A 112313-nucleotide genomic window follows, 5' to 3' on the forward strand; every position below is an offset into this window, starting at 1 on the left:
GCGAATCCGTCCAGTCAACACGCCGCCGGCCCCGGCATGGCTGGGGAATCCTGCTTGTCTTGCCGTTGCCTGCGCTGCTAGCGTCACCGCGTATTGAGTTTTTCCACAAGCATGGACGAAACCCTCGAGTTCCGATTCACATCTTGTGGACAACCATGTGGACATGTCGGGAGGCATTGGATGAACGACGGCCAGCAAGCCAACTCCGACGAACACCTTTCGGAGGTCTGGCAACGCGCGGTCGAGACGTTGTCACCCGGGGCCAAGGTGTGGGTGTACTCCGCCAAGCCCCTGTCGCTGCACAACGGCATCATGATCGTGGCGGTGCAGGACGACCTGACCCGCGCGCAGCTGGAGTCGCGCGTGCGCCCGGCCCTGGAGCACGCCATCAGCACCACGCTCCAGCAGGAGACCCGGCTCGTCGTGACGATCGAGCCCTCGCTGATCGAGACGCTCCACAGGGAACAAGACGATTTGTCGATAAATCGACCTATGGCTGCATCGGTGGCCGCCCCGGAGCCGGACCTCGACGACGAGGATGACGACACGGGGGACGAGTTCGTCCCCAGCTGGGCCGAGCGGGCCACCGCCCCGCCGCGCATCGGAACCGTCGCCGAGGCGCGGCTCAACCCGCGCTACCTGTTCGAGAACTTCGTGATCGGCTCGTCCAACCGCTTCGCCCACGCCGCGGCGGTCGCCGTGGCCGAGGCGCCCGGCAAGGCGTACAACCCCCTGGTCATCCACGGTGAGTCCGGTCTGGGCAAGACGCACCTGCTGCACGCCATCGGCCACTACGTGCTGAACCTGTATCCCTCCTCACGCGTGCGCTACGTCAGCAGCGAGGAGTTCACCAACGACGTGATCAACGCGATCCGCGAGAACCGCACCGCCGCGCTGAAGCGCAAGTACCGCGAGATCGACGTGCTGCTGGTCGACGACATCCAGTTCCTGGAGGGCAAGGAGTCGACGCAGACCGAGTTCTTCCACACGTTCAACGCGCTGCACAACGAGAACAAGCAGATCGTGATGACGTCCGATCGCCCGCCCAAGAACCTCACGACCCTGGAGGACCGGCTGCGCAACCGGTTCGAGTGGGGCCTGACGACCGATGTCCAGCCGCCCGACCTGGAGACGCGCATCGCCATCTTGCGCAAGAAGGCCGCCAACGAGAAGCTCACTGCCCCCGCCGATGTCCTCGAGTTCATCGCCAGCAAGGTGCAGACCAACATCCGTGAGCTCGAGGGTGCCCTCATCCGCGCGACGGCGTTCGCCAACCTCAACGGCACGACGGTCGACCTCCAGCTCGCCCAGATCGTCCTGAAGGACCTGATCGCCGAGGGGGAGGAGCCCGACATCACCGCCGGCATGATCATGGCGCAGACCGCGGCGTACTCGGAGTTCTCGATCGACGACCTGTGCAGCACCAACCGCAGCCGCAACCTGGTCCTCGCCCGCCAGATCGCCATGTACCTGTGCCGCGAGCTCACCGACATGTCGCTGCCCAAGATCGGCCAGGAGTTCGGCAACCGCGATCACACCACCGTGATGCACGCCGACCGCAAGATCCGCAAGCTCATGGCCGAGAAGCACGCGGTCTACAACCAGGTGACCGAGCTGACCGCCCGCATCAAGCAGCAGGCCCGTCAGTCATGACCCGCGGATGGCCCGTCTCGGCCATTCACACCTGGGGACGAGTCTGTGGGAAACCCCACCCGCTCCGTGGACATCACCAGTCACAGTGTGAACACGATGTGAACGAAACACAGACATCCACAAGAACCTGTAGTTTCATCGTCTCCAGCCGCACATCTTGTCCACCGGCCGGAATGCTGCGATTGCACGGGCGAACCGGGTTCTCCACCGAATCCACAGACGCTACTACGACTACTACAGTTCTATTCATCGACAATTCCCGCCGAAGTCACATCGCGCCCTGTGTGTGGACAACGGTCCTGCGCACCCCAATGCGCAGCCACCCGGTCCGGCGCATCACCGGCTCCTCCGCTCCGTCTCCAGCACTTCCCCTGAGTACCTCCGCAGCGCCTCGCCGTGGCAGGATTCATCTCGACGGACCCCGTCATCCGAAAGGCCCCATCACGTGAAGTTCCGTATCGAGCGCGACACCCTCGCTGACGCCGTCGCGTGGACGGCGCGAAGCCTGCCCAATCGCCCCAGCGTCCCGGTCCTGGCCGGACTGCTGGTCGAGACGGCCGCTGACGGGCTCACCCTGTCCGGGTTCGACTACGAGACCTCGACCCGTGCGACGCTCCCGGCCGAGGTCCACGCCGACGGACGGGCACTGGTGTCGGGACGACTGCTCGCCGAGATCGTGAAGTCCTTGCCGGCCAAGCCGGTCGACGTGTCCCTGGAGGGCACCAAGGTCCAGGTCGTGTGCGGCAGTGCGCGCTTCAGCCTCCAGACGATGCCGGTCGAGGAGTACCCGCAGCTTCCCGAGATGCCCACCGCATCGGGAACCGTCAAGGCCGAGGACTTCTCGACCGCCGTCGCACAGGCCAGCGCCGCCGCGGGTCGCGACGAGATGCTGCCGCTGCTGACCGGCGTCCGCCTCGAGCTCGAGGGCTCGACGATCTCGCTGATGGCGACCGACCGCTTCCGCGCGAGCCTGCGCGACCTGCAGTGGTATCCCGAGTCCAGCGACCTGTCGGCCAACGCCCTGGTGCCGGCCCGGGTCCTGCACGAGACCGCCCGGTCTCTGACCAGTGGCGGCGACGTCACGATCGCGGTGTCCTCCGGCGAGTCCGGCGACGGCCTGATCGGCTTCGAGGGCGTCGTCGGCAACGGCACCCGGCGCACCACGACGCGGTTGCTCGAGGGTGACTTCCCGCGGGTCCGCCAGCTCTTCCAGGCCCAGGCCGAGACCGTGGCCTACGTCGAGACCCAGGCGTTCGTGTCGTCGGTGAAGCGTGTGGCACTCGTCGCGGAGCGCAACACCCCCGTGCGGCTGACCTTCTCCGACGGGCAGTTGCTGCTCGAGGCGGGCAGCGGCGACGAGGCCCAGGCGTCGGAGTCGATCGAGGCCACCATCAACGGTGCCGACATCTCGATCGGGTTCAACCCGACCTACCTCCTCGAAGGACTCGCGGTCATGTCCGATCCGGTCGTGCACCTGTCCTTCACGCAGCACACCAAGCCTGCAGCGATCTCGGGAGTTCAGGAGATCGGGGCCGACCCAGACGTCGCGTTCCGCTACCTGATCATGCCCGTCCGCCTGCAGAACTGAACCACTTCGAGCACAGGGAGAACGACATGCACATCGGACTCGTGGGACTCGGCAAGATGGGTGGCAACATGCGCACCCGGATGCGCAACGGTGGCGTGACCGTCATCGGCTACGACCACAATCCCGATGTGAGCGATGTCGGCTCCCTGACCGAGCTGGTCGAGCAGCTCCCGTCGCCCAAGGTCGTGTGGGTCATGGTCCCGGCCGGTGACATCACCCGGTCGACGGTCAGCGAGCTCATCGAGCTGCTCGGAGAGGGCGATGTCATCGTCGACGGCGGCAACTCCCGCTGGACCGACGACGAGAAGCACGCGGCACTGGCCGCCGAGAAGGGCATCGGCTACGTCGACTGCGGCGTGAGTGGCGGCGTCTGGGGCCTGGACAATGGCTACGCCCTGATGGCCGGCGGCACCGCCGACGACATCGCGAAGGTGCAGCCGGCCTTCGACGCCCTGAAGCCCGAGGGAGAATCGGGCTTCGTCCACGCCGGTCGCGTGGGCGCGGGCCACTTCTCCAAGATGGTCCACAACGGCATCGAGTACGCCATGATGCAGGCGTACGCCGAGGGCTATGAGCTGCTCGAGAAGGTCGACATGGTCGACAACGTCACCGAGGTCTTCGACTCGTGGCGCACCGGGACCGTCGTCCGATCGTGGCTGCTGGACCTGCTGGTCAAGGCCCTCGAGGATGACCCGGGCCTGTCGAAGGTGCGCGGCTACGCCGAGGACTCCGGCGAGGGACGCTGGACCGTCGAGGCCGCGATCGACAACGCGGTGCCGATGCACACGATCGCCGCCTCGCTGTTCGCACGGTTCACCTCGCGCCAGGACGAGTCGCCGGCGATGCAGGCCGTCGCCGCGATGCGCCAGCAGTTCGGTGGTCACGCCGTGCGCGCCGCAGAGGAGAGGGGCATCGACGCGGCCGCGGCCGATCCCTCCGACCCGGTCTAGTGCACGTATCCCGGCTGGTCCTGCACGACTTCCGCTCGTACCCGCAGGTCGAGCTGGCGCTCGAGCCCGGCGCCACGGCGTTCATCGGCTCGAACGGTCAGGGCAAGACCAATCTGGTCGAGGCGATCGACTACCTGTCCCGGCTCGACTCGCACCGGGTGTCGAGCGATGCGCCGCTCGTGCGGGCGGGGGCCGACCAGGCGATCGTCCGCGCGGACGTCGTCAAGGGTGACCGCACGGCCCTGCTCGAGCTGGAGATCACGCCGGGTCGCGCGAACCGGGCGCGCATCAACCGCGGCGCCCTGCCCCGCACGCGCGACCTGGTCGGGGTGCTGCGCACCGTGATCTTCTCGCCCGAGGACCTCGCACTGGTCAAGGGCGACCCGTCCGACCGGCGCAAGTTCCTGGATTCGCTGCTGGTGCTGCGCACTCCCCGGCTGGCCGGGGTCAAGGCCGACTACGACCGCGTCCTCAAGCAGCGCAACACCCTGCTGAAGACGGCGCGCGGACGCCGCAACGTCGAGATCGCGACCCTGGACATCTGGGACGAGAACCTAGCGCGCACCGGCGCCGAGCTCGTGGCCGCCCGGCTCGCGCTGCTGGACGCGCTGGCCCCGCACCTGATCGACGCCTACCAGCGCGTCGCGGCCGCCTCGGCGCAGGACCGCCGCATCGTGACGGCGACCTACCGGACGTCGATCGGCCTGTCGCCGGAGGTCCGCGACCAGGACGCGATCGAGAAGCTGATCCTGGAGGAGCTGGCCCGCCGCCGCGGGGACGAGCTGGATCGCGGCATCAGCCTGGTGGGTCCGCACCGCGACGACGTCGTGCTGATGATCGGCGAGCTCCCCGCCAAGGGCTACGCCAGCCACGGCGAGTCGTGGTCGTACGCACTTGCGCTGAAGCTGGCCTCGTTCGAGCTGCTGCGCGAGGACGATGACGACCCGGTGCTGATACTGGACGATGTGTTCGCCGAGCTGGACCAGGGCCGGCGTGAACAGCTCGCCGAGCTGGTGGCCGATGCCGAGCAGGTGCTGGTGACGGCCGCCGTGGCCGATGATGTTCCCGAGGGCCTGAAGGGTCACCGGTTCCGCGTCGCAGGAGGTGAGGTCACCCGTGAGTGAGGACGATCCGCTCGACCTGGCACGGCAGATCGCCAACTCCTACCGCGGCAAGGGCACGCCGGGTTCGCCCGGTCCGCGCCGGCGCAGCCGACCGGTCAAGCCCGCGCGTCCCCGCAACGAGGACCCCAGCACGATCGCGGACCTGCTCGGCGAGGTCGTGCGCAACCAGGGTTGGGCCGACAAGCTCGACGACCAGCGCATCTTCACCGACTGGGCCCGCATCGTCGGTCCCGAGGTGGCCCAGCACGCCCAGATCGAGGGCTTCCAGGACGCGATCGTGCAGGTCCGCGCCAGCTCCACGGCGTGGGCCACCCAGCTCAAGCTGCTCGCACCGCGCATCGTGGCCAAGCTCAACGAGGCGCTCGGTGACGGGACCGTGACCCGCATCGAGGTGCGAGGTCCGCAGGCGCCGTCATGGAAGAGCGGCCCGCGCTCGATCCGCGGGGCCAGGGGCCCGCGCGACACCTACGGCTGACGACTCCTTCGTCGTCGTCGCCGCGGTTCGTTCCGCACCGCAGCCGGCCCGTGGTCACCCAGCGCGGGTTTCACGTGGAACCGCTACTCGGCCGGGCTGACCGCTGCTGCCGTCACGACGAAGGCCGCGGTGGCGGCGCTGACCACGCCCAGCACCAGGCCGGCCTCCCAGAATCCATCCCAGCCCAGGACCGGACGCACGCCGATCGCGATCAGGAACAACAGGGCGGCGGCGCAGCCGACCACTGCCCCGGCAAGGGTGCCGACGACCGGGACGGCCGTCCCCCGCAGGACGAGGGCGACCGCCGCGGTCCAGGCCAGGCTCACGGCCAGGGCCGCCACGACATCGGACGGACGGTGCCAGCCGGCCACGACGGTGGAGGCTCCGGTCAGCGTGGTGGCGAATCCACCGAGCAGGGCGATGACCGGTTTCAACAGCCGCGGAGCGACGAGCAAGGCTGCGCCGACGGCGCTGGCGACCACGGTGGTGTGGCCGCTGGGCAGGCTGTTCAGCGTTCCGAGGCCGAGGTCGGGACGTTCCAGCAACGTGTGCTTCAGCAGCTGGGTCGTGACGTTCGCCCCCGCGATCACGACGCCGGCGCCGATCGCCAGCCGGACGCGCCCACGCACGACGGCGACCACGGCACACCCCACGACGACCGCCACGATCGACCCGATGCCGACGTACCCCAGCATGCTCAGCACCGCCAGACGGGTGTCGCGACCGGCCGTGACGGTGTCCATCGCCGACTGGTCCCAGGACTGTCCGCGCCGGGATTGCAGGGCAACACGCACCAGGACGACCATGACCAGGACGCCGGTCAGGACGGCCGTGATCGCCGGGGCGGTCGTCTCTCGGCGGGTGCTCGTGACGCTCATTCCTCCACAGTGCCTCACGGCTCATCGTGACACCCGGTCACGTGGAACGTGTTCGGCCCGCAGGGCCGCTGCGGGCCCCGGGGGCGCTACCGGGCCTTGGTCCGGGGTCTTTTGGGTCGTCACAGGTGCCGTTGTGTGGCTCTCAAGGGCACCGCTGCAGCGCGAGACTCATCCCGACATCCAGGCCTGATGCGTCAGCCGCACAGAATGGCCCTCTATACTGGAATGGTGACCCAGACTCCAGATCCTGCTGTTTCCTATGACGCAAGCAACATCCAGGTGCTGGAAGGACTCGAGGCGGTCCGCAAGCGCCCCGGCATGTACATCGGCTCCACCGGCGAGCGCGGCCTGCACCACCTCGTCTACGAGGTCGTCGACAACTCCGTCGACGAGGCCCTCGCCGGCTACGCCAGCCACATCAAGGTCGTGCTCCAGGATGACGGCGGCGTGCGGGTCGAGGACGACGGACGCGGAATTCCCGTCGACGAGCACCCGACCGAGAAGATCCCGGCGGTGACGCTGGTCCTGACCTCCCTGCACGCGGGCGGCAAGTTCGGCGGTGGCGGCTACAAGGTGTCCGGCGGCCTGCACGGCGTCGGCGTCTCGGTGGTGAACGCTTTGTCGACAAAGCTATTTGTCGAGGTCAAGCGCGACGGTTACCGCTGGACCCAGTCCTTCACCTACGGCGTCCCCGATGGCCCGCTGGAGCGCCACGAGGCCACGGACGAGACCGGCACCACCACCACGTTCTACGCCAGCGAAGAGATCTTCGAGACCACCGTCTACAGCTACGAGACGCTGGAGAAGCGCTTCCGCGAGATGGCCTTCCTCAACAAGGGCCTCGAGCTGGTGCTGCGCGACGACCGCGCCGACGACGAGCAGACCGAGGGACCCACGGGCGAGGACCGCCCCCGTGATGCGCGCTTCCGCTTCGACAAGGGCCTGGTCGACTACGTCAACCACATCAACGTCGGCAGCAAGGCGCCGATCCACCGCGACGTCATCTCGATCGAGTCCGAGGACGAGTCCAAGGGACTGTCCCTGGAGATCGCGATGCAGTGGAACGACAGCTTCATCGAGTCGGTGCACACCTTCGCCAACACGATCAACACCCACGAGGGCGGAACCCACGAAGAGGGCTTCCGGTCGGCGCTGACCGCCACGGTCAACAAGTTCGCCGCCGCCCAGGGCCTGATCAAGAAGGCCAGCGACAACCTCTCGGGCGAGGACATCCGTGAGGGCCTGACCGCGATCATCTCGATCAAGCTCGAGGAACCGCAGTTCGAGGGCCAGACCAAGACCAAGCTCGGCAACAGCGAGGCCCGCTCGTACGTCCAGTCGGTCCTCAACGACGAGCTGGGTGCGTGGTTCGAGCAGAACCCCGCCGAGGGCAAGACGATCGTGCGCAAGTCGATCGACGCCGCGACGGCCCGCATGGCCGCCCGCAAGGCGCGTGACCTGGCCCGCAACCGCAAGGGCCTGATGGGCGGCGGCGGGCTTCCCGGCAAGCTCGCGGACTGCCAGTCACGCAATCCCGAGGAGTGCGAGATCTTCATCGTGGAGGGCAACTCCGCCGGTGGTTCGGCCAAGGGCGGCCGCGATCCGTACGCCCAGGCGATCCTCCCCCTGCGCGGCAAGATCCTCAACGTCGAGAAGGCCCGCATCGACAAGATCCTGCAGAACGCGGAGGTCCAGGCGATCATCTCGGCGCTGGGCACCGGTGTCCACGAGGACTTCGACATCGCCAAGCTGCGCTATCACAAGATCGTCCTGATGGCCGATGCCGACGTCGACGGCCAGCACATCTCGACGCTGCTGCTGACCCTGCTGTTCCGGTTCATGAAGCCGCTGATCGATGCGGGTCACGTCTACCTCGCGCAGCCGCCGCTGTACAAGATCAAGTGGACCAACGCCCCGCACGAGCTGGCCTACTCCGACAGCGAGCGCGACGGACTGCTGGCGGCGGGCAAGGAGGCCGGCCGCCGGCTGCCCAAGGAGGCGCCGGTGCAGCGGTACAAGGGCCTGGGCGAGATGAACGACTCCGAGCTCTGGGACACCACGATGGATCCGGCGCAGCGCATCCTGCGCCAGGTGACGCTCGAGGATGGGCAGGTCGCGGACGAGATGTTCACGATCCTGATGGGTGAGGACGTCGAGCAACGGCGCTCGTTCATCCAGCGCAATGCCAAAGACGTTCGCTTCCTCGACATCTAAGGGACACACACCACCATGACTGAGACCACTCCCCCCGCCGGCCACGACCGGATCGAGCACGTCGAGCTGCAGGTCGAGATGCAGCGCTCGTACATCGACTACGCGATGAGCGTGATCGTGTCGCGAGCCCTCCCCGACGTGCGCGACGGGCTCAAGCCGGTCCACCGCCGGGTGCTGTACGCGATGTACGACGGCGGGTACCGGCCCGACCGCGGCTTCTCCAAGTGCAGCCGCATCGTCGGTGACGTCATGGGTCAGTACCACCCGCACGGCGACACGGCGATCTACGACACCCTGGTCCGCCTCGCGCAGCCGTGGGTCATGCGGGCGCCGATGATCTCCGGCCAGGGCAACTTCGGCTCGCCGGGCAACGACGGCGCCGCCGCGATGCGGTACACCGAGTGCAAGCTCGCCCCCATCGCGATGGAGATGGTGCGCGACATCGAGAAGAACACCGTCGACTTCCGCCCCAACTACGACGGTCGCTCGCAGGAGCCCACGGTCCTGCCGGCGCGCTTCCCCAACCTGCTGGTGAACGGCTCGGCCGGCATCGCGGTCGGCATGGCCACCAACATCCCGCCGCACAACCTGCGTGAGGTCGCCGAGGGCGCCCAGTGGGCGCTGGCCAACCCCGATGCCTCCCAGGAAGAGCTGCTCGAGGCGCTGATGGAGCGCATCAAGGGCCCTGACTTCCCGACCAACGGCCTGATCGTCGGCACCCAGGGCATCGACGCGATGTACCGCACCGGACGCGGCTCGGTCACGATGCGCGGCATCGTCGACATCGAGGAGGACGCGCGCGGCGGCCTCAGCCTGGTCATCAAGGAGCTGCCGTACCAGGTCAACCCTGACAACCTGGCCGAGAAGATCGCCGACCTGGCGATCAGCGGCCGGGTGCAGGGCATCGCCGACGTCAACGACGAGTCGTCGTCACGCGTCGGCCGCCGCCTGGTGGTCAAGCTCAAGCGCGACGCGGTCGCCCGGGTCGTGCTCAACAACCTGTACAAGCACACCGAGCTGCAGTCGAACTTCAGCGCCAACATGCTCGCGATCGTCGACGACATCCCGCGCACCCTGACCCTCGACGGGTTCATCAGCAACTGGATCACCCACCAGATCGAGGTCATCCAGCGACGCACCCAGTACCTGCTGGACGAGGCCGAGGCCAAGGCGCACATCTACCGCGGACTCGCCAAGGCGCTGGACGCACTCGACGACGTGATTGCCCTGATCCGCCGCAGCCCCACGGTCGCCGAGGCGCGTACCGGGCTGATCACGCTGCTGGACATCGACGAGCTGCAGGCCGACGCGATCCTGGAGATGCAGCTGCGCCGCCTGGCGGCCCTCGAACGCCAGAAGATCATGGACGAGCTGACCAAGCTCGAGCTCGAGATCGCCGACTACCAGGACATCCTGGCCCGACCCGAGCGTCAGCGGCAGATCGTCTCGGACGAGCTCGCCGAGATCGCCGAGAAGTACGGCGACGACCGGCGCTCGCCGATCGTGCCCGCCGACGGCGATCTGTCGATGGAGGACCTCATCCCCGATGAGGAGGTCGTCGTCACGATCACCAAGGGCGGTTACGCCAAGCGCACCAAGACCGAGCTGTACCGGGTGCAGAACCGTGGCGGCAAGGGCGTCCGTGGCGCGGCACTGCGCGGCGACGACATGGTCGAGCACATGTTCTCGACCACGAGCCACCACTGGATCCTGTTCTTCACGACGGCCGGCCGGGTCTACCGCGCCAAGGCCTACCAGCTGCCCGAGGCGGGGCGCGACGCCAAGGGCGGTCACGTGGCCGGCCTGCTGTCGTTCCAGCCGGACGAGGACATCGCGCAGGTCCTGGCGATCCGCGACTACGAGCAGGCGCCCCACCTGGTGCTCGCCACGAAGAAGGGCCTGGTCAAGAAGACCCGTCTGGCCGACTACAACAGCCCTCGCCAGTCCGGTGTCATCGCGATCAACTTCCGCGATGACGACGACGAGCTGATCGGCGCCGAGCTGGTGACGCCCGAGGACGACCTGCTGCTGATCTCCCGCAAGGCGCAGGCCATCCGGTTCCGCGCCGACGACGAGCAGCTGCGCCCGATGGGACGCGCGACGTCCGGCGTCACGGGCATGAAGTTCCGCGATGACGACTCGCTGCTGTCGCTGTCGGTCATCCGCCGCTCGGCCGACGCGCTCGAGCAGGTCGAGGTGCCCGAGTCGCAGGAGCTGTTCGTCTTCACGGTGACCGATGGCGGATACGCCAAGAAGACTCCCATCGATCAGTACCGTTTGCAGGGCCGTGGTGGACTTGGCATCAAAGCCATGCAGATCACGGAGAATCGGGGTGAGCTTGTGGGCGGTCTGGTCCTGGTGGACACCGACGACGTCATCTCGGTGACGGCCAGCGGACAGGTGACCCGCAGCCTCGTCTCCGGCGTGAACCCGACCGGGCGTGGCACCATGGGTGTGAGCTTCGTGAAGTTCAAGGGGGATGATCGCGTGGTCACGATCGCACGGAATGAAGAGCTCCCCCAGGACGAAGCAGCAACCGAGCCGACGTCGACACCTGAGGACCAGGATCAGTGACCCAAGAATCTGAAGACTCGGGCTCCGTGCCCGGATCCAGCGCAGGTGACGCGGCGCCCACCCAGGCGATCCCCCGTATCGCCAAGCCGGTGACGAACAAGAAGCCGCCGGTCAAGAAGGCTCCTGCCAGCACGCCCCCGTCACCGGCCAAGAACCAGTCGCCGGCCAGGAACGGGGTGCCGGCGGCGGGTCAGACCGACAAGGGCCGTCCGCGTGCCACCTCCGCCCCGGCGGCGAGTGGTTCGGACACCCAGCGTCAGGTCCGCCCGACCAGCGGGCCGACGGGACGTCCCCTGACGACGGCGGACTACGCGCACACCACGAAGGGATCGCCGGCGACGACCTCGGTGATCCCCGCGGTGAAGGACGTCCCCCGCGACCCACGACCGGCCACCGCGCCCCCACAGGCGTCCGCGGCCGGCTCGGGCCGGCGTGCGAGCCTGCGACTGACCCACATCGAGCCGTGGTCGGTCACCCGCCTGGCGTTCGCCATCTCGGTGGCGATGATGATCGTGGCCGTCGTGGCGGTGACGATCTTCTGGATCGTCCTGGAGGTCGCCGGCGTCTGGGACCAGATCAATGACAGCTTCACGACGGTGCTCAGCGACGACAGCGCGAGCTTCAACGTGACGGACTACTTCGGGCTCGGCCGTGTCGTCGGACTGACCTTGGTGCTGTCGGCGGTCAACGTCGTGCTGATGACGGCGCTGGCCACGATCGGGGCTCATCTGTACAACTTGGCGGCCCAGCTCATGGGCGGCGTCGAGCTCACCTTCGCCGAGGACAAGTAGTCAGACCCCCCGGTGTGGGTCCGTACAGCGGTGCGATAGAGTTCATCGCTGTTGCGGGCGTATAGCTCAGCTTGGTTAGAGCGCTTCCCTGATAAGGAAGAGGTCCGAGGTTCAAGTCCTCGTACGCCCACTGAAATTGGAGGTCGAATGAAGAAGATCATCGCCCTCGGTCTCGCTGCCGCAGGTGTCTACTGGGCCCTCGGCAAGAGGTCGAACAGCAAGCCGGTCGACACGTGGTCGGCAGCGACCGACCGGGTCTGACCACCAGCACCAGCACGGGGCCATGGCGCAATTGGTAGCGCACCTGCTTTGCAAGCAGGGGGTTCGGGGTTCGAGTCCCCGTGGCTCCACCAAAGACAAAACCCCCGCCGCCCCCGATCTTGGGGCGGCGGGGGTTTTGTCTTTGGTGATCAAGAGTGGTGACTCGAGTCGGGCCCCATCACCACGCCTGCGTCCACCGCGGCGAAGCCGCCCCGCCGCAGGCGTCCCGCAAGGGATCCCCGTGGCTCCCCCCAGCGTGGGCGGTCGGGTGGGTCGAGCAAGGCCCGAGATTTACCCACACCTGTGCACACCCCTGTGGAAGATCACACGTATGTAATTCACCCCCCGAGAACCCCCCGGACAACCCCCACGAACTCGTCCACATCGGCCTCGGTGGTGTCGAAGGCGGTCATCCAGCGCACCTCGCCGGTGGCGCTGTTCCAGTCGTAGAACGCGAAGCGCTCGCGGATGGCGTCGGCGGCCTCGGGCGCCAGGACGGCGAAGACCGCATTGGCCTCGGTGGGCTGGCTGAATCGCAGGCCGGTGATCTCCCCACGGGAGACCAGCTCCTCCAGCGAGGTCCGTAGCCGCACCGCCATCGCATTGGCGTGGGTCGCCGAGCGGAGGTAGAGGTCGTCCTCGTAGAGCGCGAGCAGCTGGGCGCTGACGAATCGCATCTTGGAGGCCAGCTGCATCGTGAGCTTGCGCAGATACGTCAGCCCTTCGGCGACGGACGGATCGAGCACCACGACGGCCTCGGCGTTCAGCGCGCCGTTCTTGGTGCCGCCCAGGCTCAGGATGTCCACACCGGCTGCCGTCGTGAGCTCGCGCAGCGGCAGTCCCAGGCCGGCGGCGGCGTTGGCGATCCGCGCGCCGTCCATGTGCAGCGTCATCCCGTGGGCGTGCACGTGGTCGGCGATCGCCCGGATCTCACGGGCGGTGTACCTCGTGCCCAGCTCGGTGGTCTGCGTGATGCTCACCGCCAGCGGCTGCGCGCGGTGCTCGTTGCCCCATCCCCAGGCCTGCCGGTCGATGAGCTCGGGGGTGAGCTTGCCGTCGGGCGTGTCGACGGTGAGCAGCTTGAGCCCGCCGATCCGCTCGGGCGCCCCGTTCTCGTCGGTGTGGACGTGGGCGGTGCTGGTCGTCACGACGGCACCCCAGCGCGGCAGCATGCCCGTCAGAGCCACGACGTTGGCCCCTGTGCCGTTGAAGACGGGAAAGACCTCCGCCTGCTCCCCGAAGTGCCCGCGCAGGACCTGAACGAGCCGCTGGGTGTACGCATCGTGCCCGTACGACGCCTGGTGACCGCCGTTGGCAGCGGCCATCGCGGCGAGCACCTCCGGGTGTGCGCCGGCGTAGTTGTCGCTGGCAAATGACCGGTGTCGGGCGTCGTGGAGACTCATCGACAGATCATGTCATCCCCAGCGGGGGACGAACTTTCTCCACACCTGTGTACACCGTTGTGGACAAATGACACGCATGTGTTTCAGCAGGTCACAGCACAAATCCGCGATTTCTGCAGGCTGTTGACGGACTTGGGGACAACAGGGGTTTGTCCACAGCATTGTCCACCGGTGTGGATGAATGCCACCGGTGGAATTCGGTCGCCTCTCCCGCCCGCGGCCGCGTTCGGTACCGTCGACGTTGGGGCCCGCCCGCCACGAAGGAGATCGCATGCCACAGACAGTCCGAGGAGTCATCGCCCGATCGAAGGGTGCACCCGTCACGGTCGAGGAGATCGTGATCCCCGACCCCGGTCCGGGCGAGGCCGTCGTCGACATCAGCGCGTGCGGGGTCTGCCACACCGATCTGCACTACCGCGAGGGTGGCATCAGCGACGAGTTCCCGTTCCTGCTCGGACATGAGGCGGCCGGCGTCGTCGAGTCCGTCGGTGAGGGCGTCACCGAGGTGGCTCCCGGCGACTTCGTGGTGCTCAACTGGCGGGCCGTGTGCGGCAGCTGCCGGGCCTGCCTGCGTGGCCGCCCCTGGTACTGCTTCAACACCCACAACGCCAAGCAGAAGATGACGCTGACCGATGGCACCGAGCTGTCCCCGGCTCTTGGCATCGGCGCCTTCGCCGACAAGACCCTGGTGGCCGCGGGCCAGTGCACCAAGGTCGACCCGACGGCCTCGCCTGCCGCCGTGGGCCTGCTGGGCTGTGGCGTCATGGCCGGTCTCGGCGCGGCGATCAACACCGGCAACGTGCAGCGCGGCGACTCCGTCGCCGTCATCGGCTGCGGAGGAGTCGGCGCGGCGGCTGTGGCCGGTGCCCGTCTGGCGGGTGCCGCCAAGATCATCGCGATCGACCTCGACGACCGCAAGCTCGAGTGGGCCACGGGCCTGGGCGCGACGCACACGATCAACGCCGGGGCCGGAGACGTGGTCGAGGCGATCCAGGCCCTCACGGACGGACACGGCGCCGATGTGGTGATCGACGCGGTCGGACGTCCCGAGACCTGGAAGCAGGCCTTCTACGGCCGCGACCTGGCCGGCACCGTGGTGCTGGTCGGCGTGCCGACACCCGAGATGCAGCTGGAGCTGCCGCTGCTCGACGTGTTCGGCCGGGGCGGCTCGCTCAAGTCGTCCTGGTACGGCGACTGCCTGCCGTCCCGCGACTTCCCGATGCTGGTCGACCTGTACCAGCAGGGACGGCTCGACCTGGATGCCTTCGTCACCGAGACGATCGGGATCGACGACGTCGAGGCGGCCTTCGACAAGATGCACGCCGGTGACGTGCTGCGCTCGGTGGTGACCCTGCGATGACCGGCGCGCGCATCGAGAAGGTCGTGACCTCGGGCCAGTTCTGCCTCGACGGCGGCAGCTGGGACGTGGACAACAATGTCTGGCTGGTCGGCGACGACGCCGAGGTCCTGGTGATCGACGCACCGCATGACGCCGCGCCGATCCTCGACGCGATCGACGGACGAACCGTCGTCGCGATCGTGCTGACCCATGGCCACAACGACCACATCAATGCGGCCGTGGAGCTCGGCCGGGCCACCGGTGCGCCGGTGTGGTTCCCGCCCGAGGACCGGATGCTGTGGGACGCGGAGCACGACACGCCCCCGGACCAGGAGCTGCACAGCGGCGCGACGTTCGAGGTCGGCGGCACGACACTGCGCGCGATCCCGACGCCGGGCCACTCCCCGGGCAGCACCTGTCTGTACGCGCCCGATCTCGGCGCGGTCTTCTCCGGCGACACCCTGTTCAAGGGTGGGCCCGGCGCGACCGGACGCTCCTACTCGGACTTTCCGACCATCATCGAGTCCATCAAGGAGCGGCTGCTGACGCTGCCGCCCGAGACGGTCGTCCACACCGGGCACGGCGACGACACCACGATCGGTGAGGAGAAGCCGCACCTGCAGGAGTGGATCACCCGCGGGTCGTGAGCCGCGGCGTCAGTGCCGGGGCCACAGCAGGGCGGCGATCACCAGACCTGCGGCGAGGACGCCGCCCGCTGCGAACGGACGCTTGTCCGCCGCGGCGACGGTCTCCTTGGCGCGGCCCTTGACGTCCATCTTGGCCGCCAGGGCGTCCACGGTCTCGCCGAGGTGCTCGCGGGTCTGCTCGATCTCACGCTCGAGGTCGGAAGATGTCATGCGTGGTCCCCTTCGCTGCCGTGACGTGCAGTGTTGATGTCGGCCTTCAGGCTGGCGACCCGCTCCTGCGGTGCCTCACCCACGTTGCTGACGCGTCCCTTCCCGACGAGGGCGGCGATTCCCGCAGCGATGAACAGGACCACGGTCACGATGGCCGCCGCGATCCACGGCTCGAGACCCTCGGAGATCGCCAGGATGATCGTGGCGATCAGGGCCCCCAGGCCGTACAGGGCCAGGATCCCAGCGGCGCCGAACAGCCCTGCGCCGACACCGACGCGTTTGCCGGTGTCGGCCAGGTCCTGCTTCGCCAGCTGCATCTCGTCGCGGATCAGCGTCGAGATGTCCTGCATGGCGGTGGTGATCAGCTGCCCGGTCGAGGCCTCGGACGTCGGCGGGCTCTGCTCGGTCACGCCGTTCCCTGCCCGGTGGTGAACGTCGAGCTCTGACTGCTGTCGTCGGAGGAGGACGAGACCTTGTCGCTCACGGTGTTCTTGACGTCACCGGCGGCGTGCTTGGCCTGCGTCTGCACATCGTCGACGACGTCCTGCACCTTGGGGTTGTGCCACATCTGGGTCGCCTGCGACTTGATCTGCTCGTACCGCTCTCGTCCCGCCCGCGTCCCCAGGACGTACCCGGCGCCGGCTGCGATGAGCAAGGAAAGTTTCTTCACCGTGAACCACTCCTCTTTGGTTGCTGAGCACAAGTCGTACCCCGTCCACGGCAGATGACACAGCAGGTGCCCGGGACGCTCAGGCGGCGTTGCGCAGCTTCAGGGTCACCGAGCGTCCGCTGGTGCGGGCCACCTCGTGGGACTCTGCGAGCTGGGCCCGGGCGAGGTCGCGAAGCTCGGCCATCTGCGGGGTGACCTCGGCCAGGGTCAGCTCGGTCTCGATGACGTCCAGGTCCAGGCCCCACACGTCCTCCAGGATGCGGCGCAGCCAGCCGGTCGCGTGGTCCCAGCCGGCCCGGGGTGTGCCCTCGCCGTAGCCACCCCCGCGGGCGATGACCAGGAAGGCCGGCTTGTCCTTGACGGTCTGCGCGCCGCCGGCGAAGCGCGGATCGGTGATCAGCAGGTCGAACCAGGTCTTGAGGTGCTGCGAGACGCCGAAGTTGTACAGCGGAGCACCGATGATCAGGACGTCCGCCGCACCGACCTCGTCGGCCAGCTGGGTCGCCAAGGCGGCGGCGGCCTGCTGCTCGGGTGTGCGCTCGTCCTCCGGCGTGTGGCCGGCGAAGGCGGCGGTGGCCCAGGCGTCGGTGGGCACGGGATCGGCCGCCAGGTCGCGACGGGTCACCCGGGTGTCGTTGCCCTCGGCCTCGATGATCGCGTTCTCGAGCGTGTCGGCGACGGCACGGCTGACCGAGCCCTCGGTACGGATGCTGGAGTCCAGTCGAAAGATGGTTGTCATGGCGTTCTCCTGAGGTAGTGGCCGACTCCGCAGTCGGAGTGGTCTTGTTTGTAGATCGTATTCTAGGCAGATAATATTCCATCATGATGATCGGCCTGGTGCATCGAGGGATAGGCTGGGGCCATGACCGAGACCACCCAGGCACCAGCACCCCCAGCCGTCGGGGACCTGGGACAGGCGCTGGGAGCCCTGCTGCGCCGCTACCACGAGGGCGCGACCGAGGCGGTCAGCGAGCTTCCCGGCGGCCCCCGCGGATTCGACGTGCTGCGGACCTCGTCGCTGGGATCGTGCAGCAACCAGGCGACGATGGCCCAGCTGCTGGGCATCGACCGCACCGTCATGACCTATCTCGTGGACGACCTGGAGCAGGCCGGGCTGGTGATGCGGCGTCCCGATCCGGCGGACCGCCGGGCTCGCCAGGTACTCCTGACCGACAAGGGCCGCGACGTGCTCGCCGCGGCGACCGAGGACATCCGCGCCGTCGAGGCGTCCGTGCTCGCCGGACTGTCAGATGACGATGCGCAGCTGTTGCGCCGCCTCGTGATCAGCGCATCAGCCGGTGCGCCGCCACTGGACCACTCGCAGTGCGAGGCCGCAGCCCAGTGCTGAGCCGTTCGTCCGGCTAGGGCGTGGCTCCCGGGCGCATGGCCCACCGGATCGCGCCGGTCACGGCGACACCGCTGGCCCGTACGGCCGTCGCCTCGGTCAGCGGCAGCCACGGCAGGCGCAGCGGGATGCGCGTCCACCGGGGCATCATCGCGACGGCCGCGGCCGACAGCAGGCCGTAGGGGCCGCGCAGCAGCAGCGGCACCGGCGGGTGCAGCAGGATGAACCGCGCCGTCCGGCGTGCGGCCGGGGTCCCTTGCAGCTCCGGACGGTACGAGGCCAGTGCCTCGTCGAGCTCGTGCACGGACTCGGGCACGTCCTCGGCGCCGAGGGCGCGGGCCACGTGGGCGGTCTCGGCGACATAGGCGTCACGGCCGGCGGGGTCCAGGGGCCTGGCGCCGTAGCGGTCGTGCGCGCGCAGGAAGCTGTCCACCTCGGCGACGTGCACCCAGCGCAGCAGGTGCGGGTCCGAGGCGGCGTACGGGCGCCCGTCGGGCGCGGTGCCGGTGATGCGCTGGTGCACGGCGCGGACGATCGCGACCGCCCGGTCGGCGTCCTCGATCGTGCCGAACGTGGTCTCGGCCAGGAAGGTGCTGGTGCGCTGCAGTCGTCCCCAGGGATCGCCGCGGTAGCCCGAGTGCTGGTCGACCGCGGCCATCGCGAGCGGGTGCAGCGACTGCAGCAGGAGGGCACGCATGCCGCCGACGAACATCGACGCATCGGAGTGCACGCGCTGGATCGCCGAGTCGGGGCCGAAGCGGCGCGGCCCCTGCGATCCGTGGATGCGGTCACGACGGTCAGGGCCCTCGTCGCCGGCCACCCGCGCGAAGATGGCCGCGCCGACGCGGGTGCGGGCAGACTCGACAGGTTTCACCCTGTCGAGTCTGCCCCACCTCGCCGAATGCGCTGGTTCAGCTGATGTCGGTCAGCATCCGTCCGCGACCGGCCCGGCGGCGCGCCTGCTCCTCCGGATCGGGCACCGGGACGGCGGCGATGAGCCGGCGCGTGTACTCCTCGGTCGGATTCGCGAGCACCTGGGCGCGGGGCCCGATCTCGACGAGCCGGCCGTGCTGCATCACGGCGACCCGGTTGGCCAGCGTGTCGACGACGGCCAGGTCGTGGCTGATGAACAGGCAGGCGAACTGCAGGCGCTGCTGCAGCTCGGTGAACAGCTCCAGCACCCGGGCCTGCACCGAGACGTCGAGCGCTGACGTCGGCTCGTCGGCGATCAGCAGATCGGGGTCCAGCGACAGTGCGCGCGCCAGACTGACCCGCTGACGCTGGCCTCCCGAGAGCTCGTGCGGGAACCGCTCGGCATAGGAGCCGCCCAGCTCGACGCTGTCGAGCAGCGAGGCGACCTTGGCGTCGATCTGCGCCTGCGTCATGTCGGTCTGCACGTGCAACGGCTCGGCGATGCACTGGCCGATCGACATCCGCGGGTTCAGCGAGGACGCCGGGTCCTGGAACACGAAGCCGAACCGCGAGCGGAGCGGCCGCAGCTGGCGGTCGCTGAGCCCGGACACCTGGTTGCCGGACACGTGGATCGTGCCGCTGGTCGGCTGCTGCAGACCCACCGTCGCGCGTCCGATCGTGGACTTGCCCGAGCCGGACTCACCCACCAGCCCGAGCACCTCGCCCTTGCGGACCTCCAGCGAGACGTGGTCGACGGCCCGGAACGCGGGCTGCCCCAGACCGCCGGGGAACTCCACGACCAGGTCGTCGACCTTCAGCACCAGCTCGTTGTCGTCGACCAGCCCGGGGCCGTTCTCGCGGCCCAGGTGCGGGACGGCGTCCAGCAGGGCCCGCGTGTACGGGTGCCGCGGTGCGGCGAACAGCTGACCGGCAGGCGCCTGCTCGACGATGTTGCCGCGGTACATCACCACGACCCGGTCGGCCATGTCCGCCACGACGCCCATGTTGTGGGTGATCAGGACGATCGCGGTGCCCAGACGATCCCGCAGTGACAGGAGCAGCTCCAGGATCGCCGCCTGGACGGTGACGTCCAGCGCGGTCGTCGGCTCGTCGGCGATGATGACATCGGGGTCGCAGGCGATCGCCATCGCGATCACCACACGTTGCTTCTGCCCGCCCGACAGCTGGTGCGGGTAGTAGTCGACGCGCCGCTCGGGATCGGGCATGCCGACCAGGTCCAGCAGCTCGACGGCCCGGGCCCGGGCGTCCTTCTTGGAGATCTTCTGGTGGGCCTGCAGGCCCTCGATGATCTGCCAGCCGACCGTGTAGACCGGGTTGAGCGCGGTCGACGGCTCCTGGAACACCATCGACACCTGGTCGCCGCGGATGGGCTGCAGCTCAGAGCTGGTCATGCCCAGCAGCTCGCGGTCGCCCAGCCGGGCCGAGCCGGTGACCTCGGCGGACGCCGGCAGGAGTCCCAGCACCGCCCGCGAGCTGACCGACTTGCCCGATCCGGACTCGCCCACGACGGCGACGACCTCGCCGGGTGCCACGTCGAAGCTGATGCCGTTGACGGCGTGGACCCCGCCGGCGTCCGTACGGAACGTGACGGCCAGATCGGTCAGTGACAAGGCTGCGACCCGCACCTCCCCGTTGCTGGAGCCGGGAGTCACGAGGCCGGTCGACGTCGTCGTGACGTCATCGCCCTCGAGCTCCTCGTACTCGTGCGCCAGCTCGGCCTCGTCGGCCGCAGTGGTGTCGGCGCCGCGCGTGCGCAGCAGCGGGTTGAGGATGTCGTTGAGGCTCTCGCCCACGAGGGTCACGCCGAGCACGATCAGCACGATCGCGGTGCCCGGGAAGACGCTGGTCCACCAGATGCCGTTGGAGGCGTCCGGGAGGGCCTTGTTCAGGTCGAATCCCCACTCGGCGGCCGCCGACGGCTCGATGCCGAAACCGAGGAAGCCCAGGCCGGCCAGCGTCAGGATCGCCTCGGACGCGTTGAGCGTGCCGATGACCGGCAGGGTCTGGGCGACGTTGGAGAAGATGTGCTTGCCCAGGATGCGGGGCGTGCGCACGCCCACGACCTTGGCGGCGTCGACGTACGGCTCGGACTTGACCGACAGCGTCGCGCTGCGGATGACCCGGAAGTACTGCGGCACGAAGACCACGGTGATGGAGATCGCCGCGGCCAGGATGCCGCCGAAGGCACCGCTGGACCCGCCCGTCAGGACGATCGAGACGACGATCGCCAGCAGCAGCGACGGAAAGGCGTACAGGGCGTCCATGACCAGCACCAGGATGCGGTCGAGCCAGCCGCCGAGATATCCCGAGATCAGGCCCAGCGGCACGCCCACCAGGGCCGACAGGACGACCGCGAGGACGATGACCTCCAGCGCCGTGCGGGTGCCGTAGATGACGCGGGACAGGACGTCGGTGCCGCCGACGGTGGTGCCGAACCAGTGATCGGCCGACGGGCCGACCTGGGTGCCGAACAGGACGCCGCCGGAGCGGTCGTCGTTGAATCCGTAGGGGGCGATCCACGGCGCGAAGACCGCGACGAACACGAAGACCGCGACGATGCCGAAGCCGAGCAGCAGCATGAAGCGCTGCAGGCCGTGCGACTGGCGGACGACGGCGGGCACGAACCGGCCGGCGTTGAGGCGGGGGGTGGTCATCAGAACCTCACTCGGGGGTCGACGAGAGCGATGATGGCGTCGATCACGACGCTGGCGACGCAGACCACGACCGCGATGGCGGTCACGATGCCCTGCACGGCCAGGAAGTCGCGGGCCTTCAGGTACTGCGTGAGCATGTAGCCGATGCCCTTCCACTCGAAGGTCGTCTCGGTCAGCACGGCTCCGGCCAGCAGCAGGGCGATCTGCATGCCCATCACGGTCACGACCGGGACCAGCGCATTGCGCATCGCGTGCTTGCGGACCACCCGGCGCTCGGAGACGCCACGTGCCCGCGCCGCGGTCACGTAGTCCATCCGCAGCGTCTGCAGCAGGTTGATGCGCACCAGGCGCAGGAAGACGCCGCCGGTCAGCAGGCCGAGCGCGAAGGCCGGCAGCACGGCGTACTGCAGGACCTCGAGGATGATCTTGGGATCGCCCCACAGCAGGGCGTCCACGATCATGATGTTGGTGTGCGGGTGGACGTTGTCCAAGATGAGATCGGTCTGCGTCGACGCGCGACCCGATGACGGCCAGCCGAAGGGCGTGAAGGCCAGCTTCAGCAGCAGGCCCACGAAGAACACCGGGGCGGCGTAGATGAAGATCGCGAACAGGCGCAGCAGGACATCGGGCAGCCGGTCGCGGTAGCGGGCCGCGAGACGTCCCAGCGGGATGCCGACGGCGAAGGCGACGATCAGCGCCCAGAACGACAGCTCGAGCGTCGCGGCACCGTACTCGACGATGATCCCCGAGATGGAGCGGTGATCGGTCAGGGTCGTGCCGAAGTCACCGCGCAGCAGGCCCGAGATGTACTCCCAGTACTGCGTCAGCAGCGGACGGTCGAGACCGGCCTCGGCCTTGCGCTCGGCGATCTGCTCGGCGTTGAGCCGGCCGCCCTGGGCGGCGGTCACCGGATCGCCGATGACCCGCATCAGCAGGAAGACCATCGTGACCAGGACCCACAACATGGGGATCACCAGCCCGATGCGCACCAGCATGTAGCGGGCGAAGGGGCTCAGCCCGCCGCGCCGTCGTGGTGACTCGGCGGAGGGGGGGTCGATCGGGGCCAGGACCTCGGCGCTCGCCATGGGTACTCCTTTGTCGTCTCGGACAACTTGCTCGTCCACGAGACCGGGGGGCAGGCCCGGAAATGGACCTGCCCCCCGGAGTGGGTGGTGGTGCAGCTCAGCTCGTGATGTCAGCTCTTGGACAGCGAGGTGAACCGGAACTTGAACGCCGGGTCGAGGGTCTCTTCGAGGCCCTCCACGTCGGTGCCGCCCACGGCGACCTGTGCGCCGGTCAGCAGCGGCAGGATCGGGATCTGGTCGGCGACCAGGTCCTGGATCTTCTTGAGCGTCGCGATGCGCGAGTCCTTGTCAGGATCCGTGGCCTCCGACTTCAGCAGCGCGGTCATCTCGGGCACCGGGTTGTCGTCTCCTGCGAAGTTGTAGTGCGACTGCAGGAAGTTGTTCGGCGCGAAGAACGGCGTCACGTAGTTGTCGGCGTCCGGGAAGTCCGGGAACCAGCCGAGCTGGAACATCGGGTACGCGTCCTTGACCCGCTCCTCGGAGTACGTCACGTACTCGGTCGACTGCAGGTCGACGGTGAACAGGCCGGAGTCCTCGAGCTGGCGCTTGACCATGTTGTACTCCTCGGTCGAGCTGGAGCCGTAGTGGTCGGTGTTGTACTGCAGCTTGATGTCGACCGGGGTCTTGACGCCGGCATCGTCGAGGAGCTTCTTGGCCGCGGCCTTGTCGGGCTTGTCGCCGTACTTGTCCTTGAACGACTCGACCGCACCGGTCTGTCCCTGGGGAACCGCCGAGTAGGCCGGCGTGTAGGTGCCCTTGTAGACCTGGGTCGACAGCTCCTCGCGGTCCAGCGAGGACGCCATGGCCTGGCGGATGGCCAGCTTCTGGGCGTCGTTGTCGCCGGGCATCGTCTTCATGTTGAACACGATGTAGCGCAGCTCGCCGCCGGCGCCCTTGTGGACCTTGACCTTGTCGCTCTTGCCCAGGCTGGCGATGTCGGTCGGGGTGAGCGAACGCCATGCGACGTCGATCTTGCCGTTCTGGACGTCGAGCTTGAGGTTGTTGGCGTCGGAGTACGTCGTGAGCGTGATCTCCTTGGTCTTGGCCTTGTTGTACGCGCCGTCGTAGTCGGCATTGGCCTTGAACTGGGCGATCTGGCCCTTGGTGTACTTGCCGATCGTGTACGGACCGGAGAAGCCCTGGGCCTTGACGGCCGCGGCGTCGTCCATGACCTTGTCAGCCGGGTAGGTCTCCTCGTCGACGATCGGACCGGCCGACGTCACCAGGATCTGGCCGAAGGTCTGGTCGTTCTCGGCGTTGAGGGTGAACGTCACGGTGGAGTCGTCCGTGGCCTCGACCGACTTCATGTTGCCCAGCAGCGAGGCCGGACCGTTGGGGTCGTTGATGTCCACGATGCGCTTGAAGCTGAACGCGACGTCCGAGGCGGTCAAGTCGTTGCCGTTGGCGAACTTCAGGCCCGGCTTGATCGTGCACACATAGGTCGTGGGCGTGTCGAAGTCGCACTTGGAGGCGGCGTCCGGCGTCAGCTCGGTGCTGCCGGCCGGGAAGTTCAGGAGGTACTGGTAGACCTGCGTCTGAACGGTCATCGAGCCGTTGTCGTACGCGCCGGCAGGATCGATCGAGACGACCTTGTCCGTGGTGCCGACGACGAGCCCGGCGCCGCTGTCGGCCGTGTCGCTGTCCTTGCTCTGGCCGCAGGCGGCCAGGGTGACGCCCGCCAGGGCTGACACCGCGATGAGCGCGATGCCTCGACGGAAGATTCTCATTGCTCTCCTTGGAAGGTCCAAAGCCGCCGTCACGGCGGCGCACGCGTCCACATGATGGGACGAGCCCTCCGCACGCTACACGCGCCGACGGGGCGGCAGGCGTTCAGGAATATTTCAGTTTGGTGACGGGACGGATGTCACACTCGCCGGGCGATGGGACCAAAACAGGACCAAAGGACCGCACAGCGCCCGCAAAAGTCCCAAAAGCGCAGACCTCGCCCCGGTGAGTCCGTACGCTGATAGGCAGGGAGTGTGTTCATGGCAACGAATGCCCACATGGCGTCGGAACGACTTCGCGGTGTGCTCGAGGCCGTGGCGGCGATGTCCGCAGATCCCTCCCTGGAGGGCCTGCTCGACCGGATCCTGCGACAGGCCGGAGAGCTCGTCGACGCGGAGAGCGGCTTCCTGGACGTCCTCGACCGCCGCTCGGACCGCCGGGCCGGCACCTTCGCGGCCTACGGGATCCCCGGCATCGACGACCGGACGCACCCGGGGCGTCAGGCCCTGGTCGACCTGCTGGAGCGGCCCGACCCGCGCGGACGCGACAGCATCGGCGCGGAGGGCACCAGTGCCTTCATCGGGGTGCCGATCAAGATGCACGACTTCGTGTTCGGGAACCTGTACCTGATCGGCAAGCGGTCCGGCGGCGGATTCACCCGCCAGGACGAGGAGGCCGCGATGGCGGTCGCGATGGCGGCCGGCATCGTCATCGAGAACGTCCGCCTGAACGAGAACGCCGCACGCCAGCGACTCTGGCTGGAGGCGGCTGCGGAGATCACCACCTCCCTGCTGTCTCCCATCTCGCGCATCGGCGCCCTGCAGCTGGTCGCCGACCGGGCCCGCACCGTCGCGGCGGCGGACTTCGTGGGCCTGCTGATGCCCCGCGACTCCGAGAGCCAGGTCGTGGAGGCCGTCTCCGGCATCCCACCCGAGGGCGTGCTCGGAGAGGTCATCGAGTCCCGCCGCAGCCTGGTGGCCGAGGCCGCACGGCGCCGGCAGACGCTGGTGGTGCCGAACACCGACCTGGATCCTCGCTACGAGCGGCGCAAGACACCGAAGTGGCCGGATCTCGGATCGCTCATGGTGCTGCCGCTGCGCGGCAGCGAGGAGACCGGCGCGCTCGTGGTCGGCTGGCTCAAGGGGCACCAGACCGACCGCTGGGAGCTTGACCCGGTCGTGCCGCAGGGCTTCGCCGACCAGGCTGCCCTCGTGCTCCAGGTCGCCCGCGCCCAGGAGGACCAGGCGCGGCTGGCGGTGTTCGAGGACCGCGACCGGATCGGCCGCGACCTGCACGACCTGGTCATCCAGCGACTGTTCGGCATCGGCCTGCTGCTGGACAACACCAGCAAGCTCGTCGAGGCGCCGCTGGCGGTCGAGCGGCTGTCGTCGGCGATCGACGACATCGACCAGACGATCAGGGACATCCGCCGCACGATCTTCGCGCTCAGCCCGTCCGCCGACGCCGGGGATCTTCGGACCGAGCTGGGCCAGGTCCTGCACGATGCGGCCAAGGTCCTGGGGTTCACGCCCGAGCTGCACCTGACCGGGCCGGTCGACAGCGTGGTCACCGAGGACGTCCGCGAGCAGCTGATCCCGGTGCTGCGCGAGACGCTGTCCAATGCGGTGCGTCATGCCGGGGCCAGCTCGGTCTCTGTACACCTGGACGTTGCGCACGACATCTGCCTCACGGTCGAGGACGACGGCCGCGGCCTCGGCCCCGAGACGGGTCCGCAGACCTCCGGCAACGGTCTTCGCAACATCCGCGAACGTGCCGATCTCCTCGGCGGTTCGTGCAAGGTCAGCAGCGGGCCGGGCCGGGGCACCACCGTCACGTGGAACGTACCGAGAAGGAACTCATGAGCGACTCACCGATCAGGCTGTTCCTGCTGGATGATCACGAGGTGGTGCGTCGCGGCCTGAGGGGCCTGCTCGAGCAGGAGGACGACATCGAGGTCGTCGGTGAGTCGGGGTCGGCCAAGGACGCCGTCGCCCGCATCCCGGGGGCCAAGCCCGATGTCGCGGTGCTGGACGCCCGCCTGCCCGATGGTTCGGGCATCGAGGTCTGCCGCGAGGTCCGCTCGCTCGACCCGTCGATCGCAGTCATCATCCTGACGTCGTACGACGATGACGACGCCCTGTTCGCCGCGATCATGGCCGGGGCGGCCGGCTATGTGCTCAAGCAGGTCCGCGGGACCGACCTGGTCGATGCGGTGCGCCACGTGGCCGCGGGACAGTCGCTGCTGGACCCGGCCGTGACCCAGCGCGTCCTGCACCGCATCCGCGAGGGGCAGCCGTCCGTCGACCCGCTGGCGGCCCTGACCAAGCAGGAACGCCGCATCCTGGACCTGATCGGACAGGGACTCACCAACCGGCAGATCGCGGCCGAGATGTTCCTGGCCGAGAAGACGGTCAAGAACTACGTCACCCAGCTGTTGTCGAAGCTGGGGCTCGAGCGGCGGACGCAGGCCGCGGTGCTGGTGACCCGTCACGACGGGATGACCACGCACTCCCAGTGAACCGGGCCGAGATCGTGCGTCCGCGCCGAGGCGGGGCCCGTTACTCTTGACACCATGAGCCACAACGATCACCTGTCCGAGTTCGACCCTGACATCGCAGCACTTCTGGATGCCGAGCTGCATCGTCAGCAGTCGACGCTCGAGATGATCGCCTCGGAGAACTTCGCTCCCGTCGCGGCGCTGGAGGCCCAGGGCAGCGTGCTGACCAACAAGTACGCCGAGGGATACCCCGGAAAGCGCTACTACGGCGGGTGCGAGTTCGTCGACCAGGTCGAGACGATCGCGATCGACCGGCTCAAGCAGCTCTTCGACGCCGGCTACGCCAATGTCCAGCCGCACTCGGGCGCGACGGCCAATGCCGCGGCGCTGCACGCGATCGCGACCGTGGGCGACACGATCCTGGGTCTGGACCTGGCCAACGGTGGTCACCTGACCCACGGCATGAAGCTGAACTTCTCGGGCAAGCTGTACAACCCGATCGCCTATCACGTCGTCCCCGAGACGGGCCTGGTCGACATGGACGAGGTGCGCTCGCTGGCTCACGAGCACCGCCCGACCGTGATCATCGCCGGTTGGTCGGCCTATCCGCGCCAGCTGGACTTCGCGCTGTTCCGCGAGATCGCCGACGAGGTCGGCGCCAAGCTGTGGGTCGACATGGCGCACTTCGCCGGACTGGTGGCGGCCGGCCTGCACCCCAGCCCGCTCCCGCACGCGCACATCGTCACGACCACGACGCACAAGACGCTCGGCGGACCGCGCGGCGGCGCGATCCTGACCAACGACGAGGACATCGCCAAGAAGATGCGCTCGGCGGTCTTCCCCGGTCAGCAGGGCGGACCGCTGGAGCACGTCATCGCCGCCAAGGCCGTGGCATTCAAGATGGCCCTCGAGCCGGAGTTCGCCGAGCGTCAGCAGCGCACCATCGAGGGTGCGCAGATCCTGGCGTCCCGGCTGCTCGCCGATGACATGACCGCCGCCGGCGTCAAGGTGCTGACCGGTGGCACCGACGTGCACCTGGTGCTCGTCGACCTGCGGGACTCCGAGCTGAACGGCCAGCAGGCCGAGGACCGCCTGCACGAGGCCGGCATCACGGTCAACCGCAATGCCGTCCCCAACGACCCGCGCCCGCCGATGGTCACCTCGGGGCTGCGCATCGGCACGCCCGCCCTGGCGACGCGCGGCTTCGGCGCCGAGGAGTTCACCGAGGTCGCCGACATCATCGCGGCCGCCCTGCAGCCCGGCGAGGTCGACCTCGAGGGCCTGCGCAAGCGCGTGACCGTCCTGGCCGAACGCTTCCCGCTCTACCCGGACCTCGTCCCCTTCACGTCGTGACCGCTCGACCCCCGCTCCGCGCCTGGCTGTCGCCGGGCCTGCTGGCCCTGCACGCGCTGGGCCTCGTCGCGGTGGTGTTCTGCGTGGTCATGGGCCTGTGGCAGGCGGGAGCCTACGACGACCGGCAGCACGACGAGCAGGCTGACAAGCGATCGGTACCCCAGGTGCAGCTCACCGAGCTGTGGGATCCCGACGGTCCGTTCATGAAGACGTACAACCACCGACCGGTGACGTTCGAGGGCCAGTTCGCACCGGCGTCCGACCAGATCTGGGTCACCGGCAAGGAGCAGGACGGCAAGGACGGCGCGTGGCTGCTGGCACCCGTGCAGGTCGAGGGCGGCGAGACGATGCTCGTGCTGCGTGGCTGGGCACCCGAGACGGGCGCCTTCCCGGAGGTGCCGACCGGACGGGTGCAGATCGATGCGGTGCTCGAGCCGGGCGAGAAGATCTCCGGATCGTTCGATCCGGCGGACCGCACGATCGGCGCGGTACGCATCCCCTCGTTGATCAACGAGCTGCCGTACGACCTGTACTCGGGCTACGCCATCAGCACCGTCGAGGACCTCAGCGGCGGGCTGGATCTCGTCCCGCCGCCGCAGCCCAGCGACGTCTCCTGGACGGTCGGACTGCGCAATCTCGCGTACGCCATGCAGTGGTGGGTGTTCGGCCTGTTCGCGGCCTTCATGTGGTGGCGCATGTGCACCGAGACGCTGGCCGACAGAAACGAAAAGGTAATCTGAGAACGTGAGCAAAGTAGCTGTTGCGTACCGAGTTGTCGCCTATGTCGTAGGCATCAACCTGATCTTCGTGATCGGCGCCTGGATCGCCCAGATGGCCACCGACGACTTCTCGTGGTGGAACCGCAACTCCGATCTCATCGGCGTCATCGACATGATCCACGGCTACCTGTTCATGGCCCTGCTGGTCCTGATCGCCGTGCTGTCGCGCCGGTACCACTGGAAGCCGGCCTTCACGATCACCACGATGCTGTTCGCGACGATCCCCCTCGTCAGCTTCTGGGCCGAGCACCGCGCGACGCTCGCCATCCGCCGGGACGAGTCGGTCCCCGCCTCCTGATTCCCAGGCGATCGGTCAGCGGCCCTCGAAGCTCGCCTTGCCGGGGCCGTCGCGCAGGAACGACTCCATGCCGCCCTGCAGGTCGGCGGTGTCGAACAGCTCGGAGGCGATCGCCGTGGTGTGGGCGTTCGCCTCGGGGACCCCGCCGGCCTCGAAGTGGCGCAGGATGTCCTTCGCGGCCCCGAAGGCCTTCGTCGGGCCGGCTGCGATCGACCGCACGAACGACAGCACCGCCTCGTCGAATCCCTCGACCGGCAGGACGCGGTTGACCACGTTCCACCGCTCCATCGTCTCGGCCGGGTAGAGATCGCCGGTGAAGACGAACTCCTTGGCCCGGCCGACGCCGGCCCGGGCGGCGAGGCGCTGGGTGCCGCCCATCGTCGGGGTCAGTCCGATGACCCGTTCGACCAGGCCGAACTTGGCCTTCTCCGAGGCCAGGATGATGTCGCACGCGACGGCGACCTCGAAGGCCCACGTCAGCGTCAGGGCGTGGGCGGCGAAGATCGTCGGCACCGGCAGCTCGTCGATGCGGGTCGGCAGCTCGAGCATCCGGTCGTACAGGGCCTTGGTCTCGGCCTTGGACTTGCGGGCGTGGAACTGCGCGACGTCGACCCCGCCCGACACGACCCGGCCCTCCGCGCGGATCAGCAGCGCGCGCGGCAGATCGGCCACGATCTCGTCCAGGGCCCGGTCGAAGTCGGCGTGCAGCTGCAGCGAGTACAGATTGACCGGCGGGGCGTCGATCGTGAGGACCGCGATGCCGTCGTCCAGCCGCTGGACCGTGACGCTCATGAGCGCGATGCGGCCGGGTCGTAGGAGCCGCCCTTGTCGGCGATGGCGGCGCGAACCGCCAGCACGACGGCGGCGGCCAGGACTGCGAGCAGGACGGTGCGGAGGGGGCGACGCCCCGTGGACTTCGACATGGCGAACACCCTAGCCACAGATCGGTCGTCCACGCCCAGACAGTCGACGGGTCCGAGTTGTCCGGTCATGGGAAGATGGGCTCAACGCACCGAAAGGAATACCCCTGTGGCCTCGCAGCTCACCGCTACCTTCTCGACCAACTACGGCGACATCGTCGTGAACCTCTTCCCCGACCACGCTCCCAAGACCGTCGAGAACTTCGTCGGTCTGGCCGAGGGCACGAAGGAATTCGTCGACCCCTCCACCGGCCAGGTCGCCACCAAGCCCTTCTACGACGGGCTGGTGTTCCACCGCGTCATCGCCAACTTCATGCTGCAGGGTGGTGACCCGCTCGGCACCGGCACGGGTGGCCCCGGCTACACGTTCGAGGACGAGTTCCACCCCGACCTGCGCTTCGACAAGCCCTACCTGCTGGCGATGGCCAACGCCGGACCGGGCACCAACGGATCGCAGTTCTTCATCACCCTGGTGCCGACCGACTGGCTCAACCGCAAGCACACCATCTTCGGTGAGGTCGCCGACGACGCCAGCAAGGCCGTCGTCGACACGATCGGCAAGGTCGCGACCGATGGCTTCGACCGTCCCACCAAGCCCGTCGTGATCGAGAAGCTCACCATCGAGCGCACCGAGAGCTAGTCGGTGAACCTCCCGGCGGAGGCCTATCGCTGCTACCGCCACCCGGACCGTGAGGCCTACATCAGCTGTCAGCGGTGTGGGCGGCTGATCTGTCCGGAGTGCATGCGTGAGGCCTCCGTCGGCTTCCAGTGCCCGAGCTGCATCGCCGAAGGTGCCAAGACCGTCCGTCAGCCCAGGACGATCGCCGGCGGTGCGGTCTCGGGCACTGCCGGACGGGTGTCGATGATCCTCATCGCCATCAACGTCGCGGCCTATGTCGCGCAGGTGGCCACCGGCAACCGCAGCGGCGAGATCTACCAGCAGGGTGCCCTGGTGGGATATTTCGTCGCCGACGGTGACTACTGGCGGCTGATCACGTCGGCGTTCCTGCACGGCAGCCTGCTGCACCTGCTGTTCAACATGTACGCGCTGTACCTGTTCGGACCCTTCGTCGAGGAGGCGCTCGGCAGGGTGCGGTTCATCGCGGCCTATCTGACCGCGGCGGTCGCCGGATCGGTCACGGCCTACGTGCTGGCCGGGCCCTTGGTGGTGACGATCGGCGCGTCCGGCGCGGTGTTCGGGCTGTTCGCCATGGCCCTGTTGTTCCTGCTGCGGGCCAAGCAGGACGTGCGGACGCTGCTCGTGCTGCTGGGCATCAACGCCTTCATCAGCGTCGCAGGGGCCAACATCAGCTGGCAGGGCCACCTGGGCGGATTCGTCGCCGGAGCCGTGCTGGGCGCCGCGTTCGCCTACGCGCCGCGCGATCGCAGGACGCTCGTCCAGGTCGCGGTGTTCGCGGCGCTGTGGATCGTCATGATCGTGGCGATCGTGGCGCGCTCGTCCGAGCTGCTGCCCTGACCCCAACCGTGTCCACAGGGGTGTGTACACAATTGTGGAAACCGGTGTGGACAACTACACCGCTGTCATTCGGGTGTGGCGTGGGTCACTCCCACTTCATCGCGAAGCCGAACGCGGCCACGATGAAGCCCATGCCGATGACCAGGTTCCAGTTGCCCAGGTCGGAGTACCACTGCAGGAACGACGGGTAGTCGATGTCCTGGCCGTTGAGCACGTAGAACACCACGATCCAGATCAGGCCGATGATCGCCGACGTGACCATCGCGGGTCCGGCCCAGCGATTGCCGATCTTCTGGGCCTGGGGGCCCTTGGGGGTCTTGTCTCGCGCCACGACGTCTCCGGTGGGTTGCTGCGGCAGGGCCGCATCGGTAGGTGCTCTCGGCTAGCCTAGTCGGCGTCCGGGGGCGGAGGGAGTGCGGCATGGCGAAGCGTGGCGCTCACGCGCGCCAGCACTGGCCCTTGGCCGTGCTGGCCGTCTTCGCGACGACTGGATTCTTGTTCGTCACCTCGTCCATCAGCTCCGGCGGCAACGACCTACGACCGGCCGGCGGCGACCTCGCCTCCCTGGTGCGTGCACGGTCAGAACGCATCGAGGTCAGGCGCGATGAGGCGCAGACGTTGCGTGAGGAGATCGACCGGCTCTCGTCCAGCGTCTCGGGCACCGATCTCGACGCCCTGCGCAAACGGGTCAAGGCCCTCGAGCCGGCGACCGGGCTGACCCCGGTGCGTGGTCCGGGGGTGCGGGTGACGCTGACCGACGCCCCCCGCGACGGCGACGACCCGGACATCGACCCCAACCTGCTGGTCGTGCACCAGCAGGACATCCAGGCCTACGTCAACGCGCTGTGGGCCGGCGGGGCCGAGGCGATCTCGCTGCAGGGCCAGCGGCTCATCGCCACGACCGGCATCACGTGTGTGGGCAACACCGTCGTCCTGGACGGCGTCCCGTACTCCCCGCCGTACGTCATCGAGGCGATCGGTGACACCTCCGGCATGTTCAGCGCGATGAACCGCTCCCCCGAGACGGCCAGCTACGCCGACTACGCGCGCACGTACGACCTGGGTCTGCAGATCCAGGAGCTCGACCTGGTGACCGTGAAGGCGTACGCGAACCCGATCGACCTGCGGCACGCTCGCCTCACGCGCTGAGCGGGCCGCAGGACGGCCTACTGGCCGTCGCCGTCAGGCGTTGACGGGTCCGTCGGTGTCGTCGGCGGCGTCGGTGTCGTCGGGGTGTTCTGCGTGTCCGACCGGGTCGAGACGATCAGCTGGATCGCCGAGCCCATCGGCACCTGCTGGCCGCTCGACGGCGACTGACGGGTCACCCGGCCGGCCTCCTCGCCGGCATTCGGGTCCTCGGTGATCCGGTACTTCAGGCCGAGATCGTCCAGGGTCCGGCGTGCGTCGTCGATGTTCTGGCCCACGAGGTCGGGAACCGTCACCTGGCCGCGCGACACGAACAGCTTGACCGTCGAGCCGACCGGGACGGCCGTGCCGCCGGGAGGATCGGTGTTGACGACCTGGTCGCGGGGCAGGCTGCTGTCCTGCATCTCCTTCTGCGGCTGCAGGCCGAGCCCTCGCAAGAGCTCCTTGGCGCGGTCGTAGGAGAATCCGGTCAGGCTGGGGACCTCGACCTGCTCCGGCCCCTTGCTGGTGACCAGGTTGACCGTGGAGCCCTTGTCAACGGTGTCGCCGGCGACGGGGTCGGTCTCGATGACATCGCCCTCATCCACCTCCGAGCTGGCCTGCTCGGTGATGTCGCCGACGACGAGGCCCTCCCGCTCGAGGGCGCGCGTGGCGACGTCGACGCTGCGGCCCGCGACATCGGGAACCGTCACCTGGGCGACCGGATCCGGATCGGAGTCGAAGGCTCCGGTGAACCACAGGACGCCGGCGATCGCGGCGATCAGGACCAGTGCCACCGCGCCGATGGCCCACCACTTGCCGGAGCCGTCGGGCTCGTCCTCGGGATCGGGCAGCGCACTGCCTCGGCTGCCGACCGTCGTGGCTGCCGCGGCCGGTGCGACCGCCGTGGCGCCCGGCACGACCGCGGTCGCCGAGGTCGGGGCGTCGACGGGCATGCCGGCCAGGACGCGCTCGATGTCCTTGCGCATGTCAGCAGCGCTCTCGTACCGGTCCTCGACCCGCTTGGCCAGGGCCTTGGCCACGATGTGGTCGATGTCCTGGCTGACGTCGGGGTTGAGCTGCGACGGAGGTCGGGCCTCCTCGCGGACGTGCTGGTAGGCGACCGACACCGGGCTGTCACCGACGAACGGCGGCCGGCCGGTCAGCAGCTCGTACAGCAGGCAGCCGGTGGAGTAGATGTCGCTGCGGGCGTCCACGGTCTCCCCGCGAGCCTGCTCGGGCGACAGGTACTGCGCCGTGCCGATCACGGCGGCGGTCTGCGTCATCGCCGAGGAGGTGTCGGCGATCGCGCGGGCGATGCCGAAGTCCATGACCTTGACCTGGCCCGAGGGCGTCAGCATGACGTTGGCGGGCTTGATGTCGCGGTGGATGATGCCTGAGCGGTGGCTGTAGTCCAGGGCGGACAGGATGTCGGCCGTGATGGACAGGGCCCGCTCGGGCAGGATCTTGCGGCCGTTCTCGGCGCCGCGCAAGATGTCGCGCAGCGTCTGGCCCTCGACGTACTCCATCACGATGTACGGGACGTGGCTGCCGTGCTTGTCGATCGACTCGCCGGTGTCGTAGACCGCCACGATCGAGGGGTGGTTGAGCGCTGCGGACGACTGGGCCTCGCGGCGGAATCGCGCCTGGAAGGTGTCGTCTGCCGCCAGGTCGCCGCGCAGCTGCTTGATCGCCACGGTGCGACCCAGGCGCAGATCACGACCCACCCGCACATCGGCCATCCCGCCACGACCCAGCAGTCCGCCGAGCTCGTAGCGGTCGCCGAGGCGGATCGTCTCGTCGCCGGATTCGGTCATGGTGTCAGTCTCCCAAGTGATGGCGTGCAAGTTGTCATGCGTCGAATGGATGTCGTCATTTGCCGATCACGGCCTCCATCACGGACTTGGCGATGGGGCCGGCCAGGCGTCCGCCGGCGATCTCCGAGCGGGCCGTGTCGCTGGACTCGACCAGCACGGCGACCGCGACCTCGTTGTCGCCGTCCTTGGCGTACGAGACGAACCAGGCGTAGGGCGGGCGGTCCTTCGTGGACTGGGCGGTGCCGGTCTTGGCACCGACCTCGACGCCGGGGATCTGTGCGGAGGTCGCGGTTCCGGACGTGACGGTGCTGACCATCATGTCCCGCAGCTTGCGTGCGGTGGTCGAGCTGACCGCCTCGCTGAGCAGCTTCGGCTCGGGCTTGTCCAGCACCCGCAGATTGGGCGCGCGGACGGTGTCGACGACGTACGGCTTCATGACGTCGCCGTCGTTGGCGATGCCGGCCGCGACCATGGCCATCTGCAGCGGGGTCGCGGCGACGTCGTACTGGCCGATGCCGCTCTGGCCGAGCTGCGGCGGCTCGAGCTTGGTGTCGGGCGCCGTGAAGCGGCTGGCACTCGCGGGCAGCTTGTCGATCGGATCGGTGCCGAAGCCGAACTTGGCGGCCTGCTCGGCCAGCTTGTCCTGCCCGATCTTCAGCGCGAGGCCGCCGAAGGCGACGTTGCACGACACGTTCATCGCCCGCTCCAGCGTGATCGTGTTGCCGCCGCAGTTGCCGCCGTTCTCGTTGGGCAGGGTGTACCCGTAGCCCGGGAACTTCAGCGTCGTGCCGGCCTTGACCTTGTCGTCGATGTCGGTCACGACGCCGTTCTCGAGGGCTGCCGCGGCGGTGATGAGCTTGAACGTCGAGCCGGGCGGCAGGATCTGCTGCGCCGCGCGGTTGTCCATCGGCTTGTCGGGATCGGTGGTCAGCTCCTTCCAGGCCTTCTGGACCTCGTCGAAGTCGTGGCTGGCCAACCGGTTGGGGTTGTACGAGGGCTGGCTCACCATCGCCAGGACGGCGCCCGTCCGCGGGTCGATCGCCGCGACGGCGCCCTTGGTGTCGTCGCCGAGCCGCTCGAGGCCCTCGGCGGCCGCCTTCTGGGCGAGCGGGTCGATCGTGAGCTCGACGCTGCCGCCCTTGGGCTGCTTGTTCGAGATCAGGTCGACGACCCGGTTGACGAACAACCGGTCATCACTGCCGGACAGGACGTCGTTCTCCGAGCTCTCGATGCCGGACCGTCCGTAGATGTAGGAGAAGTAGCCCGTCAGCGGGGCGTACAGGTCCTTCTCGGGATACAGCCGCTGGTACTTGTACTCGTCCTTGACCTTGACGCTCTCGGCGACGGCCTTGCCGTCGACCAGGATCGAGCCGCGGTCGCGGGAGAACTGCTCGTTGATGACGCGCTTGTTGCCGTTCTTGCTGTTGAGCTCGTCGGCCTGGACGAACTGGACGTAGTTGGCGTTGAGCAGCAGGAGCATGAACAGGGCCAGGCAGGCCACGGCGATGTTGCGGATGGGGCGGTTCACGAGATCTTCACCACCTGGGTCTCCTCGTCGCTGGCAAAGGTCGACACCTCGGGCGCAGGACGCCGCGTCTGGTCGCTGATGCGCAGCAGCAGGCCGATGATGGCCCAGTTCATGACGACCGACGACCCGCCCTGCGCCATGAACGGCGTCGTGAGACCGGTCAGCGGGATCAGCCGGGTCACGCCGCCCACGACGACGAACACCTGCAGGGCGAACGAGAACGCGAGGCCCGCGGCCAGCAGCTTGCCGAAGGCGTCACGGCAGGTCAGCGCGATGCGCAGGCCGCGCTCGACGATGAGGGCGTAGATCACCAGGATCGCCATGAGGCCGGTCAGCCCCAGCTCCTCGCCCATCGACGCGGCGATGAAGTCCGAGAACGAGTACGGCGTCAGCTGTGGGCTGCCCTGGCCGAGTCCCTGGCCGAGGATGCCGCCGTGGGCCAGCCCGAACAGGCCGTTGATGACCTGGCCGTTGCGGTCCGGGTCTGCGAACGGGTCCAGCCAGGCCTCGAAGCGCACGCGGACGTGGCCGAAGGCGGCGTAGCCGAAGTAGGCGCCCGCCGCGAACAGCACGCCGCCCACGACGATCCAGCCGGCACGCTCGGTCGCGACGTACAGCATCACGACGAACAGGCCGAAGAACAACAGGGACGAGCCGAGATCGCGCTGCAGCACCAGGATGCCGACGCTGACCAGCCAGCACGCCAGGATCGGGCCCAGATCGCGGCCGCGGGGCAGGTCGATGCCCATGACCCGACGGCCGGCGAGCGCCAGGGCGTCCCGCTTGACCACCAGGTAGCCGGCGAAGAAGATCGCCAGGCACACCTTGGCGGCCTCGCCGGGCTGGAAGCTGAAGCCCAGGACGACGACCCAGATGCGGGCGCCGTTGATCGTCTGGCCGATGCCGGGCAGCAGCGGCAGGATCAGCAGCGCGATCGCCGCGGCGCCGAAGGTGTAGGTCAGCGTCTGCAGACGCCGGTGGTCGCGCACGATGATGAGGATCGCGGCGAAGGCCACGATGCCCACGGCCGTCCAGACCAGCTGGGAGTTGGCGAACGCCGCGCGGTCGGGGTCGATCTGCTGACGTCCGAGGTCGAGACGGTAGATCATGGCCAGGCCGAGACCGTTGAGGCAGATGACCAGCGGCAGCAGCACCGGATCGGCGTAGGGGGCGACCCGTCGCACGATCAGGTGGGTCGCGACCGCCAGGACGATCAGCGCGCCGCCCAGCTTGTAGGTGTCGGCCGGGATCCGGCCCTCGACACCCAGGCCGACCGAGGCGTACGCAGCGATGCCGATCAGGACCGCCAGCACGGTCAGGAAGAACTCAGCCCCACGCCGCTTGCGGGGGACCCACACCGGCGACGTCATCGCCGCCACGTCGCGGGCGTCGCCGTCGAGGGGCTTTCCGCGGGGTCGGGGGTGGGGCCGCTGGGTGCGGGGACGGGGTCAGGGGTCGGAGCCGGCGGCGTGATGACGTCGAGATCCTTGATGGTCTGGAGGGCATCGGCCTTGCTGGAGGCGGCGATGCCGTCCTCGATCTCGCGCCGCTGGAAGTCGCTCAGCGACGTCAGCTCGATGTCGGTGGTCTCCTCGACATGGCTCAGCGTGATGCCCGGGATGTCGGCCTGGACACCGCGGAACAGCGCGACCTTGCCGTCGCTGGCCGCCACGTAGTACTGCTTCTGCGACCACTCGTACGTGAAGAAGCCCGCCGCGCCCAGGATCGCGGCCACCACGACGATGCCTGCGGTCCAGCGCACCCACCGGCGGCGGCTGGGCGGACGCGGGGCGTACCGCAGCTCCTCGGGGTCGAAGGTCGACGTGTCGCTGCCACTGTCGGCGTTGCCGGTACGCGGACGGGCCTGGCTGGCCGCGGCACCCACGAGCTGCGGCTGGCCGTCGTGCGAGGACAGGTGCACGTCGGGCTCGGTGCCCTTCTCGACGAACTCCGCGATGACGACCGTGACGTTGTCGACGCCGCCGCCCTCCAAGGCGAGGCGCACCAGGTCGCTGGCGGCCATGTCGATCGTCTCGGCGCCCAGCGCACGCGCGATGACGCTGTCCTCGACCATGTCCGACAGTCCGTCGCTGCACAGCAGGTAGCGGTCACCGAGCACCGGCTGGACCCAGCTGAGGTCAGCGTCGTTGTCGTCGCGGCCGAGCATCGCGCGCAGGATCAGCGAACGGTGCGGGTGCACGCGGGCCTCGGCCGGCGAGATGCGTCCCTCGTCGATGAGGCTCTGCACGAACGTGTGGTCGGTGCTGATCTGCTGCAGCTCACCATCGCGCAACCGGTAGACACGGGAGTCGCCGATGTGCGCGAAGGCGAACTTCTCGCCGTCCCACAGCAGGGCGTCCAGGGTCGTGCCCATGCCCTCGACGGACGGATCGTCCGCGATGATCTGGGCCAGGCGCTTGTTGGCGTCGTTGACGGCGCGGTCGAGGGCGTCGATCGCGTCGATGTCCAGGTCGCGGTCGAGCTGGCGGATGACGTGCAGGGTCTCGGACGAGGCGATCTCGCCGGCCGCGGCACCACCCATGCCGTCGGCGACGACCAGCAGGCGGTCGCTGGCGTAGCCGGAGTCCTCGTTGTCGGCGCGGCGCAGACCGGTGTCGGTCAGGGCGACATAGCGGTAGCTCAGGGCAGTCATGGGCTACTTCTGCAGCTCGACGATGGTCTTGCCCAGGCGGACCTGGATGCCCAGGCCGATCGGGATCGGCGCGGAGATGCGCTGGCTGCCCAGGTAGGTGCCGTTGGTGGAGCCGAGGTCCTCGACGAACCACTGCTCGCCGTTGGTCGCGAAGCGCGCGTGCCGGGTGGAGACGTAGTCGTCGTCGAGCCGGATCGCCGCGTCGGTGCCACGTCCCAGCAGGATCGGGCCCTGGCCCAGCGGCACGCTCTGGCCGGCATTGGGGCCGTCGACGATCTTGAGCGTCGTCGGCACCCCCCTCGGGGCCTTGCGCGGGCTCTTGCGCGGCTTGGGTGCGGCCTTCTGCTTGGGCGCCCGGGGGGTCGCCGGCGCCTTCGTGCCGAAGATGTCGGATCGGATGACCGACACCGCGGACAGCACGAACAGCCACAGCACGGCCAGGAAGCCCAGCTTGATGAGGGTCAACGTGAGCTCGGACATCAGCCTGCCTCGGTGACGCGGATGACGACCACGGTGTTGCCGAGCCGGATCTCCGAGCCGTCGGCGACGACGGCGGTCGAGACGCGGTGCCCGTTGAGCACCACGCCGTTGGTGGAGTCCAGGTCGACGATCGTCACGGTGGTCTGGTCCCCGCTCTGGTGGATCTTGATCTGGGCGTGCCGGCGCGAGATGCCCGGGTCGTCGATCTTGAGATCGGCCTCGTTGCCGCGGCCGATCACGACACCGGGCGGCTCGAGCGGGTGCTTCATCCCGTTGACCTCGATCACGACGTTCGAGCTGCGGACGGCCGTCTCGGTCATCCGCTGCCCGACCACCGGGGTGACCGAGGCGGTGGTCTTGCTGCGCACCCGGAAACGTCCGGTGCTCAGGTCGCCGGCGCGGGTGAACGCGATGTGCAGCTCACCGGCCATCGTGTAGCGCTGCTCGCTGACGTGCTCGTGCACCAGCGTCGAGAGCTCGTCGGACAGCGTGCTGCTGAACGGGTTGAGCCGCTCGTAGTCAGAGGGTGACAGCTCGACGGTGAAGTCGTTCGGCACCAGCATCCGCTCGCGCGACAGGATATGGGCGGAGTTGTCGACCTCGCGCTGCAGGGCGGCGGCGATCTCGACCGGCTGCACGGCACTGCGGAACGCTCGAGCGAATGCGCCGGTGACGGCACCCTCGAGACGTTGTTCGAATCGCTGCAGCACCCCCGCCATCAGCTCCCGCCTCTCTCAGTTCGATGTTGTTCCCTGCGATCGTATCGGGAGTGCTCGAAGAGGCACTCGGTCCGCAGGGGTGGGCGCGCCGAAACCTACCGGACGAGGGCCTGTTAGACTCTCGTTCGGTCCTTCGGGATCACGCGCGAGTGGCGGAATGGTAGACGCGCTGGCTTCAGGTGCCAGTGTCCGCAAGGGCGTGGGGGTTCAAATCCCCCCTCGCGCACAGAACGAAGAAGGGCCGGAACCCCAAGGGTTCCGGCCCTTCTTTCTTGTTCGGCGACGGTGTGCCGACCCCGGCAGTCCCGGCCTGCGGTGCAGGTGGGGAACTGATCTGCTCCGGGCTGGAACATGTTCCAGCAAGCGGTCAACCGATGACCTCCGCCGCCGTCAGGTCAGCGAGGCCTTGCGGTCACGAATCGTCCGGCGGGTCAGCAGCGCGGCGACGACCACGGCGATCACCAGGATGATGAGCATCTCGACCGGGCCCAGGAGCCCACCGAGAGCGGCTGCCACCGCCAGCACCGTCAGCAGGATCGCCAGGTACTGCAGGCCCAGCCGAAGCCAGACATTGCGTGGTTGTCTCGTCATCAGGACCCCGCCCGTGGTTCGCGTCTGTGGGTGACTTCGCCTGTCGCCGGAAGCAGTCGGTCGACCGAGGATAGAGCCGCGAGCGCCTGCCATGTGGCCGAATCCCCGCGACGCGCGCTGCCCGGGCGAGTCGCCCGCGACCCCTCAGGCGGTGGAGCCGGCCGGCTTGCTCTTGGCGTGTCCCTCGAAGTCCTTCGGGCTGAACTCGCCGTCCTGCAGGTGTCGTTCGATGTCCTCCAGGCTGTGGCCGGTGAGCTCGGGCAGCAGGCGCCACACGAAGATCCAGGCGGCCACGTTGAACAGGCCGTACAGCCAGAACACCTGGCCCACGCCGAAGGTGTCGATCATCGTGAGCAGCGTCAGGGTGATCAGCAGGTTGGTGCCCCACAGGGTCGCCGACTGGGCGGCGGTGCCGGCGCCGCGCACCGCGAGCGGATAGATCTCCGAGCCGGTCAGCCAGCCCATCAGCTGCAGCCCGCCGGCGTTGAACACCATGAAGACGATCAGGCACGTGACGATGAACGGGATGTTGTCCTTGCCGGCGTGGCCGGTGACGAACAGCGTGCCGAGCACGAACAGGGCGATCGCGGCGCCGGGCACCATGATCAGCGTCAAGCGGCGGCGTCCGACCATGTCGACGATGATCAGGCCGACGATCATCATGATCAGGTAGGTCACGCCGAGCCCGACGCTGACCCGCAGGGCCGCCGTGGTCGAGAAGCCGTTGTCGGTCAGGATCGTCGGCGCGTAGTAGATGATCATCTCGATGCCGGACAGCTGGGTGAAGGCGGCGACACCGCAGCCGACGATCAGCGCCGGACGGACCCACGCCTGACGCAGACCGCTCCAGCCGCGGTGGCTGCGCTTGGTCTCCTTCTTGCGCTTCTCCAGCTCGACGATCTCGCCCATCTCCGCAGAGATGTCGAAGCCGTCGGGGCGGACCCGCTGCAGCACCGCCTCGGCGTCGTCCGTGCGGCCCTGCTTGACCAGCCAGCGCGGGCTCTCGGGGAGGCGCAGCTGGAGGACGAGCATGATCAGGGCGGGCACCGCCGCGGCGCCGATCGAGATGCGCCAGTCGACCTTCTCGGTCGCGCCGACCACGGTGGCGATGACGATGCCGACGCCGATCGCGAGCTGGAAGCACAGGACGAGCCGGCCGCGGATCGCGGCCGGGGCCATCTCGGCGACGTACATCGGCACGGTCTGGGTGGCGCCGCCGACCGCGAAGCCCAGCAGGACGCGCGCGGCAGCCAGCAGGATCGCACTGGGGGCGATCGAGCAGGCCAGGCTGCCGACGATGAACACCACACAGATCAGCAGGATCGTCTTGTGCCGGCCCCAGCGCTCGGACAGCACGCTGCAGGCCAGGGCGCCGACGACCGCGCCGGCCAGGATGCCGGCCGCGATCGACTGCTCCATCCCGTGGCCGGTGTCGAACTCGTCGCCGATCTGCAGCAGGGCACCGGAGATGATGCCGGTGTCGTAGCCGTACAGCAGACCGCTGACCGCGGAGACCACCGCGACCATCAGCATCAGGCCGTTGAGCATCTTCGGCTGCGCGGCGTCCTGTGTCTTGGTCTGGCTCATCGGTAACCCCCCGGTCTGGATGTGCAGGCGCCCGTACCCGCATTCGGTGCCTCCACACCCACGATGTCGTCATCGGCCCGGCACCGCAGCGATGTGAACGTTCACAGGAAACGCTTGACAGAGCGATTGTGAACGCTCACACTCATCGCAAGGTGATCTGGATCACACAGATCTCCTGTCGTGTGAACGGAGTCCGCCCGCCCACACAGCATCCCGGGCCAGCAGGCCTCGGGTCCGACATCACATGGAGGAAATGATGTTCACAAAGGTCTTCACGGCCACCGCGGGGTTCGTCCTCGTGTGTGGGCTCGCGGCGTGCGGCAGCTCCGACAAGTCCGACGGCGACGGCGGCGGCAGCGCCGGAGGCGGCGGTGGCGACGCCATCACGATGGGCTTCGCGCAGGTCGGTGCCGAGAGCGGCTGGCGCACCGCCAACACCAAGTCGATCCAGGAGACGGCCAAGAAGGACGGCATCGACCTGAAGTTCTCCGACGCCCAGCAGAAGCAGGAGAACCAGATCAAGGCGATCCGCTCGTACATCCAGCAGAAGGTCGACGTCATCGCGTTCAGCCCGGTGGTCGAGACCGGTTGGGACGCGGTGCTGCAGGAGGCCAAGCGGGCCAAGATCCCCGTCATCCTCACGGATCGCTCGGTCGACTCCAAGGACGACACCCTGTACGCGACGTTCCTCGGCTCGGACTTCATCGAGGAGGGCAAGAAGGCCGGCCAGTGGCTCGTCGACAACGCCGCCGACGCCGATGTCGACAAGAACGGCTCGATCAACGTCGTCGAGCTCCAGGGCACGACCGGTGCCGCGCCCGCGATCGACCGCAAGGAGGGCTTCGCGGACGCCACCTCGGGCGACGACTCGATCAAGGTGGTCGCCTCGCAGACCGGTGACTTCACCCGCGACGGCGGCAAGAAGGTCATGGAGTCGTTCCTGAAGTCGCAGAAGGACATCGACGTCGTCTACGCCCACAACGACGACATGGGCCTCGGCGCCATCGAGGCGATCGAGGCGGCCGGCAAGAAGCCGGGCGTCGACATCAAGATCATCACCGTCGACGCCGTCAAGGACGGGATGACCGCACTGTCCGAGGGCAAGATCAACTACATCGTCGAGTGCAACCCGTTGCTCGGTCCGCAGCTGATGGACCTGGCCAAGAAGGTCGTCGCCGGCGAGGAGGTGCCCAAGCGCGTCGTCACCGAGGAGAGCGCCTTCGACCAGGAGCAGGCCACCGCGGTCCTGGCCGACCGGAAGTACTGACCGTGATCCCCGGGGGCTCGGGCCCCCGGGGCGACCGGCCGAGCCCGCACGCATGACGACCAGGAAGGAGCGGCACATGGCCGTGCAGCACACCGCGCGCATCTCGCCGCCCGCACCCGGCGCAGAACCCGCCCGCACCTCACCGACGCCGGTCGTCGAGATGCGCGACATCACGATCGGGTTCCCCGGCGTCAAGGCCCTCGACGGCGTGGGGCTGCGGCTCCTGCCCGGTGAGGTGCACGCCGTGCTGGGCGAGAACGGCGCCGGCAAGTCCACCCTGATCAAGGCGCTCACCGGCGTCTACCCGATCGACTCGGGGACCATCGTCGTGGGCGGCACCGAGCACAGCTTCGCCGGCCCGGCCGAGAGCCAGGCCGCCGGCATCAGCACCGTCTACCAAGAGGTCAACCTGTGCACCAACCTCACGGTCGCCGAGAACATGATGCTCGGCCGCGAGCCGAGACGTCTCGGAGGCATCGACGGGCGGGCCATGAACCGGCACGCCGGGGAGGTGCTCCAGCGGCTCGGCGTCGACATCGACCCGCGCTCCATGCTGGGTGACCACCCCATCGCGGTGCAGCAGCTCGTCGCGATCGCCCGCGCCGTCGACATCGAGGCCCGCGTCCTGATCCTGGACGAGCCCACCTCCAGCCTGGACGCCGACGAGGTGCTGGTGCTGTTCGACGTGATGCGGACACTGCGCGACCAGGGCGTCGCGATCCTGTTCGTGTCGCACTTCCTGGACCAGGTCTTCGAGATCTCCGACCGGATGACGGTCCTGCGCAACGGGCGGTTCATCGCCGAGCACCTGACCACCGACATCACCCAGCTCCAGCTGGTGCAGGAGATGATCGGTCGTGAGCTGGAGGTCCTCGAACGCCTCGACCGGGCTCCGGCCGAGGACGCCGTGTCGTCCGGACGCCCGCCGGTGCTCAAGGTCATCGGCCTGTCGCGCAAGGGCAGCGTCGAGGCCACCGACCTGGAGCTGTTCGAGGGCGAGGTCATCGGGGTGGCCGGGCTGCTCGGCTCGGGACGCACCGAGCTGGCGCGTGCCCTGTTCGCCGCGGACGCCCCCGATGCCGGGGAGGTCCAGATGGGCGGCCACGACACCCGGCTGAAGTCGCCTCGCCAGGCCATCGACGCCGGTCTGGCCTTCTCCAGCGAGGACCGTCGGGCCGAGGGCGTCATCGGCGACCTGAGCGTCGCCGACAACATGATCCTGGCCCTGCAGGCCAGCCGCGGGTGGCTGCGGCCCGTGCCCCCGCGCACCAAGGCCCAGCTGGTCCGGCGCTACATCGAGGCACTGGACATCCGGCCCACCGATCCCGACGCCCTGATGCGCAATCTCAGCGGTGGCAACCAGCAGAAGGTGCTGCTGGCGCGCTGGCTCATCACCGAGCCGTCCCTGCTGATCCTGGACGAGCCGACCCGAGGCATCGACGTCGGCGCCAAGGCCCAGATCCAGCAGCTCGTGGCGCAGCTGTCCGACGACGGCATGACGATCGTGTTCATCTCGGCCGAGCTCGAGGAGGTCGTACGACTGGCCGACCGGGTCGTCGTGATGCGTGATCGCCGCAAGATCGCCGAGCGGGTCAACGACGACCTCGCCGTCGCGGACATCCTGCGCATCATCGCCGGCGAGGCCGGACCGGCCGCGACCGAGGCGCACGGAGCCCTCCATGGCTGAGTCCACGTCCACCGCGACGCGCCTGTCCGCCGTGCGCCACAGCCCTCTGGTGTGGCCGGCGGGTGCCCTCGTCGCGCTGCTGGTGGTCAACGTCGTGGCCAATCACGACTTCCTGGCCATCCGCATGCAGGACGGACACCTGTACGGCAACCTGATCGACATCGTGCGCAACGGTGCCCCCGTCCTGCTGGTCGCCCTCGGCATGACGTTGGTCATCGCGACGCGGGGCATCGACCTGTCCGTCGGTGCCGTCGCCGCGATCTCCGGGGCGGTCGCCTGCGTCCACATCGCCGGCTCGCCGCAGCAGTCGGCCGTCGCGACGGCCGTCGTGGCGATGTCGATGGCGCTCGGCGTGGCGGTCCTGCTCGGCGTCTGGAACGGATTCCTCGTCTCGGTGCTCGGGATCCAGCCGATCATCGCAACACTCGTGCTGATGACCGCCGGCCGCGGCCTCGCAATGCTCATCACCGACGGACAGATCACGACGGTCAAGAACGAGACGTTCCGCGATGTCGGCACCGGCTTCTTCGCCACGGTGCCGATCGCCGTCATCATCGCGACGGCGGTCCTGATCATCACCGCGGTGCTGACCCGCCGCACCGCGCTGGGCATGCTGATCGAGGCGGTCGGCATCAACCCCGAGGCCAGCCGGCTGGCGGGTGTGCGCAGCCGCACCATCGTGTGGACGGTCTACATCTTCGCGGCCCTGTGCGCCGGCATCGCCGGGCTGATGATCGCGGCCAACACCAGCGCCGCGGACGCCAACAACGCCGGGCTGTGGATCGAGCTGGACGCCATCTTGGCCGTCGTGATCGGCGGGACGTCGCTGGCCGGTGGCCGGTTCTCGCTGACCGGCACGCTCATCGGCGCCCTGTTCATCCAGACCTTGGCCACCACGATCCCCTCGATCGGCATCCCCGCCGAGACGAACTACCTGTTCAAGGCCATCGCGGTCATCGCCGTGTGCCTGGTGCAGTCGCCCCAGGCGCGCGCGGCGCTTTCGATGCGTCGAGGATCCGTCAGCAAGGCAGGCATGGCATGACCGCGACCACCGCCGGCGTCCCGTCGCTCATCGACCGCATCAAGGGCTTCAGCCCGCCCGACCGGTACCTGCCGGTCATCGCGACGTTCGCCCTGCTGGTCGGGATGTTCGGCATCGGCTCGGCCCGGTACGAGGGATTCGCCTCCCCGCAGGTCATCGCCAACCTGTTCGTCGACAACACCTTCTTGATCGTGCTGGCGGTCGGCATGACGTTCGTGATCCTCACCGGGGGCATCGACCTGAGTGTCGGATCGGTGGTCGCGCTGTCGACGATGGTCGCGGCCTCGACGCTGCAGCACGGGTGGCACCCGCTGTTGGCCGCCGGCGCGGTCCTGCTGGTCGGCACCACGATCGGCCTGGCCCACGGCCTGGTCATCCACTACCTCGGCATCCAGCCGTTCATCGCGACCCTCGCGGGCATGTTCCTGGCGCGCGGCCTCTGCTACCTGATCAGCATCGAGTCGATCCCGATCCGCAACAGCAGCTTCTCGTCCTTCGCGAGCAAGACCGTGACCTTGCCCGGGGACGTGTACGTCACCTGGACCGCCCTGCTGGCACTGGGCGCCGTGGCGGTCGCCGCCTGGGTGCTGGCCCGCACCCGGTTCGGCCGCACCGTCTACGCGGTCGGCGGCAGCGAGGCGTCCGCGATGCTGATGGGCCTGCGCGTCGCCCGGGTCAAGGTCGGCGTCTACGTCATCAGCGGCTTCTGCTCGGCGCTGGCCGGCCTGCTGTTCTCCCTCTACATGCTCTCGGGCTACAGCCTGCACGCGATCGGCATGGAGCTCGATGCGATCGCCGCGGTCGTGATCGGCGGCACGCTGCTGACCGGCGGCCGCGGCCTGGTGATCGGCTCGCTGCTGGGCGTCCTGGTGCTCGGCTCGATCCAGACCTTCATCTCCTTCGACGGGACACTGAGCTCGTGGTGGACCAAGATCTCCATCGGCGTGCTGCTGCTGCTGTTCGTGGTGCTGCAGCGAGTGTTCACCAGGAGGCAGACATGACGTCCAAGCGCAGTTCGGCGCCCGTGATGGCCGATGTCGCGGCGCTGGCCGGCGTCTCGTACCAGACCGTGTCGCGGGTGATCAACGAGATGCCCAACGTCCAGCCGGCGACGCGCGATCGCGTGCTGGCCGCGATCAAGGACCTCGGCTACCGGCCCAACACCGCGGCGCGGGCACTGGTGACCCGCCGGTCCTCGACGATCGGCATCATCAGCACCGAGTCGGGGCTGTACGGGCCCACCAGCATCCAGCGCTCGGTCGAGGAGGCGGCTCGCGAGGGCGGATACTTCGCCGGGTCCGTCGGGCTCAAGACGGTCTCGACCGATGCGCTGACCGATGCGATCGACCACCTGCTGCGCCAGGGCGTCGAGGGCATCGTGATGATCGCCGCGCAGCACGAGGCGATCGACCTGATCAAGCGACAGGACCCGGGCGTGCCGCTGGTCGTCGTCGAGGGCGATCTGTCCCGCGCCAAGTTCGCGGTCGGGGTCGACCAGCACCGGGGCGCCTACGAGGCGACCACCCACCTGCTCGAGCTCGGCCACACCTGCATCGCGCACGTCAGCGGCCCGCAGGACTGGACCGAGGCGGTGGCCCGCCGGCAGGGCTGGCACGACGCGATCACGGATGCAGGCCACACGCCGGGCCCGATCCTGGTCGGCGACTGGACGGCCGAGGTGGGGTTCCGGCACGGCGCGACGCTGGCCGCCGATCCCGCGGTGACCGCGATCTTCGCCGCGAACGACCAGATGGCGATCGGGATCCTGCGGGCACTGCACGAGGCCGGGCGCCGGGTGCCGGGTGACGTCAGCGTCGTCGGCTTCGACGACTCCCCGGAGGCGGGGTACCTGATCCCGCCGCTGACCACGGTCCGGCAGAACTTCGTGGAGGTCGGCCGCCGGGCGATCGCCGTCCTCACCGCAGCGATCCACCACCAGGACGAGGACCTCGAGCGGCTCATCGCCCCCGAGCTCGTCCGCCGCGACAGCACCGCCCCGCGCAGCAGCGTCCCGGGGAGCGCGCCATGACCTCCCCGCCCGACGGTTGCGTCATCGGTGTCGACTTCGGCACCCTGTCGGGCCGGGCGCTGGTCGTCCGCGTCGCCGACGGTGCCGAGCTGGGCTCCGCGGTGCATCCGTACCGGCACGGCGTCCTGGAGGTGGCGCTCCCGGCGCACCTGGCCGGCCGGGAGGTCCCGCTGGCCCCGGACTGGGCGCTGCAGGTCCCCGACGACTACCGCGAGGTGCTGCGCATCGCGGTCCCCGAGGCCGTCCGGGCCGCCGGCATCGACCCGGCGCAGGTCATCGGTATCGCGACCGACTTCACCGCCTGCACGATGATCCCGACGCTGTCCGACGGCACCCCGCTGAACGAGATCGAGGCCCTCGTCGCCGAGCCCCATGCGTACGTCAAGCTCTGGAAGCACCACGCCGCCCAGGCCCAGGCCGACCGCATCACGTCCCTGGCGCAACGCCGCGACGAGGGGTGGCTGCCCCGGTACGGCGGCCTCATCTCCTCGGAGTGGCAGTTCGCGAAGGGCCTCCAGCTGCTCGAGGAGGCGCCCGAGGTCTACGCACGCATGGACCGCTGGGTCGAGGCCTCGGACTGGATCGTGTGGCAGCTGTGCGGCACGTACGTCCGCAATGCCTGCGCCGCCGGTTACAAGGGGATGCTGCAGGACGGGGCGCACCCCTCCGAGGAGTTCCTGGCCGCCCTCGAGCCGGGGTTCGCCGGCTTCGTGCGCGACAAGGTCGACCAGCCGGTCGGGCGTCTCGGCGATCGCGCCGGGCAGCTGTCGGCCGAGGCCGCGGCGTGGACGGGACTGCCCGCAGGCATCGCCGTGGCCGTCGGCAACGTCGACGCCCACGTCAGCGCGCCCGCCGCGCAGGCGGTCGACCACGGGCAGATGGTGGCCATCATGGGCACCTCGACGTGCCACGTGATGAGCGCGGGCGTGCTGCGCGAGGTGCCGGGCATGTGCGGCGCCGTCGACGGCGGGATCGTGGCCGGCAGCTGGGGCTACGAGGCCGGCCAGAGCGGCGTCGGCGACATCTTCGCCTGGTACGTCGACCACGCGGTCCCGGCCTACGTCCAGGACGAGGCGACGGCCGCCGGACGTTCGGTGCACGAGCACCTGACCGCGCTGGCCGCCTCGCAGGAGGTCGGCGAGCACGGTCTCATCGCCCTCGACTGGCACAACGGCAACCGGTCCATCCTGGTCGACCACGAGCTGTCGGGCCTGGTCGTCGGCCAGACCCTCGCGACCCGTCCCCAGGACGTGTACCGCGCGCTCATCGAGGCGACCGCCTTCGGGACGCGGACGATCATCGAGGCATTCACCGCCAGTGGTGTGCCCGTCGAGGAGCTGGTGATCGCCGGTGGGCTCGCCCGGAACCCCCTCCTGATGCAGGTCTACGCCGACGTGACGCGCCTGCCGCTGTCCGTCGTCGGGTCCGAGCAGGGCCCAGCACTCGGCTCTGCTCTCCATGCCGCCGTCGCGGCCGGCGCGTACGCGGACATACGCGCCGCCGCGAAGGCCATGGGGTCCGTGCGGCGCGGTGTGTTCACCCCGGACGAGGACGCCGCACTGCGGTACGACGTCCTGTTCGCCGAGTACACCGCGCTGCACGACCACTTCGGCCGGGGCGGCACCGACGTCATGCACCGGCTGCGGGGGATCCGCCGCGATGCGGTCAGGCGACGGGCGGTGGCCCGATGACGATCACCGCCGATGTCGCCACCTCGGTCCGCGCCCTGCGCGAGGAGGTCTGCCGCCTGCACGGCGAGCTGACCCGCAACCAGCTGGTGTCGTGGACGGCCGGCAACGTCTCCGCCCGGGTGCCCGGCCACGACCTGATGGTCATCAAGCCCAGCGGGGTGGCCTACGACGACCTGACGCCCGAGTCGATGGTCGTGTGCGACCTGCACGGGGAGGTGGTCGATGGTGACCTGTCCCCGTCGTCCGACACCGCCGCGGCCGCCTATGTGTACCGCCACCTGCCCGAGGTCGGCGGCATCGTGCACACGCACTCGCCCTACGCCACGGCGTGGGCGGCGCGCGGTGAGCCGGTCCCGTGCGTGCTGACGATGATGGCCGACGAGTTCGGCGGCGAGATCCCGGTCGGGCCGTTCGCGCTGATCGGCGACGACGCGATCGGCCGCGGAATCGTCCAGACGCTGCAGTCCAGCTCGTCCTGTGCGGTGCTGATGCAGAACCACGGCCCGTTCACGGTCGGCAAGGACGCCCGCGCGGCGGTCAAGGCTGCCGTGATGTGCGAGGACGTCGCCCGCACGGTGCACATCGCCCGCCAGATCGGCACCCCGATCCCGATCGCCGAGGCGGACGTCGCGAGCCTGTTCGACCGGTACCAGAACGTCTACGGCCAGTGAGCTCCGAGGAAGGACCGGCAATGATCAGTACGGTGCGGCCGCGAGAGGTGTGGTTCCTGACCGGGAGCCAGGGCCTGTACGGCGAACAGACGCTGCAGCAGGTGGCCGAGCAGTCCCGGGAGGTGGCCGCGCAGATCGCCGACGACCCGCGCGGCGTGGCCACGATCGTCTGGAAGCCCGTGCTGACCTCCGCCGACGCCATCCGGCGGGTGATCCTGGAGGCGAACGCCGATGACGACTGCGTCGGGCTGATCGGCTGGATGCACACCTTCTCCCCGGCCAAGATGTGGATCCAGGGCCTGACGGCGCTGCAGAAGCCGTTCCTGCACCTGCACACGCAGTGGCACCGCGACATCCCGTGGTCGACGATCGACATGGACTTCATGAACCTGAACCAGGCCGCCCACGGCGACCGCGAGTTCGGCTTCGTCCAGACCCGGTTGGGCGTGGCGCGCAAGATCATCGCCGGGCACGTCTCCGACCCGTCGGTCGGTGAGCGCATCGCGACGTGGTCGCGCGCGGCGCTCGGCGCCCATGACATGCGGACCCTGCGCCTGGCCCGGTTCGGCGACAACATGCGCGATGTCGCCGTGACGGAGGGCGACAAGGTCGAGGCGCAGCGCCGCTTCGGGGTCTCGGTCAACACCTTCGGCGTCAACGACCTGGTCGATGTCGTCGACCGGGTCGAGCCGGGAGCCGTCGACAAGCTGGTGGCCGAGTACTGCGATCGGTACGACATCGCGCCGGACCTGCGGGTCGGTGCCGAGCGGCACGAGCTGCTGCGTGACGCCGCGCAGATCGAGGTCGGGCTGCGCCAGTTCCTGGTCGAGGGCGGCTACGGAGCGTTCACGACGAACTTCGAGGATCTCGGCGGGCTGCGCCAGCTGCCGGGCATCGCCGTCCAGCGCCTCATGGCCGATGGCTTCGGCTTCGGCGGGGAGGGTGACTGGAAGACGTCGATCCTGGTGCGCACCACCAAGACGATGGCGGCCGGGCTGCCCGGCGGCACCTCGTTCATGGAGGACTACACGTACCACCTGGAGCCCGGCCGGCAGAAGTCGTTGGGCGCGCACATGCTGGAGGTCTGCCCCAGCATCTCCTCGGAGCGTCCGCGGGCCGAGGCGCATCCGCTCAGCATGGGCAATCGCCAGGACCCGGTACGGCTGCGGTTCATCGCCGATCCGGGCGAGGGGGTCGTGGTCGGCCTGTCCGATCTCGGCGACCGGTTCCGGCTCACCGCGAACGACATCACCCTGGTCGAGCCCGACGAGGCGCTGCCCCGGCTGCCGGTCGCGTGCGCCGTGTGGCAGGCGCACCCGTCGCTGCCGACCGCCGCCGAGTCGTGGCTGATGGCGGGCGGGCCGCACCACACGGTTCTGACGACCGCCGTGGGCATCGAGGCGTTCGACGACCTGGCCGAGATCCTGCGCACCGAGCTCGCGCACATCGACCAGCACACGACACCGCGCCAGTTCGTCCGCGAGCTGCGCTGGAACCAGGCCTACTACCGGCTCGCCGAGGGCTTCTGACGGCGCCCGGCCGCTGGCTCGCCGCTATCGTCGGGTCATGTCTCTCGTGCTGCTCGACTCGAACGGACCTGTCCGCACCCTGACGCTGAACGCCCCGGAGCGGCGCAATGCGCTGGACTGGCCGCTGCTCGACGAGCTCGCCGCCGCGGTGCGGACCGTCGCGGCCGACCCCGACGCCCGGGCGCTGGTGGTCACGGGGGCCGGCAAGGGATTCTGCGCGGGAGCGAACCTGGCCAATCTGTTCGGGGACGTCGATCGGCCGACCGATCAGATGCGCGACCACCTGATGAAGGTCTACGCCTCGTTCCTGGGCCTTCGCGACCTGACCATCCCGACCATCGCGGCGGTCAACGGCGCCGCGATCGGCGCTGGGCTGAACGTCGCCCTGGCCTGCGATGTGGTGGTGGCGGGGCCGCACGCCGGCTTCGGGCCGACGTTCTCCGAGATCGGCCTGCACCCCGGCGGCGGGTGCAGCTGGATGCTGACCGAGCGGATCGGTCGCGCCCGCGCCACCGCGGCTCTGTACTCGGGGGCGGTGATCGGCGCCGACGAGGCCGCCCGCATCGGGCTGGCCGATCTGCAGGCCGATGACGCCCTGGCCGCCGCGAGCGAGCTGGCGACCCTCTATGCCGGGCGCGAGCCGCAGCTCATGGCGGACATCAAGGAGTCCGTGCGGATTGCGGCGACATCGGACCTGGCGACGTCGCTGGAGTTCGAGTCATGGGCGCAGGCGGCGTCGATGAAGAACCAGCGATTCCGCGACTTCATGCGCCGTTTCGAGGACTGAGCCCTCAGCTGGAAGGCTCGTCGTTCGGGCCGGTCTCCAGGTCGGGATCACCGGGATCCGAGTCAGCGCTGGGAGTCTGGGCCTCCGTGCCCGGCGGACGCTTCCCGTCGATCGTCTCCGGTCCGAAACCGGTGGGATCCAGGTGCGGCACGTCGGCCTGCTCGGGCTCGTTCTGCGTCTCGCTCATCGGTGCTCCTTCATCGGTTCACAGCAGGCCCTTGGCGTACTCGGCCTGACCGAGGTGCTTGAGATCGTCCGCGATGACGCTGACCAGCCGCACGCCGAGCGTGACCGGCGGATCCCAGCGCTCGTCGACGACACGATCGAGGTCGTCATCGGAGACACCGCGCAGGAAGTCGTGGGTGGCCTCGGTGACGCCGCGGGCGTACCCGACCAGCAGATCGGCCGTCACCCGCACCGCGGAGACGTCCTCGCGGGACTGGCCGTAGCCGGTCGCATCAGGCTCGAACGGCAGGGCGAACCGCTGCGCCCACTCGGCGGAGTGCCACACCTGCTCGGCCCCGGCGACGTCGGCGACGGAATCGTCCTGGACGCGCAACAGGTGCCACACCAGCCAGCCGATCGGGTTGGCGTCGGGCGTGATCCGGCGGGCCAGGTCGTCGGGCGAGAGCCCGTCCACGACCTCCAGCACGCCCTCGCCGATCCGGGTGAAGGCGTCACCGATGACGTCGGTCGCCGAGCTCATGAGCCGGGCCACTCGCCGGTGGCGCGCTCGAAGCCCTTGGCGCCCTGGCGCTGGATGACGGTCTTGACCACGGAGTAGATCGCGCCCTGCAGGACCGCTGCCAGCACGATCTCCTTGAACGGGTACTCGGACTGCAGCGGACCGGGCGGGTCCGCGTCGTCACCGGCGCTCACCCGTTTCCAGATCTGCTTGAACAGCATGCTGGCGACGAGGCCGCCGACGATCGAGCTGACGATTCCGACCGGGCGGTACAGGATCTTGGCCGAGGTGCTGGGTGTACGGGATGCAGGCATCGAATCAGGCTTTCGCGAAGACGTCGGTGAGGGTGGAGCAGAAGGCGTCGAGATCGTCGGGGTTGCGGGACGTCACGAGGTCCCAACCCTGTGCGGGGCAGTGGAAGACGGTCTCGTCGACCCAGGACCCGCCGGCATTGGTGATGTCGGTGCGCAGGCTCGGGAACGAGGTCAACGTCTTGCCCGGCAGCACTCCCGCCTCGACCAGCGCCCAGGGGCCATGACAGATCGCGGCGATCGGCTTGCCGGCCTCGGCGAAGGTCGTGACCAGCGCGACCGAGGCCGCATCCGCCCTCACCTTGTCGGCGTTGACGGTGCCGCCCGGCAGCACGAGGGCGTCGAAGTCGGCGGCGGACGCACCGGCGACCGCGAGGTCGGCATCGAAGGTCTCGTCCTTGTCGACGTCGCCGACCATGCTCTGCACGGCCGAGACCTCCGGAGCGATGAGCGTCGGCGTGCCGCCGGCGTCCAGGACCGCCTGCCACGGAGTGGTCAGCTCGACCTTCTCGACGCCCACCTGCGCCGTGAGGAAGGCGATCTTCTTGCCGGACAGTGCTGCCATGGTGCCTCCTGAGGTGGTGTGAAGGTGCTCGTGAAGCCCCCCGACCGTCACGAGCGTGCCGAGCCGGCGGTCAGCTGGCGATCTTCTCCTGGCGCGCGATGGCCGCACGCTCTCCCTCGGTCAGGCCGCCCCACACGCCGTAGGGCTCACGGACGGCCAGTGCGTGCTCGCGGCACCGGTCGATGACCGGGCACTGTCGGCACAGGCGCTTGGCCGCTTCTTCACGGCGCTCCCGCTTGGCGCCGCGCTCGGCTTCGGGCGAGAAGAACACCGAGCTGTCGACGCCCATGCAGGCGCCTTGGTACTGCCACTCGTAGGCGTCGAGGATAGGACCTGGAAGCCGCTTCACGTTGACCATGCGGGTGGATTGCCCCGAACTGACGGCTCGAAACGCACCAGATGCAGATTTGATGCACAAATTGTTCAGAACCTGCTCAACGTGCGGCAACCGCGAGCCGATCTAGGCTTGAGCGATGCCGACCACGGGCGCCCCCGACGCCGATCCGGAGCTCGGCTGGGGCATGGGATCGGTCGCTGCCCGCCTCGGCATGTCGGCCTCGACCCTGCGCACCTGGGAGCGCCGATATGACGTCGGCCCGTCCCGCCGCACCTCGGGCGGACACCGCCGCTACACCGAGGCCGACATCGAGCGGGTGCAGCTGACCCAGCTGCTGATCGCCAGGGGCGCCCCGGCGGCCGACGCCGCCCGCGTCGCCCACTCGCTGGACGACGACGGCCTCGCCGAGGCCATCGACTTCGAGCAGGGGTACGCCGAGCGGGAGCCCGGACGACCGTCCGAGATCGTCGGTGCCCTGCTCGAGGCGGCGATGGCCGATGACGCCCGGCGCATCGGGCGACTGGTGGGCGACGCGGTGCGCAGCATGGGTGTCGTGCGGGCGTGGACCGAGATCATCTCGCCGACCCTGGTCGAGATCGGTCGGGAGTGGTCCGCGGGCCGCTTCCGCCTGGAGGCCGAGCACCTGGCCAGTGAGGCGATGATCGCCGAGCTGCGGGCCCACACCCGACGGTTCGAGGATCCCGATCCGCCGGCGCCGACCGTGATCCTGGCGAGCGCCGGCAATGATGAGCACACGCTGCCGGTCTTCGGGCTGGAGGCGGCCCTCGCCGAGAGCGGCATCCAGCCGTTGATGCTGGGCGCGAGGCTCCCGGCCGAGTCGCTGGCGAGCGTGGCCGCCCGGGTGCGGCCCGAAGCCATCTTCATGTGGGCGTCGATGGCGTGCCCGCAGGAGGAGATGCTGTGGGACGTCCTGGGGCGGGCCCGCCACGACAGTGCGGTGCTCCTGGGCGGTCCGGGGTGGTCGCACGACGTCGCCCGCCGCAAAGGGCTGCAGGACGCGCTGGACGTCCCCGACCTCGGGACGGCACTCGGCCGGATCTGCGCCGCCGTCGGCCATTCCGGGACCTACCCGCCGGTAACCTAGACGGCATGACCGAATCCCGCGTGCTCGTCCAGATCGACGGCCCCCTCGCGTACGTGACCCTGAACCGTCCGGACAAGCTCAACGGCATCGACCTGGAGACGATCGACGAGCTCATCGCTGCGGCCACCTCGCTGCGAGGCAACCGCGAGGTCCGGGCCGTGGTGCTGCGCGGCAACGGTCGCTCGTTCTGTGCGGGGCTGGACTTCGGCGCGGCGTTCAAGGACAAGAAGAAGGTGGCCCGGATGTTCTTCGCCGGTCCGCGCACGGTCAACCGCTTCCAGCTGGTCAACCAGGTGTGGCGCGAGCTGCCGGTCCCGGTCATCGCGGTCGTGCACGGCCACTGCTACGGCGCCGGGCTGCAGCTGGCCGCCTGCGCCGACTTCCGCTTCACGACCCCGGACGCCACCTGGGCGATCCTGGAGGCCAAGTGGGGCCTGGTGCCCGACATGGCCGGCACGGTGCCGTTCAGCGAGCTGCTGCCGGCCGACGTGCTGATGCGCCTGGCGATGACCGGCGAGCAGTTCTCCGGTGCCCGCGCGGGCGAGCTCGGGCTGGCCACCGAGGTCAGCGAGGACCCGCTGAAGTCGGCGCTGGCGCTCGTCGACCAGATCATCGAGCGCTCGCCCGACTCGGTGGCCGCGACCAAGCAGCTCGTCTACGGCACGCGGCGCGGCAGCCTGCGCAAGACCTACCGGCTCGAGCGCAAGCTGCAGTCGGCGATGTTCAAGGCCAGCAACACGGCGATCGCCCGCAAGGCCGGTGCCGCCAAGACCAAGCCCGTCTTCGGTCCGCGGACATTCGGGCGCTGAGGGTAGGGTTCTGGGCGTGACTGACGACAACCAGCCTTCCAAGAAGGTCGCCAACCAGTACGAGCGCGACTACGACTACACCAAGTACTGGGACAACCGCGACTACGAGAACGCTGCCGAGCGCATCGCCATCCGGCGCCTGCTGAATGGCAATCACTACCGCAAGGCGGCCGACATCGGCGGCGGCTTCGGCCGGTTGTGCCTGCTGCTGCGTGAGTATGCCGACGAGGTCACCCTGGCCGAGCCCGCCGCCACCCAGCTCGAGGCGGCCAAGAAGGTGCTCGCCGGCACCGACATCAAGCAGGTCCAGATGCAGGCGGACGACCTCAAGTTCGCCGACGGCGAGCTCGACCTCGTCACGATGGTGCGCGTCATGCACCACCTGCCCGAGCCCTCGGCGGAGTTCGCCGAGATCGCCCGCGTCCTGGCGCCCGGCGGCACCGCGATCATCGAGGTCGCCAACTACGGGCACTTCAAGAACCGCCGCCGCCACAAGAAGGAGGGCACGCCCCTCCCGATCGAGCCGGTCGACATCCGCCAGACGAAGGCCGACGAGCCCGACGCGATCGCCTTCGTCAACCACAACATCGACACCGTGGTCGGCCAGCTCGCGAACGCCGGCCTGTTGCTGGACAGCAAGCTGTCGGTCTCCAACCTGCGCAGCCAGACGCTCAAGAAGGCCCTGCCCAAGAGCGTCATGCTGGCCGCCGAGCGGATCAGCCAGAAGCGCCTGGCCAAGAGCAACTTCGGCCCGAGCATCTTCCTGAAGCTCCGCAAGGCCTGATCGTCTACCGGACGATCGCCCGTTCAGCCTCGGCGGAGATCGAGGTCAAGCGGTCGCGGTTCCTGGCCGTCGCCGAGCGGGTCGCCGATGAATCGGCGGCCCGTGAGGTGGTGGCGTCCGCGCGCCGCCGGCACCACGACGCCCGGCACCACTGCTCGGCGTTCGTGATCGGCCCCGATGCGGCGATCCGGCGGTCGAACGACGACGGCGAACCCGCGGGAACCGCCGGGGCGCCGATGCTCGAGGTGCTGACCCGCCACGGGGTGAGCGATGTGGTCGTGGTCGTCACGCGGTGGTTCGGCGGGACGCTGCTCGGCGCCGGTGGGCTCGTGCGGGCCTACGGCGACGCGACCCGCCTGGCGCTCGAGGCGGCAGGCACGCGCGAGCGACGTCTCGTGCACACGATGCTGGTCACCGCGGACATCGCCGAAGCCGGCGCGATCGAGCACCGGCTGCGGGGTCTGGGTGCGGTGACGGACGTGGCGTACGGCCGGCGGGTCGTGATCACGGTGGGCGTGGCCGATCCCGAACGGCTCGCCGCGGAGGTCGCCGCGATCAGTGGGGGACGGGCGGACGTCGAGGACGCGGGTACGGCCTGGGTCGACGCCTAGCTGGTCGCGTAGCGCTTCGCGGCCCGTTCCCTGGCCTTGGCGGCCTCGATCTCCCGATCCTTGGGCGGCGCGGTGGTCACCAGGTCGTCGAGCAGGTGGCCGGTGAGGTGGGCGATCTCGTCCACCGCGCGGTAGAAGACCTCTTCATTGGCCTTGGACGGATGCGTCGAGCCGCTGATCTTGCGGACGTACTGCAGCGCGGCGGCCCGGATCTCGGCGTCGTTCGCGGCGGGCTCGAAGTTGTGGAGGGTTCGGATGTTGCGGCACATCCGGGCAGGTTAACCCCGTGACGCCGGCAGCAACAGAGCCCCGAGACACCCCGCTGGGCCTGACGTTCTGACCGCGACACGCCGTGCGAGCCAGCAAGAACGTCAGGCCCAGCGGTGAGGGGTGTGGGCTCAGAGGGCGTCGAGGCGGGTCAGCACGTCACGGACGTGCTTGAGCGCATTCTTCTCCGCCAGGCCGGTGGTGTCGTCGAAGTACAGCCCGTCGCCGATGAGCTGGATCGTGCGGGCGAGCGACTCGTCGGCCAGGTGCTCCAGCAGCACCGCGAACCACCCCTCGCGCAGGTCGGCGAGCGCCTCGGACGCCCGGGAGTCGTTCTCCTGGGCGATGCGCCCGGCCGCGATCAGGGCGCGGTCGAAGTCGCTGCCGGAGTTGATCGAGGTGGTGAGATAGAAGTCGACGGGACCCTTCGTGGCCGTCCGCATCTTCTCCACATCGGCGCGGCCCTGCTCGCGCAGCCGGGTCAGCATTCCCTCGACGAGCTCGTCCTTGCTGTGGAAGTGGTACAGCAGCCCGCCCTTGGAGACGTGCGCCTCGGCCGCGACGGCGTCCAGCGTCGCCGAGCGGCTGCCCGCCGTGACGAGCAGCGTCTCGAAGGCGTCCAGCAACCGGTCACGCGTGGGACGTTCTTCGGCGGCCATGGCACCACCCTAGCGAGGGGAATGCCGGGCGGCCCGGCATCGTTACTAAACCGTCCAGACGGTACAGTTGATCGGACGGCCAGACACCGAGGGGAGGACGACATGAGCACGATGGAACGCACCACCGGCACCATGGATTCGCAGCGGGCCGGTGCCCGGGAATGGGCTGCGCTGGCAGTCCTGATGCTGCCGGTCCTGATGACCTCGGTGGACAACACCGTGCTGACGTTCGCCCTCCCGGCGATGAGCATCGACCTGCGCCCGACCGGCACGCAGCTGCTGTGGATCGTGGACATCTACGCGATCATGCTCGCGGGCCTGCTCATCGCGATGGGCAGCATCGGCGACCGCTTCGGCCGCCGGCGCCTGCTGGTGATCGGGTCGATCGGCTTCGGTGTCGCCTCGCTGCTCGCCGCCTTCAGCGGCAGCCCGGAGATGCTGATCGTCGCGCGCGTCCTGCAGGGAGTGTTCGGCGCGATGCTGATGCCGTCCACGCTGTCGCTGATCCGCAACGTCTTCCACGACGCCCGGGACCGGCGCATCGCGATCGCCACGTGGGCCGCGATGTTCTCCGGCGGCGCGGCGCTCGGTCCCGTGCTCGGCGGCTGGCTGCTGGGGCACTTCTGGTGGGGCTCGGTCTACTTCATCAACGCCCCGATCATCCTGGCCTTCGTCCCGCTGGCGCTGCTGCTGCTGCCGGAGTCGCGCGATCCCGCGCCCGGACCGCTGGACCTGCCGTCGATCGGGCTGTCGCTGTCGACGATGCTGCCGCTGGTCTTCGCGATCAAGAATCTCGCGGAGCACGGCCTGACCGACCTGACGCTGACCGCGTTCGCGGTCGGGATGATCTCGGCCTGGGCGCTCGTGCGCCGGCTGCGGACGGCCCCGTCGCCGATGATCGACCTGTCGCTGTTCGGCAACCGGGTCTTCAGCGGGGCGATCCTGGCCAACCTGCTGAGCTTCATGGGCTTCACCGGCTTCCTGTTCCTTGGCTCGCAGCTGCTGCAGCTGGTGCTGGGGCTGTCGGCGATGGACGCTGCGCTGGTGCTGCTGCCGGGCCTGGCGGCGACGGTCGTGGCCGGATTCGTGGCCGTGCGCCTGCTGCGGGTCGTGTCGGCCCGGGTGCTGGTGACGGCGAGCTTCGCGGCGTCCGCGGTCGGCTACGCGCTGACCGCGATGACCGGCACCCCGACGGTCGTCACGGTCGCGGTGGCGTTCGCCGTGATGGGCATCGGGATCGGCATGGCCGAGACCTTGACCAACGACCTGATGCTGTCCAGCGTCCCGCCGTCCAAGGCCGGTGCGGCGTCGGCGATCTCCGAGACCGCGTACGAGATCGGTGCGGTCCTCGGCACCGCCGTCCTGGGCACGATCCTGACGTCGATCTACCGCTCGCACCTGACGTATCCGGCGATCGTGCAGTGGGGGGATCGCAACGGCTCCTTCGAGACGCTCGGCGGCACGGTCGAGGTGGCCAAGTTCTACCCCAACGAGGTCGGCACCTCGCTGCTGGACTCGGCCCGGGGCGCCTTCGACCTGGGCGTGCAGTACACCTCGGCGGCCGCGATCGTCATCGCCCTGCTGGCGGCCCTGGTCTCGTGGAGAACCCTCAAGCACGCCTGAACCCGCGAGTGGCGCAGATTGGACTTTTTGAGACGGCGAGTCTGCGCAATCTGCGCCACTCGGGGGTGAGACTGCGCCACTCGCGGGACGAGGTGGCGGGACACTGGACGCATGTCCCTCAAGCACAGCCTGCTCGCGGTCTTGGTGATGCTCATCTGGGGGCTCAACTTCGTCGTGATCGACGAGGGCCTGGCGGACGTCCCGCCGCTGTTGTTCCTCGCGATGCGGTTCGTGCTCGTCGCGGTGCCGCTGGTCTTCTTCATCCCCCGGCCGGCCGCCGACTGGAGGGTCGTCGTCGCGGTGGGGACGTTCATGAGCCTCGGGCAGTTCAGCCTGCTCTACATCGCCCTCGACCTCGGGATGCCGGCCGGGCTCGGGTCCCTCGTGCTGCAGGCGCAGGTCATCTTCACGATCGTCATCGCGGCCGTCGTCATCCGCGAGCCCCCTACCCGTCGACAGGCCGTCGGCGCGGTGATCGGCACGGTGGGACTGGTGCTCGTCGTGGTGGCCCACGGGGCGAGCGCGCCCGTCGTCCCGGTGCTGGTGATGCTGGGTGCGTCCCTGTCGTGGGCCACGGGCAATGTCATCACCCGCCAGGCCGGCGTCCAGTCAGGTCTGTCGCTGGTCGTCTGGTCGGCGCTGGTCGTGCCGGTGCCGGCGCTGCTGCTGTCGCTGGTGGTCGACGGCGGGCACGAGGTCGGCCGGGCGCTGACCCACCTGTCCGTCGTGGCGATCCTCAGCACGCTGTACACCGCGATCGGTGCCTCGCTGATCGGCTACGGCATCTGGAACTCGCTGCTGGCGCGCTACCCGGCCGGCGCCGTCGTCCCGTTCGTGCTGCTGGTCCCGGTCATCGGCATCGCCGCGGCGTGGGCCCTCCAGGACGAGGTGCCGACGGTGCTGGAGGTCGTCGGCGGGATCGTCATGCTGGCCGGTGTGGCGGCGGCGACGATCTCCCGGCGGGCTACGCGAGCAGAGCGGCTCGAGCCATCGCCGCCAGCCGGGCCCGCATGACGTCCGGGCTGATGCGGGCGCTGTGCGGGGTCGAGTTGATCAGCCCGAAGGTGGCCTGCACGGCGGCGCGCGCCTCGGCGGCGTCCAGGTCGTCGCGCAGGTGCTGGACGGTGTCGACCCAGATGTCGATGTAGGCCAGCTGCAGGGCGCGCACCTCGCGGCGGCCCTCCGCGCCGAGATTGGTCCACTCCCGCTCCTGGATGACGATCAGCGCGCGGTGGTCCAGGGCGAACTCGATGTGCCAGTCGATCAACGCGTCGAGCGCGGCCTCCGTGCTGTCGGCAGCCTCCGACCGCGCCCGGCCCTCGGCCAGCAGCCGCTCGCTGATCGAGGTCAGGGATCGGGTCAGCAGATCGTCCTTGCCCGCGAAGTGCTTGTAGAGCGCCGGCCCGGAGATGCCGCACGCCGTGCCGATGTCGTGCATCGAGACGCCGTGGAAGCCGCGCTCGGCGAACAGGGTCGCCGCGGTGTCGAGGATCTGCTCGCGCCGGGTCGTCGTCACCGCACCAGTCTAGCGCCAGTCGGTTAATGGCTGTTAACCTAATTCGCATGCGTGAACTCGTCGACCAGCTGCGTGACCGGCTCGCGACCGTCCGGCAGGGCGGCAGCGAGGCGTCCCGCGAGCGTCATGTCCGCCGCGGCAAGCTCTTGCCACGCGACCGCGTCGACCGCCTGCTCGACCCCGGCTCGCCCTTCCTCGAGATCGGGGCCCTGGCGGCCCACGACATGTACGGCGGCGACATCCCCAGCGCCGGCATCATCGCCGGCATCGGGCGGGTCAGCGGCCGCGAGTGCGTCGTCATCGCGAACGACGCAACGGTCAAGGGCGGCACCTACTTCCCGATGACGGTCAAGAAGCACCTGCGGGCGCAGACCATCGCGCAGGAGAACCACCTGCCGTGCCTGTACCTGGTCGAGTCGGGGGGAGCGTTCCTGCCGATGCAGGACGAGGTGTTCCCCGACCGCGAGCACTTCGGGCGCATCTTCTACAACCAGGCCCAGATGTCGGCGATGCGGATCCCGCAGATCTCGGCGGTCCTCGGCTCCAGCACCGCCGGCGGCGCGTACGTCCCGGCGATGAGCGACGAGTCGGTCATCGTCAAGGAGCAGGGCACGATCTTCCTGGCCGGTCCGCCGCTGGTGAAGGCCGCGACCGGCGAGGTCGTCACGGCCGAGGACCTCGGCGGCGGCGACGTCCACGCGCGGACGTCCGGCGTCGTGGACCACCTGGCCGAGGACGACGAGCACGCGCTGCAGATCGTCCGCTCGATCGTCGGGACGCTCGAGCGTCCGACCAGTGAGCCCGCTCCGCACGAGTCCGTCCCGCCGCGCGAGGACCCGCAGGAGCTGTACGACGTCGTCCCGGTCGACTCACGCACCCCGTACGACGTCCGCGAGGTCATCCGTCGCATCGTCGACGACTCGCGGCTGCACGAGTTCAAGCCGCTGTACGGCGAGACGCTGGTGTGTGGGTTCGCGCGCATCGAGGGCTACCCGGTCGCGATCGTGGCCAACAACGGCATCCTGTTCAGCGAGTCGGCCCTCAAGGGCGCGCACTTCGTCGAGCTGGCCAACCAGCGCGGCATCCCGCTGGTGTTCCTGCAGAACATCACCGGCTTCATGGTCGGCCAGGAGTACGAGAACCGCGGCATCGCCAAGGACGGCGCGAAGCTGGTCACCGCCGTGGCGTCCTCGGTCGTCCCGAAGTTCACCGTCGTCATCGGCGGCTCGTACGGTGCCGGCAACTACGGCATGTGCGGACGCGCCTACGATCCGCGATTCCTGTGGATGTGGCCCAACGCCAAGATCTCGGTGATGGGCGGCGAGCAGGCGTCCGCGGTGCTGGCCACGGTCAAGCGCGATGGCATGGAGGCCCGCGGCGAGCAGTGGTCGGAGCAGGACGAGGCCGACTTCCGGGCGCCGATCCGCGACCAGTTCGAGTCGCAGGGATCGGCCTACTACTCCTCGGCGCGCCTGTGGGACGACGGGATCATCGACCCCGTCGACACCCGGCGCGTCCTGGCGATGGGCCTGCAGCTGGCCTCCGCCGTTCCTACTCCCGAGCCCCGCTTCGGGCTCTTCAGGATGTGAACCCGATGACCTTCTCCTCCGTCCTGATCGCCAACCGTGGCGAGATCGCCCGCCGGGTGATCCTGGCCTGCCGCGCCGCCGGGCTGCGCAGCATCGCGGTGTACTCCGACGCCGATGCGGACGCCCCGTACGTGCAGCTGGCCGACGACGCCGTGCACCTGGGACCGACTCCGGCGACCGAGTCGTACCTGTCGATCGATCGGCTGCTGGCCGCCGCTGCGGCGTCCGGGGCCGAGGCGATCCATCCCGGCTACGGGTTCTTGTCCGAGCGGGCGGAGTTCGCGCGAGCCGTCGTCGAGGCCGGTCTGGTGTTCATCGGCCCGACCGCCGAGGTCATGGACGCGATGGGGCGCAAGGACCGGGCCCGCGCGATCGCCGAGAAGGCCGGTGTGCCGGTCATGCCGCAGTTCGCCGCGGGCGACGTGCCGGCCGATGCCTACCCGGTGCTGGTCAAGGCCGCAGCCGGCGGCGGCGGCAAGGGGATGCGGATCGTGCGCGAGGCGTCCGAGCTGGCGGCAGCGATCGAGGCCGCCGGGCGTGAGGCCGCATCGGCGTTCGGCGACGACACCCTGCTGGTCGAGAAGTACGTCGAGGCCGGGCGGCACGTCGAGGTGCAGGTGTTCGGTGACGAGGCCGGGCACGTCGTCCACCTCTTTGAGCGCGACTGCTCGGTGCAGCGCCGGCACCAGAAGGTCGTGGAGGAGGCCCCGGCGTACGGGCTGACCGACGAGCTGCGCCGCACGTTGCACGACTCGTCGGTCGCGTTGTGCCGCGAGGTCGGTTACACCGGTGCCGGGACGGTCGAGTTCCTCGTCGCCGATGGCCGGGCGTACTTCCTGGAGATGAACACCCGCCTGCAGGTCGAGCACCCCGTGACCGAGGAGATCACCGGTCTGGACCTCGTGCAGTGGCAGCTGAACGTCGCCGCGGGCGAGCCGCTGCCGCTGACGCAGGACGAGATCACCGCGACCGGGCACGCGATGGAGGTGCGCGTGTACGCGGAGGACCCGTATGCCGGTTTCCTGCCGCAGGCCGGGCACGTGCTGGACGTCGCGTGGGCGCAGGACGCGCGCATCGAGTCCGATCTGGCGGCCGATGCCGAGGTCTCGACCGCGTACGACCCGATGCTGGGCAAGCTCGTGGTCTCCGGCAGTGACCGCGAGGACGCCCGGCAGCGGCTGGTCGCTGCGCTCGACGACTCGGCCGTCTTCGGGGTCACCACGAACCTGGGCTTCGCCCGCCGCCTCGTGGCGTCCGAGGAGTTCGCCGCCGGGCAGATCCACACCGCCTGGCTCGACAGCCCGGCGTCCGCGGAGCTGCTCACCGCGCCGGCCGTCCCGGAGGAGGCCGTGCGCACCGCCGCGGCGGTGTGGGCGCGATATGCCGTGGTCGGCAGCGACGACCCGTTCGGCAGGCTCGACGGCTGGCGGTCCGGTGCGGACCCGGCGCCGACCCGCATCGCCCTGGAGGACCAGACGGGACGGCTGTGGTCGTTCGGCCTGTCCGACGACGAGATCGACGACGTGGAGGCGCTGGCGATCATCGACCGCGACAGCATCACGATCGCGTGGCACGGGCAGACCTGGCCGCTGGAGACGCCCGATCCGATGCGCGGCGGGCACCGCAGCAGCGCCGCGACCGACGCCGACCTGGTCTCGCCGATGCCCGGCACGGTGCTGCGCGTCGACGTGGCCGTCGGTGACACCGTCGTCCTGGGGCAGCAGCTCGGCGTCGTCGAGGCGATGAAGATGGAGCTGGCGATGACCGCTCCCTACGATGGCGTGGTGGCCGACGTCGGAGCCGCCGCCGGCGACCAGGTCCCGATCAAGCACCTGCTGTTCACGGTCGACCCCGCATGACCCGCGAGTGGCGCAATCTGGACTTTTTGAGACGGCGTGTTTGCCCGAACTGCGCCGCTCGAGGGCGCTTTTGCGCCACTGGAGGAGGTAGAGCATGACGCGTCCCATGGTCGTCCGCGACCCCGCGCTGCCCGAGTCGGTCACGATCTACGAGGTCGGCCCGCGCGACGGGCTGCAGAACGAGTCCGCGATCGTCCCGCTGGACGTCAAGGCCGAGTTCGTCCGGCGGCTGATCGCCGCGGGGCTGCCGATCGTCGAGGCCACCAGCTTCGTGCACCCCAAGTGGGTGCCGCAGCTGGCCGACGCCGCGGACCTCGTCGCCCGTCTGCCGATGGACGGCCCGGTGCCGCTGCCGGTGCTCGTGCCGAACGAGCGGGGCCTGGACCGGGCCCTGGAGGCCGGGGTCCGGCACATCGCGATCTTCGCCAGCGCCACCGAGACGTTCGCGCGCAAGAACCTGAACTCGACCCTCGACGAGCAGTTCGCGATGTTCGAGCCGGTCGTCGCCCGGGCCCGCGCGGCCGGCGTGGACGTCCGCGCGTACGTGTCGATGTGCTTCGGCGATCCGTGGGAGGGCGCGGTGCCCGTCGAGCAGGTCGTCTCGACCGGACGCCGCCTGCTCGACCTCGGCGCGTCCCAGCTGTCGATCGGCGACACGATCGGCGTGGCGACCGCGGCCCACGTGCAGGAGCTCGTCCGGCAGTTCGAGGCGGCCGGCACCGGCACGCAGTGGCTCGCGATGCACTTCCACGACACCTACGGGCAGGCCCTGGCCAATGCGCACGCCGCGCTGCAGGCCGGCATCACGACCTTCGACGCGTCCGCGGGCGGTCTCGGTGGGTGCCCGTACGCCGAGAGCGCGACCGGCAACCTGGCCACCGAGGACCTCGTGTGGATGCTCGACGGCCTGGGCATCGCCCACGGCGTCGACCTGGACGCCCTGGTGCAGAGCAGCGCCTGGATGTCGACGGTGCTGGGCAAGGAGCCGGCGAGCGCCGTCGTCCGCGCCCTGGCCTGACCCGGCCCCCATCGGTTTACCACGGTCCCTCGGCAAACCCTCTCCGCCCAGGGGAAATTTGCCGTGGGCGGACGCAGTTTGCGGAGGGACCGTGGTAAACCGTCACGGTTCAGTGGCGGCGGCGGTCCTTGAGCTCCTGGCCGGCGTAGGTGCCGATCTGCCAGGTGGCCCAGGCATCGCTCGAGCCGCCGACGGCACCGCCGAGGAACGGGACGCGGCGACCGATCAGGGTCACGGCGCGACGCCCGGCGGTGCGGCCCACCAGCTCGGCGGTGACCTCCTTGGACAAGGTGGTGTCGAGCACTGGATCGTGCACCGGTGAGGTGGCCAGCGCCATCGGCGACGACGGCAGGCGGTGCGACTTCACCAGCGCCGCGACGGCGTCCTCGCCCAGCATGCAGGCCAGGATCGCGTTGCGGACCCGCGGGTCCTCCAGGTCGTAGCCGCGCAGGTGGGCGACCCCCGCGACCAGATGGCACTGCACGATCGTCACACCGGCGACATTGGCCGGGACGGCCAGCGCAGCGGTCGCGAGCCCGCCGATGTTGGTGACGAATCCCTGCACCCCGGCCAGGCTGGTGTGCATCCGCAGCAGCCCGCCGAACGCCTTCTCGACGTCGCCGCCGGCGTCGACGAGCTTGGTGTCGGCCGATGCGGCGGCCGAGCGCAGCGGCCCGATGCCGTCGATCGCCCGGTCGAGCACGATCCGGACGTATCCGGAGCCGACGGTGGGAGCCAGCTTCGTTCCGGCGATCATTGCAGCGCTACGACGAACTCCCATGCCCAACAGCATAGGAGCGATGACCTGACCGGGCCTCCCGGCGGCGAAGCGACGCAGGTGGCCGCCGCTGCGCCTACGCTTGAGTCATGGGTCGCCCGTTCTCCGAGCGCGTCGCGCACGACGACTGGCGGCACACCGCCGAGCAGTGGGTCCGTCGCGAGCTCGCGAACCGCGACATCGAGGTCGTCGGGACGATCGAGCAGCCCCGCATCCGGCCGTGGTCGACGCAGCTGAAGGTGCCGACGGCCACCGGGACGGTGTGGTTCAAGGCCAACTGCGCCCACCTGTCGTTCGAGCCGCTCCTGCAGGCCGAGCTGGCGCGCCTCGCCCCCGACGCCGTCGAGGCGCCGTGCGCGGTCGACGCCGAGCGCGGCTGGATGCTCACGCGTGACCGCGGCACGACCCTCGGCGACGCCGTGGAGCCGACCGTCGACGACTGGTGCCGCATCCTGGCCGGTGCGGCCGCCCTGCAGCGCATCGTCGCCGGGCACGAGGTCACGATGCTGGCCACGGGCCTGCCGGACTGCCGGCCGTCCACCGTCGTCGCCCGCTACGACCGCCTGCTGGAGATTCTCTCGGCACTGCCCGAGGCCCACCCCGGGCACGTGTCCGACGACCTGCGCTCGCAGCTGGTGGCCGTCTGCGGCCGGGTCGCCGACGCGGCGGCCGAGCTCGACGAGTCGTCCCTGCCCACCACCTGGCAGCACGGTGACCTGCACCCCTGGAACGTCTTCGCCGCCGACGGGCGCCTGTTCGACTTCGGCGACGGGCAGTGGGCGCACGCCGCCGAGATCCTGAGCGTCCCGCACGCCTGGATCACCCGGCAGGACACCATCTCCTGGCCCACCGTCCTCGAGGCGTGCGCCGACGCCTGGGACGTCACGCCGGCCGATCTCGCGTCGCAGCAGCGCGCGGCCGCGGTGACCCAGCCGGTCAACCGGACGCTGCTGTGGTGGGGCTGCCTGCAGGAGGCGACGGCTGCGGAGTGGACCCAGTGGGGCGATGCCCTGCTGCAGCACCTGACGCGGGTGCTCGAGCCATGACCCGCACCCCCTTGCCACCGTCCCCGTGGGTGTTCGACCCCGCCGACTGGCCCGATGACGACTGCATCGCTGCAGGCGCCGACCTGGCCCCCGAGACCCTGCTGGACGCCTACCGCAGCGGCGCCTTCCCGATGCCGCACGACGACGTGCTGCTGTGGTGGTCACCGATGCGCCGCGGTGTCCTGGTGCCCGGCGACCTGCGGGTCAGCCGCTCGCTGGCTCGCTCGGTGCGCCGGTTCACCGTCACGTTCGACGAGTCATTCGAGGAGGTCATCGACGCGTGCGCCGACCCGTCCCGGCCGGGATCGTGGATCGACGGCCCGATCCGCGATGCCTACGTCCACATGCACAGGCTGGGCTGGGCGCACTCCGTGGAGACCCGCACGGCCGACGGGACGCTCGTGGGCGGCCTGTACGGACTGAGCATCGGTGCTCTGTTTGCAGGCGAATCGATGTTCCACCGGGCCACCGATGCCTCGAAGGTCGCCCTGGTGGCGCTGACCGAGGTGGTCGGCGAGGACGGCCTCATCGACACCCAGTGGAGCACCAGCCACCTGGCCTCCCTCGGTGTCACCGAGTGGCCTCGGGACCGCTACCTGGCCCGCCTCGCGACCTTGGTGGACGCCCCGCCGCCGGCTCGCTGGGCCTGATATCACGGGGGAATGTGCACCCTCGGCAGCGGGGTGCCGGCTGGCAGTCAGTGGGGCTTCCTAGACTGATGCACGCACACCCACCACTCATTAGGAGCTTTTGTGGCCATTTCACGCAACGACCTCGTCGCTGCCCTCGCTTCGAAGGCCGGCACCAGCAAGGCCGAAGCCGACGCGGTTCTCTCGTCCTTCAGCGAGATCCTGCTCGACTCTGTCGCCAAGGGCGAGAAGGTCTCGATCCCCGGCATCCTGTCCGTTGAGCGCGTCGCGCGCGCCGCTCGCACCGGTCGCAACCCCTCCACGGGCGAGACGATCGACATCCCCGCCGGCTTCGGCGTGAAGGTCAGCGTCGGCTCGCGCCTCAAGGCCGCCGCCAAGTAGGACAGCACCAACTCTTCAGCGCCACCGGGCCTCGGCCCGGTGGCGCTGCTGTTCTCTGGGATGCAAGGATCTCGCATGGCCACGCCCTATCACCGTCTCGCCCGCGAGACGCCGGCCTATGCGTGGTGGAAGCTGCCGCTCGCCGGCTTGGTCGCCCTCGTGGCCTATGCGGGCCTCACGATCGCGCTGATCGCCGCGGGGGCGGCGTGGTTCGTGCTGACGGACTCGAGCAACGGCCTGGACGAATGGCTGGACGCCGCCGGCGACCTGGACCTGGAGCACCTGGACTTCTTCGTCCTGGACATGCTCGCCCTGGTGCTGCTGATCCCCGCGATCTTCATCGGCGTCGCGGTGGTGGGTCCGCGCCCGGTCGGCTACCTGTCGTCGGTGGCCGGACGCCTGCGGTGGCGGTGGATGGGCCTGATGGCCCTGCTCTCCTCGATCGTGTTCATCGTGACGATCGGTGCGTCCCTGGTCGTCGACGAGCTGACGGACCCCACCTCGGTGAGCGGCGCGAGCAGCGTCGACGGCCGGGTCGTGGCGGCGCTCGTCGCGATCGTGCTGATCGTGCCGTTCCAGGCCGCCGCCGAGGAGTACGTCTTCCGCGGCTACCTGATGCAGCTGTTCGGGTCGTGGTCGCGGTTCGCGGCCGTCCCGGTCATCCTCACGACGCCGCTGTTCGTCGCCGGCCACCTGTACGGGCTGTGGGGCCTGCTGGACGTGGGACTGTTCGGCCTGACCGCCGCCATCCTGACGATCCGCACCGGCGGGCTCGAGGCGGCCATCGCGGCGCACGCCGCCAACAACATCGTGCTGTTCGTCCTGGACGCGCTGGGCATGATCGCGGCGACGGATGACTCCGATGCCGGTCCGACAGATCTGATCCCGACCGTCGTGTCCGGCATCGTGATCCTGCTGCTGGTCGAGTGGGCGGCTCGGCGCACCGGGTTGCAGCGCACCCGCGAGCCCATCCCTGACCCGCCCGCACCGCAGGCCCCGATGTGGCCACCGCCGCCCTACGCGATGCTCTGGTACCCGCCGGCGGGGTACGCCCCGCCGCCGACCGCGGCCGAACCGCCGCGGGTGCTGCACCCGGACACGCCCGCCTACCCCGGCGAGCTGCCCGAGGGCTGGAACTCCTAGACGACGGGACGTCCGGCTGCCTGCCAGGCGTCCATGCCGCCCTCGACGTTGGTCACGTCGTGTCCCTGCGCCTGCAGCCACTGCGTCGCGCGGGCGGAGCGTCCGCCCAGGTGGCAGATCACCAGCGTGCGGACGGTCGGGTCGAGCTCGCCGATCCGCCCCGGGATCTCACCCAGTGGGATGTGGACCGCTCCGTCGATGTGCCCGGCTTCCCACTCGTGGTCCTCGCGGACGTCCAGGACCACCAGATCCTCGGGAATCGGTGTGGGAATCGCCGTGACATCGGTCGTGGGAATGCTCTGTTCGGCCATGTCCACATCGTCTCGTGCGGTTCAAATCACGCCTCGAACGGGGTCCGATTCGGGACCAGGGGTGGCACATGGCCCATGGAGTAGTTACTTTGGACCATGGGTCCATGGTCCGTGGTTGGCATTGAGGACGCACCCGGCGGCAAAAATCACTGGTTCGGTCTGGAGACTCTATGAAGGCACAGGATGCGCTTCGCCTGCCTTTCGCTGCGTCAACGCCCGGTATCGCCCGCACTCGTCTGGCCTCGTTCCTGACGTTGCACCGCGCCTCGAGCGACGTCATCGACGACGCACTGATCGTGATCAGCGAGATGATCGCCAATGCGGTGAGCCACGGTGTGCCCGGCCAGGACGGGACCATCGAGGTCGCCTGGTCGATCAAGGGCACGCTGCTCGAGCTCAGCGTCCTGGACGGCGGTGTCGGTGGGCACCTCAAGCCGATCGACTTCGACGAGGACTCGCTCAGCGGCCGCGGGCTGTCGATCATCAACCGCGTCGCCGATCGCTGGTGGGTCGACATGTCGGCAGGCACCCGGGTCAACGCCGAGCTTGCCCTGACCACCTACTGAGCCTCGCCCGTTAGACTCGCCCGTCATGGGCAAGAAGTCGCGAATCAAGAACAAGGCCGCCAAGAAGGAACGCATGCCGTTCGTGGCGCGCACCTTCGAGGGACTCCCCGGAGAGGCGGACTGGGTCGCACTGCGCGAGTTCGTTCCGGCCGGCTCGGCGACGATCACCCTGGCCTCCGGCGAGACCGTCCGGGTGTGTTCGATGCTGCCCGGCAACGGAGCGGGCATCCGTCGCCAGGACGGCGAGATCTGGATCGGCCTGCAGGTCGCCCACAACTTCGGTGACATCAGCCGCGATCTCGCGCACGTCATCGAGCTGGCGCGCGAGACCGAGCCGGGCAACCCCGTCCGCATGACCGACCCGGGCGTCGGCCCGCGGCTGCAGGACATCATCGACCCGTCCTCGGGCTTCGACGTCGAGATCCACGACGGCTTCGACTACTGGGTCGAGGGCGTCGACGGGTCCGAGGGTGTGGCCGAGGCACTCGCGGAGGCGAACGAGACGATCGCCCCGACCGTCCACCTCAGCTCCGTCGACGGCGCGTACTGGACCGAGATGGGTGACCAGCGGTTCCTGCGCTGGATCATGACGCACGACGAGACGACGCTGCTCAACGCGCTGGCCCGCCTGCACGCCGCCGGGCAGGACACCCTCGGCGAGGGCACCAAGCTCATCGGCCACTTCCGCGCCCACGGCCTGCTCGTGCCGGTGTGGGAGTTCGAGCACGATGCGGCCGATCTGGAGCAGCCCGCGGCCGACTTCGAGAAGCGTCTGGCCGAGGCGCTGGCCGACGACAGCCCGTTGACGTCCGAGCAGCGCTCGGCCCGTGCCGCGCTGATCAGCCGCCAGGTCCAGGTGTGACGGGTCTGGACTTCGGACCCCTGGTCCTGGGTGGCAACACCTTCGGCTGGACCTCCTCGGCGCAGGAGAGCCACGCGGTGCTGGACGCCTTCGTCGACGCCGGCGGACGCTCCATCGACACGGCGGACGTGTACTCGATGTGGGCGCCGGGCAACACCGGAGGCGACTCCGAGCGCATCATCGGCGACTGGCTGGCGGCCCGCGGACGTCGCGACGACGTCGTCATCGCCACCAAGGTGTACTCACTGCCCGACCGGCCCGGCCTGTCGCCGGAGAACGTCCGGGCCGCGGTCGACGACTCGCTGTCACGGCTGCGCACCGACCACATCGACCTGTACTACGCACACCGCGACGACCAGGACGTGCCGCAGGCCGAGTACGTCGGCGTCTTCGACGAGCTCGTGCAGGCCGGCAAGATCCGTGAGGCGGGCGCGTCCAACTTCTCGGCCGAGCGGCTCAAGAACGCCGTGACGATCGCCGCCGACGCCGGCCAGACCGCTTTCACGGTCGCGCAGGACCACCTCAACCTGGTCGAGCGCGACTACGCCGAGGTCCTCGCGCCGACCGTCGCGGAGCTGGGCCTCGTCGAGCTGCCGTACTCGTCGCTGGCGTCGGGCTTCCTGACCGGCAAGTACCGCCCGGGCACGGCGGTCGATTCTGCCCGGTCCGGCGGCGCCGGCGGCTACCTGCAGGACGAGCGCAACGTGGCGCTGCTGGACGTCCTGGACGAGGTCGCGGCAGCCCACGGCGTCAGCGTCACCGCGGTGTCGCTGGCGTGGCTGCGCCAGCAGCCGACCGTCGCGGCGCCGGTCGCCAGCGCCCGCACCGTGGAGCAGGTCACGGCCCTGGTCGAGTCCTTCGACCTGGTGCTGACCGACGAGGAGATTGCCCGCCTGGCCTAGCGCCAGCGGCTAGGGCCGGGGCGCGTCCTGCGGCATCAGGCCGGGGATGTCGGCGGCGGACATCCAGTCGCCGGAGCCCGGCCAGACCCGGGTCTGCGGCTGGACGCGGCCCTCGAGCACGAGCTGGCGCATCTGGTCCAGGTCGTACGGTCCGTAGGACGTCCCGGCGGCGTGCACATGGAACGTGGCCTGGGGTGTCGCGACGGGAGCCTGCGCCACGGGCGCCGGGGCGACGGGTGCCTGCGCCACGGGGGCCTGAGCGGGAGCCTGCGGCTGCACGGGTGCGGCGGCGCGGCCCGGACGGATGAGCAAGACGGCGGCCGCGGTGGCCGCTCCCAGCGTCACCCACGCGAGGGGCCACTTGTCGACCAAGGCGGTGTACTGGCTGGACTCGAAGTAGAACTGCAGGGCCTGACCGGCACCGAAGTCATCGGCCAGCCGCACGATGAACAGCAGCTCACGCACGACCCAGGCGGCCGCGGCCACGGCCAGCATCAGCCCTGTGCCGGGGAACCAGGTCCGCGTCGAGCGGGTGAGCGCGATGCCCGCCAGGATGCCGGCGGCGGTCATGGTGCACACCGCCACGATCGCCGCGATGCCCTGCACGAGCGTCCAGCCCCCGATCCGGCTCTCGGAGACGGCGCGGTAGATCTGCTGGTCGATCAGGTGGTACTGGAGGTAGAGGCTGTACACACCGAGCACCGTCGCGATGATGAGGCCGGTGGTCTGGGTCTGGGGTCGGGGCGCAGTCACGGCAGCATCCTAGGAGACAGTCGGTCAGTCGCGGTCGATCGGGCACGACATGCATCGTGGCCCGCCGCGGCCGGAGCCGAGCTGGTCGCCGCTGATCGCGATGACCTCGATGCCGTGCTCCTCGAGCCGGGCGTTGGTCTGCTCGTTGCGCTCGTACGCGACCGCGAGCCGGGCGTCGATCGCCAGGGTGTTGTTGCCGTCGTCCCACTGCTCACGCTCGGCGGTGACGGGGTCAAGGCCGGTGTCGATCTGGTGCAGCGTCTCGATGCCCATCGCGGTCGCCGCGGCGGCGAAGAACGAGGTCTCCTCCCCGAGGACGAAGCGGCCGTCGTCCCAGGTCAGCGGCACGGCGCGCAGGGTGTCGGCCATCTGCGGATAGATGACGACCGTGTCGACGTCGACCATCGTGACGATCGTGTCCAGGTGCATCGTGGCGCGCTCCTGCGCGATCGGCACGGCCAGGACGGTGTGCGCCAGGTCCTCGCTCAGCACCTGCCGGGCGAACCGCTCCAGCCCGGCCGGGGTCGTGCGCTCGCCGACGCCGACCGCGATGACGCCCGGCGCCAGCTCCAGGACGTCGCCACCCTCGAGGTGCTCGAGGTGCGGGCCGTGGACGACGGGGGTGCCGGCGAAGCGCGGGTGGTGGTCGTAGATCAGCCCGGTCAGCTGCGTCTCGCGCATCCGCGCCGGCATCGCGAGGCTGGTGACGGCGACCCGGTCGCGCAGCCACACCGACGAGTCGCGGGTGAACAGCAGGTTCGGCAGCGGGTTGATCAGGAAGTCCTCGGGCTGCATCAGCCGGTTGGCGACGCTGCCGCGCAGGGACATCTCGTCGTTGCGCAGGCCCGCCATCAGCACCTCGGCGAGCTGCTCGGGGTGGGCGCCGGCGAGGAAGGACGCGATGTGGTCCTGCAGGCTCGGCCCGACGAACAGCCCCTTCAGCGTGCTGGCGATGATCTCGTCGCGGGCCTCGTCGCGGGCGAGCGTCTCGGTCAGCAGATCGGTCAGGTACAGCACCTCGACGTCGTGATCGCGCAGCGCCTGCGCGAAGGCGTCGTGCTCGTCCTGCGCCCGGCCCAGCCACGGGATGCCGTCGAACAGCAGCTGGTCGTTGTTGCGGGGCGTCAAGCGTCCCAGCTCGGGACCCGGCCGGTGCAACATGACCGTGCGCAGTCGTCCGACTTCGCTGTCCGCCCCCAGAGTCATGGGCTCAGCGTAGTGACGGCCCGGCCACTGCGCACCGATCCGGTCAGAGCCAGGGCGTGACGATCGCGAACGGGCTGTGCGACGTCACGGTTCGCGTACGGAGGGTCCGGGTCGTGGCAGTCGCCTTGGTGTAGGCGGCCTTGGCGATCTTCTTCTTGCGGGCGTAGGCCTTCTTCGCCGCGGCCTTCTTGGACGCGCTGCTGCCGGCCTTCTTGGTCGCCTTGGTGAAGGACTTCTTGGCAGCGGCGAGTTTCTTCGTGTAGGCCTTCGTGGCGGCCTTGCGCTGCGCGGACGTCTTGCGGTGGTTGACCCAGGTCTGCGTGGTCTGGTCGCTCATGCGATTGCCGGTCGCGGAGAACATGGCCTGATCGATCTCGTCCGAAGCGGGCACAGACAGGGGCGCGGTCACCGAGACGTCGCCGGACACGCTGGAATGAACCGATGTCCGGGTGGTGGCGCTCGCCGAGCCGAGGTACACGTCGGCGGTGACCGTGGCCGAGCCGCTGAGCCGGTTGGCGAAGAACGTCGCCACGGTCACGCCCACCAGGCAGACGCGGACGAACTCGTCGTCGGCGTCGACGATGAAGGCGGCAGCGAGCATGCCGTCGACGACCGCGCGCGTGGTCGCCGGCTCGACGAGCAGGTCGTCCACGATCTCACCGGCCGCCAGGTTGCAGCTGGCCGCGAGGATGTCACGGGCCGCGCCGGTCGCCTCGGGCTGGACCCAGCCGGAGCCACCGGGCGCCGCCGCCTCCCGGAAGCCGTTGATGGCCAGCATCGCCGACTCCTTCGTCACCCCCGGAGGGCCTGCCGCCGTGGCGGGGGCGGCGGTCAGGACCGCCGAGCCGATCACCAGGGACGTCATGGCGATCAGCGAGCGGGTCCAGAAGGTGGTGCGCATGGTGCTCCTCATCGAGTGCGGCCGTCACCCGACGACCCGGGCATTCTTCCGCGCCAGGAGGCCATTTGCGCGACTTCGGCGATCGGGACGTGGTCCGAGACCAAAGATCATCCCGACGGGCCAGTCCGGGATGGTTCGCACGGACCGACCCAGACGCTCGGATTGGGTCCCGGAATACGGCGTCTCATCCCAAAGAACTAGGCCGTCTGGTTCCGATGGAAGTCGGTCCCCAGAGGTGTGGCGCGCGCCGCACACGATCGGTTAACGGCGTGACACATTCGGTGCGTACGCTCGTCTTTGTGGACTGGAATGACTATGACGCTGCCCTGTTCGACCTCGATGGTGTCATCACGCCCACGGCCGAGGTGCACATGAGGGCCTGGGCCCAGATGTTCAACGACTTCCTGAGCGCCCGCGGTGTCGCAGAGCCCTACACGGACGCCGACTACTTCACGTACGTCGACGGCAAGCCGCGCTACGACGGTGTGCGCTCGTTCCTGGCCTCCCGCGACATCACGCTGCCCGAGGGCGACCCGTCCGATCCGGCCGGCGCCGAGACGGTCGCCGGTCTCGGCAACCTCAAGAACGACGACTTCGAGCAGATCCTGCAGTCCGAGGGTGTCCAGCCCTATCCGGGCTCCGTGCAGCTGGTCAAGGAGCTGGCTTCGCGCGGCACCAAGATGGCGATCGTGTCGAGCTCGCGCAATGCGGCAGCCGTGCTGGACGCTGCCGGAATGATCGACTACTTCCCGGTCATCGTCAGCGGCAAGGAGGCCGGCGAGCTCGGACTGCCCGGCAAGCCCGCCCCTGACACCTTCCTCGAGGCGGCCCGGCAACTGGGCGTCCCGAAGGAGCGCGCGGTCGTTTTCGAGGATGCCCTGTCGGGTGTCGCGGCTGGACGCGCCGGCGACTTCGGGCTGGTGATCGGGGTCGATCGCGGCGTCGGCGCTGACAAGTTGACCGAGCACGGAGCGGACGTCGTCGTCGACGATCTGGCCGAGCTGCTGGAGGCAGGCGCATGAGCCCTTCGCACATCGCACCCCTGGGACATGACTTCCTCGACCGCACCCGGTACCCGATCGACGAGTGGGCGCTGGTCGAGAAGCACATCGACAACGACGACCTCGGCACGACCGAGACGTTGTTCTCGGTCGGCAACGGCTACCTCGGCCTGCGCGGCAACGTCGAGGAGGGTCGCGACTCGTTCTCCCACGGAACGTTCGTCAACGGCTTCCACGAGACCTGGCCGATCCAGCACGCCGAGGAGGCCTTCGGCTTCGCCCGCGTCGGCCAGACGATCGTCAACGCGCCCGACGCCAAGGTCATCCGCCTGTACGTCGACGACGAGCCGCTGCTGCTGCCCATCGCCGACCTGTTGGAGTACGAGCGCCGCCTCGACTTCCGCTCCGGTGTCATGTCGCGCGACATCTTGTGGCGCACACCCGGTGGCAAGCGCGTCCGCGTCCGCTCGCGGCGCATGGTCTCGTTCACGCAGCGCCACCTGGCGGTGCTGACGTTCGAGGTCACGATGCTCGATGATCACGCGCCGGTCGCGATCTCCTCGCAGATTCTGAACCGTCAGGACGGCGAGGACGAGTACCACGTCCGCTCCGCCGCGATGGGCGAAGGCGTCGACCCCCGCAAGGCCGGCCAGATGCGGCACCGCGTCCTCAAGCCGCAGAGCCACTGGGGCAATGTCGCCGACGGCCGGGTCGCCCTGGGCTACCAGTGCTCCGAGAGCGGCATGACGATCGCGGTCGCCGCCGATCACCACCTGGAGACTGAGAACAACTACAGCAAGCGCATCCAGACCGATGACGACCTGGCCAAGATGACGTACCGGATCGATGCCGAGCCGGGCAAGCCGATCGTCCTGACCAAGATGGTCAGCTATCACACCTCCCGCGGCGTCCCGTCCCGCGAGCTGCTGGACCGCTGCCGCCGGACCCTGGACCGGGCCCACGCCGAGGGACTCGAGAAGCAGTTCGAGGACCAGCGCGCCTGGCTGGACGGGTTCTGGGCCCGCTCGGACGTCGAGATCCCCGGTCAGCCCGATGTGCAGCAGGCGACCCGCTGGAACCTGTTCCAGATCGCGCAGGCGTCAGCGCGCGCCGAGGGCACCGGCATCGCGGCCAAGGGGGTCACGGGCTCCGGCTACGGCGGTCACTACTTCTGGGACACCGAGATCTACGTCCTGCCGTTCCTGACCTACACGACGCCGCGCGCGGCGCGCAACGCCCTGCGGTTCCGGTACACGTTGCTCGACGCGGCCCGTCAGCGCGCCAAGCAGATGGCCCAGCAGGGCGCGCTGTTCCCGTGGCGCACGATCAACGGCGAGGAGGCCTCGGCGTACTACGCCGCCGGCACCGCGCAGTACCACATCGACGCCGACGTCTCCTACGCCTTGAGCCAGTACCTCGCAGCCACGGGCGACAACGACTTCCTCGAGCGCGAGGGCATCGACATCCTCGTCGAGACCGCCCGCATGTGGGTCGACCTGGGCTTCTGGCGCAACGAGGAGGACGGCACGTTCCACATCCACGGCGTGACCGGTCCCGACGAGTACACGACGGTCGTCAACGACAACCTGTTCACCAACGTCATGGCCCGGTTCAACCTGCGCCGTGCCGTCTCGGCGGTGCGGACACTGGCCGAGCGCGACGGCGCCGAGTACGAGCGAGTCGTGAAGCGCCTCGACCTGGACGCCTCCGAGGTCGAGGACTGGGAGCGCGCCGCGGCCGACATGGCCATCCCGTACGACGAACACCTGGGCGTCCACCCGCAGGACGAGCACTTCCTGGAGCGCGAGGTCTGGGACCTCGCGAACACCCCGCTGGACAAGCGCCCGCTGCTGCTGAACTACCACCCGCTGGTGATCTATCGCTTCCAGGTGCTCAAGCAGGCCGATGTCGTGCTGGCGCTGTTCCTGCAGGGCGAGCAGTTCACGGCCGAGGAGAAGCGCGCCGACTTCGAGTACTACGACCCGATCACGACGGGTGACTCGACGCTGTCGGCGGTCGTGCAGTCGATCATGGCGGCGGAGGTCGGCTACCACGACCTGGCGCTGCGCTACTTCCGTGCGGCGCTGTACGTCGACCTCGCCGACCGGCACCACAACACCGCCGACGGCGTCCACGTGGCCTCGACCGGTGGTGTGTGGAGCGCGCTGGTCTCCGGCTTCGGTGGCTTCCGCGACCACGGCGGCGTGTTCTCGATCGATCCTCGCCTGCCGGAGTCGTGGGAGTCGCTGACCTACCGCCTGACCCTGCTGGGCAGCCGGGTGCGGGTCACGGTGTTCCCCGATCGCGTCGACATGGCGATCGAGCAAGGGGACGAGGCGACCTTGCACGTCCGCGGCGAGAAGGTCACGGTGCTGGCCGGCGAGCCGGTCTCGGTGCCGCTGGACGGACAGGGCCCGCGCCTGGAGGGCGAGCCGGCCCCCGTGCCGGGACGCCGTCGCGCCGACGGCACGATCATCGCGGCCATCGTCCCCGGCACCTGAGCCTGGCGCCGGGGCGGCGGATACGAGGTTCCTGTGCTGCGCGCCGGCGGGCGTGACAGCATGGACCTCGTGATCACCGTGAAGTGGGAGACGGCTGCCGGCGAGTCGGGCGAGACCCAGCTGTCCGGCGACGACAAGTGGACGTTCGGTCGCACGGGCGGCGCCGAGGAGCCGACCGTCGGCATCGACCATCCGCTGATCAGCCGAAGTGCCGTGGTGATCCGGGACGCCGGTCCCGGCCCGGTGGTCTTCCGCGGCCAGCGCGACAACGGGGTCAAGGTCGCGGTCATCAGCCTGATCGGGTCCACCGCGTGGCTCGAGGAGGGCACCGCGCACAACCTCAGCGCCGAGGAGAACCGGGTGCAGGTCGTGCTGGACGACGAGGTCCTGGTGACCGCCGACGTCGACTTCGACGACCGCGGCTCGGTCGTGGAGCGCCAGCAGGCCGAGTAGGGTGCGGCTCGATAGTCTCGGCGCATGTCGTTCGAGTCCGGGCTGCCCAAGGCAGAGCTGCATGTCCACCATGTCGGGTCAGCCTCGATGCGCACCGTCGCCGAGCTCGCCGAGCGGCACGCCGGCAGCACCTCGGTGCCGACCGATCCCGAGGCCCTGGCCGACTTCTTTACCTTCACCGACTTCGCCCACTTCATCGAGGTGTACCTGTCGGTCGTCGACCTGCTGCGGACCCCCGAGGACCTGTGGACGCTGACCCACGACGTCGCCCGTGACCTCGCGGCGCAGAACGTCCGCTACGTCGAGCTGACCTGCACGCCGTACACCTCGATCGCGGTCGGCATCTCGGCCGAGGCGTACTGCGAGGCGCTCGAGGACGCCCGCCGCCGCGCAGAGGCCGACTTCGGCGTCACGATGCGCTGGATCTTCGACATCCCCGGCGAGTCCGGCGTCCCGGCCGCCGACGTCACCCTGGACACCGCGCTGCGGCTGCAGCCCGAGGGCCTGATCGGCTTCGGCCTCGGCGGCCCCGAGATCGGCGTGCCACGCCCACAGTTCAAGGCGCACTTCGAGCAGGCCCGCGCCTCCGGCCTGCACAGCCTCCCACACGCGGGGGAGTCGACGGGGCCCGAGACGATCTGGGACGCGATCCATGTCCTCGGCGCCGAGCGCATCGGGCACGGCATCGCCGCGGCCCAGGACCCGGTGCTCATGGCCTACCTGGCCGAGCACCAGATCCCGCTGGAGATCAGTCCGACCTCGAACATCCGCACGCGGTCGGTGGCGTCGATGGACCAGCACCCGCTGCCCGCGCTGGTTGCCGCCGGTGTGCCGGTGTCGATCAACTCCGACGACCCGCCGATGTTCGACACCACGCTCACACGCGAGTACGAGGTCGCGCGCAACCTGCTCGGGCTGGACGACGCCGGCGTTGCGGACCTCGCCCGGGCCGGCGTCCGTCACTCCTTCGCCCCCGATGACGTGAAGTCCACGATCCTGGCCGAGATCGACGCCTACACGGGGTCTTGACGCATCCATAACCATCAGGTTATGTAGAGACGTGAATGACGACCAGCTCGATCTCGTGTTCGGCGCTCTTGCCGACCGCACCCGGCGCGCGATCCTCGCCAGGCTGGCCGAGCAGGACACCAGTGTGGGTGACCTGACGGCCCGCTTCACGATGTCGCAGCCAGCGGTCTCCAAGCACCTCAAGGTGTTGGAGCAGGCCGGGCTGGTCTCCCGCAACCGGCAGGGGACGATGCGCCTCAGCCACCTCGAGGCCGAGCCGCTCAAGGGCGCGACGGTCTGGATGGCCGACTACCGGACGTACTGGTCCGAGAGCTATGACCGCCTGGACGCGCTGCTCGAGGAGCTCGACTGATCCCACCCAGGAGAAGCGACATGGGCACCACCAGGAATGACGTCACCATCAACGATGAGGGCACCCACGCCATCACGATCGTCCGCGAGTTCGACCACCCGGTCGACAAGGTATTTCGCGCCATGACCCAGCCCGAGCTGATCGCCCGCTGGATCGGCCCGTACGGCTACGACAACGTCGAGGTCACCAACGATGCCGCCCACGGCGGCACGTGGACCCTGGTCCAGCGCAACGACGACGGGGAGCACCGCTTCCGCGGCGTCTTCCACGGCGACGCGACCCCCGAGCTGACGCTGCGGACGTTCGAGTGGCTGGGCCTGCCCGGCCATGTGTCGTTCGAGTCGCAGCGCATCGAGGACCTTGGCGACGGACGCAGCCGCAGCCACGTCACGTCGGTGTTCATGACGGCCGAGGACCGGGACGGAATGCGCGCCAGCGGCATGGACCACGGCGTCATCGAGGGCTACCAGCGCCTCGACGACGTCCTGGCCCAGATGTGACGACTACGCCGAGGCGGGGGCGACCGGGACACGCACCAGCAGGATGCCGGGCTGCACCTGGGCGGTGATCTCCTGGCCCTCGCCGACCGGATCGCCGTCCAGCTGCATCGGCACGGGCTTCTCGGCGCGCACGTGCACCTTCTGCCCGGTGAGCCGGTCGAGCCGCTCGTTGGTGCGCTTGCGGCGTCCGACGATGCGCACGATGATCGCCAGCCAGCCGATGAACCGCTTCGGCGCGATCACCACGACGTCCAGCAGGCCGTCGTCGATCTGGGCATCGGGCAGCAGCGGGATGCCGCCCTGCAGGAAGCCGACATTGCCGACCACGACGGTGCGGGCGCGGAACTTGCGCGGTTCGCCGTCGTCGACGGTGATCTGCACCTTCATCGCGGGGAAGCGGGCGGCCTTGATGCCGCTGACGAAGTACGCCAGCCAGCCGACCCGGCTCTTGAGCTGGTCGTTGACGCCGGTCATGATCGCGGCGTCCATGCCGAGCCCGGCCATGACCAGGAAGGTCGTGCTGGTGCCCGAGTCCGTCTCCAGTGTCGACAGGTCGATGGCGCGATCCTGTCCGCCGAACGCGACGTCGAGGGCGTCACGGGTGTTCAGCGGGATGGCCAGGTTGCGGGCGAGCAGGTTGCCGGTGCCGAGCGGGATGATGCCGACCGCGGTGCCGCTGCGGGCAGCCTTCTCGCACACGGCCCGGACCGTGCCGTCACCACCGGCGGCGATGATCAGGTCGACGCCCTGGGCCAGCGCGGCGGTGGCCTGCCCGTGACCCGGGTCCTCGACCGACGTCTCGAACCAGATCGGCTCGTTCCAGCCGGAGCCCTCGGCCACCGTGCGCACGCGGGTCTTGAAGTCCTCGACATCGGCGATCTTCGAGGGGTTGATGACGACCGCGACGCGCTTGCGTCCCGAACCGGTGATCATGGCCGCCGCGTACGGCAGCCGGCTCGAGCCGCCGACGATCAGCATCCACAGCCCGATCGTCACTGCCATCCCGAACGACAGGCCGGCCACCACATCGCTGAGGTAGTGCACGCCCAGGAAGATGCGGCTGGCGCCCACGCCGAGCGCCAGCAGGACCAGGATCGTGATCAGGACCCGCCGCTTCAGGCCGCGTCCGGTCAGGATGATCGTGAACAGCACCGCGACGGTGAAGAACATCCCGGCGCCGGCGGAGTGGCCGCTCGGGAACGAGTAGCCGCCGATCTCGTGCAGCGGCTCGTCGAACGAGGGACGCGTGCGGGTGAAGAGCTGCTTGAGCAGGGCGTTGCCGCCGATCCCGACGATCCCGCTCAGCACGACCCACAGCGCGACGACGCGCTCGCGGCGCACCAGGGCGTAGATCGCCATCAGCGCCAGGGCGATCCCGCACGCCGCGTTGCTGAAGACGATCGCCACCACGTCCAGCGCGTCGACGAGGCGGGGACGCCCGGCCGTGATGTCGTACGCCCAGTCCGCGACGCGGGCGTCCGTGCGCAGGATCGCGGACGTGTCGGTGGCGATGCAGGTCGCGAAGAACGCGAACACGATCGTCGGGACGATCAGGAGCCACGTCATGACGGACGAGCGGCCGGGCTCTGCTCGGCGCAGGTCAAACGTCATCGGTCCTCCTCAGGGGTCGGCTGATTCTAATGGACCGCAGAGCGGTCGCCTGCCGGGAGATAGGCTGACGACGTGATCGACGCCCGAGTCCTGAGAGACGACCCTGATGCCGTGCGGGCTGCCCAGCAGCGCCGCGGACTGCCCACCGACATCGTCGACGAGCTGATCAGTGCCGACGAGCAGCGCCGCTCCTCGATCGCCGCGTTCGAGGCTGTCCGTGCCGAGCAGAAGAATCTCGGCAAGCTGATCCCCAAGGCGCAGGGGGAGGAGAAGCAGCAGCTGCTGGCCCGCACCAAGGAGCTCAGCCAGCAGGTCAAGGACGCCGAGGCGGCGCAGGTCGAGGCGGCCGCGACGTTCGACCGGCTGATCAAGTCGGTGCCGAACCTCGCATCCCCGGACGCCCCCGAGGGCGGGGAGGACGACTTCGTGGTGCTGGAGACCGTCGGCACCCCGCGTGACTTCGCCGCGGAGGGCTTCGAGCCGCGCGACCACCTCGAGCTGGGGCTGATGCTCGGCGCGATCGACGTCGAGCGCGGTGTGAAGGTCAGCGGTTCGCGGTTCTACTTCCTGACCGGCGTCGGCGCGCAGCTCGAGCTCGCGCTGACCCAGCTGGCGATGAGCAAGGCCGCCGAGTGGGGCTTCACGCCGATGATCCCCCCGGCGCTGGTCAAGCCCAGCGCGATGGAGGGCACCGGCTACCTCGGCCAGGGCGCCTCGGACGACGTCTACTACCTGGAGAAGGACGATCTGTACCTGGTCGGCACCTCCGAGGTCGCGCTGGCGGCCTATCACTCCGGCGAGATCCTGGAGAGCGAGTCGCTGCCGCGCCGGTACGCGGCGTTCAGCCCCTGCTACCGCCGCGAGGCCGGCTCGTACGGCAAGGACACCCGCGGCATCTTCCGCGTCCACTGGTTCGACAAGGTCGAGATGTTCGTCTACACGACGCTCGAGGAGTCCTACGCCGAGCACCAGCGCATCCTGGGCTGGGAGAAGGCGTGGCTGGACGCGCTGGAGCTGCCGTACCGGGTCATCGACGTCGCCTCGGGCGATCTCGGGCTCTCGGCGATCCGCAAGTTCGACTGCGAGGCCTGGCTCCCGACGCAGGGCAAGTACCGCGAGGTCTCCTCGGCGTCCAACACGACGCAGTTCCAGGCTCGTCGCCTCGACATCCGCATGCGCGGCGAGGAGGGGACGACGCCCGTCGCGACGCTCAACGGCACGCTGTGCGCCATGACCCGCACGATCATCGCGATCCTCGAGAACGGTCAGCAGGCGGACGGCTCGGTGCGTCTGCCCGCCGCGCTGCATCCTCTGCTCGGCGAGGTCCTGAGGCCGCTGTCGTGACCGATGGTTGGCGCCCGAAGCTGGTGGCCCTGGACGTGGACGGGACGCTGGTCGACAACTCGAACGTGATGAGCGCAGCGGTGCGTGACGCCGTGCGGTCGATCCGTGAGGCCGGCATCGAGACGGTCATCTCGACCGGGCGGGCGATCCCCGGCGTCCTGGACACCGTCGAGAAGCTGGGCTTCGCCGACGGTCACGCGGTGGCCAGCAACGGCGCCGTCGTGTTCGCCTACGACCCGGTCGAGATCCTGCACGCGGTGACCTTCGATGCGCGCGACGCCGTCGAACGGGTCATGGCACAGATGCCCGACGTGACCGTCGCGGTCGAGGAGGTCGGTGCGGGGTTCCGGGTCAACCGCCCGTTCCCCGAGGCCGAGATCACCGGCTCCTTCGTCGTCCAGAGCGTCGAGCAGCTCGTCGCCGACCCGGTGACCCGCGTGATCATCCGCTCGGCCGATCACACGGCCGAGGAGTTCACCGCGATCGTCCACGACCTCGGGCTGACCGGCACGAACTACTTCATCGGCTACTCGGCCTGGCTCGACCTGGCCCCCGAGGGCGTCTCGAAGGCGTCCGGCCTCGACGTGTTGTGCGAGCGCCTCGGCATCGCCCAGTCGGAGGTCCTGGCCGTCGGCGACGGCAACAACGACCTCGAGATGCTGCAGTGGGCCGGCCGCGGCGTGGCCATGGGCCACGCCCCCGACACCCTCAAGGCCGTCGCCGACGCCATCACCGGCACCATCGACGAAGACGGCCTGGTGGAAGAGCTAAAAAACTACCTCTAGGCGGGGTAGCCCCACTTTTTGGGCACTTGCGTACCGATTGAGGGACTTGATCCGTACGAAGATGCCCAAAAAAGTGGGGTCGGGTCAGTTCCTGGTGGGGAACCAGGTGTCCCACTGGGTGCTCATGACGGGTCTGGGGCCGGCGTATCCGCGGTCGATCAGGGCGTTGTGCACACGGTGGACGATCTGACGGGGACGCCCCAGGTCTCCCGCGGTGATGACGATGAGCCGCCACCCCGCCGCCTCCAGCCGCTCTCGCCGCGCGATGTCGTTGACCCTCTGCTGCGCGTCCCGTTCGTGCTGCCACCCGTCGTACTCGACGAGCACCTTCCAGGTGAGAAAGCACAGGTCGCCCCGGGCGAGCCAGTGCCCGTCGTCGTCGCACAGGTTCACATTGAGCTCGGGTTCTGGCAGCCGGGCGAACACCAGCATGAGCCGCACCCGTGACTCCATCGGTGACTCGGCGCCGGCGCGGACGCGTCCCAGGACGCTGCGGACGCGGCGCACGCCGTGCAGATGGCGGTTCAGTGCGTAGTCAGCCAGGCGGTCCACGGTGGTGAAGCCGTTGCCCATCATCCACTCGATGATCTCGATGAGCCGCGGGATCGACACGTCGCGGGCCAGGTCGACGATCGTGCGATCCGGACCCGTGACCGGGACGCCCTGATGGAGGTACGCGGTGATGCGGGCCCCGCGACGGTGCACCTCGAGCTCGTCCAGGCGCGAGTGGGTGGGGCCGCGGGTCGACACGTGCAGAGGCAGCAGTGGTCCTTGCTCGTAGCCGTACCAGCGCAAGGCGGTCAGGTGGCTGACGACCGACCCTGGGGGCGCCGCGAGCAGCGCAGCCAGCAGCCAGAGGTGCAGCGTGACGGGGATGCCCTCGGCGAGGTACACGCCGCGCAGGAGCCGCCGGAACGCGGAACGCCGCCGCAGCATCGCATCGGTGATGCCGGCGTCGTTGGCCTGCTGTCGGGTGAACGGACGGTCGATGCGCAGGCTCATGCCCCGAGGCTGCCCCTCCACGCGACGCGAGAAGGCCCGGAGAAATCCCCCTGTGGAACTCAAGGAACCCGGAAAACCCCTGTGGAGAAAGGTTTTTGGGCACTTCTGCACCTAACGAGGGCCGCAAAACCGACAAAAGTGCCCAAAAAGTGGGGCAGGCCAGGCCCTAGCCCGGGAGGAAGCTCAGGCGCACCTGTCGGTTCGGGTTGTCGGTGTTGGTGTCCACCAAGCACACCGACTGCCAGGTGCCGAGCGTCATGCGGCCGGCCAGCACGGGGACAGACATGGACGGGGCGATGAACGCCGGGACGACGTGGTCGCGACCGTGGCCGGGCCGGCCGTGGCGGTGGACCCAGCGGTCGTCCAGCGGCAGCAGCTCGTCCAGGGCGGTGATCAGGTCGTCGTCGCTGCCCGCGCCGGTCTCCATGATCGCCACGCCGGCGGTCGCGTGCGGCACGAACACGTGCAGCAGGCCGTCGCCGCGGTCACGGCAGAACGCGGCACACTCCGCCGTCAGGTCGTGCACGACCGGTGAGCCGCCGGTGCGGACGTCCAGGGTGATGCTCTCCATGCCTCGATCGTGCCCGACGAATGGTGCTCAGGCGACCTGACGGCTGCTCTCGAGCTGGTCGAACGCGTCCAGGACGGCGTCGATGCTGGGGGCGGACGCCGGGGCGGCCGTGACGACGGGATTGGCCTGCTGCTCGCGGGCCCGGCGCAGGTGGCGCTTGACCGTGGACGTCGAGCAGTCGAGGCGCTCGGCCAGCTGGTGGCAGGTGTCGCGGGGATGGGCGTGCCGCGCGGCCATGACGGCCTCGTGGCTGACCGGTCCGCCGCCGACCCGGGCAGTGCCGTACGGCGTTGTGGCCGCCTGCTGGATCTCGATGCCGAGCTGGCGGCGCATCTCGGCGCGGTCGTGCTCGGTGGTGCAGGCCACGAATCCGGAGACGTCGACCTGGACGACCGCCCGGTACAGGCAGTCGACCATTTGCGGGCAGCCAGCGCACAGGCGCTGCGCGGCGGCTTGTTTGAGGCTCAGCATCTCCCGCTCGGCGGCGCTCATCTCGGTGGGCGACGGTGGTGTGTGCAGCTGCTCGTCCTGGAAGACCCCGGGCACCGAAGCGCACGGGGGCGTCACAACATCGACCTCGATGGTCATGGGGCCCCCCTCTTCCCAACTAGAGGTCGACGCATGGCGGCTGCGGCGATCCTCCTGACACGCGAACGCGTCCAGTCCCCGATCCCTCAATCAGGAACGTAAACGCCGTTCACCGCCCATGCTAGAGGTACATGCCCCCTGAGGTGTCCTTTTCGCCGGAAGACGGCTGATCATTACCTTTGGGATCGTTTGTGCCCGGTAGCGCCAGTCTCATGTGCTGGAACTGCGTCTGGGCCTGAACCTGCTGCGCGTACAGCGCCGCCTGGATGCCGTGGAACAGCCCCTCGAGCCAGCCGACGAGCTGGGCCTGGGCGATGCGGAGCTCGGAATCGCTCGGCGTGTCGGACTCGAACGGCAGGCTGAGCCGCTCCAGCTCCTCGACCAGCTCGGGTGCCAGACCGCCCTTGAGCTCCTCGATCGACTGCGCGTGGATGGTGCGCAGCCGGTTGCGGCTGGCGTCGTCGAGCGGGGCGGCCTTCACCTCCTCGAGAAGGTTGCGGATCATCCCGCCGATCCGCATGACCTTGGCCGGCTGTTCGACCAGGTCGCCGAGGGAAGTTCCGGAGGACGGGGGCTCGACGGCCTGCCCGTCGGGGCCGATGATCTCGCGCTGCTGCTCAGTCATGAGTCCAACCCTAGCCAGCGGGAGGGCCCTGGTACCGGGGCAAAGGGCCCTCCCCTCCCGGCCGCGACGGCTAGAGCGTCAGCAGCACCTTGCCGGTGTGGGTGGAGTCCTCGAGCTCCTGGTGCGCCGCGTGGACGTCCTCCAGCGGGTATGTCGAGTGGATGATCGGGCGCACGGTGCCGTCGGCGAGCAGTGGCCAGACCTGCGCGACCATCGCCGAGACGATCGCGGATTTCTCGGCCGTCGGCCGGGCGCGCAGCGAGGTGGCCATGACGGCCGCACGCTTGGTCAGCAGCGCGCCGAGGTTGATCTCGGCCTTGATGCCGCCCTGCAGGCCGATGATGACCAGCCGGCCGGCGGTGGCGAGCGCCGCGATGTTGGCCGCGAGGTACTTGGCGCCGATGATGTCGAGGATGACATCGGCCTTGATCCCCTCGGCCTTCATGACCTCCACGAAGTCCTGCTCGCGGTAGTTGATCGTCAGGTCGGCGCCCAGCTCGCGGCAGAAGTCGGCCTTCTCCTGCGAGCCGACGGTCACGACGACGCGGGCGCCGAAGGCCTTGCCCAGCTGGATGGCCATCGTGCCGATGCCACTGCCGCCGCCGTGCACCAGCAGCGTCTCGCCGTGCTGCAGCTTGCCGATCATGAAGACGTTCGACCACACGGTGGCCGCGACCTCCATCAGTCCGCCGGCCTCGACGAGCGAGACGCCGCCGGGGGCGATGGCGACCTGTCCGGCCGGCACCGCGACGTACTCCGCGTAGCCGCCGCCGGACAGCAGCGCGCACACGTGCTCGCCGATCTGCAGGTCGGTGACGCCCTCGCCGACGGCCACGATGTCACCGGAGCACTCCAGGCCCAGGATGTCCGTCGCGCCGGGCGGCGGGTCGTAGTACCCCTGGCGCTGCAGCAGGTCCGCGCGGTTGACCCCGGCCGCGGTGACGCGGATCAGGACCTCCCCTGGCGCGGGTTCGGGCATGGGGCGGTCGACCACCTCGAGGGCGTCGACGCCGCCGGGAGTGGGAGCTGTGACAGCGCGCATTTCACCAAGGTTATCGGGCCTGCGCTGGTGGGCACCTGACAGGATGGTCCGATGCGCGTCGCCCTCCTGCAGCTGGCCGCGGACATCGACTCCGCCGCCAACCGCGATCTCGTCACATCCCAGCTGGCCGAGCTGGACGTCGACGACGGGATCGACCTGGTGGTCCTGCCCGAGGCGACGATGCACGACTTCGGGGCACCGGACCTCGATCTGGCGCCGATCGCCGAGCCGCTGGACGGCCCGTTCGTGCAGATGATCGCTGCCGAGGCGGTGCGGCTGCGCACCACGATCGTCGCCGGGATGTTCGAGCGCACCGACGGCCTGCCGTTCAACACCCTCGTGGTCGTCGGACCGGACGGGCAACTGCGCGCGACGTACCGCAAGATCCACCTGTACGACTCGTTCGGCTACAAGGAGTCCGAGCGACTGCTGCCCGGTGAGATCGCACCGGTCGTCGTCGAGATCGCGGGACGTCCGGTGGGGCTGATGACGTGCTACGACCTGCGGTTCCCCGAGCTGGCGCGGGCACTGGTCGACGCCGGTGCGGAGACGATCGTCGTCCCGGCGGCGTGGGTCGCCGGCGAGCACAAGCTCGATCACTGGCGGACGCTGCTGACGGCGCGGGCGATCGAGAACACGGTGCACGTCGTGGCGGCCGGGCAGGGTGGCGACCGATACACCGGCCATTCCTTGGTCGTCGATCCATGGGGCTCTATCGTGGACGAGGCTGCTTCCGAGCCTGCGATCGTCCAGGCGGTGCTGGATGCCGACGACGTCGCGAAGGCGCGAAGCGTGAACCCATCCCTTGCCAACCGAAGGATCAAACCCACGTCATGACCCAGACCGTGCGCGGTGGACGTCGTCGCCTGGATGCCTCAGTGCCTCCGGAGTACGACCTCCCGACCCGTGAACCGCGCATCGAGTCGCCCAAGACGGCGCGCCGGGTCATGTGGGCCGTGTTCGGCCTGTGGGTCATCGGCTTCGCCGGCGCGCTCACGTCGATCGTGGATGTCAACGCGCCCGAGTCGATCCTGCGGCCGTCCGCGGCGCTGCTGACGATGGTGTTCGCGGTGGCCCTGACCCACCGCGGCGGTGGCCACATGCGCCTGTGGCTGCCGATCACGGCGGTGCTGGTGGTGGCGGCGGTCGTGCTGGAGACCAATCTGCTGCTGGCGTCGGCGGCCGCGGTGTCGGCGGTGCTGTCGGCGGTGTGGGCGGTGATGGCGACCCGGCCGGCCGACTCGGTGCCGGAGGCGCTGCGCGAGTTCGGGCTGATGCTGGTCATCGCGCTGAGCGGGACCGCCGCGGTCGCGGCCTGGAACGCCCCGGTCAACTACCAGCGCTTCAACCTGCTGGTCATCGCGATCTCGTTGGTGCTGGCCATCAGCCTGGTGTGGAACCTCGGTGCCGGCCTGCACGGCCTGGGCCGGCAGAACCTGGCGATCCTGGCAGGGATCGCGGCGGTGGTCCTGCTGGTGCTGGCGTACAGCAGCTTCGTGCGCTCGCACGGCTCGGACATCCTGGTCGACACGTTCAGCGACACGGTCACCTGGATGCGGACGAACTTCGAGGGCGTCCCACGCCCGGTGGAGGTGTTCATCGGCTTCCCGGCGCTCATCGTGGGCGTCTCGATGCGCTCCAAGCGCCGCGAGGGCTGGTGGGTGACGGTGTTCGCGGTGACCGGCACCGCGGTGCTCTCGACCTCACTGGTGACGCCCGGTGCGTTCCCGACCTACATCGCCCTGTCGACGCTGTACTCGGCGGTGCTGGGCCTGGCCGTGGGCCTCGTCGCGCGCCACTATGTGCTGCGTCAGAGGTCGGCCCGGGCCGCCCGCGCGATCGAGGAGATCGTCCGCGTCGAGCCTCCGCGCTTCGCTGCACTCAAGTAGATGCGATAATCGTTCCGGCGCAGCGCCTCGGTGCTGCCGCCAGGAGGGGTGCCGGAGCGGCCGATCGGAAGCGCCTTGAAAGCGCTCGCTGGCAGCGATGTCAGCCGCGGGTTCGAATCCCGCCCCCTCTGCCGTGTGATGTCTCAGGACATCCCGGACTCCCGAACCCGCGTCAGCGGGTTCGGGAGTTTGCTTTTGGGGCTGGCCCGGACGGTCGTCCGGTGGGTTGGTAGTCGCGGTCGGGGTCGATGGTGAGTTCGCGGATGAGCTCGCCGGTGATGGCGTTGACGACGCGGACGTGCAGGTCCTGGCTGAGGATGATGACGTGGGTTCGCCAGTGGGTTCGGCCCAGGCCGATGTGGTGCATTCGGCCGTTGACGCGCAGGGTGACTTTGCCTGATTCGTCGACGCGGTCGTGGCGGACGCGTTCGTGGGTGTCGGCGTCGCGGCTTGTCCCCGGGAGTGCTTTGGGCATGGTTGTGAACAGGACTGCCGGGGTCGCCCGGTGCGGCAGAGAGCGGTGGGGTCGGCGGTGGTTGTATTCGTCGACGAATAGGTCCAGCAGTGCTTGCAGCTCGGCGAGCGTGGTCGGCTGAGCGGCTTGTCCGCGGAGCCATTTCTTCATGGTCTGCTGGAAGCGCTCGACCTTGCCTTGGGTGGTGGGGTGGTTGGCTTTGCCGTTCTTCTGCACGATGTTGAGGCGGCGGAGCTCGGACTCGAATCCGTTGCGTCCGCCTCTGCCGCCGGAGAAGCGGGTGGTGTAAACCATGCCGTTGTCGGTCAGGGTTGAGGCTGGGATTCCGTGGGTTTTGAAGGCTTTGCGGAACTCGGTGACGACGATCTTGCCGGTAACTCGGGGGTGGGCGGTGACGCGGATCGCGAACCGGGTGCAGTCGTCGAGCCAGGTCAGGATCTCGACATCGTGGTCGGTGCTGCCGTCGGGGTTGGTGAGTCGGTAGTGGGTGAAGTCTGACTGCCAGGTCTGGTTGGGCATCTGGGCGGCGAAGCGGATGTAGGACGACTTCGGCTTCTTCTTCGGCTCGGGTGTCACGAGCCCGGCCTTGGTGAGGTGGCGGGCGATCGTGGCCCTGGCGACGGTGATCTGGTGGTGTTGGGCCAAGTGCCACCTGATGGTGTCGGGGCCATCGTCTAAACCTGCGGCGGCGAGGTCGCGGCGCAACGTGAGGATCAGCTCGACCGTGGCCGGAGCCGTCTGATTCGGGACGGTCTTGGGTCGCCTCGACCTGGGCTCGAACGCAGCCTCGCCCTCCATCTTGTAACGCGCGACCAGCTCATAGAGCCAGGAGCGCGAGACGCCGTAGGTCGTGGCGACCTCGGCAACCTTGCGTTTCTCGACGACGACGGCGGTGATGACCAGGCGGGCTTTGCTCACTCACGGAGCATCAGGGTTCAGTCCGGGATGTCTTGAGACATCAGTCCGGTATGTCCTGAACCAGGACACCGCCCCCTCTGCCGAATGGAGCCCGGACCCACTTAGCCGTGGGTTCGGGCCCTTCGCATACTGCTTGCCCTACGGTCGGAGGATGCCATTCGAGGGATGCCGTCGGTGCTGCAACAAAAGGCGTGACCTCAAGCGGTCAGGCGAACGCCGGGTCGCGCGGGGCGGGAAAGCACCAACGGCAATCTCGCCCGCGTTGGCCCCGTCTGGCCCTAGGGTGTCGGCATGTCTCGAATCCCGACTGCGATCATCTTCGGCGACTCGTGGGTGAGCATGGGCCGCAAGCCCGGCTACTCCAAGATCGCGCCCGTGCTGCTCGGTTGGCGCGGGCGTTCGATGGGCCTCGGCGGAACCGGGTTCGTGGCGGAAGGCCCAAATGGTCGCAAGCCCTACGCATCGCGCATCCCGGAGTTGCTCGCGGCTGGAGCCGACGTGCTGGTGCTGCAAGGGTCCGGTAACGATGCCCCGTTCGAGGCGGACGAGGTTGAAGCAGCAGCGGACCAATTCCTGCGCCAAGTCTCGGGCCACTTCCAACAGGTCTACATGATCGGCGTGCCGTGGGCGGGCAAGGGACGACAGACGCTCCACCTGACCAATGCGGCTTACGAGCGTGCCGCCGAGGCGAACGGTGCCCTGTTCGTGCCCGCCGAGAACTGGCTCGACCGCAGCCACATGAAGAAAGATGACCCCTGGCACCCGTCGCACCGCGGCCACCTCCGCATGGCGAGGAAGGTTGCCGCGGGGATTCGTCGGGCAAAGCATCAGGCCGCTGCCACGGTGTAGAGGTCGATCCATTCGATACCGACTGCCCCGTTGGACGAGGCGGTCTGAAAGCCGCCAAAGCCCGCACCGCTGATGTCGGCGTTCGTAGCTGTCGCTCGGGTGACGCCGTTGATGACCAGGCCGATGGTCGTGCCGAGGACCCAAAAGCCGACGACGTCCCCGGGCGATATCGCGTAGGACCCTGACAGGTCCGTGGCGACGTTGCCTGTGAGCACCTTCCGTAGCCGGACGTTGCCCACGCCGAACGTCAGCTCGTAGCGGTTCGACGATCCGCCTGCGAGCGCGCTGCGGCGCAGGGCCAGTGACGACCCTGACGCGGGCACCCCCGCGAGTTTCGCGAGGATCTGCGCGTCAGCGGGGACGGCGGCGATACCTGCAAGGGTGGCGTTCGGATCGGCCCCCCGCACGAGGACTCCACCGGCGATTGCCATCTGCGTCTTGAGGCTGCTCACCGCGTTGACGACCCAGGTCTTGGCCGAGCCGCCGCGCCCGACGTCGGTGTTGCGGCCGTCGATGGTGGACGCATCGCCGCCCGTGAACTCGTCCGACGTCCAGATGGTCGCCGTGACGGCAGGCGGAGGCGGAAGCCACCCCTCGCGGACGCCCTGCGCCTGGAGGTAGATCGCGGCCGTGCTGTTGCCGAGCGCGTTGAGGTGCAGGGCGTCGGTGCGGAACGCGCGCGGCGTGAGACCGGCTGCGATATCAGTGAGGTTGTCGGCGTCGAACGTGATGCCCGCCGCGTCGGCGGCTGCGGTGGTCCGCATCCACGACATGAGGCGCAGGAAGTTCACCGGGAATTGGGCTTCCAGGGCGTCGTTGAGGGCTGTCAGCGCGGCCAAGCGAGTCGGGGTGTCGTCGGCAGACGGTGCTTCCTCAAGAACCCAGACCTTCTTGAAGACGGGCTTGAGGCGGGCGATCATCGCGGCGGTGTTCGCGACACACGCGGCGCGCCCAGCCTCGGACACCCAGTCGTCGTTGCGGTTGACCATCAGGACGGCGATCCGGTCGCGGTACGCCTCACCTTCCACGAATGTGACCGGCGTGCCGATGGGGACGGCGAACGACCGGCCGGCGCGGTCGGGCACGAACTGGATCGTGGTGCCGCGCTGCTGAATCCGTCCCGTGCGGCCTGCGAGGACGACCGCCCTGTCGTAGGACGCGCCGTCGCGGGTGGGCTTGACGGTCAGGCCCGACGTGATCGTGTCGTTGGACGGGTCTGACGAGCCTGTGCCGATTGTCACGGCAGTGCCAGCGGTCGCGGGCATCGTGACGGCGGTCGTGAGCTTCGCGGACGGGGCGTTGAAGCGAGCTGCGATCTGTCGTGACTTCTGCCCGCCGATGCCGCCGTTGTAGACCGCCTTACCGGTGAGCGCCCCGAATGCTTCGCCCAGGCCCAGGTATATGAACGAGTGCCCGAAGAACACGTACTGGTCGACCGGATTCACAACGCTGTTCACGCCGTCGCCGGGCGGGAGGGTCGCGAGCGCGTCATCGATGGCTGCCTGAATATTGGCATTTACCAGCAGTGAGGATCCACCGCGGCGAGACCACGAGGGACGGCGCCCCACGGGTGCCTTTGCCGTCGTCCGGCCGGCGGTCAGCGAAGGCAGTCCGTTAGGTGCAATGCCCGGATGACACCATGGACCGGTGCAGACGACCTACCGCATCGACCGACGTTTCGTGCTTTCCCTGGTCGGCATCCAGATGATCGGCGCCGGCCTCACCGCGATGCTCGCCTTCTGGGTGTGGGCGCCGCTGGGCATCCTGACCGTCCTGCTGCTGCTGAACGCTCTGCGCGTGGGAGTGCGCCCGCCGGTCGTCGCCCGCACGGACGCCGAGGGCGCCCGCATCGGCGGAGTCCGTGCCGCCAAGCCCGTCAGCGTCGCGTGGAGCGACGTCGAGGATGTCAGCATCCGGGGCCAGCAGATGGTGTTCGACCTCGGCGGTGACAGCTCGATCGTCTTCTCGCTGGCCTACCTCGGCGGCCGCGCCAACGAGTTCGTGCGGGACGTCTACGAGCGCCTCAACACCGCCAACGGCTACTCCCGCTTCGATCCCTCTGCCTGATCTGGCGCGCCCCGGGTGGGCGCGAGGGGTACCGATTCGTCGCGGCCGTCGGTCTGTCGCTATCCTGTTCCGGTTGCACGTTCCGGCGTGCGATGGGGAGGTGTCGCATAGTGGCCTAGTGCGCCCGCCTGCTAAGCGGGTTGAGGTTTAAACCTCTCGCGAGTTCAAATCTCGCCACCTCCGCCCCATCGACAGGGAGCAAGACTCGACCCCGAGTCTTGCTCCTTCGTCATTTGTCGGTCGACAAAGGTCCGACCTTGGTCGATTGTGCACGTCCGCGAATCTCCCGTGGTTCTCTTGAGATCCAGGGGAATGACAGGGGAACTTTTGTCCAGAGCGACGCTCGGTCTGCAGAGCCTTGCGGAGATGGCGCACCTGCTCGCGCAGGCTCATCAGCTCGACGGCCTCATCGAGATGGCCGCCGAGCATGCTCGCACCGCGTTGGGGGCGGCCAGCATCTCGATCAGTCGTTTCGTGCCCGAGGACGACGTCATCAAGACGATCATCAACGTGGGCGACCTGGCTCCGCACGAGGTGCGGTGGCCGCAGGACGAGACGTACTCCCTCGTCGGCTACAAGCGGCTGTTCTCGACGCTGCACGAGCGGCAGAGCTGGATCGACAGCATCGACGACCCCGAGTGCGAGGCGCGGGAGCTCGAGCTGCTGCACCGTCTCGGCAAGGGTTCGTGCCTGGTGACGTCGATCGTGGTCGACGGCCGTCCGTGGGGTGAGTTCTTCGCGACCCGGCACGTGGGCGCTGCAGTGTTCAGCCAGGACGCCATCGCGTACGCCGAGGTGCTGGCGGCGATCCTCGCCTCGGCCGTGGCCCGCGCGATCCGCGAGGCGGCGCTGGAGGATCTGGCATCGCGCGACCCCCTGACTGGCCTGTTGAACCGGCGGGCCCTGGACGACCGTGCCGCGCAGGTGTTCGACCTGGGGGAGCAGGCGTCTCGTCAGGTCGTCATCGTGGCGGTCGACATCGACGGCCTCAAACAGGTCAATGACTCGCAGGGACACGCCCAGGGGGACGCGGTCATCCGGCACACGGCTGCTGCGCTGATGTCCGCCTTCGAGCCGGTGCAGTCCAACCTGGTCGCCCGGGTCGGCGGTGACGAGTTCACGGTGCTGGTGTGGGACGGCGACGCGGAGCTGGTCGAGAAGACCGTCAACACCGTCTGCGAGACCGTGGACGCCAGCGATCTCGGCATCGGTCTGTCGGCTGGTCTGGCCGCCGCGGTACTCACCCCGGAGTCGTCGCTGACCGTCACCGAGATGTTCGCCGCGGCCGACCGCGCGCAGTACGTCGCCAAGCGCACCCAGTCGTGCGTTGCCGTGATCGCCGACGACGTCAGCGCCTGAGCGCCGGGACCCGTCGGCGTGCAGCAACGACCAGCAGGGCACCCACCGCGCCGCCGGCGGTGTTGGCGATGACGTCGTTGACGCTGGCCACCCGGTCGGGGCGCAGGACGTCCTGCAGCACCTCGATCGTGGCGGACACGCAGAACGCGACTGCGGTGGCCTGCCACCACCCCCAGTCGGTCCGCCACAGCAGGATCAGGATCCCCAGCGGGACGAACAGCGCGATATTGGCCGTAAACTCGATCAGGTGATAGCCCTGACCCGGGTCGAGGCCCACCTGACGCAGGGCCCACGCGACTGGCGCGATGTCGGTGACGGCGACGTTGCGGTCGACCCGGGTCGGCCACAGGCCGATCAGCGCGAGCGCGAGAGCGTAGGCGCCCGCGACCAGGATGATCCAGCGGGCGCGCATCCATCGATCGTAGTGACGCCGCGCCGCAACGGTGAGCTGACTGCATGTCGCGTTCGACACGCCGGCAGGACGGTCACCGCTCAAGACCATTAGGATCGCCGGGTGAGTCCCCTCCTGCAACGCGTTCTTCTGGCCGTCTTCGTGGTTGTCGACATCTTCTTGATCGTGGGGGCCATCCGGCACGTCAACAGCACGCCGCCCTCCACCGATCTGCCGGCGGCGGCGCCGGCCGGTGCGACGCCGCCCCCCGCGACGAGCGCGACGCCTGAGTCCGAGCCCGCGACGCAGCTGGCCTACAACTTCGAGGCCGCCGAGGCGGTGTCGTTGTCGGTGGCCAACGACGGCACCATCGTCTACGGCACCCGCGGACGCTGCAGCGATCCCGAGGCGAGAGTCCAGGTCTCCACCAACGGTGGGGCGGAGTTCGATCCCGCCAAGACCGGCCTGACGACCGTCCTGGCCGTGCGCGCCGCCAGCAAGACGTCCATCGCGATCGTCGGCACCACGGCGGACTGCCAGGTCAAGCAGCTGAATTCGAGCGACGCCGGCTCCTCGTGGACTGAGTCCGGCAAGGTCGAACTCTGGTATCCCGGGGTGAACCAGACCACGACGGTCGTCACCTCCCGCGGTCAGTCCAAGCCGGGCGAGGGATGCGTCGTGACCTCGATCAGCCAGGTCACCGCCGAGCAGGGACGCGTCTCCTGCGCCGACGGCTCCTTCTGGGGCTCGGGCGACAGCGGCAAGACCTGGGTGCAGCTCGGACGCCTCGACAACGCCCGCGTGGCCACCTTCTTGACACCCAGCGCCGGTTTCGCCCTGGCCCGCTACAACGGCTGCGCGGCCAACGCCTTCACGACCAACGACGGCGGCGTCACCTGGACGCCCGGCGGATGCATCTCCGGCGACCCGGCCCGAGCCATCGCCGCGACCGCCAGCCGCTTGGTCGCCGTCGTCGACGAGGACGTCTACACCAGCGACAACACCGGCACCGTCTGGAAGCAGCCGTAACCCCTGCCCGATGAGTCCGGCCCGCCCGTCTTGAGCTTGTCGAAACCCCCTACGGCGGTTGGGGTGCTGACCCAACGCCCGTTGAGCTTGTCGAAACGACCCCACTAAGCTCGCCGGCTCCTCGCCGATTGAACCTGTCGAAACGACCCGCTGAGCCCGGCTCGCCCGTTGAGCTTGTCGAAACGACCCCGCTGAGTTCGTCGACTTCTCGCCCGTTGAGCCATCGAAACGACCCGCTGAGCTCGTCGACTTCTCGCCCGTTGAGCCTGTCGAAACGGCCCGCTGAGCTCGCCGGCTCCTCGCCGATTGAGCCTGTCGAAACGACCCGCTGAGCTCGTCGACTTCTCGCCCGTTGAGCCTGTCGAAACGACCCCGCTGAGCTCGTCGACTTCTCGCCCGTTGAGCCTGTCGAAACGGCCTACCCTGCGGTCTGCAACCCCAGCAGACAAAAGAGGCCCGACAGCCAGCGAAAATCGCCAGCCCATCGGGCCCCTTGAACCGCTACCTCAGCAAGCGCTCTTGACGACGCTGCCCTTCGTGCCCGGCTTGATCCCCGGGGTGGCCAGCACCCGCGCGTCACCGCGCTGATCCTTGCCGGAGACGACCGTCGCCTCGACGGTCACGGTCTGACCGGGGTTGATCTGCACCGTCACCAGCCGCACGCCCCGTCCTTCGTGTGTTCCTGGGAACGTCGCGACTTCTTCCTTGTCGATCGTGACGTCGGTGACCTTGCCGCCGTTGGGGGCGTAGACGTACACGTTCATCAGCATCGAGCCGGCCGGTGCGCCGAACCCGGGCCCGCGGATCGACTCGGGCAGCGTGGCCGAGTCCGCCGGAGCGGTGGAGCGCAACGTCGTCACCGTGCTGTACGTTTGGGCGCCCGCGTCGGTGCACTTCGACGCCTTCGCCTCGACGTCGTAGTCCAGGTAGTACTGCATCTTCGCCCCGGTGGCGTCGTTCAGGTAGAACCCAAGCGTCGACTTGGCCGCCTTGTCGACAGGTAGCTCTCCGGCCACTGCAGTGCCGGAGAGGAGGGTGCTGATCTCCGACGACTTATCCCATACCTGGACGCGGCGCTCGTTGGTCGCACGAGTCAGTGCCTTGAGTAACGCGTTCGGGTCGCCTTCCCCGGACAGGACCTTGTCGAAGATCTGCTTGGTGGCCGACGCGAAAAAGGCGTCCTGGGCAGCGCCGCCATCGCGGAGGTCCGGGTAGGCGACGTAGACCCCATTGAGCAACACGTCGACCGCATTGTCCGCGGTCAGCGTTGTGCCGTCGGCAAGGGTGACGGGGCCGAGACCCTTGAGCACATACGACAGTGTCACGGGGTCAAGCGACAGCACGCCGTCCACGTCGATGTTCTTCTCGCGTTTGATGATCTCGGCACCGATGGAAGCGGCCCGCGGAAAGTCCGGGGTGAAGTTGATGTCCCGAAAGTCGGTGACCAGCTTGGTGTCGAAGAGCTCGGTCTCCTCGTCGGAGATGTCAGTTGCGTCGTAGTCCAGGCTGCCCATGGATCCGCCCGAGCCCTGCTCACCCAGCTTGATCTTGCCGTTGTCGATGTTGAGCACTGCGTAGGCGCCGGGGAGTCCGCCGGTCGCGCGAATTTCGGCGTTGTTCTGGAACAGCAAGAGGTAGGTGTGCTTGCCGCTGAGCATCTGCGGGACGACTTCCGACGCGGTTGTCGCTCGCTTCGAGATCTCGGAGGCGTGCGACAGTTTGTCCTGAACGTCCTTGACGGGGCCCTGGAGGGAACCCATCAGCGCGGAGGTGTTGATCCTGTCGACCTCGCCGGACGCCGCGGTGATGACCTTGCCGGCCTTCGCGACGTTGGGCCCGATTCCAGCGATGGCGTCGACGTTGATCGCGCCGCCCTGTGGGTTAAATGTCTTGCCGTTGAACTGGTCCGCGATGTCTACGAGCGGAGGAAGTCCTGTGTCGGCGACCTGCTTGAGCGACGAGGTGACGGTGCGGACGGCGTCGACGTTCTTGCCGAGCACCGGCAGCTTCGAGGCGGCCGAGAACACGAAGCTGCCAAGCGTCGAGTCGGCGCTGCCGATATTGGTCTGCAGCGATGTCAGCGACCGCGCTGCGGCCGGCTGATCGCCGGATTCGAGCGCGGTCTGCAGCCCGCTGGCATTCGTCGCGGCCCCGTCGATGTCGCCCTTGGCCGACGCGAGCTGGGTGAAGGTGAAGATGCCAAGCCCAGCCAGCGCGACGACGGCGACCGCCAGCAGGCCCAGCAGGGTGGTGTTGCGCTTCTTTTTGTTGTTGGTGTGGCGCGCGTGCTGCGAGTCGGTCACCGTCTCACTTTCCCTCGAAATTCATGCAGTAAAAACAAAAGTGGGGCTGCCGGATGGCAGCCCCACTTCGGGTAACGAACAAAGGAGCGTTCGCTACTTCTTCTTCACCTTCAGCTTCGCCTTGCCCTTGCTGCCCTTAAAGACCGATCCCGTCCAAGGCTTGAACTCGTACTTGATGGTCTTGATCTTGGTCTTGCCCTTCTTGAAGCCCTTCAGCTTCGGGGCCGGGAACTTGATGTTGGCCTTGCCGTTAACGACCTTGAACCAGTAAACCTTGCCGTTGAAGGTCACCTTCATCTTGCCGCTGACCCTGGCGTTGCCGGCTCCGACGTCGAGCTTGAGGCGAACCGTGCTAGTGGAGGGGGCCGGTGTAGGGATGACTGGAATGACTCCCGGAGGAGTGGGCGGAATGCCCGGGATCGACGGCGCGGTCGGAACCGTTCCGGGGTACGGGTCTGCTGCTGACGCGCCACTGACCAGGGCCCCCGAGCCGAGAACCAAGGCGACCGACGCGAAAAGCGCAATCACAATCTTTTTCATGGGTTTTCCCTTGTCCTGGCAGTTGCGTGCCATTCATTGAAGACTTTGTAGTAGAGAACTACGGGGCCCAGCCTAGGGGACGAATAGGGGACATAGGTCCCAGATGATAGAAGTTTCACGCGTGCGAAACATGCTGTCCGTCACCCAACACGTTTCGAGCTCGACAGCCGCTGCGATACCAGTGAGCCCAGGCCCGTCGCGAATTATTGAGTGTGATTGGAATCACATCATGCGACAGGGCTGGTATCCCGAGGATTGGACTCTTCGGGTGCATACCCGTATCCATACCCGTACCCATATCCGTCGCCACCACGAGCCGGCGTCATGTTGAAGATGACTCCTGCAGGGCTCGCCCCAACGGATTCCAACCGGTCGACGGCCAGTGCGAGCTGGTCGGTTGTGGTCTTCCCATGCCGGACAACTAGCAGTGCACCGTCGGCCTGTGCCGCCAGCAACGCTCCATCGGTAACCGGTAGCAGTGGCGGGGCGTCGATGAGCACGACGTCATAGCGAGCCCGTAGCGACGTGATGAGAGAAGCCATGGAGGTGGATTTCAACAGTTCGGCCGGGTTGGGCGGTGTCGAACCGCTCGTCAGGACGTCCAACCCCTCGCGGGCGGTCGTCTGAATGGCGTCCTCGAGCGGGAGCTTGCCAATTAGCACCGTTGTGAGACCGACGGCTGGCTCGAGTCGCAGGTACTCGCTGATCTTCGGACGACGAAGGTCGCCCTCCACGAGCGCGACCTTCTCACCGCCCTCCGCCAAGGCAAGCGCCAAGTTCACGGCCGTGGTGGTCTTCCCTTCCCCGGGCAGAGAGCTGGTGATGACGAAGACCTTGTGGTCGGCGTCGGGATCGATGAATTGCAAGTTCGTCCGTAGTACGCGAAATGCCTCCGCGCGTGGTGCGTACGTGTCCAAGCTGGAGATGAGCGGGGTGTCGACGGCCGCAGCGTCGTAGCTGATCGCGCCGATAATGGGCGCCGGCACGAGGGACTCGAGTTGACGCGTGGACTTGATGGTTGTGTCCAGGGTCTCGCGAAGAACCGCCACTCCGGCACCCAGAATTAACCCGAGGATGAGACCCAATCCAATATTGCGCACGGGTTGGGGGGAGATCGGAGCGGTTGACTCCGAGGCGGGGTCAACAACGGTCGCCTTGATCGTAGCCTGATCCTTGCCGGGGGGGGTCTCCAACTCAGCAACATAGGCCACGAATTCGTCGGATACCGCCGCGGCAAGGAGCCGAGCACGCTTCGGATCAGGGTCGTTAACTCGCACCGTCAGGATCACGGTGTCTAGCTTCGTGCTAGCCGAGATTTGGCTCGCGAGCTCCCCAGGTGTCTCATCGAGCTGCAGTCGATCCACCACTCGGCGCGCGATCTCTCTGCCTGTGAGGAGGTCCGCATAGGATTTCACACGCTGTAGCGAAAACTGGCCACCCTGATTCGCCGCCTGCGCATCATCTGTCGATCCCTGGGTGGAGACGAACATTCGAGCAGAGGACGCATACTGTGGGGTTTCCCGCAAAGTGACTGCGGCCGCCAGCGCGACCGCAATTAAACTAAACACGGCGACGAGTTTCCACTGCGCCCGAAGAACCCTGAAATAGTCACGCAGGTCCACAGTTGCTCCGTTCAAGAGGTTTGCCTGTCAGCCAAGGCGCACTGAGTCTAGCCACGGCTGCCGGTTCGGGACTCTCGGAGTCGAGGTAAGGAAATGCCCTGAGGCGTTTCTCGGGTAGCTATTCGAGTCATGGGGCGAGTGGCGCCGTGGGTGCCAACGAGCTTTTGTGGGGCTGGTAGGGACATTCCGAAACGCGCCGACCAATGCCACCATTTATCCTCATGGTCGGGGTTATGGCCGGAGAATCTGTCAGTTCCCGTGGCGCATCATTTGGCAGTCCTACTGGCGCAACTCGTCGGCGTGCGCCCGGTACCAATCAACTGTGGATCGAAGCCCTTCTTCCAGCGAGATCCTCGCGGCCCATCCAGACTCGCCAAGCTTATGAACATCTAGCAGTTTCTGGGGAGTGCCGTCCGGTTTGGAGGAGTCCCACCGCGTCTTTCCGGTGTATCCCACGACGTTCGCGATTATGTCGGCGATCTCCTTGATCGTGACATCGCTGCCAGTGCCTACGTTTACCTGCTGCGGCCCATCGTAGTGTTCGAGCAGGTGGAGAACTGCCGACGCCAGGTCATCGACGTGGAGGAACTCTCTGCGCGGTGACCCAGTTCCCCAATTCGTCACTGAGTCGGAGCCATTGCGGGTGGCCTCGTCGTACCGGCGTATCAGTGCTGGCAGGACGTGGGAGCCGTGCGGCGAGAAGTTGTCGTTGGGACCGTAAAGGTTGGTTGGCATAGCACTGATCCATGGCAGGCCGTACTGGCGCCGAACCGCTTGGACATGCATGATTCCCGCGATCTTTGCGATTGCATAGGCGTCATTGGTGCTTTCGAGGTGCCCCGTTAGGAGCGAGTCTTCATCAATTGGCTGCTTCGCAAACTTCGGATAGATGCACGAAGAACCCAGGAAGATCAAGCGTTTGACGCCGTGCTCGCGTGCAGCGTCAAGCACGTTGACTTGGATACGAATGTTGTCGCTCAAAAAGTCAACCGGATATGTGCTGTTGGCCATAATCCCGCCCACTTTGGCCGCGGCGAGAGCCAAGTAAGTCGGCCTGACCTTTTTTACATAGGCAAAGACGGCGTCGCGGTCTTTGAGGTCCAGCTCAGACGAGGTTTGCCCCACAATATTGGTGAAACCTTCGGCCTCAAGCTTGCGAACGATCGCGGACCCCACTAAGCCGCGGTGACCAGCGACGTAGAAGGTGGCGGACCTGTCCAGCTCTGTCGGTGTGAAGTCGGTGTCCCCGTCTGTACTCGAACGTGTCATTTGGTGCTCCACGACTCGAGCTTGACGTCGTCAATCCACGCTTGTCCCGCGTGGGACAGAGCTTCGAGGTCGGCATCCACCATTAGTTTGGCAAGCTCGCGGCCATCTACGGTTGCCTTCCACCCGAGTTTCTCCGCCGCCTTGGATGGGTCGCCGATGAGCGCGTCCACTTCGGTGGGCCGCAGGTATCGCTCGTCGAACCGCACGTGTTCTTCCCAGTCGAGTCCCGCGTGACTGAATGAGATTTCGAGAAACTCGCGAACCGTGATTCCTACGCCGGTTGCCAGCACGAAGTCCTCAGGCTCGTCAGTCTGCAGCATTCGCCACATGCCCTCGACATACTCGGCTGCATAGCCCCAGTCGCGTACCGCGTCGAGGTTTCCCATAAACAGTTCCTTCTGTTTACCGGCCTTGATCGCAGCCACTGCACGGGTGATCTTCCTGGTCACAAACGTCTCGCCGCGGCGCGGCGACTCGTGGTTGAACAGGATGCCATTGACAGCAAACAGGCCGTAGGCCTCGCGGTAGTTCTTCGTAATCCAGTAGCTGTACAGCTTGGCCGCCGCATACGGAGACCGGGGGTAGAAGGGGGTGTCCTCGTTCTGGGGCGGTGGGGTGGCACCGTAAAGCTCGGATGAGGATGCTTGGTAAAAGCGCGGCTGGATGCCGGCGAGACGCACTGCCTCGAGTAGACGGATTGTGCCAGTGCCAGTGGTGTCCGCTGTGTGTTCCGGTTCGTCAAATGAAACCCGGACGTGGGACTGGGCCGCCAAGTTATAGACCTCATCGGGCTTGATCTCGTTGAGCAGAGTCACGAGGCGAACTCCGTCGCTAAGATCGCCGTAATGCAGAGTCAGTTTGACCCCAGTGTCATGGGGGTCTTCGTAGAGGTGATCGATTCGTGCAGTGTTGAACGTCGATGCGCGACGGATCAGACCGTGCACTTCGTATCCCTTGTTGAGCAGCAATTCTGCGAGGTATGAACCGTCTTGGCCGGTGATACCTGTGATGAATGCGGTTTTAGTCATATACTCTTCCAATTCGTTTCAGTGGCGGGTGCGATTCTGTGCGGGAACCTGCCGGGTTTTCGCGGAGTTCCCTTGGCGTAACGGCCAGTTGTTCTCGTAGGACGGTTACCTAGCAGCCCTACTAGACTGACCGGGGCGTCTTACCCTCAGTAAGGTTGGTTTTCTTAAGAGTCGACCATGGCTCGCCCTCGGGCGCCACGACTTCCGCCGAGACTGACGATGTGATGAATCGCACGAGCGAGCGCTGGTCGAGGCGGAAGCGCGCCCATTCGAATGCACTCTCGCCGATACGCGCGAGTTGCTCGGGTGGCATCGCCAGCAACTGGGAGACACGGTTAGCGCAGTCGTTCACGGTGCCCTCCATGAATACGCCTGGAGCAATCGCGCTGAGCCAATCCGCTTTCGGGTGCAGGGTCATGACGTGTGGACGCCCGCTGAGCATCGATATGGCCATCCGGTTGCTGAGTGCGTTAGGGATCGATGGGTAGTGATCCCAGATCGCACTCACGGAGTGAGAGCGAAGCACCTCTACTTGATCAACAAACTGGACTGACCCACGAGTCCATCCGGCCGGCCACCCTGACCCGTACAGGTGAAAATCATCTCGGTGCTTGCGGCGAATCTTCGCGGCTAGGAGCATACGGGCAAGCGCACCGGGACGCGCTGCTCGACGAACCCATGAGGGCGGATTGGAGGCGATCATTGCGACGCTAGCTCGTACGGGAAGTGCGGGTGGGCCCACCTTTTCGTAGTGAGCAAACTGAAGATGGTCGTATCCAGACACGGTTGTGTGGACTTGGCTGGCGCCAGCGGCGAGAAACTGGTCAAGCGCTGGGCGTCCGGCCGAATTGAACAGGTGGTCTGCCCGCGGAAGCCAGAAGTTTCGGGCTGCAGGCGCGATCCGCTTCGAATTCCAGTGATCGCCCTCCCAGACAAGGACCCTGCGCCCGTTGAGCCGGGCATCAATCGCGTTCTCCTCAGAGGGACCCGACGGGAAGGTGCGTGGGCTCCACACCATTAGCGTGTCCCAGTCATCCTTTCCGAGGGCTTCGAGTACTAGTGGGGCGGGGTCGTCCCGCCAACTGAGGATCTGAAGGTGCTGGAGCTCCCCCGATCGCCGGAGTAACTCATAGCCGTCGCGCATCCCGGGAGCGGGGGCGCTGCGTGAGTCGTTGGCAAGTACCAAGAGTTTCAATAGGGCTCCTATTTGTGGGAAAGCGGGCTAACTGCGCCTATTGAGAATCTCGGACAGGGATGGCAAGCGCCCTTGCCACGTGGTACGAGTGCATCACAATGAGTTGCACGGGCCATGACAATCCGCCGTGACGTCGGAGGTAGGCGGCCTTTTGGCCGAAGGGGAGACCTTTCTTGGATCGCAGTCGGCGAAGCCGCTCGCGGCGGGATGCGTGGCGGTCTAGATGCGTCCCGTTGTTGCCGTTCCGGGGCGTCTCGCCCAGAAACCCGGGCGCCAGCATCACGAGATAGCCAGCATGAGCCGCGCGCATTGAGAAGTCATAGTCACCGAAACGGTGCGTGAAGCGTCTGTCCAGTCCAGAAAGCTCTATGATCGCCTGTCTAGGAATGAGAACTAAATTGCCGTTGGTGGCGTCTACTGACGTGTCCTCATCAGAGGGATCTACCGTCACCAGTCGCATCAGGCCCAATCGAGTCTTTCGGCGCGCTCCCGAGTACGAGGTCAGTCGGTGCTGGTGGGGCCAAGACATCGCCCCGGTTGCTATGGTGCGGTTGACTCCATGCCTGACGCTGGTCTCGACCAAGCGCGAAACGGCGTCAGACGCGAGGGACGCGTCATCATTCACCCAGAGAAGATGCGTGAAGTTCGTCTGCAGGGCGGCGGCCTCCGCGATTTTCATGGCGCCTCCCCAGTATTGGTCACCGTCGGCGCGAATGACTTGGACGTCGGGGTACTCGGCTTCTATGCGCCCTGGTGTGCCGTCGGTGGAAGCGTCGTCAACAACAATGATGCGAGAGCCCGGATACCGGCTGAGTTGATCGGCCAATTCGCGAATGCAGTTGAGGGTGGTCTCGGCACGATTTCGAACGGCGAGAGTTGCGGCAATCGAGATGTTCTGGTTCATGAATCGCGGCCCTTCTTGAACATCGTCTTACGGTTGGCGGCAATCCCGAAGACCGATTGGGCCGACCTCCGGGGAATGAGGCCGACGAGTCCCAATGCGATTGATGGAAGGCTAGGGAGTTGGCGGTTGATACACGTACGGCGGACGACAGCCCAGACTCCCGCCATCGATCGTGCCTGCAGCGCATACCGCAAGCCTTGAGCTATCAGAAAGTCAGCCCGGCTACGGCGGGACCACCGCGCAGACGAAGCGTCGTACCAAGCGAGAGATGCCCGCCAGTCGGCGTTGGCAGAGATTGATGCCTCCGTGCCCATGGTCTTCTGCACCAGCACTTCCGGGAGATGAACAAACCGCCTGTTTGGAACTTGGTCGAACTTAACGAGCCAGTCCCAGTCCTGGTGGCGGCTGAGTTTTGGATCCCACCGGACGAGTTCACGTGCGGTGGTCGCGTCCACTAGTAGCGTCGACGTTGGGATCCCATTCCGGCGAACAGTGGGGCCGCGACGTACAAATAGATAGTCAGAAATTGACTCATCTACCCTGCATCTGCGTGCAGGCGTCGCAATGTTGGACATTGCCGGGTCAGTACTTTCCCGGAGCCTGCATCCGACGGCGGTGGGCCGCTCCGGGTGCTGCTGCGCTGCCGTCAACTGCAGCCGCAACTTGTCCGCCGCCCAGGAGTCGTCGTCGTCAAGGAACGCGACCCACTCGGCGTCACATGAGTCAACTCCGAGTTGGCGCGCTGCGCCCCCACCTCGTCCACCCCCAGTCCACAAAGTCGTGTCTGCCATCTTTGCCAGAGCGCCGGATGGCGGTTCCGGGGTATCGAAGACCGCAATCACTTGGACGTGATTCGCTGGGAGAGTCTGATCTCGCACGGACTGGATGGACTCTCGCAATGACGGGCGGCCCACGGTCGGGATTACTACAGCGATTCTATCGTTCAAAGCATCTCACTGGATCCTTTACCGTATGTCGCGCCGTGAGGTCGGTAATGAACTGCGGCCATCTAACTCGCAATGACGTCCGCAAACAACCACATCGTTGCACAGCCTTTAACTTGACTGACGTCGTCTGCCGGTGAGGCCTGCCACTTCACGCTCGTGAAGTGGTGTTCAGCACGTCGGCGGTTGCTTGACGCCGTCGGTGATAACGTCTCGGAGTGCGTTATGCAAAATGCACCCTTTGGCCTGAACTGCCGTGCACTACACAATGCCAATGGCAGATGGGAGTCGCGTCGTGTCGGATGACAGAGGGGTGTTCTTCCGGTGGTCATTGGGGCTCCGCGGTCTGGATCGAGGGTACGGAAGATGACCGTTGTCGACTAACCGGCGGGGAGTGAACGGAGCAGGTGGGGCGCTGCCTAGCTCCCCAGCGTCGAGCCGCCAGATTTCGCGCGGTGCCATGGCGATGCTGTCCGGGCAGTTCGGGCGATTCGCGCTCCAGTTTTTTGGCACGATCCTCCTGGCTCGGATTCTGGCGCCGACAGACTATGGCCTTATTGCGATCGTCTTGGTGATGATCGGCTTGGGCGAGGTAGTTCGAGACTTCGGCCTATCGCTGGCAGCCATTCAGTCCACGACCTTGAATGAAAGGGAACGCGACAACCTATTCTGGGCCAACTCCTTTGTCGGGTTCTCGCTAACGGCGTTGGCTATGGCTTCTGCTCCGTGGTTTGCGCAAGCTTTCGGCGACGAGCGAATCGCAAATATCGTATACGTGCTTGCCTGGACCTTCGCGATTAACGGTATGGCGGCACAGTACAGAGCCGGGTTGAATCGCTCGCTCAAGTATGGCCGGCTCGCCTTAGTGGACACACTCGGTCAAGCTGCGGGACTAATTGCCGGCCTCGCGCTCGCGTTTGCTGGAGCAGGGTACTGGGCGCTTGCGGTTCAACAGATAACACAGGCCGTGGCGTCCCTCGTCGTGGGAGTGGGATTCGGTCGTTGGCGGCCCAAACGGTACGACCGGGCGACGTCGATCTCCCGTTTTCTGCGATTCGGCTGGCCACTTGTCGTGACGCAATTGATCGGTTTCGCAAGCAGGAACACCGATTCCGTAATCATCGCGCAACGGTTCGGACCCGCCGCATTGGGGATCTATAGCCGCGCGTTTCAGCTGCTGATGCTGCCTCTCAACCAAATAAATGCGCCGTCTACCCAAGTTGCGCTGCCAGTTCTGGCTCGTTTACAAACTGATCGAGCTACGTTCAATCGTTATCTGCTTCGCGGACAAGCGGTGATGACTCTTTTTGTGTGTGTTCTGTTTGTCTTTCTCAGTTTCCACGCGGACTTGGTGGTTGCAGTGCTGTTCGGTCCGAAATGGCACGCGAGCGCCGGCATATTTGCGATCTTGGCTTTCGCCGGTTGCTTTCAGGTAGTCAGTTACGCGACGTACTGGGCCTTTCTAGCGCTGGGGGCCACGCGGTCCAATCTAGTTTTCTCGATTGTCAGTCGATCTATCGTGATTGCGATGGTGATAGGCGGCTCGCAATGGGGCATAGAAGGTGTGGCGTATGGATATGCGCTCGCCCTCGTGGTGACGTGGCCGCTGGGTCTCTGGTGGATCTCGCGATTCCTGAAGTGCCCGGGAGTGTCGATGCTGCGCAATGGCGTCCGTTCGTTAGTTTCGGCGTTGATACTGGCCGCGCCCTCGCGGTTCGCCGAGTTCGCACTGCCGGATCAGCCGCCTCTACTCGTCCTCGCCCTCGCGGGGGCCCTGCTGCTGGTCACTGGCGGTGTCATGACGCTGGTGTGGCCACGATTCAGAAAGGACATCAACGATTTCAAAAGATTCGTGCTTTCATCGGTTGAGAAGAAAAAGAACAAGACGATCTGACGTGGGATATCCAGGTCGGTTGCGGGTGTTGCATTTCCCGGGGTTGGAAACCCCTTTGCTCAATCCGTTCATCGAGCTCCTGCTGTCTGAAACGAGCAGGGAGGTCGACATCGTCCCTTTCACCTGGAGGTCCGCCTTTGTTGGAAGGTACGACATCGCGCACTGGCACTGGCCGGAGTATTTCGGCGCTGCCCGGACCCGAAAAGGTCGGATCTTCTATCTCGCGGTTGTAGCTCTGTTCGCTGCACGGCTCACTGCAGGTCGGGTGAAGGTCGTTCGGACGGTGCACAACGTGGAGCCTCACTCGGGCAATGACTCCCTCTTGGAGCGGTTAAGCCTACGAGTAATCACTAGTCGTGAAACTCACCGCGTGTATCTCACTGGATATGGCACACCCGCGCCGGGCACTTCTGTAATAAAGCACTGCTCATATCCCGTACCGATAGAAGGGCAACGACAGAACCCGACTGGTGTACTCGGTTTCTTCGGATCGGTGCTCCCCTACAAGGGCGTAGAACGCCTTCTCCGGGTCTTCATCACTGAAGTGGGGAACAAGGATTTAAGGCTGGCAATTGCTGGCCAGGCGCCGGATCCGGACTACAGGCGACTGCTAACTGAGCTCGGTCAAGCCGACTTTCGCGTGGCGACGGTGTTGCGGAAGCTGACGGAGGAAGAACTGACAGAAGCCATCCGTAACTGGGACCTGGTGGTGCTGCCGTACGAGAAGATGTACAACTCGGGCGCAGCCATGCTCGCGCTCTCCCATGGACGACCGATCCTAGTCCCCGACACCCCGAGCATGCGCGAGCTTCGCGACGACGCAGGGGCGGACTGGGTGATCACCTATCCGTCGCTAACAGGAGAAGTCATAACGGACGCGGCCGCGCGCGCTCACGAGCTCGCAAATAATGAAACCCGTCCGGACCTGTCCGGGCGTAGCCCTGCCGTGATGGGCAGGCAGTATCTGGATCTCTACCGGGATCTAGTCTCATGATCGAACGTGGGTACGCCTCATCGCTTTCGCGCATTCGCGGCGTCGATGTAGTGCATTGGAACCCAAAGTATCGGTTAGCCGTCCGGGGGCGCACACTCGCGAACCTTCCCTGGCGCGCGAACAACTTCGGGGATCTGTTGGGGCCGCTTATCGTCGATAAATTGTTGGACCGCCAACTAACTGCTGACATGAGCTCCCGACCGACGCGAGTGACTACTGTCGGCTCGATACTGCACTTCGCGCAGCAAGGCGATACGGTCTGGGGCACCGGCGTCAACGGCAAAGTGGATTCCACACGCCATCGCTTCACGTCGCTCGATGTACGCGCCGTCCGAGGACCCCGGACTGCCCATTTTCTGGAACAACGTGGCCTGCCTGTAGACGTGCCGTATGGTGACCCGGCACTTCTGTTGCCGGATCTCTTCCCGGACCTCAGACATATATCCGAAACCAAGTTGTACAAACAAACGGTCGTGCCGAACCTCAATGATTTGCCCCTGTTCAGGGGCCATCCCGATCTGCTGGACCCGCGGTCGCCGGTGATGACGTGTTTGCGGCGGATAGTGCAGAGTGAGTTTGTAGTTGGCAGTTCCCTACATGCAATGATTGTTTCGGAAGCATTTGGAATTGACTTCGTTCTTCTGGATAGTCGTTCTGAGAGCCCCTTTAAGTTCCATGATTATGCTGAAGGAACCAACAGGCGATTGACTCCGCGCGCTGCCGACCTAGCGTCCGCCCCAAGCGCTCCTCGGATGGAACCTCTCGATTACGCGTCGACACCTCTTCTGAATTCGTTTCCATACGATCTGTGGGGACCCGCGGAGTGAACACAGGTCTGCTCACGTTGGCTGTCACGGTTGCTGCAGTCGCGTCGTGCAGCAAGTACCGCCGAGTAATGCTCTTGTTGTCGGTGCTGGCGATGATATTCATCGCCCCTCGGTACGTGTTGACATTCG

The 112313-nt window shown here is 68.1% G+C and carries 113 protein-coding genes and 5 tRNA genes (1 of these 118 running past the window's edge); 67 read left to right on the top strand and 51 right to left on the bottom strand.

Translation table 11 applies throughout. The features are described from left to right. The first annotated feature begins 180 nt into the window (after positions 1-180). The 5 genes from dnaA (at position 181) to NQV15_RS00025 (ending at position 5790) form a co-directional block, all read left to right on the top strand. Positions 181-1653, top strand: coding sequence for a chromosomal replication initiator protein DnaA (gene dnaA / locus NQV15_RS00005; protein WP_232402492.1), 1473 nt, complete (start codon positions 181-183; stop codon positions 1651-1653). A gap of 445 nt (positions 1654-2098) precedes the next feature. Further along, positions 2099-3241, top strand: coding sequence for a DNA polymerase III subunit beta (dnaN, locus tag NQV15_RS00010; RefSeq protein ID WP_232402500.1), 1143 nt, complete (start codon positions 2099-2101; stop codon positions 3239-3241). Between the two features lie 26 nt (positions 3242-3267). Continuing rightward, positions 3268-4191, top strand: a complete 924-nt coding sequence (gene gnd / locus NQV15_RS00015) for a phosphogluconate dehydrogenase (NAD(+)-dependent, decarboxylating) (RefSeq protein ID WP_232402509.1) — start codon at positions 3268-3270, stop codon at positions 4189-4191. Beyond that, positions 4191-5315: a DNA replication/repair protein RecF gene (gene recF, locus NQV15_RS00020; protein WP_232402511.1), complete on the top strand. Its 1125-nt coding sequence runs from the start codon at positions 4191-4193 to the stop codon at positions 5313-5315. The genes gnd and recF overlap by 1 nt, the downstream gene beginning before the upstream one ends. Beyond that, a complete protein-coding gene (locus tag NQV15_RS00025) occupies positions 5308-5790 on the top strand; it encodes a DUF721 domain-containing protein (protein ID WP_232402520.1) in 483 nt (160 codons plus the stop codon). Before recF ends, NQV15_RS00025 begins: the two co-directional genes overlap by 8 nt. Positions 5791-5873: 83 nt before the next feature. Here NQV15_RS00025 and NQV15_RS00030 read toward each other — a convergent pair whose 3' ends face one another. Then, positions 5874-6668 carry a phosphatase PAP2 family protein gene (locus NQV15_RS00030; RefSeq protein WP_232402532.1) on the bottom strand — a complete coding sequence of 265 codons (795 nt, stop codon included), beginning with the start codon at positions 6666-6668 and terminating at the stop codon, positions 5874-5876. A gap of 207 nt (positions 6669-6875) precedes the next feature. On the opposite strand from NQV15_RS00030, the gene gyrB reads away from it, so the two are divergent. The 5 genes from gyrB (at position 6876) to NQV15_RS00055 (ending at position 12600) form a co-directional block, all read left to right on the top strand. Continuing rightward, complete coding sequence (gene gyrB / locus NQV15_RS00035; RefSeq protein WP_232402534.1) at positions 6876-8882, top strand: DNA topoisomerase (ATP-hydrolyzing) subunit B; 2007 nt, start codon at positions 6876-6878, stop codon at positions 8880-8882. 15 nt (positions 8883-8897) lie between these two features. After that, positions 8898-11456: a DNA gyrase subunit A gene (gyrA, locus tag NQV15_RS00040; RefSeq protein ID WP_232402536.1), complete on the top strand. Its 2559-nt coding sequence runs from the start codon at positions 8898-8900 to the stop codon at positions 11454-11456. A gap of 26 nt (positions 11457-11482) precedes the next feature. After that, positions 11483-12247, top strand: coding sequence for a DUF3566 domain-containing protein (locus NQV15_RS00045; RefSeq protein ID WP_232402538.1), 765 nt, complete (start codon positions 11483-11485; stop codon positions 12245-12247). 55 nt (positions 12248-12302) lie between these two features. Further along, positions 12303-12377, top strand: a tRNA-Ile gene (locus tag NQV15_RS00050). 147 nt (positions 12378-12524) lie between these two features. After that, positions 12525-12600: transfer RNA gene (locus NQV15_RS00055), tRNA-Ala, on the top strand. A gap of 246 nt (positions 12601-12846) precedes the next feature. Here the strand turns inward: NQV15_RS00055 and NQV15_RS00060 are convergent. Then, positions 12847-13911 (bottom strand): threonine aldolase family protein, encoded by a 1065-nt coding sequence (locus tag NQV15_RS00060; RefSeq protein WP_232402541.1) that lies wholly within the window; start codon positions 13909-13911, stop codon positions 12847-12849. Between the two features lie 271 nt (positions 13912-14182). Here NQV15_RS00060 and NQV15_RS00065 point away from each other — a divergent pair, with 271 nt between their 5' ends. Continuing rightward, on the top strand, positions 14183-15271 hold the full coding sequence (locus NQV15_RS00065) for an S-(hydroxymethyl)mycothiol dehydrogenase (RefSeq protein ID WP_232402543.1): 1089 nt from the start codon (positions 14183-14185) through the stop codon (positions 15269-15271). Continuing rightward, on the top strand, positions 15268-15897 hold the full coding sequence (locus NQV15_RS00070) for an MBL fold metallo-hydrolase (RefSeq protein ID WP_232402544.1): 630 nt from the start codon (positions 15268-15270) through the stop codon (positions 15895-15897). The genes NQV15_RS00065 and NQV15_RS00070 overlap by 4 nt, the downstream gene beginning before the upstream one ends. Positions 15898-15906: 9 nt before the next feature. Here NQV15_RS00070 and NQV15_RS00075 read toward each other — a convergent pair whose 3' ends face one another. From NQV15_RS00075 to NQV15_RS00090, 4 genes are all read right to left on the bottom strand, one after another. Further along, a complete protein-coding gene (locus NQV15_RS00075) occupies positions 15907-16107 on the bottom strand; it encodes a DUF3618 domain-containing protein (protein ID WP_232402546.1) in 201 nt (66 codons plus the stop codon). Next, positions 16104-16517, bottom strand: a complete 414-nt coding sequence (locus NQV15_RS00080; RefSeq protein ID WP_232402549.1) for a phage holin family protein — start codon at positions 16515-16517, stop codon at positions 16104-16106. Before NQV15_RS00080 ends, NQV15_RS00075 begins: the two co-directional genes overlap by 4 nt. Then, positions 16514-16777 carry a hypothetical protein gene (locus tag NQV15_RS00085; RefSeq protein ID WP_232402551.1) on the bottom strand — a complete coding sequence of 88 codons (264 nt, stop codon included), beginning with the start codon at positions 16775-16777 and terminating at the stop codon, positions 16514-16516. Before NQV15_RS00085 ends, NQV15_RS00080 begins: the two co-directional genes overlap by 4 nt. Before the next feature lie 79 nt (positions 16778-16856). Continuing rightward, the gene (locus tag NQV15_RS00090; RefSeq protein ID WP_232402561.1) at positions 16857-17516 is read right to left on the bottom strand and encodes an FMN-dependent NADH-azoreductase; all 660 of its coding nucleotides are present in this window, start codon (positions 17514-17516) and stop codon (positions 16857-16859) included. Positions 17517-17639: 123 nt separating this feature from the next. Between NQV15_RS00090 and NQV15_RS00095 the strand changes: the two genes are divergently transcribed. Continuing rightward, complete coding sequence (locus NQV15_RS00095) at positions 17640-18125, top strand: MarR family winged helix-turn-helix transcriptional regulator (RefSeq protein WP_232402563.1); 486 nt, start codon at positions 17640-17642, stop codon at positions 18123-18125. Between the two features lie 13 nt (positions 18126-18138). Here NQV15_RS00095 and NQV15_RS00100 read toward each other — a convergent pair whose 3' ends face one another. The 4 genes from NQV15_RS00100 to NQV15_RS00115 form a co-directional block, all read right to left on the bottom strand. Further along, positions 18139-18996 carry an oxygenase MpaB family protein gene (locus NQV15_RS00100; RefSeq protein ID WP_232402564.1) on the bottom strand — a complete coding sequence of 286 codons (858 nt, stop codon included), beginning with the start codon at positions 18994-18996 and terminating at the stop codon, positions 18139-18141. 37 nt (positions 18997-19033) lie between these two features. Then, on the bottom strand, positions 19034-21709 hold the full coding sequence (locus tag NQV15_RS00105; protein WP_232402567.1) for an ABC transporter ATP-binding protein/permease: 2676 nt from the start codon (positions 21707-21709) through the stop codon (positions 19034-19036). Beyond that, complete coding sequence (locus tag NQV15_RS00110) at positions 21709-22794, bottom strand: ABC transporter permease (protein ID WP_232402569.1); 1086 nt, start codon at positions 22792-22794, stop codon at positions 21709-21711. Before NQV15_RS00110 ends, NQV15_RS00105 begins: the two co-directional genes overlap by 1 nt. A 110-nt stretch (positions 22795-22904) precedes the next feature. Beyond that, complete coding sequence (locus NQV15_RS00115; protein ID WP_232402571.1) at positions 22905-24521, bottom strand: ABC transporter substrate-binding protein; 1617 nt, start codon at positions 24519-24521, stop codon at positions 22905-22907. A gap of 258 nt (positions 24522-24779) precedes the next feature. Between NQV15_RS00115 and NQV15_RS00120 the strand changes: the two genes are divergently transcribed. The 5 genes from NQV15_RS00120 to NQV15_RS00140 are packed head-to-tail and all read left to right on the top strand — an operon-like array spanning position 24780 to position 29446. Beyond that, positions 24780-26381 (top strand): GAF domain-containing sensor histidine kinase, encoded by a 1602-nt coding sequence (locus NQV15_RS00120; RefSeq protein WP_232402579.1) that lies wholly within the window; start codon positions 24780-24782, stop codon positions 26379-26381. Next, complete coding sequence (locus tag NQV15_RS00125; RefSeq protein ID WP_232402581.1) at positions 26378-27037, top strand: response regulator; 660 nt, start codon at positions 26378-26380, stop codon at positions 27035-27037. Before NQV15_RS00120 ends, NQV15_RS00125 begins: the two co-directional genes overlap by 4 nt. A gap of 54 nt (positions 27038-27091) precedes the next feature. Continuing rightward, positions 27092-28369: a serine hydroxymethyltransferase gene (gene glyA, locus NQV15_RS00130; RefSeq protein WP_232402582.1), complete on the top strand. Its 1278-nt coding sequence runs from the start codon at positions 27092-27094 to the stop codon at positions 28367-28369. Then, positions 28366-29109, top strand: a complete 744-nt coding sequence (locus tag NQV15_RS00135; protein WP_232402584.1) for an SURF1 family protein — start codon at positions 28366-28368, stop codon at positions 29107-29109. The genes glyA and NQV15_RS00135 overlap by 4 nt, the downstream gene beginning before the upstream one ends. Positions 29110-29113: 4 nt before the next feature. Next, the gene (locus NQV15_RS00140) at positions 29114-29446 is read left to right on the top strand and encodes a DUF3817 domain-containing protein (RefSeq protein WP_232402586.1); all 333 of its coding nucleotides are present in this window, start codon (positions 29114-29116) and stop codon (positions 29444-29446) included. A gap of 15 nt (positions 29447-29461) precedes the next feature. Here NQV15_RS00140 and NQV15_RS00145 read toward each other — a convergent pair whose 3' ends face one another. After that, the gene (locus NQV15_RS00145) at positions 29462-30238 is read right to left on the bottom strand and encodes an enoyl-CoA hydratase/isomerase family protein (RefSeq protein WP_232402588.1); all 777 of its coding nucleotides are present in this window, start codon (positions 30236-30238) and stop codon (positions 29462-29464) included. Then, positions 30235-30369: a hypothetical protein gene (locus NQV15_RS00150; protein ID WP_255670255.1), complete on the bottom strand. Its 135-nt coding sequence runs from the start codon at positions 30367-30369 to the stop codon at positions 30235-30237. The genes NQV15_RS00145 and NQV15_RS00150 overlap by 4 nt, the downstream gene beginning before the upstream one ends. Before the next feature lie 67 nt (positions 30370-30436). Between NQV15_RS00150 and NQV15_RS00155 the strand changes: the two genes are divergently transcribed. Beyond that, positions 30437-31006, top strand: a complete 570-nt coding sequence (locus tag NQV15_RS00155) for a peptidylprolyl isomerase (protein ID WP_255670256.1) — start codon at positions 30437-30439, stop codon at positions 31004-31006. 102 nt (positions 31007-31108) lie between these two features. After that, positions 31109-31843, top strand: a complete 735-nt coding sequence (locus NQV15_RS00160) for a rhomboid family intramembrane serine protease (RefSeq protein WP_232402592.1) — start codon at positions 31109-31111, stop codon at positions 31841-31843. Between the two features lie 85 nt (positions 31844-31928). On the opposite strand, the gene NQV15_RS00165 is transcribed toward NQV15_RS00160, so the two are convergent. Next, the gene (locus NQV15_RS00165) at positions 31929-32174 is read right to left on the bottom strand and encodes a cell division protein CrgA (protein ID WP_232402594.1); all 246 of its coding nucleotides are present in this window, start codon (positions 32172-32174) and stop codon (positions 31929-31931) included. 89 nt (positions 32175-32263) lie between these two features. Between NQV15_RS00165 and NQV15_RS00170 the strand changes: the two genes are divergently transcribed. Continuing rightward, positions 32264-32992 carry a DUF881 domain-containing protein gene (locus NQV15_RS00170; protein WP_232402596.1) on the top strand — a complete coding sequence of 243 codons (729 nt, stop codon included), beginning with the start codon at positions 32264-32266 and terminating at the stop codon, positions 32990-32992. Positions 32993-33009: 17 nt separating this feature from the next. Here the strand turns inward: NQV15_RS00170 and pknB are convergent, their stop codons facing one another. The 6 genes from pknB to NQV15_RS00200 are packed head-to-tail and all read right to left on the bottom strand — an operon-like array spanning position 33010 to position 40165. Then, the gene (gene pknB, locus NQV15_RS00175; protein WP_232402597.1) at positions 33010-34785 is read right to left on the bottom strand and encodes a Stk1 family PASTA domain-containing Ser/Thr kinase; all 1776 of its coding nucleotides are present in this window, start codon (positions 34783-34785) and stop codon (positions 33010-33012) included. 55 nt (positions 34786-34840) lie between these two features. Then, entirely contained in the window at positions 34841-36313 is a 1473-nt protein-coding gene (locus NQV15_RS00180) for a peptidoglycan D,D-transpeptidase FtsI family protein (protein ID WP_232402599.1), read from the bottom strand. Continuing rightward, the gene (locus tag NQV15_RS00185; RefSeq protein WP_232402608.1) at positions 36310-37683 is read right to left on the bottom strand and encodes an FtsW/RodA/SpoVE family cell cycle protein; all 1374 of its coding nucleotides are present in this window, start codon (positions 37681-37683) and stop codon (positions 36310-36312) included. The genes NQV15_RS00180 and NQV15_RS00185 overlap by 4 nt, the downstream gene beginning before the upstream one ends. Continuing rightward, on the bottom strand, positions 37680-38966 hold the full coding sequence (locus tag NQV15_RS00190) for a PP2C family protein-serine/threonine phosphatase (RefSeq protein ID WP_232402610.1): 1287 nt from the start codon (positions 38964-38966) through the stop codon (positions 37680-37682). The genes NQV15_RS00185 and NQV15_RS00190 overlap by 4 nt, the downstream gene beginning before the upstream one ends. Before the next feature lie 3 nt (positions 38967-38969). Further along, on the bottom strand, positions 38970-39446 hold the full coding sequence (locus NQV15_RS00195) for an FHA domain-containing protein FhaB/FipA (RefSeq protein WP_232402612.1): 477 nt from the start codon (positions 39444-39446) through the stop codon (positions 38970-38972). Further along, positions 39446-40165: an FhaA domain-containing protein gene (locus NQV15_RS00200; RefSeq protein WP_232402614.1), complete on the bottom strand. Its 720-nt coding sequence runs from the start codon at positions 40163-40165 to the stop codon at positions 39446-39448. The genes NQV15_RS00195 and NQV15_RS00200 overlap by 1 nt, the downstream gene beginning before the upstream one ends. A 143-nt stretch (positions 40166-40308) precedes the next feature. On the opposite strand from NQV15_RS00200, the gene NQV15_RS00205 reads away from it, so the two are divergent. Then, positions 40309-40391 (top strand) — tRNA-Leu (locus NQV15_RS00205). Between the two features lie 164 nt (positions 40392-40555). On the opposite strand, the gene NQV15_RS00210 is transcribed toward NQV15_RS00205, so the two are convergent. Further along, positions 40556-40756 (bottom strand): hypothetical protein, encoded by a 201-nt coding sequence (locus NQV15_RS00210; RefSeq protein ID WP_232402616.1) that lies wholly within the window; start codon positions 40754-40756, stop codon positions 40556-40558. A gap of 144 nt (positions 40757-40900) precedes the next feature. Next, the gene (locus NQV15_RS00215) at positions 40901-42343 is read right to left on the bottom strand and encodes a sugar porter family MFS transporter (protein WP_232402618.1); all 1443 of its coding nucleotides are present in this window, start codon (positions 42341-42343) and stop codon (positions 40901-40903) included. 256 nt (positions 42344-42599) lie between these two features. Here NQV15_RS00215 and NQV15_RS00220 point away from each other — a divergent pair, with 256 nt between their 5' ends. From NQV15_RS00220 to NQV15_RS00260, 9 genes are all read left to right on the top strand, one after another. Then, the gene (locus NQV15_RS00220) at positions 42600-43610 is read left to right on the top strand and encodes an ABC transporter substrate-binding protein (RefSeq protein ID WP_257125072.1); all 1011 of its coding nucleotides are present in this window, start codon (positions 42600-42602) and stop codon (positions 43608-43610) included. Between the two features lie 76 nt (positions 43611-43686). Beyond that, positions 43687-45297 (top strand): sugar ABC transporter ATP-binding protein, encoded by a 1611-nt coding sequence (locus NQV15_RS00225; protein ID WP_257125073.1) that lies wholly within the window; start codon positions 43687-43689, stop codon positions 45295-45297. Then, complete coding sequence (locus tag NQV15_RS00230) at positions 45290-46339, top strand: ABC transporter permease (RefSeq protein ID WP_232402621.1); 1050 nt, start codon at positions 45290-45292, stop codon at positions 46337-46339. The genes NQV15_RS00225 and NQV15_RS00230 overlap by 8 nt, the downstream gene beginning before the upstream one ends. Beyond that, positions 46336-47340 (top strand): galactofuranose ABC transporter, permease protein YjfF, encoded by a 1005-nt coding sequence (yjfF, locus tag NQV15_RS00235; protein ID WP_232402622.1) that lies wholly within the window; start codon positions 46336-46338, stop codon positions 47338-47340. The genes NQV15_RS00230 and yjfF overlap by 4 nt, the downstream gene beginning before the upstream one ends. After that, positions 47337-48368 (top strand): LacI family DNA-binding transcriptional regulator, encoded by a 1032-nt coding sequence (locus NQV15_RS00240; RefSeq protein WP_232402623.1) that lies wholly within the window; start codon positions 47337-47339, stop codon positions 48366-48368. The genes yjfF and NQV15_RS00240 overlap by 4 nt, the downstream gene beginning before the upstream one ends. After that, positions 48365-50059: a ribulokinase gene (gene araB, locus NQV15_RS00245; protein WP_232402624.1), complete on the top strand. Its 1695-nt coding sequence runs from the start codon at positions 48365-48367 to the stop codon at positions 50057-50059. Before NQV15_RS00240 ends, araB begins: the two co-directional genes overlap by 4 nt. Continuing rightward, entirely contained in the window at positions 50056-50730 is a 675-nt protein-coding gene (locus NQV15_RS00250; RefSeq protein WP_232402625.1) for an L-ribulose-5-phosphate 4-epimerase, read from the top strand. The genes araB and NQV15_RS00250 overlap by 4 nt, the downstream gene beginning before the upstream one ends. Positions 50731-50750: 20 nt before the next feature. After that, positions 50751-52259, top strand: coding sequence for an L-arabinose isomerase (araA, locus tag NQV15_RS00255; protein WP_232402626.1), 1509 nt, complete (start codon positions 50751-50753; stop codon positions 52257-52259). Between the two features lie 37 nt (positions 52260-52296). Continuing rightward, a complete protein-coding gene (locus NQV15_RS00260; protein WP_232402627.1) occupies positions 52297-53046 on the top strand; it encodes an enoyl-CoA hydratase in 750 nt (249 codons plus the stop codon). 4 nt (positions 53047-53050) lie between these two features. Here NQV15_RS00260 and NQV15_RS00265 read toward each other — a convergent pair whose 3' ends face one another. From NQV15_RS00265 to NQV15_RS00285, 5 genes are all read right to left on the bottom strand, one after another. Beyond that, positions 53051-53233 (bottom strand): hypothetical protein, encoded by a 183-nt coding sequence (locus tag NQV15_RS00265; RefSeq protein WP_232402629.1) that lies wholly within the window; start codon positions 53231-53233, stop codon positions 53051-53053. 18 nt (positions 53234-53251) lie between these two features. After that, positions 53252-53752 (bottom strand): mycothiol transferase, encoded by a 501-nt coding sequence (locus NQV15_RS00270; protein WP_232402631.1) that lies wholly within the window; start codon positions 53750-53752, stop codon positions 53252-53254. Then, positions 53749-54045 (bottom strand): DUF4235 domain-containing protein, encoded by a 297-nt coding sequence (locus NQV15_RS00275; protein WP_232402634.1) that lies wholly within the window; start codon positions 54043-54045, stop codon positions 53749-53751. The genes NQV15_RS00270 and NQV15_RS00275 overlap by 4 nt, the downstream gene beginning before the upstream one ends. A 4-nt stretch (positions 54046-54049) precedes the next feature. Then, positions 54050-54607: a type 1 glutamine amidotransferase domain-containing protein gene (locus NQV15_RS00280; RefSeq protein WP_232402636.1), complete on the bottom strand. Its 558-nt coding sequence runs from the start codon at positions 54605-54607 to the stop codon at positions 54050-54052. A 70-nt stretch (positions 54608-54677) separates the two neighbouring features. Beyond that, positions 54678-54965, bottom strand: coding sequence for a WhiB family transcriptional regulator (locus tag NQV15_RS00285; protein WP_232402638.1), 288 nt, complete (start codon positions 54963-54965; stop codon positions 54678-54680). 115 nt (positions 54966-55080) lie between these two features. Between NQV15_RS00285 and NQV15_RS00295 the strand changes: the two genes are divergently transcribed. Genes NQV15_RS00295 through NQV15_RS00310 form a run of 4 tightly spaced genes read left to right on the top strand, consistent with a single transcriptional unit; the run spans position 55081 to position 58253 of the window. Beyond that, positions 55081-56049 (top strand): MerR family transcriptional regulator, encoded by a 969-nt coding sequence (locus NQV15_RS00295; protein WP_304523588.1) that lies wholly within the window; start codon positions 55081-55083, stop codon positions 56047-56049. A gap of 5 nt (positions 56050-56054) precedes the next feature. Next, on the top strand, positions 56055-56858 hold the full coding sequence (locus NQV15_RS00300; protein ID WP_232402640.1) for a crotonase/enoyl-CoA hydratase family protein: 804 nt from the start codon (positions 56055-56057) through the stop codon (positions 56856-56858). A gap of 16 nt (positions 56859-56874) precedes the next feature. After that, on the top strand, positions 56875-57642 hold the full coding sequence (locus tag NQV15_RS00305; RefSeq protein ID WP_232402641.1) for a class I SAM-dependent methyltransferase: 768 nt from the start codon (positions 56875-56877) through the stop codon (positions 57640-57642). Between the two features lie 38 nt (positions 57643-57680). Continuing rightward, on the top strand, positions 57681-58253 hold the full coding sequence (locus tag NQV15_RS00310) for an IMPACT family protein (protein ID WP_232403457.1): 573 nt from the start codon (positions 57681-57683) through the stop codon (positions 58251-58253). Here the strand turns inward: NQV15_RS00310 and NQV15_RS00315 are convergent. Together NQV15_RS00315 and NQV15_RS00320 are read right to left on the bottom strand one after the other, a co-directional pair. Continuing rightward, entirely contained in the window at positions 58250-58522 is a 273-nt protein-coding gene (locus NQV15_RS00315) for a DUF2277 domain-containing protein (RefSeq protein WP_232402643.1), read from the bottom strand. The genes NQV15_RS00310 and NQV15_RS00315 overlap by 4 nt on opposite strands. A 129-nt stretch (positions 58523-58651) precedes the next feature. Next, on the bottom strand, positions 58652-59179 hold the full coding sequence (locus tag NQV15_RS00320; protein ID WP_232402646.1) for a TetR/AcrR family transcriptional regulator: 528 nt from the start codon (positions 59177-59179) through the stop codon (positions 58652-58654). A gap of 102 nt (positions 59180-59281) precedes the next feature. Here NQV15_RS00320 and NQV15_RS00325 point away from each other — a divergent pair, with 102 nt between their 5' ends. Together NQV15_RS00325 and NQV15_RS00330 are read left to right on the top strand one after the other, a co-directional pair. Further along, entirely contained in the window at positions 59282-60802 is a 1521-nt protein-coding gene (locus NQV15_RS00325; RefSeq protein WP_232402648.1) for an MFS transporter, read from the top strand. Between the two features lie 111 nt (positions 60803-60913). After that, positions 60914-61816: an EamA family transporter gene (locus tag NQV15_RS00330; RefSeq protein WP_232402650.1), complete on the top strand. Its 903-nt coding sequence runs from the start codon at positions 60914-60916 to the stop codon at positions 61814-61816. Here NQV15_RS00330 and NQV15_RS00335 read toward each other — a convergent pair. Then, positions 61767-62318, bottom strand: a complete 552-nt coding sequence (locus NQV15_RS00335; protein ID WP_232402658.1) for a TetR/AcrR family transcriptional regulator — start codon at positions 62316-62318, stop codon at positions 61767-61769. The genes NQV15_RS00330 and NQV15_RS00335 overlap by 50 nt on opposite strands. Positions 62319-62365: 47 nt before the next feature. On the opposite strand from NQV15_RS00335, the gene NQV15_RS00340 reads away from it, so the two are divergent. The 3 genes from NQV15_RS00340 (at position 62366) to NQV15_RS00350 (ending at position 66784) form a co-directional block, all read left to right on the top strand. After that, complete coding sequence (locus NQV15_RS00340; protein ID WP_232402660.1) at positions 62366-63907, top strand: carboxyl transferase domain-containing protein; 1542 nt, start codon at positions 62366-62368, stop codon at positions 63905-63907. 5 nt (positions 63908-63912) lie between these two features. Continuing rightward, positions 63913-65766, top strand: coding sequence for an acetyl/propionyl/methylcrotonyl-CoA carboxylase subunit alpha (locus tag NQV15_RS00345; protein WP_232402662.1), 1854 nt, complete (start codon positions 63913-63915; stop codon positions 65764-65766). 94 nt (positions 65767-65860) lie between these two features. Beyond that, complete coding sequence (locus tag NQV15_RS00350; RefSeq protein ID WP_232402664.1) at positions 65861-66784, top strand: hydroxymethylglutaryl-CoA lyase; 924 nt, start codon at positions 65861-65863, stop codon at positions 66782-66784. 109 nt (positions 66785-66893) lie between these two features. Here the strand turns inward: NQV15_RS00350 and NQV15_RS00355 are convergent, their stop codons facing one another. Continuing rightward, positions 66894-67565: an EcsC family protein gene (locus tag NQV15_RS00355; RefSeq protein ID WP_232402666.1), complete on the bottom strand. Its 672-nt coding sequence runs from the start codon at positions 67563-67565 to the stop codon at positions 66894-66896. A gap of 86 nt (positions 67566-67651) precedes the next feature. Between NQV15_RS00355 and NQV15_RS00360 the strand changes: the two genes are divergently transcribed. The 4 genes from NQV15_RS00360 (at position 67652) to NQV15_RS00375 (ending at position 70782) form a co-directional block, all read left to right on the top strand. Beyond that, positions 67652-68608 carry a phosphotransferase gene (locus NQV15_RS00360; RefSeq protein ID WP_232402668.1) on the top strand — a complete coding sequence of 319 codons (957 nt, stop codon included), beginning with the start codon at positions 67652-67654 and terminating at the stop codon, positions 68606-68608. After that, complete coding sequence (gene aat / locus NQV15_RS00365; RefSeq protein WP_232402673.1) at positions 68605-69258, top strand: leucyl/phenylalanyl-tRNA--protein transferase; 654 nt, start codon at positions 68605-68607, stop codon at positions 69256-69258. Before NQV15_RS00360 ends, aat begins: the two co-directional genes overlap by 4 nt. Before the next feature lie 102 nt (positions 69259-69360). Further along, on the top strand, positions 69361-69639 hold the full coding sequence (locus NQV15_RS00370) for an HU family DNA-binding protein (protein ID WP_119703167.1): 279 nt from the start codon (positions 69361-69363) through the stop codon (positions 69637-69639). 75 nt (positions 69640-69714) lie between these two features. Further along, positions 69715-70782 (top strand): CPBP family intramembrane glutamic endopeptidase, encoded by a 1068-nt coding sequence (locus NQV15_RS00375; RefSeq protein ID WP_232402675.1) that lies wholly within the window; start codon positions 69715-69717, stop codon positions 70780-70782. Here the strand turns inward: NQV15_RS00375 and NQV15_RS00380 are convergent. Next, the gene (locus NQV15_RS00380; protein ID WP_232402677.1) at positions 70779-71093 is read right to left on the bottom strand and encodes a rhodanese-like domain-containing protein; all 315 of its coding nucleotides are present in this window, start codon (positions 71091-71093) and stop codon (positions 70779-70781) included. The genes NQV15_RS00375 and NQV15_RS00380 overlap by 4 nt on opposite strands. A gap of 170 nt (positions 71094-71263) precedes the next feature. Between NQV15_RS00380 and NQV15_RS00385 the strand changes: the two genes are divergently transcribed. Genes NQV15_RS00385 through NQV15_RS00395 form a run of 3 tightly spaced genes read left to right on the top strand, consistent with a single transcriptional unit; the run spans position 71264 to position 73423 of the window. Then, the gene (locus NQV15_RS00385; protein WP_232402679.1) at positions 71264-71659 is read left to right on the top strand and encodes an ATP-binding protein; all 396 of its coding nucleotides are present in this window, start codon (positions 71264-71266) and stop codon (positions 71657-71659) included. A gap of 25 nt (positions 71660-71684) precedes the next feature. Then, complete coding sequence (locus NQV15_RS00390) at positions 71685-72521, top strand: DUF5926 family protein (RefSeq protein WP_232402681.1); 837 nt, start codon at positions 71685-71687, stop codon at positions 72519-72521. Further along, positions 72518-73423, top strand: a complete 906-nt coding sequence (locus NQV15_RS00395) for an aldo/keto reductase (RefSeq protein ID WP_232402683.1) — start codon at positions 72518-72520, stop codon at positions 73421-73423. The genes NQV15_RS00390 and NQV15_RS00395 overlap by 4 nt, the downstream gene beginning before the upstream one ends. A 9-nt stretch (positions 73424-73432) precedes the next feature. Here the strand turns inward: NQV15_RS00395 and NQV15_RS00400 are convergent, their stop codons facing one another. Genes NQV15_RS00400 through NQV15_RS00410 form a run of 3 tightly spaced genes read right to left on the bottom strand, consistent with a single transcriptional unit; the run spans position 73433 to position 76283 of the window. Next, entirely contained in the window at positions 73433-74176 is a 744-nt protein-coding gene (locus NQV15_RS00400; protein WP_232402685.1) for a DUF4339 domain-containing protein, read from the bottom strand. A 24-nt stretch (positions 74177-74200) separates the two neighbouring features. Continuing rightward, complete coding sequence (locus NQV15_RS00405) at positions 74201-75382, bottom strand: arginine deiminase (RefSeq protein WP_232402688.1); 1182 nt, start codon at positions 75380-75382, stop codon at positions 74201-74203. Between the two features lie 43 nt (positions 75383-75425). Beyond that, the gene (locus NQV15_RS00410; protein WP_232402691.1) at positions 75426-76283 is read right to left on the bottom strand and encodes a hypothetical protein; all 858 of its coding nucleotides are present in this window, start codon (positions 76281-76283) and stop codon (positions 75426-75428) included. Positions 76284-76582: 299 nt separating this feature from the next. Here NQV15_RS00410 and NQV15_RS00415 point away from each other — a divergent pair, with 299 nt between their 5' ends. From NQV15_RS00415 to NQV15_RS00440, 6 genes are all read left to right on the top strand, one after another. Then, positions 76583-77305 carry an HAD family hydrolase gene (locus NQV15_RS00415; RefSeq protein ID WP_232402693.1) on the top strand — a complete coding sequence of 241 codons (723 nt, stop codon included), beginning with the start codon at positions 76583-76585 and terminating at the stop codon, positions 77303-77305. Between the two features lie 11 nt (positions 77306-77316). After that, a complete protein-coding gene (locus NQV15_RS00420) occupies positions 77317-79785 on the top strand; it encodes a glycoside hydrolase family 65 protein (RefSeq protein ID WP_232403459.1) in 2469 nt (822 codons plus the stop codon). Between the two features lie 69 nt (positions 79786-79854). Beyond that, positions 79855-80238, top strand: coding sequence for a hypothetical protein (locus tag NQV15_RS00425; protein WP_232402695.1), 384 nt, complete (start codon positions 79855-79857; stop codon positions 80236-80238). A 24-nt stretch (positions 80239-80262) separates the two neighbouring features. Then, the gene (locus NQV15_RS00430; protein ID WP_232402697.1) at positions 80263-81267 is read left to right on the top strand and encodes an adenosine deaminase; all 1005 of its coding nucleotides are present in this window, start codon (positions 80263-80265) and stop codon (positions 81265-81267) included. A gap of 31 nt (positions 81268-81298) precedes the next feature. Further along, a complete protein-coding gene (locus NQV15_RS00435) occupies positions 81299-81619 on the top strand; it encodes an ArsR/SmtB family transcription factor (RefSeq protein WP_232402705.1) in 321 nt (106 codons plus the stop codon). Between the two features lie 20 nt (positions 81620-81639). Beyond that, on the top strand, positions 81640-82119 hold the full coding sequence (locus NQV15_RS00440) for an SRPBCC domain-containing protein (RefSeq protein WP_232402710.1): 480 nt from the start codon (positions 81640-81642) through the stop codon (positions 82117-82119). A 3-nt stretch (positions 82120-82122) separates the two neighbouring features. On the opposite strand, the gene NQV15_RS00445 is transcribed toward NQV15_RS00440, so the two are convergent. Then, entirely contained in the window at positions 82123-83730 is a 1608-nt protein-coding gene (locus tag NQV15_RS00445) for a phosphatase PAP2 family protein (protein WP_232402715.1), read from the bottom strand. A 72-nt stretch (positions 83731-83802) separates the two neighbouring features. Between NQV15_RS00445 and serS the strand changes: the two genes are divergently transcribed. Both serS and NQV15_RS00455 read left to right on the top strand, forming a co-directional pair. Then, the gene (gene serS, locus NQV15_RS00450; protein ID WP_232402717.1) at positions 83803-85074 is read left to right on the top strand and encodes a serine--tRNA ligase; all 1272 of its coding nucleotides are present in this window, start codon (positions 83803-83805) and stop codon (positions 85072-85074) included. After that, positions 85071-85859, top strand: a complete 789-nt coding sequence (locus tag NQV15_RS00455) for an HAD family hydrolase (RefSeq protein WP_232402719.1) — start codon at positions 85071-85073, stop codon at positions 85857-85859. The genes serS and NQV15_RS00455 overlap by 4 nt, the downstream gene beginning before the upstream one ends. A gap of 84 nt (positions 85860-85943) precedes the next feature. Here NQV15_RS00455 and NQV15_RS00460 read toward each other — a convergent pair whose 3' ends face one another. The 5 genes from NQV15_RS00460 to NQV15_RS00480 form a co-directional block, all read right to left on the bottom strand. Then, positions 85944-86861, bottom strand: coding sequence for a hypothetical protein (locus NQV15_RS00460; RefSeq protein ID WP_232402721.1), 918 nt, complete (start codon positions 86859-86861; stop codon positions 85944-85946). A gap of 166 nt (positions 86862-87027) precedes the next feature. Beyond that, complete coding sequence (locus NQV15_RS00465) at positions 87028-87432, bottom strand: YjbQ family protein (protein WP_232402723.1); 405 nt, start codon at positions 87430-87432, stop codon at positions 87028-87030. Positions 87433-87459: 27 nt separating this feature from the next. Further along, positions 87460-88020: a WhiB family transcriptional regulator gene (locus NQV15_RS00470; protein ID WP_232402725.1), complete on the bottom strand. Its 561-nt coding sequence runs from the start codon at positions 88018-88020 to the stop codon at positions 87460-87462. 121 nt (positions 88021-88141) lie between these two features. Then, on the bottom strand, positions 88142-88645 hold the full coding sequence (locus tag NQV15_RS00475; RefSeq protein ID WP_232402727.1) for a bacterial proteasome activator family protein: 504 nt from the start codon (positions 88643-88645) through the stop codon (positions 88142-88144). Between the two features lie 70 nt (positions 88646-88715). Beyond that, complete coding sequence (locus NQV15_RS00480) at positions 88716-89687, bottom strand: NAD(P)H-quinone oxidoreductase (protein WP_232402730.1); 972 nt, start codon at positions 89685-89687, stop codon at positions 88716-88718. A 51-nt stretch (positions 89688-89738) separates the two neighbouring features. Here NQV15_RS00480 and NQV15_RS00485 point away from each other — a divergent pair, with 51 nt between their 5' ends. From NQV15_RS00485 to NQV15_RS00495, 3 genes are all read left to right on the top strand, one after another. Then, complete coding sequence (locus NQV15_RS00485) at positions 89739-90524, top strand: carbon-nitrogen hydrolase family protein (protein ID WP_232402732.1); 786 nt, start codon at positions 89739-89741, stop codon at positions 90522-90524. Further along, positions 90521-91576, top strand: a complete 1056-nt coding sequence (locus tag NQV15_RS00490; RefSeq protein WP_232402734.1) for a hypothetical protein — start codon at positions 90521-90523, stop codon at positions 91574-91576. The genes NQV15_RS00485 and NQV15_RS00490 overlap by 4 nt, the downstream gene beginning before the upstream one ends. A gap of 42 nt (positions 91577-91618) precedes the next feature. Further along, a tRNA-Ser gene (locus NQV15_RS00495) sits at positions 91619-91707 on the top strand. 41 nt (positions 91708-91748) lie between these two features. On the opposite strand, the gene NQV15_RS00500 is transcribed toward NQV15_RS00495, so the two are convergent. Continuing rightward, complete coding sequence (locus NQV15_RS00500) at positions 91749-92969, bottom strand: IS481 family transposase (protein ID WP_232402737.1); 1221 nt, start codon at positions 92967-92969, stop codon at positions 91749-91751. Between the two features lie 291 nt (positions 92970-93260). Between NQV15_RS00500 and NQV15_RS00505 the strand changes: the two genes are divergently transcribed. Next, the gene (locus NQV15_RS00505) at positions 93261-93818 is read left to right on the top strand and encodes an SGNH/GDSL hydrolase family protein (RefSeq protein ID WP_232402738.1); all 558 of its coding nucleotides are present in this window, start codon (positions 93261-93263) and stop codon (positions 93816-93818) included. Here NQV15_RS00505 and NQV15_RS00510 read toward each other — a convergent pair. Continuing rightward, positions 93797-95275, bottom strand: coding sequence for a hypothetical protein (locus tag NQV15_RS00510; protein WP_232402740.1), 1479 nt, complete (start codon positions 95273-95275; stop codon positions 93797-93799). The two genes, NQV15_RS00505 and NQV15_RS00510, sit on opposite strands and share 22 nt — an antisense overlap. Positions 95276-95465: 190 nt before the next feature. Here NQV15_RS00510 and NQV15_RS00515 point away from each other — a divergent pair, with 190 nt between their 5' ends. The 3 genes from NQV15_RS00515 (at position 95466) to NQV15_RS00525 (ending at position 97244) form a co-directional block, all read left to right on the top strand. Further along, positions 95466-95885: a hypothetical protein gene (locus NQV15_RS00515; RefSeq protein ID WP_232402742.1), complete on the top strand. Its 420-nt coding sequence runs from the start codon at positions 95466-95468 to the stop codon at positions 95883-95885. Between the two features lie 96 nt (positions 95886-95981). Further along, positions 95982-96068: transfer RNA gene (locus NQV15_RS00520), tRNA-Ser, on the top strand. 183 nt (positions 96069-96251) lie between these two features. Further along, positions 96252-97244, top strand: coding sequence for a sensor domain-containing diguanylate cyclase (locus NQV15_RS00525; protein ID WP_232402744.1), 993 nt, complete (start codon positions 96252-96254; stop codon positions 97242-97244). Here the strand turns inward: NQV15_RS00525 and NQV15_RS00530 are convergent. Then, complete coding sequence (locus NQV15_RS00530) at positions 97234-97656, bottom strand: VanZ family protein (RefSeq protein ID WP_232402746.1); 423 nt, start codon at positions 97654-97656, stop codon at positions 97234-97236. The genes NQV15_RS00525 and NQV15_RS00530 overlap by 11 nt on opposite strands. A 102-nt stretch (positions 97657-97758) precedes the next feature. Here NQV15_RS00530 and NQV15_RS00535 point away from each other — a divergent pair, with 102 nt between their 5' ends. Further along, positions 97759-98664: a WD40/YVTN/BNR-like repeat-containing protein gene (locus NQV15_RS00535; RefSeq protein WP_232402747.1), complete on the top strand. Its 906-nt coding sequence runs from the start codon at positions 97759-97761 to the stop codon at positions 98662-98664. A gap of 506 nt (positions 98665-99170) precedes the next feature. On the opposite strand, the gene NQV15_RS00540 is transcribed toward NQV15_RS00535, so the two are convergent. The 8 genes from NQV15_RS00540 to NQV15_RS18155 all read right to left on the bottom strand — a co-directional run bounded on the left by NQV15_RS00540 (position 99171) and on the right by NQV15_RS18155 (position 108472). Further along, complete coding sequence (locus NQV15_RS00540; protein WP_232402748.1) at positions 99171-100967, bottom strand: DUF4012 domain-containing protein; 1797 nt, start codon at positions 100965-100967, stop codon at positions 99171-99173. Positions 100968-101060: 93 nt separating this feature from the next. Beyond that, positions 101061-101507, bottom strand: a complete 447-nt coding sequence (locus tag NQV15_RS00545; protein ID WP_232402749.1) for a hypothetical protein — start codon at positions 101505-101507, stop codon at positions 101061-101063. Between the two features lie 227 nt (positions 101508-101734). Continuing rightward, positions 101735-103129, bottom strand: a complete 1395-nt coding sequence (locus NQV15_RS00550; protein ID WP_232402755.1) for a polysaccharide biosynthesis tyrosine autokinase — start codon at positions 103127-103129, stop codon at positions 101735-101737. 279 nt (positions 103130-103408) lie between these two features. Next, positions 103409-104398 carry a GDP-L-fucose synthase family protein gene (locus NQV15_RS00555; protein ID WP_255670265.1) on the bottom strand — a complete coding sequence of 330 codons (990 nt, stop codon included), beginning with the start codon at positions 104396-104398 and terminating at the stop codon, positions 103409-103411. After that, complete coding sequence (gmd, locus tag NQV15_RS00560; RefSeq protein ID WP_232402762.1) at positions 104395-105426, bottom strand: GDP-mannose 4,6-dehydratase; 1032 nt, start codon at positions 105424-105426, stop codon at positions 104395-104397. Before gmd ends, NQV15_RS00555 begins: the two co-directional genes overlap by 4 nt. Positions 105427-105547: 121 nt before the next feature. Continuing rightward, positions 105548-105934, bottom strand: coding sequence for a hypothetical protein (locus NQV15_RS00565; protein ID WP_232402765.1), 387 nt, complete (start codon positions 105932-105934; stop codon positions 105548-105550). Between the two features lie 724 nt (positions 105935-106658). Beyond that, complete coding sequence (locus NQV15_RS00570; protein ID WP_232402768.1) at positions 106659-107525, bottom strand: glycosyltransferase family 2 protein; 867 nt, start codon at positions 107523-107525, stop codon at positions 106659-106661. Then, positions 107522-108472 (bottom strand): glycosyltransferase, encoded by a 951-nt coding sequence (locus NQV15_RS18155; RefSeq protein ID WP_369413862.1) that lies wholly within the window; start codon positions 108470-108472, stop codon positions 107522-107524. Before NQV15_RS18155 ends, NQV15_RS00570 begins: the two co-directional genes overlap by 4 nt. A gap of 457 nt (positions 108473-108929) precedes the next feature. Here NQV15_RS18155 and NQV15_RS00575 point away from each other — a divergent pair, with 457 nt between their 5' ends. From NQV15_RS00575 to NQV15_RS00590, 4 genes are all read left to right on the top strand, one after another. Further along, on the top strand, positions 108930-110363 hold the full coding sequence (locus NQV15_RS00575) for a lipopolysaccharide biosynthesis protein (RefSeq protein ID WP_232402770.1): 1434 nt from the start codon (positions 108930-108932) through the stop codon (positions 110361-110363). A 1-nt stretch (position 110364) separates the two neighbouring features. Next, positions 110365-111357, top strand: a complete 993-nt coding sequence (locus NQV15_RS00580) for a glycosyltransferase (RefSeq protein ID WP_232402779.1) — start codon at positions 110365-110367, stop codon at positions 111355-111357. Next, on the top strand, positions 111354-112184 hold the full coding sequence (locus NQV15_RS00585) for a polysaccharide pyruvyl transferase family protein (protein WP_232402781.1): 831 nt from the start codon (positions 111354-111356) through the stop codon (positions 112182-112184). Before NQV15_RS00580 ends, NQV15_RS00585 begins: the two co-directional genes overlap by 4 nt. A gap of 68 nt (positions 112185-112252) precedes the next feature. After that, positions 112253-112313 carry the 5' portion of an O-antigen ligase family protein gene (locus tag NQV15_RS00590; RefSeq protein WP_232402792.1) on the top strand. The gene runs 1226 nt beyond the window's last position, so 61 of the gene's 1287 nt are visible here — the first part of the coding sequence; it begins with the start codon at positions 112253-112255; its stop codon lies beyond the right edge, outside the window.

The organism is Aeromicrobium wangtongii, from assembly GCF_024584515.1.
Lineage (GTDB): Bacteria > Actinomycetota > Actinomycetes > Propionibacteriales > Nocardioidaceae > Aeromicrobium > Aeromicrobium wangtongii.

Excerpts from the sequence above, each read along its gene's own strand:
- dnaA (WP_232402492.1), top strand. The coding sequence starts at position 181 with ATGAACGACGGCCAGCAAGCCAACTCCGACGAACACCTTTCGGAGGTC.
- NQV15_RS00375 (WP_232402675.1), top strand. The coding sequence starts at position 69,715 with ATGGCCACGCCCTATCACCGTCTCGCCCGCGAGACGCCGGCCTATGCG.
- gyrA (WP_232402536.1), top strand. The coding sequence starts at position 8,898 with ATGACTGAGACCACTCCCCCCGCCGGCCACGACCGGATCGAGCACGTC.
- NQV15_RS00070 (WP_232402544.1), top strand. The coding sequence starts at position 15,268 with ATGACCGGCGCGCGCATCGAGAAGGTCGTGACCTCGGGCCAGTTCTGC.
- NQV15_RS00385 (WP_232402679.1), top strand. The coding sequence starts at position 71,264 with ATGAAGGCACAGGATGCGCTTCGCCTGCCTTTCGCTGCGTCAACGCCC.
- NQV15_RS00145 (WP_232402588.1), bottom strand. The coding sequence starts at position 30,238 with ATGAGCGTCACGGTCCAGCGGCTGGACGACGGCATCGCGGTCCTCACG.
- NQV15_RS00330 (WP_232402650.1), top strand. The coding sequence starts at position 60,914 with ATGTCCCTCAAGCACAGCCTGCTCGCGGTCTTGGTGATGCTCATCTGG.
- NQV15_RS00430 (WP_232402697.1), top strand. The coding sequence starts at position 80,263 with ATGTCGTTCGAGTCCGGGCTGCCCAAGGCAGAGCTGCATGTCCACCAT.
- NQV15_RS00210 (WP_232402616.1), bottom strand. The coding sequence starts at position 40,756 with ATGACGAGACAACCACGCAATGTCTGGCTTCGGCTGGGCCTGCAGTAC.
- NQV15_RS00445 (WP_232402715.1), bottom strand. The coding sequence starts at position 83,730 with ATGACGTTTGACCTGCGCCGAGCAGAGCCCGGCCGCTCGTCCGTCATG.
- NQV15_RS00125 (WP_232402581.1), top strand. The coding sequence starts at position 26,378 with ATGAGCGACTCACCGATCAGGCTGTTCCTGCTGGATGATCACGAGGTG.
- NQV15_RS00215 (WP_232402618.1), bottom strand. The coding sequence starts at position 42,343 with ATGAGCCAGACCAAGACACAGGACGCCGCGCAGCCGAAGATGCTCAAC.
- NQV15_RS00220 (WP_257125072.1), top strand. The coding sequence starts at position 42,600 with ATGTTCACAAAGGTCTTCACGGCCACCGCGGGGTTCGTCCTCGTGTGT.
- NQV15_RS00260 (WP_232402627.1), top strand. The coding sequence starts at position 52,297 with ATGTCTCTCGTGCTGCTCGACTCGAACGGACCTGTCCGCACCCTGACG.
- NQV15_RS00465 (WP_232402723.1), bottom strand. The coding sequence starts at position 87,432 with ATGGAGAGCATCACCCTGGACGTCCGCACCGGCGGCTCACCGGTCGTG.
- NQV15_RS00060 (WP_232402541.1), bottom strand. The coding sequence starts at position 13,911 with ATGAGTCTCCACGACGCCCGACACCGGTCATTTGCCAGCGACAACTAC.
- NQV15_RS00190 (WP_232402610.1), bottom strand. The coding sequence starts at position 38,966 with ATGACTGCCCTGAGCTACCGCTATGTCGCCCTGACCGACACCGGTCTG.
- NQV15_RS00325 (WP_232402648.1), top strand. The coding sequence starts at position 59,282 with ATGAGCACGATGGAACGCACCACCGGCACCATGGATTCGCAGCGGGCC.
- NQV15_RS00280 (WP_232402636.1), bottom strand. The coding sequence starts at position 54,607 with ATGGCAGCACTGTCCGGCAAGAAGATCGCCTTCCTCACGGCGCAGGTG.
- NQV15_RS00460 (WP_232402721.1), bottom strand. The coding sequence starts at position 86,861 with ATGAGCCTGCGCATCGACCGTCCGTTCACCCGACAGCAGGCCAACGAC.
- NQV15_RS00090 (WP_232402561.1), bottom strand. The coding sequence starts at position 17,516 with ATGACAACCATCTTTCGACTGGACTCCAGCATCCGTACCGAGGGCTCG.
- NQV15_RS00285 (WP_232402638.1), bottom strand. The coding sequence starts at position 54,965 with ATGGTCAACGTGAAGCGGCTTCCAGGTCCTATCCTCGACGCCTACGAG.
- NQV15_RS00355 (WP_232402666.1), bottom strand. The coding sequence starts at position 67,565 with ATGGGAGTTCGTCGTAGCGCTGCAATGATCGCCGGAACGAAGCTGGCT.
- NQV15_RS00120 (WP_232402579.1), top strand. The coding sequence starts at position 24,780 with ATGGCAACGAATGCCCACATGGCGTCGGAACGACTTCGCGGTGTGCTC.
- NQV15_RS00545 (WP_232402749.1), bottom strand. The coding sequence starts at position 101,507 with ATGAAAAAGATTGTGATTGCGCTTTTCGCGTCGGTCGCCTTGGTTCTC.
- NQV15_RS00585 (WP_232402781.1), top strand. The coding sequence starts at position 111,354 with ATGATCGAACGTGGGTACGCCTCATCGCTTTCGCGCATTCGCGGCGTC.
- NQV15_RS00110 (WP_232402569.1), bottom strand. The coding sequence starts at position 22,794 with ATGGCGAGCGCCGAGGTCCTGGCCCCGATCGACCCCCCCTCCGCCGAG.
- NQV15_RS00105 (WP_232402567.1), bottom strand. The coding sequence starts at position 21,709 with ATGACCACCCCCCGCCTCAACGCCGGCCGGTTCGTGCCCGCCGTCGTC.
- NQV15_RS00525 (WP_232402744.1), top strand. The coding sequence starts at position 96,252 with ATGGCGCACCTGCTCGCGCAGGCTCATCAGCTCGACGGCCTCATCGAG.
- NQV15_RS00295 (WP_304523588.1), top strand. The coding sequence starts at position 55,081 with ATGCCGACCACGGGCGCCCCCGACGCCGATCCGGAGCTCGGCTGGGGC.
- NQV15_RS00230 (WP_232402621.1), top strand. The coding sequence starts at position 45,290 with ATGGCTGAGTCCACGTCCACCGCGACGCGCCTGTCCGCCGTGCGCCAC.
- NQV15_RS00405 (WP_232402688.1), bottom strand. The coding sequence starts at position 75,382 with ATGACTCTGGGGGCGGACAGCGAAGTCGGACGACTGCGCACGGTCATG.
- gmd (WP_232402762.1), bottom strand. The coding sequence starts at position 105,426 with ATGACTAAAACCGCATTCATCACAGGTATCACCGGCCAAGACGGTTCA.
- NQV15_RS00530 (WP_232402746.1), bottom strand. The coding sequence starts at position 97,656 with ATGCGCGCCCGCTGGATCATCCTGGTCGCGGGCGCCTACGCTCTCGCG.
- gnd (WP_232402509.1), top strand. The coding sequence starts at position 3,268 with ATGCACATCGGACTCGTGGGACTCGGCAAGATGGGTGGCAACATGCGC.
- NQV15_RS00360 (WP_232402668.1), top strand. The coding sequence starts at position 67,652 with ATGGGTCGCCCGTTCTCCGAGCGCGTCGCGCACGACGACTGGCGGCAC.
- NQV15_RS00380 (WP_232402677.1), bottom strand. The coding sequence starts at position 71,093 with ATGGCCGAACAGAGCATTCCCACGACCGATGTCACGGCGATTCCCACA.
- NQV15_RS00480 (WP_232402730.1), bottom strand. The coding sequence starts at position 89,687 with ATGCGCGCTGTCACAGCTCCCACTCCCGGCGGCGTCGACGCCCTCGAG.
- NQV15_RS00240 (WP_232402623.1), top strand. The coding sequence starts at position 47,337 with ATGACGTCCAAGCGCAGTTCGGCGCCCGTGATGGCCGATGTCGCGGCG.
- NQV15_RS00485 (WP_232402732.1), top strand. The coding sequence starts at position 89,739 with ATGCGCGTCGCCCTCCTGCAGCTGGCCGCGGACATCGACTCCGCCGCC.
- NQV15_RS00265 (WP_232402629.1), bottom strand. The coding sequence starts at position 53,233 with ATGAGCGAGACGCAGAACGAGCCCGAGCAGGCCGACGTGCCGCACCTG.
- NQV15_RS00195 (WP_232402612.1), bottom strand. The coding sequence starts at position 39,446 with ATGTCCGAGCTCACGTTGACCCTCATCAAGCTGGGCTTCCTGGCCGTG.
- NQV15_RS00570 (WP_232402768.1), bottom strand. The coding sequence starts at position 107,525 with ATGAACCAGAACATCTCGATTGCCGCAACTCTCGCCGTTCGAAATCGT.
- NQV15_RS00350 (WP_232402664.1), top strand. The coding sequence starts at position 65,861 with ATGACGCGTCCCATGGTCGTCCGCGACCCCGCGCTGCCCGAGTCGGTC.
- NQV15_RS00150 (WP_255670255.1), bottom strand. The coding sequence starts at position 30,369 with ATGTCGAAGTCCACGGGGCGTCGCCCCCTCCGCACCGTCCTGCTCGCA.
- NQV15_RS00320 (WP_232402646.1), bottom strand. The coding sequence starts at position 59,179 with ATGGCCGCCGAAGAACGTCCCACGCGTGACCGGTTGCTGGACGCCTTC.
- NQV15_RS00155 (WP_255670256.1), top strand. The coding sequence starts at position 30,437 with ATGGGAAGATGGGCTCAACGCACCGAAAGGAATACCCCTGTGGCCTCG.
- NQV15_RS00390 (WP_232402681.1), top strand. The coding sequence starts at position 71,685 with ATGGGCAAGAAGTCGCGAATCAAGAACAAGGCCGCCAAGAAGGAACGC.
- NQV15_RS00170 (WP_232402596.1), top strand. The coding sequence starts at position 32,264 with ATGGCGAAGCGTGGCGCTCACGCGCGCCAGCACTGGCCCTTGGCCGTG.
- NQV15_RS00030 (WP_232402532.1), bottom strand. The coding sequence starts at position 6,668 with ATGAGCGTCACGAGCACCCGCCGAGAGACGACCGCCCCGGCGATCACG.
- NQV15_RS00315 (WP_232402643.1), bottom strand. The coding sequence starts at position 58,522 with ATGTGCCGCAACATCCGAACCCTCCACAACTTCGAGCCCGCCGCGAAC.
- pknB (WP_232402597.1), bottom strand. The coding sequence starts at position 34,785 with ATGACCGAATCCGGCGACGAGACGATCCGCCTCGGCGACCGCTACGAG.
- NQV15_RS00300 (WP_232402640.1), top strand. The coding sequence starts at position 56,055 with ATGACCGAATCCCGCGTGCTCGTCCAGATCGACGGCCCCCTCGCGTAC.
- NQV15_RS00270 (WP_232402631.1), bottom strand. The coding sequence starts at position 53,752 with ATGAGCTCGGCGACCGACGTCATCGGTGACGCCTTCACCCGGATCGGC.
- NQV15_RS00225 (WP_257125073.1), top strand. The coding sequence starts at position 43,687 with ATGGCCGTGCAGCACACCGCGCGCATCTCGCCGCCCGCACCCGGCGCA.
- NQV15_RS00200 (WP_232402614.1), bottom strand. The coding sequence starts at position 40,165 with ATGGCGGGGGTGCTGCAGCGATTCGAACAACGTCTCGAGGGTGCCGTC.
- NQV15_RS00340 (WP_232402660.1), top strand. The coding sequence starts at position 62,366 with ATGCGTGAACTCGTCGACCAGCTGCGTGACCGGCTCGCGACCGTCCGG.
- NQV15_RS00065 (WP_232402543.1), top strand. The coding sequence starts at position 14,183 with ATGCCACAGACAGTCCGAGGAGTCATCGCCCGATCGAAGGGTGCACCC.
- NQV15_RS00575 (WP_232402770.1), top strand. The coding sequence starts at position 108,930 with ATGGCGATGCTGTCCGGGCAGTTCGGGCGATTCGCGCTCCAGTTTTTT.
- araA (WP_232402626.1), top strand. The coding sequence starts at position 50,751 with ATGATCAGTACGGTGCGGCCGCGAGAGGTGTGGTTCCTGACCGGGAGC.
- NQV15_RS00470 (WP_232402725.1), bottom strand. The coding sequence starts at position 88,020 with ATGACCATCGAGGTCGATGTTGTGACGCCCCCGTGCGCTTCGGTGCCC.
- NQV15_RS00115 (WP_232402571.1), bottom strand. The coding sequence starts at position 24,521 with ATGAGAATCTTCCGTCGAGGCATCGCGCTCATCGCGGTGTCAGCCCTG.
- NQV15_RS00345 (WP_232402662.1), top strand. The coding sequence starts at position 63,913 with ATGACCTTCTCCTCCGTCCTGATCGCCAACCGTGGCGAGATCGCCCGC.
- NQV15_RS00275 (WP_232402634.1), bottom strand. The coding sequence starts at position 54,045 with ATGCCTGCATCCCGTACACCCAGCACCTCGGCCAAGATCCTGTACCGC.
- NQV15_RS00475 (WP_232402727.1), bottom strand. The coding sequence starts at position 88,645 with ATGACTGAGCAGCAGCGCGAGATCATCGGCCCCGACGGGCAGGCCGTC.
- glyA (WP_232402582.1), top strand. The coding sequence starts at position 27,092 with ATGAGCCACAACGATCACCTGTCCGAGTTCGACCCTGACATCGCAGCA.
- NQV15_RS00075 (WP_232402546.1), bottom strand. The coding sequence starts at position 16,107 with ATGACATCTTCCGACCTCGAGCGTGAGATCGAGCAGACCCGCGAGCAC.
- araB (WP_232402624.1), top strand. The coding sequence starts at position 48,365 with ATGACCTCCCCGCCCGACGGTTGCGTCATCGGTGTCGACTTCGGCACC.
- NQV15_RS00095 (WP_232402563.1), top strand. The coding sequence starts at position 17,640 with ATGACCGAGACCACCCAGGCACCAGCACCCCCAGCCGTCGGGGACCTG.
- yjfF (WP_232402622.1), top strand. The coding sequence starts at position 46,336 with ATGACCGCGACCACCGCCGGCGTCCCGTCGCTCATCGACCGCATCAAG.
- NQV15_RS00555 (WP_255670265.1), bottom strand. The coding sequence starts at position 104,398 with ATGACACGTTCGAGTACAGACGGGGACACCGACTTCACACCGACAGAG.
- NQV15_RS00250 (WP_232402625.1), top strand. The coding sequence starts at position 50,056 with ATGACGATCACCGCCGATGTCGCCACCTCGGTCCGCGCCCTGCGCGAG.
- gyrB (WP_232402534.1), top strand. The coding sequence starts at position 6,876 with ATGGCCCTCTATACTGGAATGGTGACCCAGACTCCAGATCCTGCTGTT.
- NQV15_RS00490 (WP_232402734.1), top strand. The coding sequence starts at position 90,521 with ATGACCCAGACCGTGCGCGGTGGACGTCGTCGCCTGGATGCCTCAGTG.
- NQV15_RS00185 (WP_232402608.1), bottom strand. The coding sequence starts at position 37,683 with ATGACGTCGCCGGTGTGGGTCCCCCGCAAGCGGCGTGGGGCTGAGTTC.
- NQV15_RS00440 (WP_232402710.1), top strand. The coding sequence starts at position 81,640 with ATGGGCACCACCAGGAATGACGTCACCATCAACGATGAGGGCACCCAC.
- NQV15_RS00505 (WP_232402738.1), top strand. The coding sequence starts at position 93,261 with ATGTCTCGAATCCCGACTGCGATCATCTTCGGCGACTCGTGGGTGAGC.
- NQV15_RS00160 (WP_232402592.1), top strand. The coding sequence starts at position 31,109 with ATGCGTGAGGCCTCCGTCGGCTTCCAGTGCCCGAGCTGCATCGCCGAA.
- NQV15_RS00410 (WP_232402691.1), bottom strand. The coding sequence starts at position 76,283 with ATGCGCACCACCTTCTGGACCCGCTCGCTGATCGCCATGACGTCCCTG.
- aat (WP_232402673.1), top strand. The coding sequence starts at position 68,605 with ATGACCCGCACCCCCTTGCCACCGTCCCCGTGGGTGTTCGACCCCGCC.